Source organism: Bacillus sp. RZ2MS9, from assembly GCF_001816185.2.
GTDB lineage: Bacteria > Bacillota > Bacilli > Bacillales > Bacillaceae_G > Bacillus_A > Bacillus_A cereus.
Map to the genome: position 1 here is coordinate 983,187 of NZ_CP049978.1, position 115,343 is coordinate 1,098,529.

The following is a 115,343-nucleotide window of genomic DNA, read 5'->3' on the forward strand; positions in this document are numbered from 1 at the left end:
TTTGATCCCGCTTTAACGGGCAGTAAGACCCCCACCTCAAAATTCAGTGGAAGCAAAGAAGTTAGGTGGGGGTCGGGCTGTCCGTAAAAGTCCGATTGGTGAGGGCTGATAATCAGTGGGGGATGAACAAAACCCCCCACTGATTAAAGTTTCACTTTATTGCATGATTGAAAAGGTGTAGTCTTATTCCTCTTCAAACTGAAAAATATCCCTGTTAATAAGTTGGTGGAGATACTTATCCATTTCAGCCGCAGAAACGCTTCTTTCATTTTTAAACCACCATGCGCTTAATGAGGTGATTGCCCCTGAATAAAATTCAATGATTAGATCATTTGGCATCGTATGATTTTTGCGCAGTTGATGTAACGCTTCTATTTCTTGTTTTCTCGTTTCGTGACTTAAATACTGTGTCCGGTTAATAAATTGTTCATCAGACATTTGTGTCTCTAATATTTTACCGATTTCTTCATGGTGTAGAAATTGTTCCATTACTTGAAATGGTTTACTTAATCGATCTGAAACCGGTATTCCCGCAATCATCTTGCTGTATCGTTTAAATCCAAATGCTAATAAAGCATCTTTATCTTCGAAGTGTTTATAAAAGGTTGTTCGGTGTACCATCGCACGGTCACATATTTGGTTAATCGTGATCGTACTATATTTCTGTTTTGATTGCGTCATTAATTCAAATAAGGAATCCCACAGTAATTTATGTGTACGTCTAATGCGTAAATCAAGTTGTTTTTCATTATCGTTCATCTACAATTCTCCTTTTTTGTAGATTAAATATACAGTGGCTGAAAATTGATTCTCCCTTTTTAATCTACATATGTATATTATATTACATGTGTTCTGGTGTATTTAAAGTTTTTTAGTAAGAAACAGGAGGAGAATTTGCAAATGAATATGACAACTAAGAGCCCAGCAAGTGGCAAAGTTGATACTTCTAATATGAAACATACCCCTATTTTAATTGCATTACTTTTAGGGGCAATGGTTGCATTATTAAATGAAACATTACTTGGTAATGCGTTAACAGTATTAATGAAAGAATTTGGCGTAACAGCTTCAACGATTCAATGGCTTTCTACAGCGTACATGTTAGTAGTTGGGGTTTTAGTTCCAATTACAGCGTTACTTCAGCAATGGCTCACAACGAGACAAATGTTTTTGATCGCTATGGTAACGTTTTTAGCTGGTACATTAATTGCGGGATCCGCACCGACATTTTCTGTTTTATTAGTCGGCCGTATCGTCCAAGCTGTAGCGACGGGATTAATTACACCGTTATTAATGAATACGATTTTAATCATTTGTCCACCTGAAAAACGTGGTGCCACAATGGGATTAATCGCACTTGTGATGATGGCAGCTCCGGCAATTGGTCCTACATTATCTGGAGTAATCGTAGACTCACTAAATTGGCGCTGGTTATTCTATATTGTTATTCCTGTCGTGATCATTTCCATTATGATTGGAATGAAGTACATTCAAAATGTTTCAGAGTTAACAAGGCCAAAAGTAGATTATCCATCTATCCTTTTATCGACACTCGGATTTGGCGGACTTGTGTATAGCTTTAGTGCATCGGGTGATTTAGGATGGTCCGATGCGAAAGTGTATGGCACTTTACTTGTTGGGCTTATCTCATTATGTATTTTTGTCGTCCGACAATTAAAAATTGAGAATCCAATTTTAGAATTACGCGCATTTAAAGTCCCGATGTTTACATTATCAATTGGATTAATCGTCATTGTGATGATGTCGTTATTTTCAACGATGACTTTATTACCGATGTTCCTGCAAACAGTTTTACTCGTTACAGCTTTTAAATCAGGAATCATCATGCTTCCGGGAAGTGTTATTAGCGCCATAATGGGACCAATCGCAGGTAAACTATTTGATAAATTTAGTCCGAAAGTTATTATCGTTCCCGGTATTGTGTTAGTGGGGATAGCAATGTTCTTATTTAAAGGCATTACTCCTGATACATCAATGGTACAAATTATTGTTATGCATAGCGTATTAATGGTTGGACTCATGTTTGTTATGACAGCACAAACATACGGTTTAAATCAATTAACACCAGATTTATATCCGCACGGAACAGCACTGTTTAGTACACTGCAACAAGTAGCTGGCGCAATTGGTACAGCTATATTCATATCGAAAATGTCTTCAGGAACAACTAGCTATATGGAAAGCTCTGCAAATCCACTGAATCCAGTAGAGAAGTTAAACGGTTTAACATCCGGATTCCAAGGTGCATTTACACTTGGGCTAGTCTTTATAATTGTTGCGTTTATCATATCGTTATTTTTAAAAGAAGAGAAAAAGGGAGTAAAGGCAGCGAGGGTTTTACAGAACGAACATTAAGGTTTATATAAAAAAGACATCTTTCCCTAAAAAAGATGTCTTTTTTATATTTTTTTCGTAACACTTGTTTTTGATGTCTTAATACATAAGAATTGGTATGTAAAATATTTGTATTTTTTGAACATGAATAATTATTGAGAATAACGATGCAAAGCTGTGCTAATAACTAAAAGTCCAATAATGAGAGAAAGTGTTCTTATAATAAGTTCTGCCACTAATAGTTCACCAAATGATTTAGTGACATCGTATATAGATCCTGTTATGAGAATAGGTGCAATCATAATTATAATTCCAATTATTATTTGAAGAAGTAGATTGATGTTTTTATTCAAGACAATCACCTCCAAAAAAATAGGGAATGAGAATATGGGTTTTTTTGTATTATAAAATGATTATATCGTATTACATTAGACGATATAATCATTTTTAAATAGTAGAAATTAGAGACTCTTCAATAAAAAGGAATTAAATATGGTATTCTTTAGTTAAGATATGTAAACGAAGACGGGGGAAATGAAGATGGATAAGAAGCTAAAGTATTGGCTAGCATCTATTATAGGGGGAGTAGTACTTGCAACTGGTATGACTTATGGAATATTACAGTTTGCTGAAGTCCCGCTTAAGGGTGAGGACCATGTTTTTGCAGAGGTTAATAAAGAAGACATACTATCGAATGAAGCAGAAGTGAAAGGTTCAAATGCACAACTTCACATTACAGTAACTTCTACTGAAGAAGAAGTTATTTCAGCTATGCATAGCATGACTCATCAAAAAGTAAAAGCGTGTGAAGGAAAGGGAGCAACCCCTATGTCCAAAAAGAATGCAGAGAAAGTAAGAAATATTCTAAACGGAAACAATTTCAAGAACAAAGAAGAGCTATTAGCAATTACTGAAAGATGGGCAAGTAGAGATTTTAGTAAAATTGTAGAAGAACATAACTATTTTATTAAACTTCAAGGTGGCAAGATAGGTGAAGCTACAGTGATGGATAAGGTAGACGAGCAAGTATTCTGTCTCAATACTTTCGGTGATGATGTAACGGCCGCATTAATTAAATCAGGAGATCTTCAAGCGCTGTAAGGTGTTTTTTCTCTGATATAAAGAAAGCCTCAAGTATTCATATACTTGAGGCTTTTCCAATGGAAAGATAGGAATGGTCCGAATTCTTTACATTAAGAACAAAGTGGAATTACTCCTAAACCAATTAATAAAGCTGCAGCAACTGCTGGAATTGGTACAGGAATTTGAATACCTTCTACAAATAAGAAATATTGACCACTTACTATTTTAAAACAAACTAATTGCATGGCTATTCCTCCCTTCTTTTAGGATTAATACATTATATTAATTCATCTATCTATTGATATAGTTAAATTATTTATTTTTTAAAATATAGTTAATATGTGAATAGTTTTCGAAAGGACCTGCTCAATCAGTGCGGAAAAACATAAGATGAAACGAATCCATTAAAATACATGAGTGAACCTTAGTTTTCCCCTCTTATCTAAAGGAGGAACTATTATGGGTTATGGTGGTAGTTGTGGCGGTTGTGGCTTTTCTGGAGGCTTTGCTTTATTAGTTGTGTTATTCATTTTATTAATCATCGTTGGAGCTTCTTGCTTCTGCTAAAAACTATTGGAAAAGACACTCATATAGAGTGTCTTTTCTTTCGTGCAAAATGATTCCTGACAATAGCCAACTGTATAAAGTATACGGTATACTTTTGCCTCATTAGACATATAAAAATGTTGGAGGGATGTTATGAAACTAGTAGGGAAGCACATTTATATTCGGCTTTATAAAACTGCTGATGCTAACGAGTTAGCTAACTTACATATTAGAAATCGCGAATTTTTTCAACGAGTTTGCCCGTTGCTCCCAGAAGTTTTTTATACAGAAGAACATCAAAAAATACGTCTTGAACAAGCTCTAAAAAAGACAGCTGAAGGGCAAGTATACCCTTTTGGAATCTTTTTAAGAGAAAATGATAAGCTTATCGGAGACATTTCATTAACTCAAATTGTTAGGGGGGACCTCCAAAGCTGTTATACGGGATTTACTTTAGATAAGGAGCATAATGCAAAGGGCTATACAACAGAGGCTCTTCAACTTGTTGTAGATTTTGCTTTTAGGGAATTAAAGCTACATAGAATTGAAGCAGGAGCGATGCTTGATAGTATAGCATCTATTCGTGTATTAGAAAAAGTGGGGTTTAAAAAAGAAGGTATAGCGAAAGAAAATATAAGGATTAATGGCAAATGGACAGATCATCAAATATTAGCTATTATCAATAGTTTGGATGTGTAAGCTTATTTTGATTCCAATAAAGATAATCATGTAACTCTTCAAACTCTACCAACAGTTTTATAGAGACCTTTACAATTTTCGGATCAGAAACTAACCTTACAAGTCTTGAAATTCCACCTAACTCTACAATTACTCTATTTGAAAATTTTACAACTAACCACACTAAGACTCTTATTCGTTTTAGTTTTAGCTTTGTATTTGCTGCGTTCGTCACATTGACTAGTAGACCATTTAAATCCACAACTCCACAAACAATTAGATTAACACCAGGGAGATACAAGGACTTTCTTATTTGAGGATGTTAAATGCCACTTCAGTTAACGCCTCATCAAGGCCATTATTTATCCAACAAACAACATATATTTGTTGTGATAAATCAAATTCATATTACTGTGAGAATAGTGACTATGGTTAGTATTAGTTATTAAAGAGAGCTTTGGCTCTTTTTTTATTTTCTTTCGACATAATATGACAATATATGGATTAACAGTTTGGTATTATTATCTAGAAATCTTACATTTATCTACAAATTATTATTGTATTTTTAGATTTTTAAATGTAAAATATTTCAATGTAAATACATACCATTTAGGGGGATAAAGAAATTTATGAAAAAATTATTAGCTTCAGCAACAGCGGTAACACTATTAACAGTGGGGTACAGTTCTTCTGCATTTGCAGCTAAGAGTCCTAATGATACAAAAAACTGTGGCCATTTTAAAAGTCAACAAGATGCTCAAGCATTCTGGGATCAAAATGGATATGGTGTTGGAAATGATCCACACCGTTTAGATAATGATAAAGACGGCATTCCATGTGAAGATTATAAATATCCAAAGAGCACAAATACTACAACAGAAAATAAAGAAACTACTAAACCTCAAGAACAACCTAAACAAGAAAATACTAAACAAGAAAACACTAAACAAGAACCTGTTAAACAAGAAAACACTAAGCAAGAGAATTCAAAACAAAATAACCAAACAACAAATACTACACAAGAACAAACTAAGCCTCAAACAACTGCAAAAGAAACAAAGAAAAATACTAATACAGTTGTGAAAAAAGAAACGAAAAAACAAGGTGAAAAATTACCTAATACAGCATCAAACGGTGTTACAATGATGTTAGCAAGCTTAGGATTAGCATTAGCTGGTTCTGTATTAATGTTCCGTCGTAAAAAGACAAACGCATAAAATAGTTCCTTAAAACGGCAGGAGAAATCCTGTCGTTTTCAAATGGAGTGATAAAAGTGAATAAAAAACAATGGATAGGCTTATGTTTAACTGTTATTGGACTTACTATCTTTTCCTATTATTTTCTAGAATGGTATAGTGCTAGACAATCAGCAGAGTCGTTAACAACTAACGAGGCTAAACAATATGAGACCTCCACACCTTCTAAAGAAAATGAAACGCAAAACATCAATCAAACAGAGACAGAGACAAAGATTGACACTTCATTACAACCTGAAGAACCTGTGCAAATTCCCGCTTCAAAGGTAAACCATCAGTTAGGAGATAAAGTAGCATATTTAATTATCCCTAAAATACAAAAGAAATACTCTATATATTGGGGAGCTGATGATAAAGTACTAAAAAAGGGTGTAGGTATGTTTGTTAGTGACTTAACTACTACACCATCTGGAAATGGTCATACAGTTTTAAGTGGACATAGAGATACTGTTTTTACCGAGCTTGGTCAATTAAAGGAAAATGACCAACTTATCGTGGAATATGAAAATAAAACATATACATATGAAATTAACAAGCATTGGATAACAGATTCAGAAGATCGAACAGTTATTGTAGAAAAAAGTGAGCCAACATTAACATTAACAACTTGTTATCCTTTTGACTATATAGGAGACGCTCCAGATCGGTACATAATTGAAGCATCTCTATTTTCCATTCATTGAGGATGGAAAGTCCAATACACATTAATTTTAATAATATGTATTGGACTCCCATTCAAGTATCATTTTTCTTAATGAATATTTGGTATATTTTAGGGTGTTTTTTACTATTTTTATGTTAAGATATTTTGGTTGATATTCATCTTATTTTAGGAGGTTGGAAGATCTGTTACATGCTTTTTATATGGATTTTAGTTTCTATACCGAAAGTATAAAAGTTTTGGGGTTATTAGGGAATTCTACTCGCTTATCAATTGTTTGTAAATTGATTACATATGGATCGTTGTCAGTTTCTGATTTAAGTAAGCAAACAAGAATTACAGAGGATTTGATTGTACAACATTTGCGTAAATTAGCCTTTGGAAATATTGTAATTAGTGAACGTATAGGGAAAAGGCTTTATTTCAAAATAAAAGATAATAAAATAATTGAGATTATTAAGGTATTAGGATTACTAAGTTAATTTTCATTACTTTCAATATAAATGATTTTGCTATAACTCAATTGTGCAAAATCACATTTAGCCCGCCTACGGAAATAGGGAGGTTTTTAATATACAAAAAGGCGCCCATATAAGGGTGCCTTTTCCAATAGTTTTTTAGCAGAAGCAACTGCATCCGATAATGATTAATAAAATAAACAATACAACTAATAAAGCGAATCCTCCAGCGAAACCGCAGCCTTCGCCGCAACTACCACCATATCCCATAACAATAGTGCCTCCTTTAGATTAGAGGGTAAAACTAGGGTTCATTCCATGGATTTTAATGGGTTCACTTTACCTTATGTTTTTAAGAATTAATTGAGCAGGTCCTTTTGAAAATAGAAAAAAGACGCCATAAGGCGCCTTCCTTTTAGGTAGATAAGACTTTAGTTTTCCAATCTAAAGAAATTTTGTATCAGCTCTTTGAGAGTATATCATGATATTTGCTTGATTTATTATGCATTATTACATATCATTGTAAATCCCTCTATTTTCCATTTGATAAAATGTAATCCCAATATTGTTAATAATTAAATAAATATTTCTACAAATTGAAAATATTTACAAAAGATACAAAAGTGATACATTTAAGGTGCAAGTTATAAAAAATATTTAAGGGGGATTTATTATGTTTAAGAAATTAGTAGTAGGAACATTAACAACTGGTATCGTATTAACTGGAGGGATTGGAGCAACATCAGCAAGTACAGAAGGTGTAGATAATACTAAAAATTCAGCACCAATTATCCAACGTACCCAAATACTTAAAGATGATTTCAGTCTGATAAATGGTGAAAGAGAAGTATCGTTCGAGCATGTAAAAAAAGCAGATATGAGAGTTCATATGACAAACAATACTAAAGGTACACTTGATTGGTCTTTAAAAGACTCAAAAGGTAATGTTATTGGTTCTGGATCGTTAGCAGCAGGAAAGGGTTTTACAAATACGTACAATACTCTTCCAAAAGGTAAATATAAGCTTAAAGTTACTCACAGAAATGGTGGTTCTGGATCATTCTATGCAGCTGCTCGTACTTTAGACTAGTATATATAGAATCATCTTAAGTATATTAAAGAAGAACAATCAGGGAGTTTGAGGATTAAGGAGTTTTGTTATAATATCATCGTGCTAATGCAAAATCAAAAAAGGCCTACCTAGGAAAATAGGTGGGCTTTTTAATGCAGAAAAAAAGACACCCAAAGGTGTCTTCTGACTTGAATTAATATTTCAGACCGGACGGTTCGGTCTGAAATAGAGTTAAGATATTAACAAATTAATTTTCTTAATATTCACCTGTAGCATATTCTCTCTTATTCTTTTAGTTAAAAATAATAAATAGCAATCACTGCTAGCGAATTATTAATCATGTGCATTATAATTCCCACATATAAACGCCCGGTTAACTTATAAGTACAACCTAAACCAATTCCCAAAAGGAAATATGGAATTGTTTCTAAAGAAAGAAGACTAACATGCATACCTGCAAAAATAGCTGAAGAAACAAGTACACCTAACCAGGAATTTTTAAAAATTCCATGCTGTATAACACCACGATAGACAATTTCTTCACCAATGGGTGCTACTAGAGCAATAGAAAATGCGAAGACTAAAATGGGTAACGTTACTTGGCTTTCTAATTCAACTTGATTAGATGACTGAAAACTTATAAAGTCTGCTAGTAACAGCGGTAGGGATTTACATACTACAGTTAGTACTAGACCTAAAAGTAAGCTTTTTGGCAAACTCATCGTAAAATTATTTTGATTTGTAAAAGGCTCTTTAGATCTACGATAATAAAAATAAATTATTAGAACAACTAACAAATCAATTGCGTCAAACGAAATGCTCATCCCGCCAAACTGTTCATCACTAATGAAATAAACTAGTGCGATAAGTTGCTTTAAAATCATATAAAACACAAAAATCCCTAACGATATTGCCGACATTTTATTGAATCGACATTGTTTTTTTAATATACCAAACACAAAAAATCCTCCTTGAAATAATTTTAATTCGTAGAACATGATAACAAAGTCTAACTTCTTTTGCACTACTTATATAATAAAAATACAATTTAAATATATCTAAATTATATAATATCAACTTAGAAATATTTAAATAAATGGTAATAGGGGTTATCATTTACTACCCCTACGGAAATAGGCGTGCTTTCTATTCATAAAGAAAAGACACCCAAATAAGAGTGTCTTTTCCCATAGTTTTTAGCAGAAGCAAGAAGCTCCAACAATAATCAATAAAATAAACAATACAACTAATAAAGCAAATCCTCCTGCAAAGCCACAACCGCCACCGCAGCTACCACCAAAGCCCATAATAATTCCTCCTTTAAAGAGTAGGAGAAAAATAAGGAGTCACTCATGTATTTTAATGGATTCAAATTACTTTATGTTTTTAAGGATTAAATGAGCAGGTCCTTTTGAAAATAAAGAAAAGATGATTTAAGGCGCTTCACCTGAAGAGAGGTACGGCCAGCATTTTTGAAAAAAACACGCTAAGAGCATGCAGGATTTTATACAGTTTTTCGGCTAATTCAGTAAAAAACGGAAACTCTGCAACCCACCCAGGATAGGAATGTATAAAAAAATGAATAGCATTATAGGGGTACGGAAACGATTATGGGTTTCAAGGGCCACTCTGAAATTAAATACCACGCTTCGATTTTGATAAGTGTATTTGAGAAACTCTAAATCCTTTAAAATCAATAACTTGTAACCTTCTCAATAGAGTACACTCTATTGAGAAGGTGAATATGCAATTATGCATATTTATATTTTTTTATTTTAATATTAATTAAACCTAATATATAATTAAAAAGTTTTTTACGAATTGATAAGGAGATGCGAGTATGAAGAAAACCATAGGACTTATATTATCATTATTTTAATTACTTTCTACCTATGCACCAATGTTTACAAAGGAAGTCGAAGTTTTAAATCAAATAGGCCGCGTCAAAGAGAAAGGAGATTAGTATTATTATGGATCTCGTCAACATAATGCGAATTTTAGACTAAGGGATTTTCAAATTAAAAAACTTGGTTTTACTGTTTATTAAGAAGGTTCCATAAACGGGCTACTACATTTAAAACATGAAACATCTTATGAACTAATTATTGTTTAGACAGAATGACTTAGGTTGTCCTTATGCGAAATATTAGTATGAATAGAAATTTGATAATTATATAAGACGCCGTAAATGAAGGATAAAATAAGTGCTAATTTTGCAATTATATTTTTAAAAATTGAATAGGAGATCTATTATGAATACAATTAAGAAATTATTTTTAAGTTCTGTGATATGTATTTTATTATTCAGTACAGTAGGAACAGCGTATGCAGAACAAAATGGTCAAGTGAATTCATCATCTTTTATTGACGTTCCTAAAACCCACTGGGCATATAAAGAAATGATGTATATGGCTGAAAATAAGATTATAACAGGATACGGAAATGGATATTTCGGTGCTACGGATCCTATTATTCGCGAACATCTTGCTGCTTTCTTGTATCGATATTTAAAACCGCAAGATAGTACAAATAATCCATTTGTTGATATTGGTGACAGCAATTTTAAAAAGGAAATTTTGGCACTTACTGCACGGGGCATATTTAGCGTAAATGTAGAGAAACAATTCAATCCGAAAAATAATATGACGCGTGCTGAAATGGCTGCAGTGCTTGTCAGAACATTCGATTTAAAACCGCAAGGTAATTTTGACTTTACGGATATGAAAGGTCATTGGGCTAACGAATATGTCAAAATATTAGCTGGAAATAAAATCACAAATGGTACTGGTGGTGGTAATTTCAATCCAAATGGACTTGTCACAAGAGAGCAATTTTCTGTGTTCTTATATAGAACAATCATGGCAACATCAGGTATAAAAAACAATGAATCGGTTGGATGGGTTGTAGATGGAGAAAAGAAATACTATTATGACAAAGCAGGCGTGAAACATACTGGATTATTACGTTCAGGGGATGATACCTATCTCTTCGATAAAAATGGTAATCTATCTGTGGGATGGAATACCGTTGACGGGAAGGACTATTATTTTAATAGAACAACTGGTGCAGCCCAAAAAGGCTGGTTCCCGCAGGCTACACATTGGTACTTCGCAAACGATGAAGGGGCAATTCAAAAAGGTGATGTAACTTATAAAGGTAAACAGTTTCAATTCGACAGAACAGGAAAGATGGTCAAAGGCTGGGTAAAAATTAATTCATTTGATCATAATATATACGGTTCAAGAACAGTTTTAAAAGGATATAATCCTATTCAAGTTGGAGACGATGAAGTTCTTGAAGTAGTGGGAGAAGATGATCCGTTATGGTTTAGAGTAAATTATAACGGGAAGACATACGTTGTAAAAAAACTATTTGTAGTTGTGTTTGATCAATCTTTATCCAATAAAATGGATGCGATTCGTCAAGATGTAAACGATTTGAAATTCGGACTAGAATTAATACAAAAACACTCAAAACGCTTAGCTGATGCTAATCAAGCGAAGAATATCGATACGGCTATACTAGAATCTAGCGAATTGACACAAAGTTTGAATCAGTTCCTAACGACTTTAAAAGGATCTCATATACAAAGCTTAGTTGATAACATAAACGCAAAAGAAGCTGACCCAAATGTACAAGTAAAATATCAATCTATCCTCACGAACTTGCAAATGATGGAGGATGATTTTAGTAAAATCCATAAGTTTATGTTATTAAAAGATAGTATTATGGTTTTAGATAAAGCAACAAAAGACTCTGGTACAATGATTAACAATGTACAAGCTGCTAAAGATTTGATACCAGAAACGAAAAAACAAGTAGTAGAACTCGTGGCAGAATTCATGGACCAATATGCACAGATTTTTGCCGCACAACTAGACGCGGCTTATGGTTTTCCTGTAGAAATAGATGAAGCATATGTTCAACCGATAAAAGGATTCATAGATTCCTTACCGAAAGATGAATTAAAAAAACAAGCAAACGGATTAAAGGATACTGCAACAGAAATAAAAGATTGGCATGAAGATTTCAAGGGTAGGATACCCGCATATAAATCCATGGCTAAAGATTTACACACCTTTAATAAAAGTGTAGATAAATTTGCTAAATCAGTAGATACAGCAGCTAAATCTTTACATAAGCAAGCTTTGATGGTCGAAGACTTAACAAGAAGTGTTTCTACACACATTAAAGAAGCGCAACAAGCCTTCCCAACTCTTCACACAGATATCATGTCAGGTATCGACGCTACGAACCACCTTTTAGATTCCGCTAATAAGATTGCGGGATATAAAATTGATACATCTAACGTAGCTAAAAATGTCGGAAACATGGACGGTTTAACAAATCGTCTTAAGGATTTTGGTGTACCACCTGAAAAAATGAAAGAATATCTGGAAGAACAAAAGCGAACGAATGAATTAGGATCTATGGCGCTTGATTTTATTCCAGTTGTTGGACAAATTAAACAAGGTTTACAAATTTATAATGGAAGAGAATTTTTCACAGACAGAAAATATGAGCCGAATGATTATGTATGGGGAACTGTTTCTACAGTTGTAGGTGGCACTCCTAAAGTTATTGGTCGAGTATTTGGTAAATATGGAGAGTTAGAGCAAAAAGCGAAGGATTTAGGGAAAGTATCAAAGGTAACTGAAGAGATTGGATGGAGTATGCCAAGAGGTGGCGGCGTCATTGATGGGCGTAAGTATACTGAACATGCGCTTGAAAGAATGGCACCTGATACAATTCAGGTTCGAGCAGAACTTACAAAGCGTGCACGCGAAAGAGCTGAAAGGAATGGTTACACATTCGGATCAAAAGAATACATGGAGGAATTAAAAAAAGTTGATCCACGTGGTGTAACACCAAGTGTAGTAGAAGAAACAATTAAGCATGCTACTAAAAAACCTGGAAATAAACCTGGTCTATGGCAATACGATGGGAAAGATGTTAGAGTCGTATTGAATGATAATGGTGATGTTGTTTCCGTTGTACCTAATAAATCGTGAATATTATAAATAAAGTGGATTGAGCCCATTCACGTAAGGAGTTGTTAAATTGAATATACAATATGATGAATATGAATTATTAGAAATATTCGAGAGTGAACCAGAAGATTATTTTATTCCAGGTGCAGGTGCATATAGATATAATAAAATAGATAAATTAGGTTTTGAATTAGTAATGATTATGTGTTATTACGAGGAAACTGTTGAATTAAATTTGTATTATAAAAATAAATGCATCTTTGAAACCAAGATGCATTCGGCGAAACGAATCTATACCCGTAATGACTCATTATATGTCCAAGGTGGCGTAGAAAACAAAACAATCGAAGTAAAATTCAAGCCACATTTTACAGTTACAATAAATGAGTTTTAAAAACTTGAAATCAATGCTCGTAAATATTCTGAACATTCTTTAGAAAAATGAATCCGGATACAATACAAGTTCGAGCTGAATTAGAGGCACATGCCAAAAGTAGAGGGCTTGTACGTAGTACACAGAAATTTAAAGAATTTGTTAATCCTAGAGGCATCACAACTTCTGTAGTAGATTTTCTGTGCCTTTCCATTGGAAAATCAAGACTGATATAAAAAATGAGTAGAAAAAACAAGGCTCTTACTTCGTGGATACCGCTACAAAGTAAGAGCCTTGTTTCATTATATTTGTTCATACAGTTTTCCTTGTAGTCTTCTGTTTTCATCCTTCAATCGCTTATTCTTTATCAATTTTTCGAACAGGTTGCTCCCAAAAGTTTTTTATACAAAATAACATCAAAAAATACGTCTTGAACAAGTATGAAAAAAGAAAGCTGAAGGGCAAGTAATCCTTTTGGAATCTTTTTAAGAGAAAATGATAAACTGATCGGAGACATTTCATTAACTCAAATTGTTAGGGGAGACCTCCAAAGCTGTTATACGGGATTTACTTTAGATAAGGAGCATAATGCTAAGGGCTATACAATAGAGGCTCTTCAACTTGTTGTAGATTTCGCTTTTAGGAAATTAAAGCTACATAGAATGGAATCAGGAGCAATGCTTGATAATATAGCATCTATTCGTGTATTAGAAAAAGTCCTACATAAGGGGACTTTTTCTAATACATATAGATTAAAATAATAATAGAAATTTTTTATTTTTTTCCACAACTATTAATTAAATCATATTGTTTAGAAATCATTTCATTTCGAATTTGATTGAGATGTTTATTTAATGTTTCTTTTATTGCACTACCTGTTTTGCTTTCAAAACTTTTGTTTAATTCAATTCCTTGTTCAGATAAACTTTTGCATACATCATGAAATGCTTCTTTGTTTTTTTGAATGGCATGTTTTTGGCTTGCTACTATGCTATTTGTTTTGAATGCTACATCAGTTTTTAAAAGTGATTGTTGCATTTCTTTTTCTAATTGCTTTTTAACAGCTTGCAACTCATCTATAATAGTTCCAACTGCACCAACTGTAGCTTTTTCTATTTCTTTCTCTATTTTTTGAATTTCCCCTATAAAATCCATCATATTATCTCGCCGCCAGTCCTTCAAAATTTGTTCCTAATTGATTATCTTTATCTCGTAATGAATTAGCTGCATAAGCAATATCATCTCCAAAATGAATCAATTCTTTTTGTTTTTTCCGTAAAAGATGAATTAGTTCTTCTGCTAGTTGTATATCATGAAAATAGTCTTTTCCGTTTTGGGATATTTTTGCAACCTCTCTAATTGCTTCATCTACTTCATGTTCTTCTAACAGATGATATTTTCCTCCAGGTCCTGTCTCATGCTTCAATTGACTCTTTAATTTCGCAACTTCCTCTTCTTCTTGTTGTTGAAATCTTTCTATATTTCTAATAATATCAGATAATATATCGCTTATTTTTTGTATCTCTTTTGCATGACGAATGATATCATCTGGTTCTAATTCTAGTCGAACACTACCATTATTGTGGAACATTTCTAGAAATGTTGACATTGGATGTTGTCCCATAAATACAGCCGCGAGAATACTATCTGTTCCATTACTTTTTGTTGTAAATTGTTTACCAATCATAGGTGCTCCAAATTGATTGAAATTTCCTACAGCATCTTCTTTATGAGTATAATCTACTACTTTATTTTCCATTACGCCTTCATCTACTCGTTTTTTTGCTTTATCACTTAGTAATCTATAAATATTTGGTGCAGCATATGTTGTTGCATAACAATTCATTTCTGCTGCTACATACTGGGCTTCAGCAGCACCTTTACTATGTCCGGTAGTGTGAATAGAAGTAGGATTATATTTTTTCTTAATTTTTTCTGTAAATTCTAATGCACTATCAAATGATGTCGGAGCTTTTCCGCCTGCTACACCAAGGTTCTTTTTCTGTCCAAGTGTAATTTGAACTATATCTGTGGTTTTATCTCCATCGAATCTATCAAATTCAGTACCACGGAATGCAATGATTACATCGTCATACTGTTTTTTACCAGGCTTATACTTATTTGCAGGTACTACAGCGATTGCTTGTAATCCATTTTTCACTTTTGTGTCATCTGCATCAAATGTTTCTATAACTTTCCATTCTTGACCATTAGATCCTTTGATTTTTGCCTCTTCGTGCAAAAAATCTTTATTATAAACGTTATCTGATAGTTTGAAATAATCTTCATCTGTCGCAATTGGATTCTTTTTAAATTCACTCATATGTCTCAACTCATTTCATGGTATATTTTAACTATATTCAAATACAAGGGGATTTTAAATGAAAAAGAAATTGGTAATTGTTTTATCCATTATTTGTATTATAGCAGGAGGATATTTTACTATGGAATATTTAAAACAAAAAGAAATTGAAGAAAAGTTTTGGAACGAGCAAAAAGAACGAGTAGAAAAGTATATTCACTATAATATTAAAGATGTAAAATCGATTACATTTAGAGAACATAAGGTAAGTCCAATGGGCGTTCCTCATATAAGAGGTTATATAAATGGTGATAAGGGATTATGGTTTGATGCTGGTATAGGTACTACGGAAAATTTTGAAGATGATTTTGGATGTTCTGGGGAATTAGATAAACTTATAAAAAAACCTGATAAGTCGGTATCTGAAATTGAAAAAGAAGAGAAGGAAAAGAAACAAGAGTAGTCTTTGTACTATTCTTGTCTTCTCTATCCCATTTTAAGAAGAATACATTGGTAGGCTTTTTATAAGGAGATTTCTAATGAAGAAAGCAATGATTTTGGTTATATCTGCTGTGATACTCATAGCAGGAGGATATTTTACTATGGAATACTTAAAACAAAAAGAAAAAGAAGAAGAGTTTTGGAAAGTACAAGAGGCACGAGTAGAAAAGTATATTCACTATAATATTAAAGATGTAAAATCGATTACATTTACAGAAAATAAGATAAGTCCAATGGGGGTTCCTCATATAAAAGGTTATATAAATAATAATAAAGAATTAGATTTTACAGCTAGTATAAGTACAACTGAAAACTTTGAAGACAAATTTACGCGTTCTGGGAAATTAGGAAAACTTATAAAAAATCCTGAAAAATCAGTATCTGAAATTGAAAAAGAAGAGAAAGAAAAAAACCAAGAGTAGTTCTTGCGACTACTCTTGGTTTCTGTACCCTACTTTAGAAAGAGCATATGTTAACTAGCTTGGAATATAAGGGGATTTCCAATGAAGAAAGTAATGATTTTGATTGTATCTGCTGTGATAATCATAGCAGGAGGATATTTTACTATGGAATATTTAAAACAAAAAGAAATTGAAGAAAAGTTTTGGAACGAGCAAAAAGAACGAGTAGAAAAATATATTCACTATAATATTAAAGATGTAAAATCGATTACATTTACAAAAAATGATGTAAGTCCAATGGGAGTTCCTTCTGTAGAAGGATATATAAATAATGATAAGGAATTATGGTTTGATGCAAGTATAAGTACTACAGATAAATTTGAGGATAAGTTTGGTTGTTCTGGGGAATTAGATAAAATGATTAAAAAACCAGCAAAATCTGTATCTGAAATTGAAAAAGAAGAGAAGGAAAAGAAACAAGAGTAGTCTCTTTAACTACTCTTGTTTCTTTATTCTAGGGGTACCGCCCATCACCGTTAAGCTCACAGAACAGGTTGCTCTTAAAATGAACTTCATTGCTATAAAAGACTCTAATTTTTCGTTTTGGGGCAAATATTATATAAAATAATAGCTATCTCTGAATCACTAGTTTCAAAAAGCCTTCACGCAATAATGATTGCATGAAGGCTTTTGATGTTTGCTTATTTTTTTGTCTCGTTAACCCATGTAATAATGTCCTGGATGACGTATTCGGGAACGTTAGCAGGGATTTCATATTCACTAGGGAGGCTTAATTCCCCGTCACCCTCCGTGAAGAAATGATTCAATTTCGGATATTTTTTGAACTGAACATTCCCGCGGTTTGAAAGTCCTTTCTGCCATTTTGTATATTCATCTTTTACTGTTACTTGATAATCACGTGCTCCTTGCAGAATGAGTAAAGGCTCTTTTCGTGATTTTGCCTCTTCAACTGGACGCCACCTAGAAACATCATACATAAAATGAGGTGACCCAAAATTGTAGCCAGCTGGAGGATGATTGGGATTGAAAGTAGGATCCTGAATAAAAGCGACCTGTCTTTTTAGTTCATCGATTTCTTCCTTTGACGCCCCAAGGTATTGAGAATGATCAATAGCAATGTCAGTCAAAGGGCGTGCAGGTGGTGCGAGTAAGATGCTTCCTCGGACAAGTGAGGAAGGTGCTTTGCTTAGTATACGTGGCATTGTGCCAGCTCCTAGGCTATGTCCAAGAATGAAAATATTATTTGGATCAATGCCTTCCTGCTGCACTGCTGATTTTGCTGCAAATATAGCATCATCTGTAGTATCACGGTCTAACGTAACAGGTTCTGTACTCATCTTTAATGCATGTTCTAAGGTGCGTTTTTCATAGCGCAACACTGCAATTCCGTTGGATGAAAGGCCCACTGCAATGTCTCGTAAGATTTTTGTTCCCATATATGTGCTATCGCGATCATGGATGCCAGCACCATGAACAAGAACAACTACGGGCAGCTTTTCACCACGCTTATGTTTCGGAACTGTTAATGTCGCTGGTAACGGATAGGTAGAATTTCCAATGACGATTTCACGTTCTTGATAGGAGTCAGGTTGATCATAGCTAGGATGCGGGATGGTATAAGATTCCTCGGGTGGCCTTTCTCCAATTTCATCTACTTTCCCGCCAGGTGTGAATTTAAGGAGTAGCGGTATGGTAGTTCCTTCGGTATCTGCTGGAATTTCCACCGTCTGATGGACCAAGTTTCGTTCTTTTATCACGGGGGTTCCCATACTTTTTATCCCGCTCCAGCCACTTTGTGTCCACCAGTTTTGTAATGTGGTTGCTGTAAACTTGGATTGAAAAGCAGCAGACGTCAACTGTAGTGCCTCTGCATACTTACCTTTCTGGAGATATTCAAAAAATAATGATGTACGCTCCGTTAAAGAGACTAGTTTCTTTTCAGCAGATTGTTCCTCATGTGTATCTGCGTGAATAGTTGTTGTAAGCGGGAAAGATGAAACGCCTAAAGAAAAGAGTAGGGTAAAGGTAAGGACTGATTTTTGTATTTTCTTTTTTTTATTCATGTTTTAACCTCCAATATGTGATGGTACAAAACAGGTATGGTAATTAGAATTCTGGTACGAAAACTTCAAAATATTTGCAAGCAATCTCCAAAACTTGGACATACTAATATTATTATTCTAAAAAAATGTAGATTTCTTCTCTTGTTACATGCATATTAATCCCAGAAATAATCTTTTTTCCTTCACTTTATATTTTGATTATACGAAGCAAAGCTCTCGTTTTTCTTACTTGATACTTACAAATTCCTTAAGTAGAGGATATTTTAAAATTTTGGCTGTATGAATATGTAGCGGTACTCCTATGTTAAGAGATAGCTTAAGGACCGAGGATTATATTGTTTTTATAAAGAGTTGATGTTATGTTTGTTTTGTAACATATGGTGTTTTATGCATGTAGGAGGATTTATTGAAGAAATTATTAATATTGTTTTTATTAGCTACATTTTGTCTACAGATTACAGGATGTTCTAATAATATGGGTACACTAAGGGAGAAGTCTAAAACTTTAACAACTGTGAAGTCTAAACGCATCAATAAAGGGTGGTACAAACATATGTAATAGTTTGTATCACCCTTTGTTGATGTTAGAAGTCATAAGGAAAAGGTTGATAGTTAGATATTTTTCATAAAGAAAAGACACCCATATAAGGGTGTCCTTTCTAATAGTTTTTTAGCAGAAGCAACTGCATCCGATAATGATTAATAGTATAAAGAGTACAACAAGCAAAGCAAATCCTCCAGCAAAACCACAGCCTTCTCCGCAACTACCACCATAGCCCATAATAGTTCCTCCTTTAGGTAAGAGGATTAAAACTAAGGTTCATTCATGTATTTTAACGGGTTCACTTTAATTTATGTTTTTAAGAATGAATGGAGCAGGTCCTTTTAAAAATAACGAAAAGACCCCCTAAAGTGCCTTCCTTCAACTTGAACCATCTTAATTTTAATAATATATTGGACTCCTATCCGACGAATACTATTTTACTATGCTAATTTTTTTTGTTCATTGAGGGGTAGCACCACATCGCTATCAAGCTAACAAAATACACCTACCCCCAGAACGAAACTTTGTGCTAATTTGTAATAAAAAGCTCATTTTCTCGTTATGGGGTGAATTTGTTTTCTTAAGTTGGTGGGCATACGGCAGAACCCCAAATAAATTTAATAGCGTATAATTTTCATGTTTTTTCGGCGAAACATATAATGTATTATTCGGTTCGTTGTAATATATTCTTTACTTTTTGTAAAAAAGATATTACTATTACGTTAATATAACTGTATAATAGAAGAGAGGAATGACATGCTTGAAAATAATATAGTAGTAGGAAGAGCTGAAAAAAGATGGACTCAACAACAATTAGCAGATGCAGTTGGTGTCAGTCGACAAACTATAGTAGCTTTAGAAAAAAATAAATATAACCCTTCTTTGATTTTAGCTTTCAAAATTTCTAATTCACTTGAGAAAGAGATAACCGATGTATTTAAATATAAGGAGGATGAATAATGGTTAATATTGCTACGATTGTAATTTGTGTGTTAGTAGTATTGGTGTTTATTGCAGAAATTTACAAAATTACATTTGAACGTCGGATGGAGTCACAAGATGAGAGAGGGCAAATGTTCATCTTTAAAATTAAGTCATTATCTTATACTGTTCTAACCGTTGGTATATTAATTGGAGTAGCATTAGTAGCAATATTTAAGTTAATAGATAAGGAATATTTTATTTATTATGTAATGCTTGTGTTTTTTATTCAAAGTATAGTATCATCCATTTATTTGGCTATTGTTCGGAAAGTATAAAACGGTTCACTAGATAGCGATGTGGTGCTACCTCTCATATATCATTACCCAATATTTTTCTTCTAGCTCACCTTCTTCAATAACTTTTTTCCAGCCCATATTCTCATAAAACTTTAATGCTTTTTGATTTTTAGAAACACACTTTAATCTTAATGGTGTATTCATCTTTTCTATGGAAGCATGAAGTAACTGTCTTCCAGCCCCCTTACCAAAGAACTCAGGATGTACAAATAAATTGTGTATAAAGTTTTCAGGTAAATATAAAGAAGCAAATCCGAGGATATGATTATCTTCCTCTGCTAGTAGTATATGTTCTCCTTCAGTATGTTTCTCAAAATCTTCTATAGTCATTTCATTTCTATCTAGCCAATGAAAACTTTCACGCCGTGATTCTAAATATATCCTTCTTAAATTAGGGTAGTCTAATGCAGTTGCTACTCTAATATTCATTTTCTCACTCTCTCTTCCTTTTTTTAATTGAATAAATCTAACCGTTTCTAGAGTAAACGGTTAAATTTACGAGAGAAATTTATTCACTCGTATCTCTTTAAAACAATGGCTGCATTATGCCCTCCGAAACCAAATGAGTTAGATAGACCTATATTTATTTTCACTTGGCGAGCAACAGATGGTACATAATCCAGATCACATAATGGATCAAGATTTTCTAAGTTAATTGTTGGAGGAACTGTCCCTTCCTTTAAGCTCATTGCTAGAGCAATTGCTTCAACTCCACCAGCTGCCCCTAACATATGACCAAGCATAGATTTATTAGCTGTTACCGGAATCTGATAAGCTTGTTTTCCAAACAGTTGCTTAATAGCCATCGTTTCAGAGATGTCCCCCACTTTTGTACTTGTTGCATGGGCACTAATAACATCAACTTCTTCAGGCGATATATTGGCATTTTTTAAAGCTGATCTCATTGCAAGATAAGCACCTTTACCTTCCGGATGTGTAGCTACGATATGGTATGCGTCTGAACTTGCACCATATCCAATGACTTCTGCATAAATCTTTGCCTCTCTATGTAAAGCATGAGATAAAGATTCTAAGATTAGAATTCCAGCTCCTTCTGACATGACAAATCCATCTCGATTTTCATCAAATGGACGACTAGCTTTAGTGGGATTATCGTTTCTTGTTGATAATGCTGTAGCGTTACCAAAACTGGCTATTGATAAGTCTGTTATAGCTGACTCTGTTCCACCCGCAAATATAACGTCAGCTTCCCCAGAACGAATTAGTCTAAAGGCTTCCCCGATAGATGTATTTCCAATTGCACAGGCAGAAACAGGTGACATAGAAGGTCCCATCGCATTCCACTTGATACTAATTTGTGCTGCAGCAGCATTAGACATTATGGCAGGTACTAGAGTTGGGCTGACTCTTCTTGGTCCCTTCTGCCTAAGTGCATCAACATTTTCAATCAAGGTTTCAATCCCTCCAATACCTGAACCCACGTATACGCCTAACCTTTCTACATCTATACGATCGAGGTCTAACTTAGAATCTGACCAAGCTTGTTCAGCTGCAGCCAAAGCAAATTGAGAAAAACGATCTAAACGTCTTGCCTCTTTCTTTCCTAAAACTTCATCTGCATCAAAATCTTGGACGATACCCGCAATTTTTGTTTTATGATTGGTAACATCGAAAGTATCGATATTGACTATACCAGATTCCCCTTTAATTAGATTGTTCCAAAATGTTTTGATGTCGTTTCCTATAGGAGAAACTACGCCCATACCAGTAATCACAACTCTTTCCACTTTGCATTCCCTCCAATCAATAATATACTTGTATTTTACAGTCAATTTATCCTATTACAAGGGGGGGATTTATCCTAGTATAACTACTACTAGGATAAATTGATAAGATAAGGAGTTTTAAAAATGAATAATAAAACAAGGCTTAAAGCTCTGTCGGCATTCTTAAAAGCTAAGCGTGCCCAAATTAGTCCAGAGTCTATTGGTTTGTCTGCCGGAAACCGGAGAAGAACACCTGGGTTACGAAGAGAAGAGGTTGCGCAGTTAGCAGGTGTAAGCACCACTTGGTATACATGGCTAGAGCAAGGAAGAGATATAAAGGTTTCTACAATCGTACTTGATTGTATTTCTAAAGCTTTGCAATTAAATAATGATGAAACAGACTACTTATATGACCTGGCATTCGAAACAAATTCAGAAAGTACAAGTCCAAAAAAGGATCAATCAAAGCTTAGCCCTTCTTTAATACGAATACTAGATGAATTAACATATTGTCCAACTATCATTACGGATCGACATTGCCATATTATGGGCTGGAATCCTGCAGCTGCTCATGTTTTTTTAGATTTTGAACAAATACCAAATGATCAAAGAAATTTGATTCGTTTAGTATTCACTAGAAAAGAGTTAAAAGCATTGGCCGTCAATTGGGAACATTTCGTGAAAGGTTTTCTTGCTATTTTCCGTACCTATTATGGACGCTATTTAGACGATGAATGGTACAGCCAGTTTATTGAAGAAATGAGTCGTTCCCATCCAGAATTCCAGAATTTATGGCAAGAAAGTCAAGTGAGTAAGGCTCCAGACATGATAATTGAATTCAGACATGCTAAAGCAGGCAAAATGCTGTTTAATTTAACTTCTTTTCAAGTTCAAGGTGATATGGATTTACGGTGTAGTATCTATACGCCAGTAGGGGAAACGGATACAGAAAATAAATTAAAGCGATTAATGAAGAGGGTATCCGTTGAAAATTAATAAAGTAAGTTCATTACATTAGCAAAATGATAATGATTACTGAACAAAGTCATTATTCCTTATGGGAAAAAGAGTTAACTTTACTTTTTCCTTTTTGTTCAATGGGTGGATGGCGTTAGTTGAAGGATCATAGAAATGAACAGACTTTTTTATAAAAGAATGAATCAATTAAATAAAGTAAGAGCGTGTTTCGAACAATTTCAGAACACATAGGTCATTTATCTCTTTGTTCTGTACCCATTAAAGATTTCCACAGTACTAGGTCAATCTATCTTGTTTCTCGTACAGAAAAGATAGGACGAGCTCTTTTTTAAACATTTATGACTTAGCCCCCATATCTATCACCCTAACAAAAAAGGTTACCCAAAAACTATAAAAATGAACTTCGGTGCTGTAAAAAACACAAAATTATCGTTTAGGGGCTTCTTTAAAGTCTTAGCTTGATAGCGATGGGGTACCGCCACATTGCTATCAAGCTAAGGCTAAGAAAGGTCAGTTTCAGAAGGGATTTTTTCTTATTCTAAAAACCAGTGCAAATCATTGGGGATTCTGCATATCAAATAAATCCTAACGGGTTTCATTTTTAAAATTAAGCGGCTTAATTATCAGACATGGTCCAATTGTAAACGACACCTAATATATTAAAGACTGTTTTCTCCCTGTATCGATGGGGATTTTCGTCCGTTTCGCTGTAAGAGTTTCAGCAGGCGAAGAAGAATATTTGAAAATCTAATATTTTTTAGAATCGTAACCTTTATAGGTGGAGTTGTATTAGTAAATTCATGATAGCTATAATAAAAATTTTTAAACAATACCAATTAATTTTGTATTTTAAAATTAATACTTGCAAATCCAATACACCTCGTATACAATCTGTATACACATTGTATACAGATTGTATACAAAATGTAACGAGAGGTGAAAATGATGGCAGAAACATATCGTAAAGCTAAGGTATTAAAATTTCTAGACAAATTACGTGAAATGAAAGAGATGAATATAAAATATTCACAAATGTATTTGATAAACTTAAAAGAATTAATTCCTCATATGGAGAATGATATATTTTTTCTGGAAAATGTAGAAGAAATAGAAGATATTTTAGAAAATCTACAGTTTAAGAAAGAGGAAGAAAATATTGTTTTATCAAGAGAGCAACTCATGTTTTTTAAGGAAGCAACTAATGCTATAACAACAATCAAAGATATCAATATTATTTTAGAAGAAGCTGGAGAGTTTTTTGACTTAGATATTCCTGAAAGAAAAGTGAAATCTGGAATGGTAAATTACAAAATTCAATCCATTGATCCAATGGATATGACTGGTATTAAAAAGCAATATTATATTATGTTAGGGGAAATTGGTGTATCATACCCTGATGGAACAGGCGATGAAGAATTTGTAGCGGCTGCAAATAAAGTATTTCTGGAGTATGTTACACATAATGATATTACAAAAGTAGATGATGGTTTTATTGTTTCGCTACCGGTATTTGCTTCTCATCAAGTGATAAAAGATTTAACGAATGCAGATTTAACAGTTCTTGCAATGATTCCTATAAAAGAAAAAGAATAAGAAGTCATAGAAAATAAGTAAATGGCTGAATTGAAAAAGCAAGTATTAGAGATTTTAGAGGAAATATGTGAAACCGATATAATAAAAGAAAGTCCATAAAAAGCTTTGAATTTCTTGAGCAAATAGTTATAATTCATCAAATACAGAAATAGACATACAAAAATACCATCCTTTCCTATGATTCTACAGAAAGAATAGCGTATTTTTTATTTTAGGGGGATTTTTGAAGAAGGAATTAATACAATATGTAAAAATACTCTGCTATCTAGTGAACCGTTTTATACTTTCCGAATAATAGTCAAATAAATGGATGATACTATACTTATATAATCATTATCAGGAGAATCTGCAGATTTGCAGATTCTTTTTTATTTTATCGAAAGTAAACTTTTAGCCAGCAGTTTATTTTCCTACTATTGATTTTTATACGTATTTGGTGAAAAATCAAGGAGCTGCAAAAAAATACTATACCGAAAGTTCGGTATAGTAATGTGCATATCAAAGATCCCACTTTGGTATATCTCCGAAAGAGTCATAAAAATCTATGTTTTTTAATTCAGTTGCAAACTACAAAACTTTTTTTGAAAGAAATGTACATACAAATTATATTTTATTCCATAACTCTCTAACTTTTGTTCATGGTAGTCTGATATTGAAAAAATATAATATTTGGTACGACATCACTTTGTTTTTTTATAAAGTTTTGTAATTAAACTATAATATTGTATTTTTTTTGTATTATTGAAATTAGTAATAATAAAATGTATTATTGAAAAGCACAATTTATAATTCAAGTAATCAGGACTATGCGCCCATTATAATTTGAACATTCAGAAATTATAATATTGTCTAAAAATGAGGTGAGATTCATAGAAACAGTACATATTAAATGGTATGGAATGTATAGTATAAATGATTTTTATAATAGGGAAGAAGCTTCTAAGAAGGGGATATTTGCAATCTCTAGAGTATGTGCTAAGAGTGTAACATTGCTATATATAGGACAAACCAAAAGAAGCTTTATACAAAAGATAAGGGAATTTAATAAGGAGTGGCCTTTCGATGAGAGCGAATTAAAGATTACATTAGGAATAATAGAATTCCCTAGTGGTGAAATTTACTCTGAAAAGAAGGTAAAAGAGATAAAATCCCTTTTGATTTTACGACATACCCCATTAGAAAACGAAACATCTTTATTATACTATAGAGGGAAATTTAATTTAAAAATTATAAATAAGGGAAGAAGAGGTTTAATTGTTAAAAAGCTTTCTACAGGAGATCTAATATGGACATAATTGGAATCACCTTTGAATAAAATTGAAGGTTTCTTAAGTGCAGAAGCTTATCAATTTTTAATGTATTAAACTATTTTGAATAACATATGTCAGATACTTGAAAAAACACAAATTTTATTATGATATGAAATCCTGTATGGAAAGTGTAGTTTATTTCTATTGTTTAATAAAAATATTAAGAATTTTAGGGATAATACATAAAGAGTAGAGGAGAAAGTAAACACGGAGGTTTGAAGAATGGGACAAGTAAGCAGATTTCAAGAAAAACAACAGAATCGTCGTCAAAAGGCAATTTTTAATATTGCATTTACTTTGGTATTAGTGACAGTTGGTATAGTGACATACCAATTGTTTACCCCTTCTAATACATCAACGAAAGCAATTGCTCAAGAAAAGAAAGTAACAAAGATAGAAGAGAAGAAAACTGAAGATAAAGAAACAGCAAAGATAGAAGAAAAGAAAACTGAAGATAAAGAAACAGCAAAGATAGAAGAGAAGAAAACTGAAGATAAAGAAACAGCAAAGATAGAAGAGAAGAAAAATGAAGATAAAGAGGCAGCAAAGATAGAAGAAAAGAAAAATGAAGATAAAGAGGCAGCACAGCTAGAAGAGAAATCAAAAACAGAAAAATCGGTAAAAACGAACGGAACTGAAAATAATGAGGAAGAAAAAACGGCATCTCAAGAAAAGGGTTCTCAAACTAATCCTTCTTGGAAGCCAATTGGTACCGAGCAAGGAGCAAAACCTGAAATGAAATTTAAAGAAGGAACAGTAGATTGGAGTGAGATGAAAAAAGCAATTTCTTATGCTGTTGATGTTCCAGAGAGCCAATTGATTTTCGATTTTATTGGGAATAATGGTAATAATAAAGCCTACGGTAATGTACGAGATAAGCAAAATAATAAAAAATATAAGGTTAATATTGATTGGGTAGAAAATCAGGGGTGGAAACCAGTATCTGTACAAGTGGTAAGATAAATAATAGAAATGTAATGATGTAAATCAGCTGTCCATATGGACAGCTGATTATTTTTTTTGCTTAGCGTATTTTTTTGAAAATGCTGGTGGTACCTCGTTGAGAAACATGAATTAAATCTATATTTTGTTTTATTTACCTCACTACTTTATCCATAACTTCTTTATATTTATAATAGTAATTAGTTTCAAATAAATAGTTGTACGGAAGAAAATGTTCCTTGTAAGTAGTAAGCATCCTTTGCAATTTTAATTTATAATTATTTATAAAAAAGAAAAGACACCCTAAGGTGCCTTCCTTCGACTTGAACCATCTTAATTTTAATAATATATTGGACTCCCATCCAAATATTATTTTACCATGTTAAATTGTTTTATTCATTGAGAAATATAGTTTCATTTTATATTTAAAAGAATTCTATAGGCTAGAACTACCTATTAATTAGGGGGAACTGACATGTTAAGCTAATATTATAATACTTCTAGAACGGAAATTTTGAGCAATATGTATACGAGCCACATATTAAAAAAAAGACACTCTCAAGAGTGCCTCTCCTTAGCAGCCGAATCCGCCGCCCCAACAGCTAGCGCCAACGATGATTAATAAGATGAAGAGCACAACAAGTAAGGCAAATCCGCCGCCGAAACCACAGCCTCCACCACAACTACCGCCATAGCCCATATTAACTCCTCCTTCCATAAAGACCATTTATTAATGGATTTAATTTAATTTATGTTTTTAAGGATGAATGGAGCAGGTCCTTAAAAAAATAAAAGGATTTTAGAAGTTAAAAAGAGTTGACGACCTTATTTTTGTCACCGGTATCCCGCCTTCTACATATTGTATTTTATTCTGTGTATTGGGGGAAGGAGGATCTTATGGCTAATTCTGAGATGATTTTACGTTTACTTACGGATTTAAAGATTGAACAACAATTGCTGAAAGAACAGTTAGAGAAAATGCAAACAGCTGTGACTATTCTTGAAGAAAAATCAGTGACGCTTAAAGAAAAACCAGCGACGCTTAAAGAAAAAACAATGACTCCTGAAGAAAAACCATCTGTTACAAAGCAAAGAGCTTTTTCTGGACGCCCAACATCTTTTCGTGATTGGAGAGCATCTAGTCAAAAAAATTAGGGAATGTTATGTGAAATAAAAAATAAAAAAGTACAGTCTGCTGTAGAAAAGACTGTACTTTTTTATGTTAGTAGAGAATGTTAAGGAAGACGTATTTATTTTGCCTATTCCAATTCCACTTTTAATTGGAGCTCTTTATCTAACTTATCATTATTAAATTTTAAAGTTAATCCTCGCGTGTTTTTCGGTACATCGAATACAATGTTTCCGTCCGAATGTTCATCAGGGCTAACAATACCAAATTTAAATGTAGAGGTATTTGCAGCTTTAAGTACGGATTGATATTCATTGGAAATGTGATATTCTCTTCCAAATCCATCAATTAATTTAAAGTTGTTAATATCTAGTGTAATGGGTTCTTCTTTACGATTATAAACTGCGATGTCTAATACTTTAAAGACACCTTGTGCTTTAACTTCTCCAGTCCCTATAACATCTAATGACTCGGCAGATCCCATTGACATGTATACATCAGAGGAATCTACATTGGTAGGAAGTTCTTTTTGCGAATCCTTGCTGCTAAGTTTGTCATTCTCTGTTTTTTTAGAAGTCGCCTGCTCATTTTTCGCAGGCGCATCATGTGAACCGCAAGCTGATACTCCAAACAAGAATGTGCTACATAATAATGGGGCTAATAACTTTTTGTTCATCGTTTCTTCCTTCCAAAATAGAAGCACTTTAATGAGTGCTATATATTTGTCTTTATATGTATTACATTTTATATCTTATTATATTAATTTTGGAAGGAAAAGGGAAAATATTGTGCATTTCTCTGATTCGAGTTATTTATCCGTCTAAAAGTTGAAATTAAAATGAGCCCCATAAATGATAAACCATTCCACTAACAAAAAACACTAATCCTAAAAATAAAACAATTAAAGCAAGTATTCCATTTTTATTATGTTCCATAAAATTAGCTCCTTTTTCATTTACTTACATACAAAAAGCCTTTAGTCGTAATTATGGCTAAAGGCTTGGATCTTCATACTTTGTAGTTTATAAAAAAGTTGCACTGCTGTATTAATTTGGAATATGATTATTTAAAGAGAAGGTGATGAGTACATGCAGGACAAAAAACAATTCCCGCTTATATCTGGAAATCTCTCATTAGATTTAGTAAATACAGAGCTAGTTAGGCGTGGACAACGTTATGATTTATTAATAACAAATGAAGATGTATTAGAATGGCTACATGTAATAAAGGTTAATCTTCCTTTTTGGAATGAAAAAACATTTATAAGGATTCAAGAGCGCACGAATCAAGTTACATCTAGCATATTAGAGGTAAGAGAAGTACTGAGAAAACAGTTTGAGGCAATTGCTGATCAACAAGAGATTTCTAATGATTTTATTACGTATTTAGAAAAACAAATTGAGAAGGCACCATTTACATATAAAATCATTGAACAACAGCTAGTATCTATCCCGGTTGGAGAAATCGAGGATATACTCGCATCGTTAATTGCATTTGATGCTTTAACGTTAATAGCAGAAAATAAGCTTATTTTCCTTAAAAGGTGTTCAAATCCTGACTGTGTTTTATTATTTATAGATAAGAGTGGGAAACGAAAATGGTGTTCTATGAAAATATGTGGGAACCGGAAAAAGGTAGCAAAATTTCAGGATCGAAAATTTGAAGAAGTCTAGAGAATCAACTTATAACAGTTGATTCTTTTTTTATTCTTTAACTAACCTCTAAAATTGATATTTACAGGTTAGTTATGTCGAGTTATAATTGTTGGTAAATAAAGGAGGAGAACGATGGATAATATAACAGCAACTAAGCAGAAAGATCCTCAACCAATAAGTGTACGATATTTTACAAAAATGAAAGGGAAAGGAAGAAGTCCATTACAAGTAAATATAAAGGACTCTTTAACAGGACTACTAGGGGGATTTTTAACGATTATTACTTTAACATATTTAACGAGCATAACCTCTACAGAATTATTAATGGCTCCATTTGGGGCGAGTTGTGTATTAGCATTTGGAGTTTGGAATGCGCCATTATCTCAGCCGCGTAATATTATTGGAGGACATTTGATTTCAACTTTCATCGGTCTATCAATATATCATTTGTTTGGGAATGAATATTGGACAATTGCTTTAGCAGTGGGGATGGCAATAGCCGTTATGATGTTAACGAGAACGACGCACCCTCCGGCAGGCGCCGATCCGATTATCGTAATTTTAGGGGCAAATAGTTGGAGTTATTTAGTAACACCAGTTTTAATTGGCTCCGTTGTTATTGTAGTTATTGCTTTATTCATTAATAATATGAGTAGTAAAAGAAGTTATCCAACTTTTTGGATGTAGTTTGTGAAGTGAAAAATAATTTAAGTGAGTATTCTATTCTTACTATGTTTTATTTTTTATATAGTAAAAGCCTTAGTCGTAATTGCAGCTAATGACTTGGGGCCTCATACTTTGTAGTTCATAAAGAAAAGACACTTTAAAGTGTCTTCTACAGATTTGAATTATTTAATTCATGTAATTAATATTCGTTAGCATAAAACTCTTTTATTAATTTTATTTCATTTGTATCTGGATTAAACTTAAATATTTTAATTTGATTCGATTCGTCTTTGTATGCAAATGTATTCTCACCAACTTGGGTCATATTGCTGGTGTTTAAGATAGGATCGCTACCGTGATCAGTAATTTCCACAGTTTTCTCACGATCCCAGAATGCAATGACAATAATCAAAATGATAAGACATACCCGTATAAAACGTAATTCTCTTGCAACAGGATGTTCCATCTGTTAGTCCCCTTTACTGTTTGATAGAGTCTGTTTATAAAAGAGATAATTCCTAGGAATATAAATAAAAAAGACACCGTAAAGTGTCTTTTTTATTTTAGTTATGCGCATTACTTAATAAGACGCTAGTTCCTCAGTCTGGCTATGAGTAACTATGTAGGGTAATTCCATTATAACATTTTAACCAGTAATGGGTCTATATGGAATTTTGTTGATTTTCTTTTTGATTATTCAGAATGACTTGCCAAGTATTTGGATGAGGAAAGCAGTGAGACAGAAGCGACTAAACATGTTTTAGAAGAGTGTCTTCTTTTTTGTATCATTGTGAGTAAAGTGTAGAGTTATATTTCCCTTTACACAAACATAACGGTATAATATAGTTAAGTTAAGTAAACTTAACTATTAAGCAAAACGAAATAAAAGCATGGAGGATGCTATGACTAGAACGTATAAAGAAGTAATTAATGAAATGAATCGAGCCTATACGGAACTCTATATTTTACTATTTCAAGATTTAAAGGATGAGTTTGGTCTTACTGGGCAGCAAGAGAGCATGTTATTTCATATTCATTTAAATGAAAACACGACAGCAAATAACATTGCGAGTACGTTTAATATAACGAAAAGTGCTGTGAGCCAAGTTTTATCGAAATTGGAAAAGCAACAGATGATTTCGAAACAAGTGAATCCTAACAATAAAAGGGAGTATTTCCTTACGATCGGTCCAAACGGTAGTAAATATATCGAAAGATTGTCTGAGTTAGATGATGTATTGATCGAGAAATATTTCTCGAAAATTGATATTGGAGCGTTGCAGCAAATGACTGATACGTTAACGAAAATAAATAAAGTGATATTGGAAGAAAAGCAGAAGGATCTTGAGTCTAATGAGTAAGAATGAAGATGAAGCAATTAGTAGAAAGGAGGAGAAGCGTGTGATGAGTTACATACCAAATATGATTACGATAGCAAATTTTGTGTGTGGGCTTTTGGCTATTCACGCTGTTTTCGTTCACGATATGCATGGTGCAGTTATGTTCATTATTACAGGTATGGTATTTGATCTGTTTGATGGTATGGTCGCTCGGAAACTAGATGCTGCTTCGGAAATAGGCGGAGAGTTAGACTCATTTGCGGATTTAGTGACCTTCGGTGTGGCACCATCTATTCTTGCCTATAGTGTCGCTTTAAAAGATTTGCAGTTTATCGGGATGATATGTGCGCTCGCTTATAGTATTTGCGGAATGCTGCGGCTTGCTAGATTTAACACGCAACAAAGCAAACTCCCAACATTCATCGGAATGCCCATTCCATTTGCGGCAATGTGTCTCCTCATTTTATGCCTCCTAAATAACCCAGTTTCCGTGGCATTTGGCACATGCGTACTCGCTTATTTAATGGTGAGCAAAATCAAATTCCCTCATTTAAAAAAAGATATATCGGAAAGCTTGAAGTCCGAAAGATGGGATTAATAGGAAAGATAAGGAGCATAATATGATTCGTATGGCATTAAGATCATTCAACATACAAATATATTGTTTATTAGGCGTGATGTTATTGGGATGGTTGCTGACACCTTTTCCAGCCCAGTTTGTAGGGATAAGCATCGGCCTTTTAGTGAGTATGTACTGCGCCTGGATTTTAGGAAGGCGTATCGAAAAGTTCGGAAATAGCATCGTAAAAAAAGAAAAAGCACCAATGCTCGGCATGATGAATCGGTTTGCAGCCGCCATACTCGGTGCGATTATTATGTATGAAATTGAACACAGTGAGTACATGTGGACATTTGCAGCTGGAATTATGGGTGGGTATTTCCTGATTATTATTAATTTGGGCTATTACAGTATGAGGGATGAGAAGAAATAAAGTGCTGTGTAAATAACTAATTTGGATGATTTGAATGTAAAAGCCTCAAAACTTTCTTTTCTAGAGAGCTTTTTATTACAAAGAAAAGACACCCATATAAGAGTGTCTTTTCCAATAGTTTTTTAGCAGAAGCAAGAAGCTCCAACAATGATTAATAAAATAAACAATACAACTAGTAAAGCAAAGCCGCCGCCACAACCACTACTACAACTACCACCAAATCCCATAATAGTTCCTCCTTTAATAAGAGGGGAAAACAAGGGGTCACTCATGTATTTTAATGGATTCAACTTACTTTATGTTTTTTACACAATAATTGAGCAGGTCCATTTGCAAATAAAGAAAAGACACCCTAAGGTGCCTTCCTCCGACTTGAACCATCTTAATTTTAATAATATTGGACTCCTGTCCGAATATTATTTTACCATGTTAAGTTGTTTTGTAAAATGTTCCATATCGATAATTGCAATAAACGTTTTAGTTTTGGAGTTATGTATCTGTCTAAACGTTGAAATTAATAAAAGTCCGATTGGTGAGGGCTGATTAAAGTTTCACTTTATCGAATTTGGAACTGAAAATGTACTAGCTTGATAATGAAGCCTGGCTATTAGAATTGAAAAATTGTAGTTTTATTATAATTAATAGAAATGAGAGTAGTGTGAATATAAAGCCGCTCCAAATAAGCTGGTGAATACCTAAGTTTGAAATGAACCAGCCTCCAATAGTGGTTCCTAAAGTAATTCCGAGATTTGAGAACGAAACGAATAGACTGTTACCAAATTCAGGTGCTTCTTTAGCTTCACTTATTAACCATGTTTGACCAACAATTAATCCACCAGCATGTACGATTCCCCAAATGAATACTATAAAAATCATTGGAACAAGGTAGGAACCTAAATAATAAACCAATATGTAAACAATAGAATATAGAATAGGGAATGATATTACAGTGTTTATTATGCTTTTTTGCAGGAGACCACCAAATAAATGATTACCTAAAATCATAACTATACCAAATATGAATAGCATGATACTGATGAGAGATCCATTCATGGAAGTTACTTTTGCAAGGTACTCGGCGAAGTAGCTGTATACGGAAAACATGGCTGCAAAAAGGAATGTGACGGTTAAAATATTTAACCATAATCCTGGTTTGCCGAGTATACGAATTTGTTTGCCGAAAGACATTTTTTCTTTAACAGGCATAGAAGGAAGTAGGAGTAGTATTCCAATGAATGCAAGAGTGTTAACGAATGCTCCGAATAAGAAAGCCATTTCGAGTGAAAATTGGTCTGCAAGGTAAGAGGTTAGTGGTATACCTAAAGCGAAACCAACAGTAATTCCCATGAAAACTTTTGTAACTGCTTGACCGCTCTTTTCTGGAGGGACAAGTTTAGCAGCTGTTACAAGAGCGATTGAAAAGAAGAGTGGATGAAGCGCTGCCGGTAAAATACGAAAAACAAGCATGACTTCAAATTGTGTTGTATAAGCGTAGATTAAATTTGAAATAACAAATGTGAAAATTGCTGTTAATAAAATTATTTTGCGATTAATACTAGAGACGAGCAGAATTAAAAACGGACCAGAAATAGCAACAACTAGTGCAAATATACTTACTAAAAATCCAGCTTGTGTAGTTGAAATTCCGAACTTTTCAGTGATTTGTGGTAATACGCCGACAATACACATCTCGGTAGTAATAATTCCGAACACACCTATTGCGAGTGTCAGAATAAGTAAAGGATTTACTTTTTTCATTTATAAAACTCTCCATTCGTATCAGTATTTTGAAAGTAAATTCATTAACAAAGAAGCATTATTATAAGCATGATTGGATGCCAATATTATCAGGAGTATGTAATCTGAAATACAATAACAGATATCTAAATAACTAGATATGATATATTAAAAAAAATTCTCCTTTCGATGTTTCTTGCTTTTACAGGCAGTGCAATTTATAAGAAGTCATTGGATACCTGTAAAAAAGCAGAATGTGTGAAAGCTAATAATCAATTAGTATGCTGATTGATTATTAGCTTTCATTTTATAATTCGTTTTGGACGTATTCAGAAAACTCTCGTATTGTTTTTTCATTTCGACGATAGTAGGTCCATTTTCCAATTCGGTCAGACTCTAGTAAGCCTGCTTTTTTCATAGTTAATAAATAACTAGAAATAACCGATTGAGCTAAGCCAGTTTTAAGCTGGATATCTCCTACACATACTCCAACTTGAAAGTTAAGGTCTTGTTCTAGGTAAGGTTTTTCGTCGAAATGGTTTTCTGGATTTTTTAACCATGATAAAATTTGACATCTTGTTTCATTTGACAATGCTTTATAAATTAATAAAGGTTCCATAAGGATATTATATCTACTTTTATAGATTTGTAAATGGGTTTTAGTGATTTTAAGGGAGGAAGGTATAGTTGATCCCCTTGAATAGGAATAAGATGCTCTTGATTTGTACCCTTTGTAAAGGACATTATAAAAAAAATCGGTAACCTAAAAAAGATGATTTCTGTATGCAAACAGGAGTCATCTTCTGTACATTCTATTGATAGCAAGAGTGATTATAGTACGTCATATATTTCTTAATTTCATGTTTTAACTGAACAAACGATTCACATGATTTTATATATGCTTCATCGGTTAAAGTATTACGAGGATTACGTGCAAAAATGATAATATTGTTAAGTGTAAGCATACTGTTGCCTAGCTATCAATGGTGGATTCCTAAGAAGAGTAATAATAAAACCCAACTGAAGATTTAAGAAAAATTTTATGTTTACCCCACTTTTTATTTTAAAAGTTTCTCCTATCCTATAAACAACAAAGTCATAGATGAAATTGTAAAGTTAGGGGATTCTACATGGATACAGGAGTTTTGATGAGTTATTTGTATACTTATTTTTTTACTATTATGTTTTGTATTGTGTTTCAAATTGGATTTTATTTTAAAGCGAAAAGAACTATATCTATTCTGCATTTTTTGTGGGTATATGTTTTTCTATTCTACCTTTCGCTAGTGTATAGGGTGACGCAGATCGCGACTGTATGGGATATAAGTAGATATGAAACGTGGATTCGTGTAAGTCAAATCAACTTGACTCTATTTGATACGGCAGGTAGTACGACGTATCTTTTGAACATTGTACTGTTTATGCCATTAGGTTTTTTATTACCGACTATTTGGTCGCAGTTTAGAAAAATGAAAAACACCGTATGTGCGGGATTCTTTTTTTCATTGGCAATTGAGTTAAACCAATTATTAAATAATAGAATTACAGATATTGATGATGTATTTACGAATACCCTTGGGGCAATTGTGGGGTATGTAATATATAGAGTTTTATTTAAAATGTTTAAAATGATATGTAAAAGAGAGGAAAAAAGGCTTGATACGAACTCTTCTTTAGTTATAAAATACGAGGCTGTTTTTTGTTTAGTTTTTTCATTTGTAGGTGCGATGTTCATTTATTATCCTGGAGACATGTAAGCCGGCGATCTATTCTAGTTCTTCTCGCTTATACACGGTAAAATATGAATTGTTCATCCTTTTTTCTAACTTAATAGATACAGTTTATGTATGACATGATAGGCAGGTGTAAATGTGTTAAATGTTCAATTATCTCAATACTTACTAAAAGAGTCTAAACCAGCTCTTCATACAGATGAAAAACGAGTGTATATGTTAAAAGATGAAGGGCAATCACCGTATCCTATTTATTTAAATCACCCTATTATGATAGGAGTGGGAACGAATTTGAATCAGCATACAGGATTTGAAGAAATCATTAAAGGATTTATAGGCGCACATAACAAATTTCCTATGTATATGTTATTTGAAACTTATTTATGTAGAGACTTTATTGAAGGGTTTTTAGAAGAGAATAAACTTCATTTTGAGCTAGTTTTTACTAATAAGAAAAAGGATACGAACTTTTTTAAAGTGTGCATTACCAATAGTGATGATATAACCACACTTATGAAGTATTTCTTCCAATCAGCACAAGATTCTCTCTATACGCTATTAAGCTATTCAGCAGACTGTAAGATTATCAGTAATCGTACTGGTGGGATTGAAATAAAAGCGGACAGTTTCTATCCAAGCTTTTCATTTATGTATGATGCGCAAGAATTATTTATTATTGGTGGAGAAGAAAAATGGTCTGATATCCATTATATAAAAAGGTTTTTCCATCTTGAGCAGATTACAGATGAGCTAATTATTGATTTAAGAAAATGAGAGACGAGAGAGAATAAATGAAAAACCCCTCAAGTATAGAACGACATACTTGAGGGTTTTTATGTATGAAGAAGGGCCTTGTATCATATATTTTATTCGTCGTTGCATGTAAGTCATTCGGTTTATAAAAACAATGTGCTAAAGAGAGTAAAGAAGGCTTTTCTATTTTTCCCGAGAATGAAAAGAAATATATAATCTAATTTTCGTGAATGTAATAAGGAGGCAGTAAAATTTGAACAGGAAAATTTGGTTTGTAGTTACTTGTTTTGCATTTTTAGTAGCTAGTTATATTGTTGTCCAATATTTTATTATGGATGGATTTCAAACAGGGCTTGTAAAAGTGAAGCTTATGTTTGGATCTAAATTAAGTGCGTTCTGGTATATGATGCTATTTATACATATTACAACTAGTATAGTAGCATTAGTAATTGGTCCTTTTACATTATCCACTAGATTTAGAGAAAGGAATATCAACCGTCATCGAATAATTGGGAGAATCTATATGGTTGGTATATTATTAGGAGGCGTTTCTGGACTATACCTATCTTTTTATGCTACGGGAGGATTGGTAGCGAAGCTAGGTTTCGGTTTGTTATCTGTATTTTGGCTAACATCAGCATATCAAGCATTAAATAGAGTTAAGAATAAAAAAATTAAAGACCATCGGAATTGGATGATTAGAAATTATTCTTTAACCTTTGGAGCAGTTACATTAAGAATTTGGCTACCGTTGTTTATCGTTCTATTTGGAATAGAGCGCTTTGAACTTAGTTACGCTATTATTGCTTGGTTAGCGTGGGTACCTAATTTAATTGTTGCAGAATTATTCATAAGAAAAAGACTTAATAGGGGAAAATACAAAGGAAATGAGGATTTACATTTTTGATGTGAATTTGCTGTAATATTGAGGGCAGAATTCTTCAGTAATTGAATTTTTAAATAGCTGGATTTCGTTTGTAGATTCAAAAATCCGCTAATTTTATTGAATAAATAGAAAATACTTTCTTTTTTCGTTTATTTAATTTAATATCAATAAGGGCACCAAAAAAATAGATAGAGGTGCTAAAATGTACGGTATTATTAATTATGAAGTGTTTTTACTAACAGGAATTTTATTGAATTTAATTCCTGGTGCAGACACCATGTACATTGTGGGGAGAAGTATTTCACAAGGTAGAAAAGCAGGTGTGTATTCTGTGTTTGGTATTATTACTGGTTCTTTAGTTCATACGTTGTTGGTTGCTTTTGGTTTATCTATTATACTTACAAAATCCATTGTGCTATTTAACACTATTAAGGTTATAGGTGTTATCTATCTTGTATATTTAGGGATTAAAATGATACTTGATAAGACGAATGTAGCTTTCCAGGCCTCGTCCAATAAATTGAACATTAGAAAAATATATATACAAGGGCTTTTAACAAGTCTTACGAATCCAAAAGTCTCTTTATTCTTTATTGCGTTTCTTCCGCAATTTATAGATACAAAGGCTTCAGGTCCTATGCCTTTTATCATTTTAGGACTTACTTTTACAGTAACTGGACTATTATGGTGTTTATTTGTTGCTTATTTCTCTTCATATGTTACAAAAAAATTAAGAGGAAACCAAAAGGTAGGAATGATTCTAAATAAGATAACAGGACTGATTTTTATTGGTATGGGGTTAAAGTTGCTTCAAACAAAAGCTCCTCAATAAACCTGAATAACATAAAAATGCCCCCTTTCAAGAGATGTAATCTTAGGTTTAGGCTAATTTCTACATACTAAAAAGTCCCTTTAACTTTGAAGGGACTTTTTGCTTGTTATTTTGAGTTATTTAAAAATTTATTGCAAGAAACAACCTATACTTTAATTGACGTTGTGCGAGTTTAGCTTGATAGCAATGGGGTAAGCACAGCGGATATTTCAAGGTGAGGAATGATGCAGAGTTTTAAATATTTAAACGTGATGGCATATGGAAAGTAGGAGAAGTTGCCTTTCAATAAATATACGTACAAAAATAGGATGGCCAATTGAAGCCATCCTATTTGTATTACCAACTAGCAGTTTCCGTACTTTCCTTCAACCACTTCACCCAATCCAAATCTTCTACCTTAAGCAAACTGAGCGAAACACCTTTCATATCTAAAGAAGTTAGCAATGTACCAACTTTTACGAATGTAATCTGTAATCCTTCCAGCTCACATAAACGGCGAATGTCATTTGCGAAAATGTATTGCTCCATTAATGGCGTTGCGCCGAGTCCGTTAATAAGGATGGCAAAGTTGTCTCCTTTTCTCCAGCGATAAATGCTTTTAAGTTTGTTCATTAGTTCGATTGCTAATATTTCAGAAGAGGATAGTGCTTCTTTACGATATCCTTTTTCTCCGTGAATGCCGACGCCGTAAAACACTTCATCGTCATTTAATGTGAATGAAGCTTTTCCTTTCACTGGATCGTTTGCAGGTGAAAGAGCAACTCCTAATGTGTGTAAGTTTTCTGTAACAGAACGGCCAATTGTTGTTAGTTCTTCTAAAGAATGACCTTCAAGAGCAGCCGCACCAAGTATTTTTTGAATGAAAACAGTACCAGCGACGCCGCGTCTTCTTTTATTAAAAGAAGCATCATCTTCAATTGAAACGTCGTCATTTACGATGATATGGTCAATTTTTCTTCCTTCTTCTTTAGCGATCTGCTCAGCCGCTAGAAAGTTCTCAACGTCATCTTTAAAGTTTTTAATGATGAATAAAATACTTTTATCTTTTGGCATGAGGCGAGTAGCCGCTACAATTTGTTCCACTGTAGGCGGAGTGAAAATGCTGCCGTTTACTGCCGCTGTAAGCATACCTTTTCCTACATAGCCAATATCAGCGGGTTCATGTCCGCTACCACCGCCGCTTATAATCGCGACGTTTTGCTTTAGTTTTTCGATATCCTTTACATAAATGATGTTATTTGTTTCGTCGTAATTTACTTTGTCGTTATGTTCAAAATAAAAGCCATGCAGCATATCTTGAACGATATGTTGTACATCATTCATAATCTTTTTCATTGCTTTTGCCTCCCTTTAATTACTTTGCTGATTGCTCAAGTAATAGTAGTAATTGATTGTTTATCATATTTTTCATAAGAGAAGACATAATGGAAGGATCTACTTCGCATTTACTTTCAATCCAATCTTTTATTGTTCCAACGAAGCCGTGACTATAAAAGGAGGCAATCGTATTTTTTGTCTCATCAGAAAGGCTGAATCCACAGCTTACAGATAGTTCATCAATAATCTTCATATATAAGTTTTTCGTATGCTCAAATAAATAGTGATTAAACGAGTTTTGCTCAATAACTTTAAAAGCATTTCGGTAAAATTTTTGATTTTCATAAAAGTAATCAAATAATAAATCAAAAATGTTTTCCCATTTTTCATAATCGAGAAAGTCTATAATATTTTCTTTCGTTTCTTCTCTATAAATCCAGCTTAATAGTTCAAATTTATCTTTAAAATGATAATAAAAAGTTTGCCTACGCATTTGACAGTGTAACATAATATCGCTCACTGATATTTTATGAAACGACTCTGTTTCCATTAAATATTTCAATGAGTTCGCGATTATCTTTTTAGAAATTATAGAAGAGGTCATCTGAATCATCCCTAGAATGTTAGTAATATAAAAATCCTATCTATAAATGAGAGCGGTGTCTTTAGACAGATTGTCCATTTTGTCCGTTTACTATAAAACGCTTTCATTTTAACATGAGTAGTAAGAAGAAGATTTCAAATATATCACAATATATTAAAGGAATTGAGGGATAATCACAATGAAAAAGATTATAAACAAACCAGAAACATTAGTAATGGAAATGTGTAACGGAATGGTTATGGCTCACCCAGAGCTTGAACTTTTGAAAAAATATAAAGTGATTAAGAAGAAAGAAATGAACGAAAACAAAGTAACGTTAATTAGTGGCGGCGGTAGTGGCCATGAGCCGGCACATGCAGGATTAGTCGGAAAAGGAATGTTAGATGCGGCGGTGTGCGGAGATGTTTTTGCTTCTCCTTCACAAATTCAGGTATATCAAGCAATTAAAGAAACAGCTAGTAAAAAAGGTACGTTATTAATTATTAAAAATTATAGCGGCGATATTATGAATTTCAAAAACGGTGCGCATTTAGCGACGGAAGATGGAATTGAAGTCGACTACGTAAAAGTGGACGATGATATTGCGGTAGAAGATAGTCTGTATACAGTAGGACGCCGCGGCGTTGCGGGTGTTATTCTCGTTCATAAAATTGCCGGCGCAGCAGCGGAAGCAGGTATGGATTTAGGAGCGGTGAAAGCTGTCGCAGAAAAAGCAGCGGCTAACGTGCGCACAATTGGTTTAGCGTTAACGTCTTGTACAGTTCCAGCGAGCGGATCACCTACTTTCACACTTGCGGAAGATGAAATGGAATACGGCGTAGGTATTCACGGCGAGCCAGGAATTAAGCGTGAAAAAATGTTGTCAGCAGATGAACTAGCGAACCGTATGACAAATGACCTTTTAAAAGATTTAGGAGTAAAAGATGGCGAGGAAATCGCAATTCTAGTTAACGGTTTTGGCGGAACACCACTGCAGGAACTTTACTTATTTAACAATGCAGTGACGCGAGAATTAGCTGCTAGAAACATTAAAATTAATAGAGTATTCGTCGGCAACTATATGACGAGTATCGATATGGCTGGTATGTCTTTAACTGTAATGAAGTTAGATGATGAGTTAAAAACATTACTATCGAAAGAATGTAACACACCAGCGTTTAAAGTAGATGGACCAGTTGAAAGTGTAGAGTATGTAAATGTACTTGAAGAAACAGAAGAGAAGGAAGTTTCATTTGAACTAGAAACAGCAGAAGAACACGCTGTTATTAAAGATAATGTCATTACATTAAACAACATGATTTATCTCGTTGATAAAATGAGCGATATTATCATTAAAAATGAAGTACCATTCTGTGAGTTAGACACGCACGCTGGTGACGGCGATTTCGGAATGAGTGTAGCAAAAGGATTTAAGCAATTAAAACGTGAGTGGCATTCTATTGTAGATCAAGAGAACGTAACAATCGGATCATTCCTTGATGGTTGCTCCATGATTATTATGGAACATTGCGGCGGCGCTTCTGGTCCAATTTGGGGCGGTGCATTCCGCGCAGCTAGTAAAGCAGCAGGCGAGAAGCGTGAGTTAACAGTGAAAGAATTCGCTGAAATACTGCAAGCAGCACTGCAAGGCATCCAATCGATCGGTGAAAGATCATTCGGCAGAGGAGCAGTAGTTGGTGACAAAACGCTTGTTGACGCACTTGCTCCATGTGTAGACTCTTGGTTAGATAGCGCCTCAAACGAAGTAGACGTAAAAACTGCCTTTGAAAAAGGTGCAGAAGCAGCGGTTAAAGGAGCAGAGTACACGAAAGAAATCGTAGCTCGCATGGGCCGCGCTGGTACAGTTGGCGAAAGAAGTTTAGGATACCCTGATGCAGGTGCACATGCGCTTGGAGTTATCTTTACGGAGATTGCGGGTAGTTTGAAATAGGAATTGGAAAGTCCCTCTGCCTTAAGGTGGAGGGATTTTTCTGTAGTTTTCGAGAATAATAGTATGTGTCTTTTTGTATCACCAAAAACGACCGATTTTGGTGATACAGAAGGACATAAATCTTGTTTTTTGTTATGTCTTCATTTACAACGGTTTTCAAAGGAGATATTCTTAGTAAGAAATTATATTGAAAAGAGGTTTTGATTGTATATGATGAAGCTTATTAATCGCTAATTAAAATTCAAACGGATTTTATACTGTAAAAGGTCAAATTAAGGATAATTCCTTGATTTTATTTGTTATACCCTTTTACTAGTAGCGGTTAGAAGACATTATATCTTATCAAAAAATTTCACGATATCTATTCTTTCGGGATAGGTGTATTTATAATAGACAGAAATTTGACCATGAGAAGATGTTTCTTCTTGTGGTCTTTTTTTGTCGTTTTTTGATTCCGGAAGCATGTTTCTATGCCGTTACACCTATTATAAGGCGGTGATTAACGAAAACTTAGTAGTAGATTGTTGTAAGAAATATACACTCTTTTTAGGAAAATATAATAAAAAATGGAGGATTTATCATGAATGAATATCAATTAATTAGTGACTACAAGCAAAATGAAAAATATAAGGAAAGCTTTAATGACCTTGCAAAACATGTATTTGAATTGGATTTTAAAGGATGGTATGACAGGGGCTGTTGGAATGATAACTATATTTGTTATTCTTATGTGGATGGAGATAAAGTCATCGCAAATACATCTATTAATAAAATGAATGTAATCTCTAACGGTAAGGAATATAAAGCAATTCAATTGGGTACAGTGATGACACATCCGGATTATAGACATCAAGGTTTAGCGACTAAATTAATGAATCATATCATTAAAAAATACGAGAAGAATTATGATTTTATATACTTATTCGCGAATGATACGGTGTTAGAATTTTATCCTAAATTTGGTTTTGAAAAGGTGCAAGAAAGTAGCTTCAGCTTGAAGGTTTCAAATATGATACGTCAAATAGATAAAAAGTAAGATTTACGAAAGTTAGATGTTAATAATCAGGCTGATTTTGAGCTGATGAAGGAATATGAAGCCGAAAGAATTCCGGTGTCTTCTAGATTAGGTTTGAAAAATAGTAACATTATTCACTTTAATATATTAATTATTTTTTGTTGTCTTGTTAGTTAAAGGGGTACTTAGTACAAAAAATAACCGTAGATAGTAGCACGAACACTGTTCTTGTTATAATTAATTTTTTTCAGAACGTCTATAATCCTCTTTTAAAAAATATATGTAAATATAATAAAAAACGAATGATTAATAGAAATATTCTACACCACTCGTTTTTTATCGGACTTCTTTTTATTGTACTTTTATTTTCTTTATGAGTTATTAGAAAAATAATTGTCTATATAAGTCTTTATTTTTTCAAAATTCTTTTCCATAAATAAGATTGCTGGTACTTCAATTATTGGAAGATTATTTTCATTATCAAAAGCTGGACACGGTTTGGGAACTACCAAATAGTCAACTGAGTTTTTATCCCTAATATAATTAATTGAAACATCATAATACTTAGAGAAATATTCCTTCAAATCATCCTGATTCCTTAAAAATGGTAGAGAAAATATTGAACCATAATTTATACCAGCGTCGACAATTAATACAAAGCATATTTTTTTCATAATACACCCTCCTCATATAATAAGTTTTAAGTTAATAACTGTTCCTTGAAAATTAAATAGTTTTTATCTTCAAGAGCTACATCAAAAAATGATGTATGGGTAAAATTTAGTCTTGGATACTGGGGGATTTCCCTAGATAATAGAGGTATAGAAATGGATCCATCGGGAATATGCTTACTCCCCCTGTAGTTCGACCACGTTAAAAGACTGTGACCCAGACCAAAATGCACTGCATACGCACAAGCTGTATCGGTTTCCTTCATTTACCTCTCATAGTGGTGGGAGGGCAGCTAAAAAGAAGTCCTGGTGGAAGTTTTGGAAATTAGTACCATTTTTTAATTAATACAAGTAAAAGAGACCTTATAGGGTGTTTTACTGTTTTCGCTCACATGGATTGTCTTATACATCTAAGTTGTTTCTACATAAATATCTGTAATCTCACCTATTACTATATCTTTAAAAATTTCCAACAGAACCAATAAACCGTTATAAAAAGTATTTAAAATAATAACAAATAGGTATAATAATTCCCACTATAGAAAATACAATACTTCCTAAATTAAATGCAGAAAGTTTCGCACGATGAACTTGAATTTCACCTAAATCTACCCCTCCACTAAAATGCTTATCCATAACTTTAGCGACGTTTTGTTGTTGATTAACAAAATAAGGTATTAGCCATATACAGCAGAATAAAATAATACTACCAAAAAAGAGTGTGTCAATAATTGAAGCTCTCCAATTTAATGAAGTAATGACTATGAGAACAAATTCTCCTACCATAACAATTACCATAGTTACTACATATCTGGATTTTTCAGAAACGTTTTTAAATACAGTCTCGTCCAGAATTTTTTCTATTTTAGTCCATATTAAACTGATTAACACGATTAGGCTAATTAAGAAAATAGTAAATAAAGCTTTAACTAAAAGATACTCAAATACCACCGACACCACCTAATAATTTCTAAATTAGAATGTAAAGTTGATTTTTTTTACTCTATTAAAAGATTAAATTCAATAATCTATTAACTAGCTTATCGAAAAATTTATTGATTTAAAGATACAACGCTATATGTATTAGTTATATAGGATAAGATCTCCCAAAATTCCTTTTCTAATATATATATCTTCTAATCGTTGTTGGACTTCAATTGTCTAAATATTTTATTTAGCACTTTATATTACCTAAGGGTTCGAATTTTCTGAATTAAAATTCCGTGATATTGTTAAGAAAATAATTATTATTATGATATCTCGATGTAATTGCTGCTAATGCTTTATCTTCAAGGGGAAATATAAGGTTTTCGTTACCGTAATACTAATAATAACCTAACAAACTGAATATTTACCAGAAAATACTAAAATGTATCCCTTAGCAATTTACAGTATAATACACTTTTAGAAAAAAATCGAATATTTAAGTATTTCCTTATTAATAATATGAATTAATAGAATGTTTATATTATTATACGGATTAAAGATAGCTCAGCTGTGGTGATCTTTATTCATTTTTTCTAGAGTTTATATTAACTTAGCAAACTTTGTAACAGAACCATATATAAGAGCAAATATGATAAAAGCAATATCACAAGTTTTTTATTTTTATACAGTAACCATTTGTTAGCCAATCCCTTCTCTTGATTCGGAATATTCTGTTGTTTTTTATCGATTTACAATTAGAGGTTGAACTATTATGTAATTTGCATAATTATGGTAATTTTTAGATAAATAGAAGTAGTTGAGGAGGACGTAGTGATATGAGCACAAATATTTTAATGCATGAAGCAGTTATGCAACAACTTAATGATTTTTATCAAATGATGTTGTCGCAGCAAATTGAATAAGCATGAAAAAGTTAGTGATTATTTCGATGTATGTTACGAAGCGAAACAAAAACTACTAAGCAAAGGGGCGTTAAAATAATGAAGAAGCTTATATTAGCGACGTTAGGATTAGTGATAGTATTATCATTTAGTAACAATACAGGTGATACACAACATGCTCTAAAAAAGGAAGAAATTATACAATATTCACATGCTGATCATTTTTAATATCTCATTAACAAAGGGACTCCAATTATGGAGTCCCTTTGTTAATGAGATATTGCTTTAGTTTATCTAATTGTAATAATGTTTGTAAAAAGTGTAGATATTTTCTAAATTTGCAGAGGTAATTATTTGTTAATCTTTTAAAACATTGGCTTAGTAATACCGAGGGTTATTATAGATATATTAATCATATAATTTGTCCATATCAAAATGAACGTTTTTTGCATCTAATATATTGTAAATATATTTTATTTTGGAAGGATCTGATTATATGGCTCATAAATCTACTGGAGTGTTTCGAGTTCCAGTTTCTGAAAATGGGATTATTCCAACTGCTCTCAACATTATGTTAAACAATGATTCACGCTGCCATACTAGTAATGTAACGGTAACTGTTAAGAGAAGTCAAAACACCTTTTTCCCAACTCAAAATGAATTAGTTGAAATCTCTCGTACTTTTGTTTCTTTAGAACCAAACAGAACAACTAAGATTGTGTTGTTTACTCCAGAATTTCAAGTAGAAGATTTCCTTGATGTCATCATTAGTGGAAATAAAGAGGATGTTAAGGATGTTCTTGTATATTCTTTCTTAGCAGATTCAGTAGGTCACAATCTGCCATCTACTGTTTTCAGAAATGCAGAATACACTTTTGCTTGCTGACACTGTGATGATGTATTTTTTACTGTCGTATATCTGAATTGAAATGTTACAAGTAGCAATTCACGGCATACAATCTATCGGTGAAAGATCGTTCGGCAGAGGAGTGGTAGTTGGTGAAAGAAGTTTAGGATATCCAGATGCAGGGGGTTTTCTTAATATTGTTTTTTGATATATATTGCTAAATATGTTCCCATAATTCATTCTATTGTATTGAGAATAATGTCATCTACATCAAAAAAACAGCTTATAAAAGGAACTAGTATTTGAGGTGGGTTTATTAACGAATTTTACATATAGCATGAATGAAAATGAGATAAATAAAACAATATCCCCTATTATGTTTTTTAAAATTAATTGAACAGGTCCTTGTAAAAATAAAGAAAAGACACCAAAAGGTGCCTTCCGCCGGCTTAAATTAATTTTAATATTATCGATCTAAGTTTAAAAGCTGTAGGGATTTTTACTGTGGGTTTTGTAAGTAGTTTTTACGAAATTATGAGTGTTTTTTATTTTGTAATTCAATAAGTTCATTTGGTATCACGTTTGTATAATATTCTTTTTCTGTTAGTTCAAATATAAATAATGCTTTTTTCCAGTTATAAATAACATCTTCTACATTATGTTGTTTCATTTTTAATAAACACTGACCTTTTAAATAGAATAGTTCACCTAATAGGTATAAAGTATTTAGATTAATTGCTAATTTGATACCCTTATCAATGTACTTTATTGCCTCTTCATGTTGATATGTGAAGTCGAAACATTTTGCTAAATTTAACATGAGTTTTAATTTAATTTCTTTATCTCTAGGAAAATCTAATTTATTAAAATTAGTTAAACATCTTTTGAATATATTAATACTTTTTTCATATTCTTTATTTTCTGCATAAAATATAGCCATTGTTTGCATAATATCTATTTCTCTTTCTGATAAAAAATCAGAATTAGTTAAAGTCAGTTTTAATGCATTATTTAAAAAATCTAAAGCAGTTTTTATTGATTTATCCACCATAAATATAGCAATTGCTTCATGCCACATTAGAAATTGTTTCTCATCTTTTGTTTGAAAATTATTTAAGTTTTTCTCTTTTTTTACTATTTCATAAAGTTCTTTATATTGTTTTTGCTTTAAGCAATCTTTTATTACATATTTTACATTTTCTACATATTTTAATCTTTTGTTTTGAGTTAGTGCAAATATGTTATTCGGATCAATACCAAGTCTTTCTGATAATTGATATAACAGTATACTAGATGGATAAATCATACCTTTTTCAATCTTGCTAATTTGACTTTGTGAACATATTCCATGACATAATTCGGATTGTGATATATTTTTTTTGATTCTAAGTTCTTTAATGGTAATACCCAAATCGTTAAATTCCATTTTTCCACCTACTATTTAACACTTTATTAAAATAAGAACATTCTCTAACCTTAATGTAATGTAAAATTAATATAGTTGCAATTATTGTTTTAAAGGGCTTATCGTTTCTATAAGATGGGAAGATTTTTTTATGTACAAAAAAGACACCCTAAGGTGCCTTCTTGCGATTTGCTCCATTGTAATATGGTATTGGATGCCAGTCCAATTATTATTTTACCACGTTAAATAGCTTCGGTTATTGAGAAAAAAGACAACTCATTATTTGAATGCAAAAAATCCTAGGGGGACTAGGACTTTTTGCTAGAATGAATATGATTTAAAAAAGGACTTATATAACGTAACATATGAATGTTTCGTAAATGTATCAAAAAAGTGAACAAAAGCGTTAATTTAAATAAAAAAAGCTCCGCGATAAAAGCTGCGGAGCTTCATAAGGTCGAGTTATGTCGTACTCACAAGGGATTTTAACATGAATGTTGTGGTAAAAATACTGGTAAATTTATCCCGTAAAATCCCGATTGGTTTAACTAATAATCAGTGGGGGATGAATAAAACTCCCACTGATTAAAGTTTCACTTCATTCGAAGGAATTCATGTTTTATAAATTAGATTATGAGAGTTGATATTCTCCATATTGACCAGAAAAGAACTAAAAATTCTAGTGAAATTCCAAGTGTTCGTTTCCTAGTTTTTTGAAATTCTTTTATTAAATAGCCAACAGCACTAATTGCTATAAGAATGAAAAGAATAAGTTCGAGTGTAACTGGCATTTTATCTACTCCTAATACTGTAATTTATTATATAAAGATTATAAGATATTTTTGTGGCTAGTAGTGAAAAATTTAATAAAACTATCTTTAATGGAGGTTTGTTTGAACTTCTAAAAGAATTTGTGAAAACCATTGTATGTAAAGTTTTTGCGTATGTTTTTAGGAAACAAATTTTAGAAAAAGATAACAAAAAAACCACTCCTTGTCGCCTTCGGAAGCAAAAGGGTGGGTTTTGTAAAAAAAAATGAGCTCTAATGGATATAATGTACAAAAGAAAAGACACCCAATGGTGCTTTACTCCGGCTTGATAACATAAAGGTCATCAAAAAATGTTGTATTTGAAACACGTGACGTTCCATTAATATACTATAAACTGAATGTTATTATATATTGAATATAAAATTTAGGAAGTTGGTGGGAATAATAAAATGCATAAAATCCTTATTAAAAAAGAAGCCCTAGGATTAGGGGGCTAGGGCTTCCTGTGTTGGTATATCTCGCACGACATTATAAAAAGAAAAGAACTTAATGAAGATAACAGAGAAATGTTTCGTAAATGTATCAAAAAAGTGAATAAAATAGTTATTTTAAAAAGAAGAGTAACTAGCAAAAATTAGATACTGATTTATAAAAAAATAATAGATTAATAATTAAATATAAAAAATACAAGATATGCAATATTGCATATCTTGTATTTCATATTACATTGAACCCAATCATGCCTTGAATGGAGAAGGTTTAAAAGAAATATAATAATCTAAATTGTTTACTGATCAATATGGTAAATTATAGATAAATAAAGAAATTTATGTTAATGTACTTATGGTAATATACTGTTAAAAAAAGGAAGAGGTGAAAAGTTTATATGTTTAAAAAAGGCGTATCATTGCTATTAATTCTCATTTTATCTATTTCTACATTTAGTATAGTAACTCACGCTGCTAATAGTTCAGAATCCGTGAATCAATCATTCTATGGGTATAAGGAGCCATCTTTTAATTCAGCTAAAACAAATGGCGGATCAGAGTATGGTGCTCAAAATGTAGGAGTCGTGGAAAAAAGAGATAATGGCTGGTGGAAGATTGAAACATGGGAAGGTCCAGTTTGGATTAACTTAAATGGGGAAGAACGTGTCATGGGAGATTTCTATGGATATGATGAACCTTCTCTCTCATCAAAGGTTGCGAATGCTGGAGCGAAGTACGGGCGACAAACATTTAGAATAGTAGATGGAACAACAGATGGTTGGCTTAAATTTAAGACGTGGGAAGGCGAAAAATGGATGAATCCTGCGGCTGAACAAATTACCGTCAACAAAACGATTTATGCATATAATGAGCCTTCATTTAATGCAAAGAAAGCAAATTATGGAGCACCATTTAACCCACAAAATTGGGGAGTAGTAGAAAGAAAAGAAAATGGCTGGATGAAAGTAAGTACTTATGAAGGTTATAAGTGGATCAATCCAGATGGAGAAGAAAGATTCATAAACAAATCATTCTATGCGTATAACGAAGCTACATTTAATGCAGCAAAAGCAAACGCTGGAGCATTATATAGTCCACAGAATTTTAGAGTTGTGGATGGGACAACTAGTGGATGGTTAAAGGTTAAAACATGGGAAGGCGAGAAATGGATGAATCTAGATGGAGAAGAAAGATTTATAAATAAATCTTTCTATGCGTATAATGAACCTTCATTTAGTTCAGGTAAAGCAAACGCTGGAGCATTATATAGTCCACAGAATTTTAGAATAATAGATGGGACAACTAGTGGATGGTTAAAGATTAAAACATGGGAAGGCGACAAGTGGATTAATTTAAATGCGGAAGATACAGGCGTAGAATTCTACGTGGAAGCTACTGCATACAGCGTAGAAGGTAGTCCACCACATGAAAGAATTACGGCAACTGGAATAGACATAGGGAAAAATCCTAACATCAAGTTAATTGCAGTTGATCCTAAAGTTATTAAACTAGGAACGAAAGTTTGGGTTGAAGGATACGGTGAAGCAATTGCTGGAGATACAGGTGGAGCTATTAAAGGGAATAGAATTGATGTTCTGTTTCCTACAGAAAAGCAAGCACGTGAATGGGGACGTAAAAAAGTGAAAATTAAAATAATGAAATAGGGTATATCTATTCTTAGCTTTGAAAATTATATATTAGAGAAAATAAAAGGGAGGATATTTTTATGTTTAAGAAAAGTATAGGAATTTTATTGTTTTTAATTCTATCTATCTCGACATTTAGTATAGTAACTCACGCTGCTAATAGTTCAGAATCCGTGAATCAATCATTCTATGGGTATAAGGAGCCATCTTTTAATTCAGCTAAAACAAATGGCGGATCAGAATATGGTGCTCAAAATGTAGGAGTCGTGGAAAAAAGAGATAATGGCTGGTGGAAGATTGAAACATGGGAAGGTCCAGTTTGGATTAACTTAAATGGGGAAGAACGTGTCATGGGAGATTTCTATGGATATGATGAACCTTCTCTCTCATCAAAGGTTGCGAATGCTGGAGCGAAGTACGGGCAACAAACATTTAGAATAGTAGATGGAACAACAGATGGTTGGCTTAAATTTAAGACGTGGGAAGGCGAAAAATGGATGAATCCTGCGGCTGAACAAATTACCGTCAACAAAACGATTTATGCATATAATGAGCCTTCATTTAATGCAAAGAAAGCAAATTATGGAGCATCATTTAACCCACAAAATTGGGGAGTAGTAGAAAGAAAAGAAAATGGCTGGATGAAAGTAAGTACTTATGAAGGTTATAAGTGGATCAATCCAGATGGAGAAGAAAGATTCATAAACAAATCATTCTATGCGTATAACGAAGCTACATTTAATGCAGCAAAAGCAAACGCTGGAGCATTATATAGTCCACAGAATTTTAGAGTTGTGGATGGGACAACTAGTGGATGGTTAAAGGTTAAAACATGGGAAGGCGAGAAATGGATGAATCTAGATGGAGAAGAAAGATTTATAAATAAATCTTTCTATGCGTATAATGAACCTTCATTTAGTTCAGGTAAAGCAAACGCTGGAGCATTATATAGTCCACAGAATTTTAGAATAATAGATGGGACAACTAGTGGATGGTTGAAGATTAAAACATGGGAAGGCGACAAGTGGATTAATCTTAACCAAACAGATTCTGGTAATTCTGGGGTGGTTGACCTTGCTTTAAAACAATTAGGAAAACCATATGTATTTGGAAATAGTGGACCTAATTCATTTGATTGTAGCGGTTTTATTTATTATGTATTTAAAAATAATGGATACAATATTGGAAGAACAAGCGTAGCTGGATATTGGGGAATGGTTACAAAAATAAGTGATCCTCAACCAGGAGATTTAGTATTCTTACAGAATACATATAAAGCGGGTCCTTCTCATTTAGGAATATATTTAGGGAATGGTGAATATATTCATGCTGCTGACGAAACAACAGGTGTAATTAAAAGTAAGATAAATAGTTCATACACTCAAAAGCACTTCTTGGGGTATGCTAGATTTTCAAAATAATTAAATTAAATTCAATAAAAAGACAGTTATCTATGGATAGCTGTCTTTTTATTATTTGTGTTGACTACTTATATATATTCACAAGCGAAACAACATAATATTAATACGGAAAAATATATTAATATGAATTTTTGCATATTTTAAAATTTAATATATCCCTTAAAAAGTTTTAATTGTATAATATATTTTGTCATATTTTTAGATTTTTCGACATAAACCAACAAAAATAGAGAGCGTATTGGGAGAAGACATTATGTATACAAAACTATTAAAATCAATTACATCATTATCACTTATTGGTGGTGCGTTGTTATATACAAATGGCAGCGATGTAAAAGCTGCTGAAGTGGGTGTTTTTTCTGATGTGCCGACATCACATTGGTCATATCCTGCGATTAAAGATTTAGCGAGTAAAAATATTATTTCCGGTTATGGAAATGGGATATTTGGTTTTGGAGATGTTGCGACAAGGGAGCAAGTTGCGGCTTTAATTTATCGAGTGTTAGTACCAAATAAACAAGGCGGCTCGTTTAGTAATGATGGAACTCGTTACGTATTAAAGGATGGGTCTACGTTTAAAAATCCTTACGGTGATATTAATCAAAGTTCTACAATGTTCCCAGAAGAGGTATTAACTTTAACAAATTTAGGAGTTTTTAAAGGTGATGAAAATGGCCAATTTAGACCGAAAGCTTCTGTGAATCGTGCAGAAATGGCACAAATTCTTACGAATGCTTTCCATCTTGCGGCAAAACAAAAACATACCTTTAAGGATGTTCCAAATCCATTTTGGGCAGAAAATGCAATTAGTGCGGTGCAGTCAAATGGAATCGCAGATGGCACAGGGAACGGGAATTTTGAACCGTATGGCACAGTAACACGTGAACAGTATGCGCAGTTTTTATATAAAACTTTGAAGTATAAAAATGCTGATGTGAAAGATACAGGAGATGCGGCATTATTAACAGCGTTTAAAGAGGAAGTACAAAAGCGTATTAATACATACGAGACAAATATTACACTGCCATATAAAACGAAAAATAATAATACAGACGAAGTGATGAATACACTTTTTAACGCATATAAAGAAGTGGCAAGTAAAAATGAGTATACAAATAATAATAGATCGAATGTTTCATATGGACTTTCTGGATCACCTGGAAATTATACGTTTACGCTTAAGATTACATATCGTGAAACGAAAGAACAGACGGAATATGTCATGAAACAAGTGAAAGCAATCGTTTCTTCTATCACTCAAGTTGGAATGGATGATCACGAAAAAGTGAAGGCGATTCATGATTACGTAGTAAAGCATGTTTCTTATGATACGTCTTATAAAGCTTACACAGCATATGAAGCACTTGTAAATCGTTCTGCGGTTTGCCAAGGTTACGCACTATTAACTTATCAATTATTAAAAGAAGCAGGAATTGAAAATCATTTCGTGACAGGAACTGGGGACGGACAACCTCATGCTTGGAATTTAGTGAAAATCGAAAACAAATGGTATCACCTTGATACAACATTCGATGATCCGGTTCCAGATGAGCAGGGCCGCGTAACGTATTCGTATTTCAATTTATCAGATGAACAAATCGCAAGAAATCATGAGTGGAACCGTGGAGACTATCCGCAAGCTACAACAAATTATTATAGTACACTGACAAATAAAATTGCGGCAGGTAGTACGAAAACGTCTGCATATCAGCAAATATTAAAAGATACAAAGTTAAACTATTTAGGAAATGAATATATTGCAAATAACTATACTGAATTAAAAAATAAAATGCAGCAGCGTTATAGTGCAAAGCCAGAAAAGATAGAAGTACTTTATAAGCAATCAATGAACGGTGCGCTGCAAGATGTGAAAAATGCAATTGGGGAAATCGGTTATCCGCAAGGGTCCAACCGTGTTTCTTATAAAGCGGAGTCGTATAATGCGAAAGAAGGGTATTCTTTAGTGACGATTACGTTTACGTATTAAGAATGAGAAAAAGCATCTGTTTCAGATGCTTTTTTTTATTATATTGATTCGACAAAATATGACAGGTGAAAGCGAATTGGTCTGTTATGATAATTTTTGGAATTTTACATTTTAGAGGATTAATCATGAATAAAAAGAAGATTTTCGCTGTGTTAATAGGAATTGTAGCCTTATTTGTAATTATTAATGTAGTTGTTACGAAAGAGAAAACGACATCAACCAGTGAAAAAATGTACTCTGAGAAAGAATATAATAAATTAGTAGATGAACATTTTGAAGAAACGCAAAAGTTGAAAAGTGATATGAGTGTGTTAGAAACTGAAAAAAAATCTCTTGATGAGCAAATGAAGGCGAAGAATAAGCAAGGGTAAAACAAAAACGCTATCTTTTAAAAAGGTAGCGTTTTTGTTTTGGGTTATAAAGTTATTCCTACATTTGACATATACAGTCAGACTGTATAAAATTAAACTATACAGTTTAACTATATAGTTTGGCTATATAGTTATCGTTACATTGGAGGTCTTTATGAATAGAGATAAAAATTTACCATTAACGGAAACAACGTATTACGTTCTTTTAGCTTTATTAGAGCCAGCTCATGGATATTTAATTATGCAAAAGGTGGAGGAACTGAGTAATCATCAAGTGAAAATCGCAGCGGGTACATTGTATGGTGCGGTGGAAAATTTATTAAAACAAGGGTTAATAGAATCGGTAAAAAGTGAAGATAAACGAAGAAAAGTGTATGTCATTACGGAACGCGGGAAAGAAGTATTGCATTTAGATTTTATGAGAATGCAGCACATTATTGCGGTTACAAAAAGTTTATTACACGTATAGTTAGGAGGAAACGATGATGTGGAGATTAAAATTCTTTTTAGACTTTGAGAAAGAGGAAAAATGGTTAGAAGAGATGGCTTGGAAAGGCTATCAACTAGAAAGCAATACATTTGGTTATACATTTAGATATACAGAACCGGAAGATGCGACGATTAAAATAGACCATAGAGTATTTAGTAGAAAAAGTGATTTTATTAATTACTGCACATTATTTGAAGATAGTGGTTGGGAGCATATAGCTGGTAATCGGTGGTCAGGTACGCAATATTTTAAAAAGGTAGATGAAGAAAGTGAAGATGACATTTTTTCAGATCCAATGTCACGAGCAGGGAAGTATAAGCGTCTATCTAAAACATTTTTAGAATTAGCGATCTGTTATTTGCCGATATTATTTTTATTTATGTATAGTAATACAATGAATTTAGGAGCCTTTGTAAATCCGAAAGAACTATACTTGACGCCAGGATTATGGGATAAGCAAGGTGCATCATTTCTATGGTCATTCTTATTTGAAACGCCATTTGCATTAATGAGAGGACTTTTTTTGATATTTATCCCCGTTGCGACATGTATGTTTTTCGTTTGCTCGTATAAAGCAAATCGATTGTATGAAGAGAGAAGATGATAGGAGAAATCCCCTTAAAGTAGCTGCTTTGAGGGTTTTTTTGAATTTGTAAATGACTCTTCTTAAAATAGATATGAGATTAGAGAAGGACAATGATGTATTGGAGGTCACTATATCAAAAAAGAAAATTGTACGTTTAGACGCATTTTAAATACAAAATAACCGATTCCTTATACGTTAAGAAACCGGTTATTTATTCCCCCACTTTTTTAGAGATCTTTTTCTTGTAATGGTTTTAAATGATTGATTTAAGGTTATAAACTTAAATCATAAATAAAAGATAAAATAAAAACTATATAAGAAATAAATGTAACGAAAACAAGGAAACATATAAACTGAGAATTAGATACATATTGTTCTATTCTTTTTTTCATGTTAATTCGTATTATTTTTCAAATGTGAAGTATCAATTGGAATTTGAGCTTTCCAAGAACCAATTACTTTTCCAATTCTAGTTATATTTACGTCTAAAGTAAGAGGCTGTTTAAAAACGTCTTTTTCTTCAGTAGTTATAACAAATGTAGCAACACCTTCAGGTCTATCATTATCACGAATGCCTATTTTATCTAACTTTTTACCTGCTGCCATAAGTTCAAAAGGAAGATAATCATCTGAATCATGGATAAATGATAGTCTCCCGTCATTTTTAATCTCAGGGTTTTCCTCTTGTTGCCCATCAATTTTACCATCACTCTCAAGATTTAATCCTGATGTATCAAATTCAAATGGTACTAAACTTCCGTCCGCTTTTTCCATTCTATAATGAACTGATATACGTGAATCTGCGATAAATACTTCTTTGAGATGTACAGTAATACCTTGATCTGTAATTTTTTCATCAATAGGAATATATTTACCATTCTTCATCATATCTTGTGTGATACCATTTTCATCTTTTATTCCTTCATTTACAACTTTATCATTTGTAATTGCATTAGAAAAATAGGAAGCAACATTTGTAGCCGCCACTTGTACTTGTGGAATCATTGCTGCTGTAAAAAGTGCTGCTGCAGCTACTGCTGTATAAATGAAACGTTTTGATTTTTTACTCATGTTTGTAAAGATTCCCTTCTTTTGTTGTTTTTTGTGATTTATATTAGAAACATTGTCTAACTTGGAACGACTTTCAAATGTTTTCCATGCTTGTTCTATATCAATTTTGATTTCTTGTGGTGAATTTGCAGACTCTTCATCTAGCATTACGTTTTCCCATTGATTTAATTTACTAATTTCTATTAATAAATCTTGGCATGCTTCACATGTATCTAGGTGTTTTGTGAATTCCTTTCTTATATCATGAGAAAGTTCTCCATCAATATATGTTTGAATAAACCCGATATCATAACATTTCATTTGTTATGCCTCCTCCATTTGTTTATAAATCTTGCGAAATTTCATTTTGGCTCGGACCAATAATGTTCCAATAGAAGATATTTCAATTTGAAGTACTTCTGCAATTTCTTTATATTGAAAACCAGAGAATTTCATTAGTAAAAGGGTTCGTTCTCGATCATTCATTTTATTTAGTATCGTTTGGACCTTTGTAATTTCTTCTTTTCTTATCCAATCATCGTCTAATGATGAAACATTTTGTACTTCATGGTATTGTATTTCTTTATCAATCTTCGCTTGCTGCCTTTTTTCAGATCGAAAATGGTTATAGGCTACATAAGTAGAAGATTTAATCAACCATCCAGGTATGTTTTCAATCCCTTTCCAATCACTACGATATAATTGTAAAAATACTTCTTGTGCTAACTCTTCAGCGATAGATTGATCTTTAACGATCCAGATGATTTGTTTCACAGCGTAAGCATAGTACTGCTTAAATAAATCTTCAAAGGTCATATCAGAAGCCTGACTTTCTTCATTTTCTATGGTTAACATGTTCGTTTAAACCTCACTTTCAATTTGATACCTGTATTATAGAGAAACCAGAAAAACGGATTTTGTGACAGTTTTTCTGGATATTTTTTATTATGTACTAAAAAAAGCATTCGTCTAATTAAAAGAGAAATGCAAAAAGGAAATGAAAACATAAAAACTATAACTCTTGCAGTAGTTGTCTATTAATGCACAAGAAAACAGTTAGTTTGTTGCCAAACTGTATCTAAACGTACAATTTCACTTCTTCTATTTTCATGAATATGTATAATTACATAAAATTTCAAAGAAAAAGAGAGTATACTTTCATATTGTGTAATAAAGATAAAGCCCGCCTACGGAAATAGGCGGGCTTTTTTTACTTATAAAGAAAAGACAACCTTTAAGGTGTCTTCCTTTTGAAATCTAGGTTGTCCAGTTTGTTTTACTTTGGTGCAATAGCAATATTGTTTGGAATAAAGTTTCACCATATTGCTATTAAACTAAAATATTAAGATTGCACTTAAACGAAATTTATAGCATCGAAGTTCATTTTGGAGGGGGGAATGTAATACTACATTTTTAAAGTATTCGTTACACTTGAACCTCCGCACATTGCGTAGGGCTTTTTTCATGAAGAAAGGACACTCACGTGAGTGTCCTTTCGATAGTTTTTAGCAGAAGCAAGCAGCTCCAACGATGATTAATAAAATAAACAATACAACTAATAAAGCAAATCCTCCAGCGAAGCCACAGCCGCCACAACTACCACCAAAGCCCATAAAAGTTCCTCCTTTAAATAGGAGGAGAAAAACAAAGGTTCACTCATGTGTTTTAACGGATTCCATTTACTTTATGCTTTTTACGAATAAATGGAGCAGGTCCTTTTCAAAATAGATTTATTCTTAGCAGGAGTTCAAAGGAAAAACAGGAGAATCCATATTATTCTTTAAGAGCGAATAGATAGAAATCCGCTTTTATACCTTTCATTAAAATAATACTAGCATTATATATTATAAGGAATACTTGTCCTTAATTGTAAATGAAAGGGGGGAATTGATATGAGCTATGGCTATGGTCATCCTCCTGGAAGATGTCATAAACATCACAATGAAACTTTGTCAACGGGTGTATTACGTAGACATTCCGCTACGTTATTTCTTACTGTTGAAGCTATGAATGTTGATCCAGATGATACTCGTAGAGTAACAGTTGAAATGTTTGATTGGTCATCTGGTTCTCCGGTATTGTTACCATTAATAGACCCTTCAACACAAACATTGCCACCTAATCGATATGTTACTTTTCGTTCAGCAGCTCTTCCTCCAGCACTTTTTGCTTATGAAGTAAGAATCATTCGTCCGAAAGATAGAGATGTTGTTACGAATGTTTTTGGTCTTAGTGCAATCGTATTTAACCCACAAGAAGGAAACAATGTTTTACAACATGATTTAGCAAAATTAGACCTTAAATAGATTTTATAAAGGTCTATTTATTGAGCATGATTAAAAAAAGAGTAGGATGTAATCCTACTTTTTTTTAACGTTAATTAGAATTTTAAAAGAAATCCTTCATTATTTTAGCATCTTTAATATTCACTATCACACCTTCTACCTTATCTTTCTTCTCATCTTTAGCAATCGAAATTTGCTCCTTATTATCAGCCCACACAAGAAATTCTTCTTTTGAGTCATCTTTATATGTAACAGTAATAGTAGAATGTGCAGATTCTCTCTTTTTTTGATCTAGTGTGATTTGTTTAGGAGTGCCTTTTTGGACTGCTGAAACGATAGATTGTATCATTTTTTCGTTGTCTGTTTGAGATTTGGAAGTAGTATGATTTGTTGTTTTCAGTATTTCAATGTCTGTAATATTAGCGGAATTTAATTGAAAGGTATTTTGTGTATGTTCTTGCTTAGCCTGCGAAGCTTTATCTGTAGCCGAGGTGCTTGTACAACCTATTAAAGTGAAAGATAGAGCGGTTAGTGCGCATATAGATATGATTTTTTTCATAGTATCCCTCCTTAAGTTTAATTATATAAATTTTCTGTTAATTTAGGTAGTTATTGTAAGGAGAAGGTGTTTTAAAGTGGTAAATGATGATGTTCATTCTCTATTAAAATCAAAATTCACATAACTTTTTTCATATTTTATGTTTAACATTTCGAAAATGGGTGTACTACATATAATATAACAAATAATTCATTTTAAAGGAGGAAGTTAAAGATGGAAACGAAGTATAGTAAACCTTTTGTATATGAATTTATTACGGAGAAAGAGGTCATGAATGCGGCGAATGATCTCGTGAAAAAAGGAATAGACCAAAAAGATATTTACGTATTAACGCATGAGAAAGATAGGACAGATAGAATTGCGGACAATGCAGACGTGAATACAATTGGGATAAAAGAGGAGGGACTTGGGACAAGCATTATTAACGTCTTTCAAAAAACAGGAGATCAGTTAAGAAATAAAATGCAAGAGTTAGGGCTTAATGAGGAAGAAGCGAACTTTTATGAAGAAAAACTGGATGAAGGGAAAATCTTGTTATTCGTTAAGGATTTAGAAAGAGTCGGTGAATGGTTACAAGAAAGAAGATGCATGTATTCTATTTAAATTTGTATCCTTTAAATCTATAAATCTATTACGAAAAGGAGATTGTAAATATGAGTGAGAACGGACTAAAAGAACAAGTTAAAGGTAAAGTTGAAAAGAAAAAAGGACAAGTAAAAGAAGGAATTGGTGAAGTTACAGAAGATAGAGAGTTGAAAAATGAAGGTAAGTGGGAAAAAACGAAGGGAACGATAAAAGAAAAAGTCGGAAAAGTGAAACAAAAGATAAGTGATGAATTAGATAATAAAGAATAATATATGTTCATCAAGCTTTGGTTACATACTAAAGCTTGATGAATCCAATATAAAACGAATATAGGAGGTTTAATTGTGGGACTTATTATTACGTGTATTGTAGGTGGACTTATTGGTGCGTTAGCTGGAATGATTACAGGAAAAGACTTTCCGTTAGGTATAGTTGGTAACGTGATTGCCGGATTAATCGGATCTTGGGTAGGTAGTGCGTTATTTGGTCATTGGGGTCCTGAATGGGGAGGCATCTTTATTCTTCCAGCGTTATTAGGTGCAATCGTCTTTATTTTAATCGTTACATTCTTCTCTAGAATGCTGCGGAAGGCGTAAGTATGATAATAAATAGTAATCTTAAGTTTATTATATATAGTTATAAAGTTAATGAACTGATAAAAATACATAAAAAAGCATCCAATTAAACTAATTTGGATGCTTTTTTATGTAATCTACATAGAAATGAGCGGGGGATGAAGGCCCCCGCTTATTAAAATTACACTTTCTATCATATGCCTTTCGAGAGGACTCCCACTTCTAAACGTAAGTGAAGGTGGTGAAAAGAAATAACCAATCGTTTTGTCATATCCCACATAGTTTACTGATTCAAATGATTACATACAAAGCAAATGCTGTAGGCATTCAAGTTGTTGTAACTGAAGAATCATATACATCGAAAGCAAGTTTTCTGGATAACGACTTCATTCCAACGTATGGAGAAAATGACCAAAATACAACTTTTTCAGGAAAACGAATAAAGCGCGGTATATATCGTTCAGCAAATAAAACTTTAATTAATGCAGATGTAAATGCTGCGGCTAACATTTTACGAAAAGTAATCCCAAATGCATGGACAAATGGGATAGAGGGGTTAAGCGTGAAACAGCTCGCTAATGTGTTAACTCCCCTGACGTTAATCGTCCGTTAGGTCGAAACGTTAGAAACCCCCACTTCAAGCTTTGCTAAGTGGGGGAGTGTTCATTATGTATTAAACCATCGTTACCTTTTTACAATTATTTATTCTTACGACTTGCCTTGGTTCTATATGAGATAAGTCCTCGCTATTACCTATATCAACTACAATTGTATTCGTTAGTATGTTAATAATGGAACCAACTAATTTTGTAGCATGATCGTGTCGATAAGAAAATTGAACGAAATCTCCCTTTTTAAAGTTGTGCTCTTCCATAGATAGATCCCCCTAAAAATAATGTTTATACATTATACATACACAAATTTATAAGTTTTAAACATTTGATAGTATTTTTTAAGTGTTAAGCCGAGAAAGGTGTAGAAAATTTATTTATAATGAAAATAAAAAAATATGTTTAAAATTAATTTTTATGGGTAATTAAATAATAAGAGTTTGAGATAAGGGGGCGGAAATGATGAATTTGGCAATAAATATTTTGCAAAATGATGTAGGTTATACGGTACAACTTAATGGTGAGATTGATGCGTATACGGCATCAGATTTAAAAAATAAGGTAATGCCTATTACAAGCGAAAAAGAGGTTCATATTGTAGTAGATTTTCATAACGTAGATTATATGGATAGTACAGGCTTAGGAGTTTTTATAGCTTTATTAAAAGCAGTTAAGAAAAATGATGGGAAGCTAGAGTTTACTGGTGTGTCTAAAAGGCTAAAAAGATTATTTGATATTACAGGGCTAACAGAAATATTAAATTTGAATTCCGATTTTGAAAAAGTAGAAAGAAGGTGACTAGGGATGATGGAGAGATTTGAAAAGATAGAAATGAAAATTCCTGCAAAAGCAGAATATGTGGCTATTATTCGTTTAACAATGGCTGGTGTTGCGAATCGAATGGGCTTTGCTTATGACGATATAGAAGATATGAAAATTGCTATTAGTGAAGCTTGTACAAACATTGTACAACATGCATATAAAGAAGACGTTGGAGAAATTACAATTGTCTTTGGGCTATATGAAGATCGATTAGAAATTATGGCTGCGGATAATGGAGTTAGCTTTGATTTTAATAGCTTAAAAAGTAAAGTTGGTCCGTATGATATTAATAAACCAGTAGAACATTTGCCAGAAAATGGTTTAGGTTTATATTTAATCAATACGTTAATGGATGATATACAAATTATGCATGATGAGGGCATGACAGTTTTAATGACAAAATATATACAAAGAGAGCAGGTGGAGAATGATGGAAATCCAATCTCAACCTACAAATCTTACTAAAGAAGACGTTATTAAACTAATTGCAGACTTCCAACAAAACCAATGTGATGAAGCACAGGAAAGATTGGTTAATCACTATAAAAATCTTGTATACTCCATTGCATATCGCTATTCAAAAGGTGGGCCGATGCATGAGGATATTATACAAGTAGGAATGTTAGGGCTCTTAGGTGCAATAAGAAGGTATGATTATTCGATAGGGAATGCTTTTGAGCCGTTTGCAATACCTACAATAGTAGGCGAAATAAAGAAATATTTACGTGATAAAACTTGGGGTATTCACGTTCCAAGGCGAATTAAAGATTTAGGCGGGAAGATTAAACTTGCGATAGAGGAGCTAACAGATCGTTTCCAGCGTTCACCGAAGATTATAGAGATTGCAGATCATTTAGGACTATCCGAAGAGGAAGTGCTAGAAATTATGGATGCGAAAAATAATTATCGCGTATCTTCCTTAGATGATGTAGTTGAAAATTCATCTGATGGCAGTTCGGTAGCGAGGATTGAATCTGTAGGTGAAGTAGAGCAAGGATATGAAGAGACAGAAAGGCGTCTCGTTTTAAAGGATATTTTCAACGTATTAAATGACACAGAAAAGAGTGTTATTCATTATATATTTGGAGAAAATTTAAATCAAAAAGATACAGGGGAACGGTTAGGTATTTCACAAATGCACGTTTCTCGTATTAAAAGACAAGCGATAAGTAAATTGAAGCAAGCAGCATTTTTAGATACATAAAAATTTAAAATCATTATGTTTAAAACATGAGAAAAGGGGTAGTTATTAAATATAGGAGGAGATATAAAAATGTCACACGATGTGAAAGAACTAATCGAAGGATTGAATGAAGATTTAGCAGGAGAATACTCAGCAATTATTATGTATAACCATAATGCAGCTACAGTTTCTGGTATATATAGACAAGTGTTAAAACCTTTCTTTGAATCTGAAATTAGTGATGAACAAGGACATGCCCTATATTTAGCGGAGAAAATTAAGACGTTAGGTGGTACACCTACTACAATCCCTTTACCAGTGAAACAAGTAGAAGATGTTAGAGAAATGTTAGAGTCGGCTAGACAATCAGAATATGAGACAATTAAGCGTTATGAAACGAGAAAAGAACAGGCAGCGAAATTAAATATGACAGAGTTAGTTGTAAAGTTAGAAGATATGATTGCAGATGAAACAAATCATATGGAAGAATTAGATCGTCTTTTAAATGACAAAGCAATGGTGTTAAATTAATAGTGGAAATTTATAGAATGAAAGAACAAACTCTCATTTCTGGGGGTTTGTTCTTTTGCTGTATAAAAATTATGTTAGAGTAGGAAATTTTCATTTTGTAACTGAGTATGCAATACTAGAAAAATAGAAAATGATAATAGATTTACATTTTAAATAAGAAAAGGGGAAATAACTTGTGTCCATTTTAATTGTCGATGATAATCCGGTTAACATCTTTGTAATTGAAAAAATTTTAAAACAAGCCGGATATCAGGATCTTGTATCGCTGAATTCTGCACAAGAGCTTTTCGAATACATTCAATTTGGAGAAGATTCTTCCAGGTATAATGAAATTGATTTAATACTGTTAGATATTATGATGCCTGAAATTGATGGACTTGAAGTTTGTAGGCGATTACAAAAAGAGGAGAAGTTTAAAGATATTCCTATTATTTTTGTTACAGCTTTAGAGGATGCCAATAAATTGGCCGAAGCTCTTGATATGGGGGCAATGGATTATATTACGAAACCTATAAATAAAGTTGAACTATTAGCACGTATGCGTGTAGCGTTACGCTTGAAATCGGAATTAAATTGGCATAAAGAACAAGAAGAAAATCTTCGGAATGAATTAGATTTAGCTACGCAAGTACAAAGAAACTTATTAAGTAGCCCATTAAGAGAAGATTATATAAAAATTGAAGCAAGTTACTTACCTTCATTTAAATTAGCTGGAGATATGTATTATTGGTATAAAATCGATGAAAACCGCTACGGTATTATATTATTAGACGTGATGGGACATGGTATATCTGCTTCATTAGTTTGTATGTTTATTTCGTCTGTATTACGTGAAACGATTAAATCTTTAATCGATCCAGAACTTGTCATTAAAGACTTAAATAAATATATGACTCTTTTACATAATGAGAATGACGATATTCCATATTATTTTACAGCGATATATTTAGTAGTAGATACAGAAAAGAGAACGATTGAATATGTAAATGCAGGGCATCCTTCTGGATACGTTTTAGTTGATGAAACAAATATGGTTGAACTAAATCGCGGGAGTTGTGCGGTAGGATTTTTTGATGAAATAAAAGTTAAAAAGACAGTTATACCTTTTGAGAAGAACGCTCAAATCGTATTGTTTACAGATGGTGTTCTTGAAGCAATTGCAAATGATGAATTTGAGGCTGAAGAGAAATTACGTACTTTTACAGAAAGAAAATGGGGAGATTTAGAAGGCGAGATAGAAGGGTTTTACAAGGAAGAACAAAAGAAAGCGCAATCAGATGATATGTGTCTAATTATGATACAAACGAATGCGAAATAAAAAGCGTATGAAATCCAAACAGAGGATTTCATACGCTTTTTATTGTATTTTTTGATAAATTTGTTCGCTAGGATTAAATTGGGTATAATGCGGCATTATATTTGAAAAACGAAGAGTTTCTTTATTTCCTAAACATAGAAAACCATTGTGACCTAGGCTTTCATAAAATAGTTGCTGCACTTGATTTTGAAGTTTACTTGTAAAGTAAATTAAAACGTTACGACAAAGTATAATATGAAACTCGTTAAAAGATTGATCGGTTACTAAATTATGCTGTGCAAAAATAATGTTTTGTAAAAGTGATGGATTAAAATAAGCAAAACGATTATCTGTTGAATAATAGTTAGAAAATGCTTGTGTACCGCCAGCTTGTAAATAATTTTTCGTATAAGTTTGCATTTTATTTAACGGGAGGATAGCTTGTTTTGCTTTTTCTAACACATTTGTATTCATATCTGTTGCGTAAATAACCGACTTTTCACTTAATCCTTCTTCGTGAAGTAAGATGGACATTGATAATACTTCTTCACCAGTTGCGCATCCAGCATGCCAAATTCTAATTTCAGGTTGCTTTTTTAATTCAGGAATAACATGCTCTCTAAGCGCTTTAAAAAAGGCAGGGTTACGGAACATCTCAGTTACATTAATCGAGAAATCATTTAATAACTGTTCTAAAACCCCTTCCTCGTGAATTACTTTTTCAATTAATTTTGAAATGGTAGGGATATTAGAGAGCTGCATTCTATTACAAATTCTTCTATAAATAGATGTGCGAGCATATTGGCGAAAATCAAATCCTGATAGTTTAAATACCGCTTCCAATAGTAATTCAATTTCTAAGTTCGTGCGCTCATCCGTATCTACTGATGGATCAAAATTATAATACTTATTTTCCACTCCAACTAAACCTCACTTATTTTATTAACCATACACTCATTACCGAATAGAGTTGATGTAGATTTAATGGTTTACTTATATAATCTGAAGCGCCAGCAGATAAACATTTTTCCTTATCATTTGGCATTGCTTTAGCAGTTAATGCGATAATAGGTATTTCATTTAACCCTAAGTTCATTCGGATATTTTCCATCGTTTCATAACCGTCCATATTAGGCATCATAATATCCATTAAAATAAGGTCAATATTTGTATTACTTTTTAGTATTTCTAAACACTCTAAGCCGTTTTGGGCAGTAATAATGTTGGCATTTTGTTTTTTTAATGCGTTTTGTAACGCAAATATATTTCGATGATCATCATCGACAATTAAAATGGTTTTCTCTTGGAAGACGTTATTTGTTTCGGGAGTAACGATAGTTTCTTCAACAACTTCAGCAGGAATAACATCTTCTATCGTTGCTGCGACTTCTAAATTGGATAACTGTATATCTGGTAATCCATTTGGAAGGTTAGGAATATATACCGTGAAAGTACTACCTTCTCCTACATTACTCTCTAACGTAATCCAACCACCTAACAATCTAGCAAACTCTTTACAAATAGATAAACCTAATCCTGTACCACCATACTTTCGAATCGTTGCGCCATCTGCCTGTTGAAAGGCTTCGAAAATAAGTTGATGCTGTTCTTTAGCGATACCAATACCAGTATCTTTTACTGAAATTGTAATCCAATCTTTACTTATAGACTGCATATCATGACTTAAATTACTTGTTTCTATCGAATCGAAATGTAAAGAAACGGATCCTTTTTCTGTAAATTTAAATGCATTGGATAATAAGTTTTTAATAATTTGCTCAATCCGTTTTGCATCTGTATAAAACAGATCAGGAATCGTATCACTGTCTTCAATAGTAAATTCGACATTTTTTTGTGCAGCTATATGTAAAAAGTTTTGATGCATATTGGCTGCCATGTCACTTATGTTCGTTGCTTCAAAAATGATGTCTAGTTTGCCTGCTTCTACTTTAGATAAATCGAGTATGTCATTAATTAAAGTAAGTAAGTCTTTCCCTGATGAATGAATGACAGTTGCTAATTCAATCTCATCGTCGGATAAATTGTTATCATGATTTTCTCTTAACATTTCAGATAATAGTAAAATACTATTTAACGGTGTGCGTAATTCATGTGACATATTTGCTAGGAACTCAGATTTGTATTTTGAGCTGCGTAACAACTCGCTTGCTTTTTCTTCTAATTCTGATTTAGTAATTTGTAAGTCAGCTGTCTTCTGCTCAGCCTCTTCAGTTCTAGACTCTAATTGTTCATTCGTTGTTCGTAATTCTTCTGCTTGCATTTGTAGTTCTTCCGCTTGCGTTTGCAATTCTTCTGATTGAACTTGTAACTCTTCTGTCATTGCTTGTGATTCATGTAAAAGAGTTTGAATTCGCATACGTCCCATAATGCTATGGATTGTTAAACCTAGATTATCAACGGTTTGTTGAATTAAATCTTGATGTAAATCTGAAATCTCAGTTACACTTACTAACTCCATTACTGCGATTACTTCATCCTCAAATAAGATAGGGATGATTAATAGATTTTTGGGACGTATTTCTAATACTCCGCTAGTGACATAACGAAACTCTTCGGGTATATCCCTGAGAATAAAACTTTTCTTTTCTAAGGCAGACTGTCCAATGAAACCTTCACCCATTTGAATGGATTGTTTCCCAATATCAGCACCTTGATCGGCGAAAGAAGCTTTCTTCACATAATAGACAGTGTCTTCAATTTCTTCACGTACATAAAATGCACCGCAAGAAGTTTGCGTTTTTTGTATAATTCCACTAAGAATTTTTTTACCTAACATCTCAATAGAAGATACACCTTGATACATTAAAATTAATTCTGCAAGCTCCGTTTGTAACCACTCTCTTTTCGATATTTCGTCTAGTAGGTGATTCGTTGTATGAGCAAGATCTTTTATTTCATCACGTGTGTTTACATGAATTCTTTCCGTGATTTTTTCTTTAGAAGAAATGGATTTAATAGCTTGAATTACATTTTTAATCGTTTTTGTAATGGAATTCGAAATATAGAGTGAAATGATAATAGAAATACAAGAAAGTAAGAACAATAAACTGTATAACCAAATCTCTAATTTATTATTTTCAGTATCTAATTGTGCTGCTCTTTTTTTTGTTAATTGCTCCTCAGTGCTACGGAAGTTAGTTACCTGTGACTGTAATGACTGAATTTGAGTCGTGTCGATTGTTTGTACATTATTACTATTATGATTTGCAATTAACGGGTGAATCTCTTTATTTATCCAACTAATAATATTTTCGTTAATCTGTTTTAATTTTTCTTGCTGAGATGGGTTATCCTCTAATAATGAGAAAAGATCTTGATAATGCTTTTCGTAATCCTTTTCCGCAGAATTAAGAGATTGTACGTAATTTGGATTATTAGAAATGATAAACCCTTTCGCTTTATTTTCAATTGTTAGTAAATCTTTCTCCACTTGATTTGTTAAATTGAGAACTTTAAAATCGTGATCAATAATAAAATTACGAGATTTTTGTAAATTAGAAATCTCATTGTTCAACATAATGAAAGAAACAAGTAAGAACAAAATGATAACTAAATAACCAGCCATAATTTTGTAGCGAATACTAAATTTTGCTTTCGAGTTCATTAAAAATTCCTACCTTCAAGGTTATTAAAACTTTTCTATTTTAAAGAATGAAAAACGTAATATATATTATATCAGTTTTCATAAGGCTAAACTAGAAATCCCCCTATTGTATTAGGGGGTTCTTTTTTTATAGAGGAAATCATTTTGAAATATAAAAACATATATGAAAGGTAGTAAACGAGGGAATAGAGGATAACAAATATTCTAAGAAGGGAAGAGTGTTCTTAAAGCTCTTTTTGCATCTATTCCTTCAAAAATAAATAATACAAGATCTCTCTTTTTTACAGTAAGGAAAAAGGATACTAGAGTGCTTAAGTTTTTAATAGAAGTAAGTGTTCCGTGTTTACTTATAAATACATTCGTTTGAAATGTTGTCATTAAAGCATAAAAATGATGAATCTGCGTTATTGTAGGTGTTTCATTATAAGAAATAGTAGTAGAGTGAATGGCGTTCATCGTAATATTCCTTTCCATATAGTAAGCATAACAATATAAACATACCCGTTTAAAAAAATGTTAAACATATAAATAAGAAAAAATATAATTATAGTTTTTTACGTTTAGAAAAGGTTAGGAAGGGTATACATATACTACAAAGAGATTAACTGAAGATGAATTGTAAGATGTCTATGTTTAGTAGATTAGTCTATCAAAATATACTTTTACTTTAAATAAAAAGGAGCCTGGTATACATGAATGAAATGATGATTAATATTACATTTGATTTAATTTACTTGTTAAGTAGTTCACTTGTAGTGCTTTTACTATTCGCTTTTTTCGTAAATGGTTATGTTAATAAAAAGATTAGTGTATACAGAAATGAAGAAAAATAAAGATACATTATATAAAACTTTAGGAGGTTAATAGTTATGAATGTAGATAGAAAAATAGTAGGTGTTTTTAGAACAATTGATGATGCGGCACTCGTTATTAATGAATTAAATGAAAAAGGATACTCAGCAGATAACATTTCAGCTATTGCGAAAGATCAAAAGGAAATTGAACATCTGGAAGAAAAATCGGGTGAAAAAGTGAATAGCGAAACTGCACATAAAGCAGATATCTTTTCAGCGACAGGGCTTGTAGCTGGAGGAGTAGCAGGCGGACTCGGTGGTTTATTAACAGGTCTTGGTATACTTGCCGTTTCTGGAATGGGTCCAATTGTAGCAGCAGGACCAATCGCAGCAGCTATTGGAGGAGCTGGTATTGGCGGAGGAGCTGGAAGTTTAATAGGAGCATTTATCGGCTTAGGAATCCCTGAAGACCATGCTAAAAAGTATGAAGAATATATTTACGATGGAAATATATTAATTTTAGTAGATGCAAAATTAGATGATAAGTTAGAAATCTATAAAATATTTGATAAGCATAATGCCTATAACTCTGATTTCTTTAAATAAAATGTAAACAAAGTGAATATCGTTTTTGATCTTACAACTTTGGCGCGGCCGAGGAGTCGTATGACTATAAGAGAGGAAGGGCTTATAGTAAAAGATCAAGTCCTATTATGATATTGAGAAGGGAAGAGGTGTCTATTCGTGATTGTAAAAATATTAAAGGATAGTAGCAATAGTTTCCTTTGCACAGTTCAAAGTAAAAATGGAGATCAGTATGTGAAAAAATGGTTTAGTAAACATGAAAATAATAAAGAATTAGGGCGACCAACTTTTAAAGAAGTAGAAAAGGATTGGAAAGAAAATAGAGACTCGTTTATGTATCCTAATGTTAAAGCGCTTTATTGAACATAATGGGGGTTTTATTCTTACAAAATTGTCACACTCCTGTAAGGTAATTCAATAGATTAGATATTTTTTCTGTGTCATAATAAAGACATAAGAAAGCGCATTAAAAAACTACAACTTATTAGGAGAGTGTCAGTCATGATTGTAACAACAACGTCTGGAATTCAAGGTAAAGAAATTATTGAGTATATCGATATTGTAAATGGTGAAGCTATTATGGGTGCAAATATTGTCCGCGATTTATTCGCTTCCGTTCGTGATGTTGTCGGTGGTCGTGCTGGTTCTTACGAAAGCAAGCTAAAAGAAGCTCGTGATATCGCAATGGATGAAATGAAAGAACTTGCAAAACAAAAAGGTGCGAACGCTATCGTTGGTATTGACGTAGATTACGAAGTTGTTCGTGATGGAATGTTAATGGTTGCTGTAAGTGGTACAGCTGTACGTATATAAGTAAATAAAAAACAGGCTCCCCCTTGAAGTTTATGCTTTGAGGGGGTTTTTTATTTTTCTTTTGTTCATGACTAAAGTTAAAATAGAGAAGAGCCGACGTACTCGCTCGCTTATTTCAAATGTAGTATATTATTTCTTGAGAAAAAGCAAGTAAATGGAATTTTTTGTATTTTAAGAAGGTGTTAACTTTATGACAAATAATAAAATTGCTATTTGAGGTACGAAGAGAATTAGTGGTATGAATAATTTTAGAAAGTGTATAGTTAATAGAAATAAACGATGGAGTATGTAAAGAGTTATATTACATAAAATTTATTATGAATGGAGGCGGTTACACTATGTTTTGGTTAGGATGTTTTTTAGGATACATTGTAGGTTCTATTATTACATGTGCGCTACTTTACTTTGGATATAGATCCAATGAAAATAAAAAAGCGGATATGCAAAAAGGGGAGGAGAGAAAAATCAATAAAAAAGGTGTATAGTAGGCGAAAGGTAAGGTGATAGTGTTGATACAAAAATAAAGGACAGTACATATTGTATATGACTACTATGTACTGTTCCGCTTATTCTTTTTGGATTATGAGAGGTTGTTTCCTGTCTTGCTATAAATTTCATAGGCGAAAAACCCCAATAAATAGCCGATTCCAGATCCTAAACTCACTGCAAGAAGTGAATAATCTGGGAAAAACATGCCGAAAATTAAACCGATTATACAGCCAACAAGCATTCCCATAGGTATTAAACTGTCTAATAAAATTTGAGCCTCTTTTGATTTTTTCTTACCTAATGTGCCGTTGTCATATTTATGTTTAAGCCTTCCGATTACATAGACTACAATTCCCCCGACTATTAAAACAGGCGCAATTGCCGTGAGTAACCACATGTTAGAGTCTCCTTTCACCTTTTAACATGATTATACCAGATACTTACAATTAGGTATTCCTGAACGTACTATCTAGTCTATTTAAAAGACCAATCAAAAAGGCTTCTTCAATTGTAGTTAATAACTTGTCAAAAACACTTTCCCTTTCGTTTTATCAGCAGACTGCACAACATCAACTGCCGCTTTCACATCCGCTAAGTCATATGTAGAATGTACCGTCATAAAACGTAATTGCTCATTTTCTACTAAGCGAATTAAGTGACGAAACGTTTCTTGCCATTTATATGGTGATACCTCTTTATTCCAATGTCGTAAATGAAATATGTTTGCGTGCACTTTTGCTTTTGTGACAATCTCGGCCCAGTTCACTTGTATTCCTGATAGAAGACCGATCGTTAAAAAATGCCCGTTTGGACGTAAGGAAAAAGCTAATTCATTTCCATCCGGTCCTCCGATAGAATCAATCGCAGCATCCGCACCGAGCCCGTTTGTTAATTCCATAACAGTTTCATAAAGCGGGGCAGTGGAAGTATCAATTACATATGCAGCACCAAGGCGCAGTAATTCTTCTGTATGCTTATTATTTCTTGTAACGGCAATTAATCGGAAATTTAAAATTTGGGATAACTGCGCAAATAGATGTCCAATAGCGGACCCACAAGCATTCACTAATAAAACGTCATTACGCTGTAAGTTTAACGTTTCTGTACAAGTAACCCACGCCGTAAGGGGATTAATATACATTTGTGCCGCTGTGAAATCATCAATGGAATCAGGAATAGGGACTACAAAATCAGCTGATGTCTTCACATATTCTTGCCAAGTACCTTCCCCGCGTAAAGGTAACACTCGTTTACCGATAAGCTCTCGAGAAACAAAAGCGCCAACATTTTCTACAATACCAACACCTTCATAGCCAGGTATGTTAGGTAAAGGAATTCTATGAGCGTACGCTCCTGTGATGGGAATTAAGTCAGATGGATTAATCGGTCTAACTAGCATACGGACGAAAACTTCATTATCTTTCAGTGGTTCTATATTTTTATATTCAACTTGTAATACGTCTTTTGGATTGCCAAACTTATGAAATTGAATGCATGTTCCAAGCAAAGTAATTTGCCCCCTTAGTTTGATTGGGTTTATTATAGCATTTTTAGTTTGGGTGGTTACTTTGTTAGTGATAAATAGGGTTTTTAATTTACGTATTTATCAGAATTTTATAAAATGTGTATATAACTATAAAATGGGGGGATTTCTTCATGTGTACTAGTTTGACGTTACAAACTAAAAATTTCCAACATCTTTTTGCGAGAACAATGGATTTCACATTAGATATGAATCAGGAAGTAATAATCATTCCTCGGCGTTATCAGTGGAACAATATAACTGGTGAAACTATCCGAGCGAAAAAGGCTGTTGTCGGAATGGGAATTAATCATGAAGGAAGGGTCATTATGGCGGACGGAGTAAATGAAGCTGGTATGACGTGTGCCACTCTCTATTTCCCGGGATTCGCTACTTATAGTAACAGTATAGATAACCATAAAACGAATTTAGCGCCATTTGATTTTGTGGCTTGGAGCCTCACGCAATTTAATTCTGTTGAAGAGTTAAAAAAATCTGTTGATAACATTTCCCTTATAGATATACCATTACCAGTTTTAGGAATTACCCCGCCGCTACATTGGATTTTAGCAGATAAATGGGGAGAGTGTATTGTACTTGAGCCGACAACTGATGGACTAAAAATGTATGACAATCCATTAGGAGTGATGACTAATAGTCCGGAGTTTAATTGGCATTTACAAAATTTAAGACAATATATTGGACTTAAATCGCAGCCATTTGCGCCAACGGAGTGGGGAGATATACCATTAAGTGCTTTTGGCCAAGGTTCAGGAACGATGGGACTTCCTGGAGATTTTACCCCGCCATCAAGATTTGTGCGGGCAGCATATGGAAAACAAAACATTCAAGGTATAGAGAACGAAGAAGAGGGGATATCTGCTATTTTTCATATCTTATCAAATTGTGAGGTTCCTAAAGGGTCAGTAATAACAGAAGACGAAACATTAGATAATACCATCTATACGAGTGCAATGTGTATGGAATCTGGAACATATTATTACCATACTTACGATTGTAGACAAATTATAGCTATTCATTTATTCAATGAAAATTTAGATACAGCTGAGATTAAAACTTATCCGTTTCAGCGGAAACAAAAAATATTTTATGAAAACTGAAGCGCCCCTGAAAAAGTGAAACTAATAAAAACACCTCCATTTAATTTGCATACTTAGTATGCGAATTTAGGAGGTGTTTTTTATTATATGCCACTATTCGGATTCGTTTTATTTTTTACTTTTCTATTAAGCCGAAGCTCTCTTCATTCTCTCCAGTAAACTAGACAACACATGCGTACGATACGATTCTAGTTTTTTACCTTCATAAGTACGGATACCTAATTTTTTAAGTTCTTTTACATACCAACCTTTGCTTCCGAAATACATGTGATCGCTCCCCTTCAACTTTGTTTTATTTATTCTGATTGCATATGGAGGTACAGGTAATATAATGAAGGAAATGAATTTCGCGCGAAAATGGTTAACTTTGTTGCAAAAGACATATATACTAAAGATAGTATACAACGAGGTGGACAAGACGTGATTATAGAGAAGCACGAAATTCAAATTGACCAAATTACTAGCGGTAAAGTGAATATCTTTACTTTCTATCGAAATAGAAAGCAAATTGATGATCATTTTTTACGATTGCAAGAACCATCGCTTACAGCAAACTACTTCTTCCATTTTCATTTTGATGCAGAGAGCTTGCATCTACTGCAGAAAGAGTTTCCGAGCGTATATCCGTACGACGGTAGTGAAACGATTCACGACTGGACGGAAAAGATGAAAGCAGAATTGCAACATCAGATCCAAACAGGTAAATGGAATAAACGCGTACGTATCGGTAATCGTATTCTAGATGTGGTGTTTACGTGGTGTGACGAAGATATAGTAGAGTGAAAAAGAAGCGGATGACGCTTCTTTTTTTAGCGCTGGAATAAAACGAGCTTACCTGCAGTAGATGTACAGCGATGTGTTTTTTCATACAATCCTTTTTCTTGTAAGATAGATTCACCTTTTGCTTTCGCTTCTTTTTCAGTTGCCGCCTCGAATGATTCGTCTAATGCTTTTGAACCATCTTTTTCAAAGACTGTTAGAACGTATACTCCCATGAAAATTCCCTCCAATATTTAAAATCAGAATCTTATAATTATTTTGACATAAAATGCTACAATATGCAAAGAAATATATGACATTGCGTGGTAAAATAGAATGAAACTTTAATCATCGAGAATATTTTTATTCTCGATGATTATTAGTTTTCAGCGATTTAAATTTTGATAAAATGAAACTTTTGAAAGATAGAAAGGATCGTTATTTGTGAAACAAGTAAAGTTTATACATGCGGCTGATTTGCATTTGGATAGTCCGTTTAAAGGGATGGAGATGAATGTTACGCAGTCTGTGTGGGAGAGAATGAAGCAAAGTACGTTTGAATCATTTGAGCGTATTGTTGATAAAGCGATTCAAGAGCGCGTTGATTTCGTATTACTAGCTGGGGATTTGTATGATGCGGAGACGAGAAGTTTGAGGGCGCAAGTGTTTGTGCGTGAGCAAATGAAGAGACTTTCGCAATACGATATCCCTGTTTTTATTATTCACGGTAACCATGATTATTTAGGGGGAAGCTGGGCAGCAATTGAGTTTCCGGAAAATGTTCATGTATTTACTGAGCCTTATGTAGAAGAGAAATCATTTTATAAAAATGGTGAGCTATTAGCTTCTATTTATGGTTTTAGTTATTTGCAGCAAGCGGTAACGGATAATATGACAGCGCAGTATACGAAAATGAGTGATGCGCCTTTTCATATTGGTATGCTTCACGGAAGTGTGGAAGGAGATGCAGAGCATAATCGCTATGCACCGTTTCAAATTCGTGAGTTGAAAGAAAAACAGTTTGATTATTGGGCTCTTGGCCATATACATAAACGTGAAATTTTATCAGAAGAACCATACATTATTTATCCAGGGAACATACAAGGTCGTCATCGTAAGGAAACAGGCGAGAAGGGTGCATACCTTATTGAACTTACGAAAAAAGGATCGCAGTGTTCATTTTTCCATACGGCAGATGTTGTATGGGACGAAATCGAGGTTGGTATTGATGGACTTGACACTGTTGATGAACTTATGACAAGCATATCTACTGCGATGAATGAATGCCGAAGAGAAGAGGAAGGTACGCTATTAACTGTCGTATTTACAGGACAAGGCCCACTTTCACCTTATTTGCGCGACGAAAAGCGTGTGGAAGAGATTTTTCACATTTTAGCATCTGGAGAAGAGCGAAAAGATTTCGTATATGCAATGAAGTGGAAAAATGAGACGGTTTCTTTTGCGGAAATCGAACGTTTGAAAGCGGAAAATCATTTCGTCGGTAGTGTGCTAAAGGAGTTAGAAGCTTTCACTAATATGGACGGAGTATTGCGCACTATTTGGACATCTCCTGTAGCGCGTAATAGTATTGAATCTTTTACAGAAGAAGAGAAGAAAGAGATTCAAAAGGAAGCAGAAAATATTATTTTAGAACAATTATTCCAGCAAGAGAGGGATAAAAAATGAGAATTGAAAAACTCCATATTTATGGGTACGGAAAATTAGAAAATGTGGAAATGGATCTTTCTTTGCTGACAGTGTTATACGGTGAAAATGAAGCTGGGAAATCGACAATTCGCTCATTTATGAAAAGTATTTTATTCGGTTTTCCGACGAGAGGACAGCGCCGTTATGAGCCGAAAGAAGGCGGGAAGTATGGCGGTGCGATCACTGTGCAAACAGAGCAGTACGGTCGTTTGAAAATTGAGCGATTGCCAAAGACGGCAGCTGGCGAGGTGACCGTTTATTTTGAAGACGGGAAAACGGGCGGAGAAGAAATTTTAAACGATATATTAAGCGGGATGAATGAAAGTTTATTTGAATCTGTCTTTTCATTTGATATGCATGGCCTTCAAAACATTCATCAGCTCGGCGAAGCGGATATTGGCAATTATTTATTTTCGGCAAGTGCAGTCGGAAGTGATGCGCTATTGCAGTTAGATAAAAAGCTAGAAAAAGAAATGGACCAGCGCTTCAAGCCAAGCGGGCGTAAACCTGAAATTAACGTGTCACTGCAAGAGATGAAGAAACTTGAAGAGAAGATGAAAGAGTGGCAAGGGAAAATTGGCACGTATGAAAAACAGGTCGAGCAGTTAAAAGAAAGCGAAGAGAATCTTGCTTCTGTTCGCGGGGAAAAAGAGAGTGCAGAAAAACGAAAGCAAGATTATGAAATATTAGCAGCGCTTGAGCCTCTCGTTATTGAAAAGCGTGCGCACGAGAAAGTGTTAGAGAACGAGAGCGGGCAGTTTCCTGTAAACGGAATGGCGCGTTATGAAGCAATTAAGGCGAAGATGGAGCCGCTTCAATTACAAGTTGATTCGCTCCACAAGAAAATTGAGACAGTGCAATCGGAAATTGCCTCGATTCAAATAGATGAAGAGTTTTTACAAAAAGAAAGTTATGTAGAAGAACTTCGTATGCAGCATATGTCTTACGAAAATGCACGCCAAGAAATGCGTGATTTGACAGGAAGTATTACGAATATAAAAGAAGAACTGGCAGAACTAGAGCAACAAATTGGTGCTACTTTTGAAAAGGAAACAGTTCTTTCATTTGATATGAGTTTGGCAACGAAAGAGTTAATTACGCAAACAGTGCAAAAGGCGCGTGAATTAGAAACGCAAAAAGCACAGCTTGATGATCGTTTTAAAGTAGCGCAGGAGCAATTAGAAGAACAAGAAGAGAATATAAGACAGATTAAGCAACAAATGTTAGCGGATGAAGAGCGAAATGCGTTAGCTGAGAAAGAGAAGTCGTTCCAAGATGCGGCGTTTATCGGTATGGGCGCAGAGAGAATGAAGCGCAAGTACGAGGAAAAAGCAGGAGCGGCTATGCAAAAGAAAAAGCAGTGGCAAAGAGTTTGTCTTCTGTTACTCCTTATTAATACAGGCATTTTATTCACGAGCTTATTTATAGACAATCGCCCGCTTTTATTTATTAGTGTCATCGTATTTGTAGGGATTGTTCTCGCTCTTGTTTTATATAAAGATCCATCAAGCGGATTACAAGAAGAGCTTCTTACTCTTCAGCAAAGTGCCGGCGGGAGACAAAGTGAAGAAGCGATGTCTGTACGCTATGAGTTAGAAAAAGATGAAGAGATTCGGAAGTTATTTGAGCGCGAGTCTTATAAGTTACAGCAGTTGGAACGAGCGTATGATAAAGTCGTTTCATCGTATGAGGAATGGGAGAGAGAAACGTTCCAGGCGGGAGAACAAGTCCATGCATATAAAACGCGCTATATGTTTCCTGAATTTTATACGTATGCACACATATTGCCGGCGTTTGAGCGTATTGAAAAAATGCAGCAATTATATCGGGAGTTAGAGAAGCAAGGTACGCGAAAATCTTCATTATATGAAATGATTTCGCAATTTGAACATAAACTAGAAACTGTTATCGGTAGTGCGGAGTATAGTAAGCTACACGAGGCACAAAGCCGTATGCAAAATGAGAAAGAGAAGCGCCAAACTTGTAAGCAGTTAAAAGAAAAACTGGCGGAATGGCAAGAAGAATATGAGTTTATGCAAGAACAATTAAAGCAATTACTAATAGAACGAGATGGTTTATGGCATATTGCAGAGTCTACAGATGAAGAGATGTTTTTAGAAGCAGGTAAACTGGCGGAAAAACGTGAGGATGCAGAGAAACAAGTGGGGCGTTTATTACCGCAAATTGATCTGTTGGAACAGCGTTTAACGAGTTTATCATTAGCTGAACATTATGAAGCTGACGGGTATGAAGGAAAATTAAAGCAAGAAATTACAACTGTCCAAAACTGTCTTACGAAAGAGAAAGAACTGACAGAGCGTATTGCGAAACATCGTATGGAAATTGCGAATTTAGAAGAAGGTAGTACGTACGGCGATTTAATGCATGAATGGGAAATAAAAAAAGCGCAAGTGCGTGAACAAGTGAAGAAGTGGGCTGCTTATGCGGCCGCAAAGACAGTGTTAACGAAAACGAAGCACTATTATCATGAAGTTCATCTTCCTCGTATTTTACAAAAATCAGAAGAGTATTTCGTCTATTTAACAGGCGGACGCTATAGTAAAATCTTTTCACCGTCAGAGGCAGAACCGTTTATCGTTGAACGTAACGATGGTATGCGTTTTTACAGTCATGAACTAAGCCAAGCGACAGCGGAGCAGTTATATTTATCGCTGAGATTTGCACTCGCGAAAACATTCGAACATGATTATCCATTTATTATTGATGATAGTTTCGTGCATTTTGATGCGGTAAGGACGAATCGTACGATTGAACTTATAAAGGAAATTGCAAAGGATAGACAAGTCATATTCTTTACATGTCATGCGCATTTACTTGCGTATTTTCCAGAAAAACAGATTATAAAATTAACACATATGCGTAAAGAAAATGAGTTGTAGTGTGCTATACTAAAAGTAACTGATTTGGTGGAGGAATTCGAATGAAAAAGAAAATTGCAGAGTATGAAGTTGGTGAACAAGTCGATATTTTCTTGTTAATTAAAACAGCGACAAAAGGTATCGCAAGCAATGGAAAGCCATTTTTAACAGTAATCTTACAAGATCCAAGTGGAGATATTGAAGCGAAATTGTGGGACGTATCACCAGAAGTTGAGAAACAATATGTAGCGGAAACAATCGTGAAAGTAGCTGGTGATATTTTAAACTACAAAGGACGTATTCAATTACGTGTGAAACAAATTCGTGTTGCGAATGAAAATGAAGTAACAGACATCTCAGACTTCGTAGAAAAAGCACCAGTGAAAAAAGAAGATATGGTTGAGAAAATTACGCAATACATATTTGAAATGAGAAACCCGAACATTCAGCGTCTAACAAGACATTTATTAAATAAGCATCAAAACGAATTTTTAGACTATCCAGCAGCGACAAAGAACCATCACGAGTTCGTATCTGGACTAGCTTATCACGTCGTATCAATGCTTGATTTAGCGAAAGCTATTTCAAATCTATACCCATCTTTAGATAAAGACTTACTATATGCAGGCGTTATTTTACATGACCTTGGTAAAGTAATCGAACTATCTGGCCCAATTTCTACAACGTATACGTTAGAAGGAAATTTACTAGGCCACATTTCTATTATGGTGAACGAAATTGGTAAAGCAGCAGACGAATTGCAAATCGATGCAGAAGAAGTATTAATTCTTCAACACATCGTCCTTTCGCACCACGGAAAAGCGGAATGGGGTAGCCCAAAACCACCATTAGTAAAAGAAGCAGAAATTCTGCACTACATCGATAACTTAGATGCAAAAATGAACATGATGGACCGCGCATTAGGACGCACAAAACCAGGCGAATACACAGAGCGTGTCTTCGCACTTGATAATCGTTCGTTCTATAAGCCGACGTTCCATAATTAATAATGTGAATCAAATGGCCTCATTAAGTGGTAATAAGCTTAGTGGGGCTGTTGTATAATGATAATAAAGTTATTGAATTTTGATTATTAAAAAGCTAAGAGCCTTACTACATTCTACGTAGCAAGGCTCTTTAAAGTTGTTTCAAATTACATCCATCTGTTCGTTCAAGTGTAACTATTCGCAATTATTTGATATTATATAGGTGAATAGAAAGATACATTAAAAATTAGTTTCGTAGTTGTAAAAGGAGGTTATTTATATTATTTATATTATTCTTTTATAATTTTCCAAAAGGGAGAGTTTATGAAAAAGATTATTGTTTTTGTATTAACGATATTTATATTATTCTCAGGATTCGCAACACAAAGTTATGCGTTGTCAGATTCGCAATCTGCGGCAATACAAGCGTTGCTAGATGATGCCTGTCGTATATCAGGTGTGCCGGGAATGTCAATCTCAATACTTGCTGATGATGAAGTGTTCTACTTTTCTTCAGGGTATGCAGACCGTGAAAAGGGGTTGTCTGCAAGTGAAAATACACTCTATGAGTTAGCCTCGGTCAGTAAAGCTTTTACCGGTATGGGTATTATGCTATTGGAAGAGCAAGGGCTGCTCTCAATGACTGACCCTGTCCAAAAATATTTACCTTGGTTTACATTAAAGTATCAAGGGAAACCTGTTGATATGCAAAGTCTTACACTAAATAACTTTCTTCACCATACCAGTGGTCTAACAAATATTAGGCATCTTCAAAATATTCCACAAGGCAATACACCGGATATGTTGCAAAAGACTGTGGAAATGCTCGTTGATGCTGAATTGGCGTTCCCTCCCGGTGAACAGTATAACTATGGAACCGCTAATTATGACGTATTGGGTTTGGTTATTGAGATTGTGTCGCGACAAAGCTATGAAGACTTTATGAAGGAACAGGTATTTCAACCGTTAGGTCTTCACCAGACGTATGTTTATAAAGAAGCTGCTCAAGCTACTGGACAGTTGGCACAGGGCTACCGTTCTTCCTTTTTTATGACAACTCCATTTAAAGCTCCGGATTATGCTGGGAATAAACCCGCAGGCTACATCATTTCTAATACAAAAGATATGGCTCGTTGGATGGGCATACAGATGGGTATCGTGCAGGACATACCCGAAATATTTCACACGGTTATCGAAAAATCACATAGGGGTGATATGTCTGTTTCGGCTGTCAACGGTATGTATTATGCGGCAGGTTGGTCCGTAAATGCCGATCAAACGATTATAGAACACACTGGGGGCAATCCAAATTTCAGAACCGAAGTAGTCATACTGCCAAATGAACGAACAGCCGTCTCCTTGCTGAGCAACGGCACAAATACCAATACAAACATGGTACTAAAAGTTAAAGATATATTAGAAGGCAATCTAACTCAGTCATATGAAATAAGCGGCACACAGCTTTTGGATATCATTTTGTCGTCTATCACAATTATTTTTTGCCTATTGTCCGTTTTGCTATTTCTCTTAGGATTACGCAGAAGGAGAACGAATGAGCGACAGCCAATGACAAAAAAGAGAATAACCGTAACAGTTATTTTCCTGATCGCTACGATTGCTCTGGGTATACTGTGCTGTGCTTTCGATTGGTCAACAATACTTATGTGGCAAACATATAGTGTTCTTACAGCTTTGATTTCATCAGCATTATTAACAGCAAGCATTACATGGTTTGTATACACTCACCGATAAAATACCTCGCTCCCAAGATAAGCATAATGTTAAGTCATTAAATTTCAATTTATCCCGCTTTAATGGGCAGTAAGACCCCTAACTCAAAATTCAGCGGAAGCAAAGAATTTAGGTGGGGGTCGGGCTGCCCATAAAAGTCCGATTGGTGAGGGCTGATTAAAGTTTCACTTTATGAAGAAAAGGAAATGGACTTAGCGTTGTAAATCTACATTTTTATGACGCTATTCCATATAGAAATTCATCATTCTCCAGTTCAAAATGTTATGCAATAAAAAAATCTCGAATTTGAGATAAATTACTTGCTTTTTAATCACTTGAGTTGTAAAGTGATAGTAACGAAAGTGATTGAGTCATATGAAAAACATACACTCACTTGCTTTCGACTTACAAAACAAAGTAACTTATGCAGTAAAAACTAAGATGAATTTACAAAAACATAATGAGAATAAATTGAAAAGCTAAGAAGCATATTATTTTTTAGGTATCACTTGACTAGTAAAATGAAACGGAGGAATTATCAATGTATGAAATTAAAGGGCATCATCACATTTCAATGGTTACAAAAAACGCGAGTGAGAATAATCATTTTTATAAAAAAGTACTTGGTTTACGCCGTGTGAAAATGACGGTAAATCAAGATGATCCGTCAATGTATCACTTATTTTATGGAGATAAAACAGGAAGTCCAGGTACGGAATTATCGTTTTTTGAAATTCCTTTAGTAGGAAAAACGTACCGCGGTACGAATGCCATTACTCGAATTGGATTACTTGTTCCTTCAGAGGAAAGCTTACATTACTGGAAAGAACGATTTGAGACATTTAATGTGAAACATAGTGAAATAACAACATATGCAAATCGTCCTGCTTTGCAATTTGAGGATGCTGAAGGTCTTCGCTTAGTACTACTCGTTTCAAACGGAGAAAAAGTGGAGCACTGGGAAACTTGGGAGAAATCAGAAGTTCCTGCAGAGCATCAAATTCAAGGAATGGGTTCTGTGGAAATGACAGTTCGTAGACTTGATAAAATGGCGAGTACACTTACAGAGATGTTTGGTTATACAGAGGTTAGCCGCAGCGAAGAGGAAGCAATTTTTCAATCTATTAAAGGAGAGGCTTTTGGAGAAATCGTTGTGAAATATTTAGATGGTCCTACTGAAAAGCCAGGCCGCGGTAGCATTCACCATTTAGCAATTCGTGTGAAAAATGATGCAGAGCTTGCTTATTGGGAAGAACAAGTGAAACAAAGAGGCTTCCATTCTTCAGGAATCATTGACCGTTTCTACTTTAAAAGCTTATATTTCCGTGAATCAAACGGAATCCTATTTGAAATTGCGACAGATGGACCAGGGTTTACAGTTGATGGAGATGTAGAACATTTAGGAGAAAAACTTGATTTACCACCGTTCTTAGAAAATCAGCGTGCAGAGATTGAAGCGAATTTAGCACCTATTGAAGGGAAGTAATAGAAGAAAATATACAACTTTAACATATAAATGAAACCCATTGGAGGAATATAAAATGAACCAATTAAAAGGAATTCACCACGTTACAGCGATTACAAGTAGTGCAGAAAAAAACTATGAGTTTTTCACTCACGTTTTAGGAATGCGTTTAGTTAAGAAAACAGTAAACCAAGATGACATTCAAACGTATCATTTATTCTTTGCAGATGATAAAGGTAGTGCAGGAACAGATATGACATTCTTTGACTTCCCAGGTATTCCAAAAGGAGTACACGGTACGAATGAAATTTCAAAAACTTCATTCCGTGTTCCAACTGATGCAGCATTAGAGTATTGGGTGAAACGCTTTGACCGTCTTGAAGTAGAACATACAGGAATTAAAGAGCAATTTGGTAAGAAAACTCTTTCTTTCGTTGACTTTGATGACCAACACTATCAATTAATCTCAGATGAACTTGATAACGGTATCGAATCAGGTACACCATGGCAAAACGGACCAGTTCCGTTAGAATATGCAATTACTGGTTTAGGCCCTGTATTCATTCGTATCGCGAACTTTAGTTTCTTCAAAGAAGTGTTAGAAAAAGTTTTATTATTTAAAGAGGTTGCGCAAGAAGGAGAATTCTATTTATTTGAAGTGAACGAAGGTGGAAACGGTGCTTCTGTCATTGTAGAACATAATACGGTTCTTCCAGAAGCACGACAAGGTTTTGGTACGGTTCACCATGCTGCATTCCGCGTAGAAGATCGCGCTGTATTAGAAGAATGGATTGAGAGAATCAGTAGCGTTGGACTTCCTTCATCTGGCTATGTAGACCGTCACTTCTTCGAATCATTATACGCAAGAGTTGCACCACAAATCTTATTTGAATTTGCAACAGACGGCCCAGGATTTATGGGAGATGAGCCATACGAAACACTTGGCGAAAAATTATCTTTACCTCCATTCCTAGAGCCAAAACGTGAAGAAATTGAAAAATTAGTTCGTCCAATTGATACAGTGAGAAGTACGAAGGAATTTATTAAAGAGTAAAAATAGAGATAGTAAGTAGGAGAGCAAGTAGTTTTAGCGGAGTGCTGGAACTACTTGCTTTTTTATTTATCCTAGTGAGTTTTCTGACAATTATTTCTCAAGTTATTAAAAAGGAAAACTTTGGTATAATTAATTAAAATATTGAATTTTCTAATAATTATTTTTCAATACATAGAAAAGGAGTGGTAATATACGATTTTAATAATTGTATAAAAATCCTAATTTTGTAATTTTGGAGAAAAGGAGATGCGAGTGTATGGGAGCAGATGTAGTAACGCGGGAGCAAATGAAACATTCTTTAGATGATTGGTATCGTGTAATGTTGCAGCAAAATATAGAGAAAGCTACGGAAATGAAAGAGGAGATTGAAAGTAAGATTAGTGGGTTGGATGTGGATCAGGAGTTATCTTTGTATTTTACCTTATTAGATTTTAGATATAAAATGCTGACGGATTGGTTGAATATAAAAGAAAATAGTTTTGAGAGAATAGAATCTTTTGAAATTCCAACTGAAGGGTTTTTAGCATATTATTATCATTTCTTTAAAGGGATATATTGCACTTCAATGTCTAGATATGGCGATGCAAAGGAAAGTTATGAAAAAGCAAATGAACTAATGAAATATGTTTCGCACTCTTTAGAAAATGCAGAATTTGATTATCGTATAGGTAATTTTTACTATCAGACATATCAACAAGTTAATGCAATTGATTATTTGAGAAAAGCGAAAGAAGAGTTTAAAAAACATATAGGTTGCGAAATAAATATAGCGCTATGTGAAAATGCTTTTGGTCTGTGTTGTGTAGATTTGAAAAATTACGAACTCGCGGAAGAAAGCTTTAATGCTGCTATGGATATTTTCCAAAAGGTAAATTATGAAAAATATATTTTAATGGTGCGTCATAATTTAGCCTTTTTGTATGCTAGTCAAGATTTATCGGAACTTGCAGTTCGCCATGCATCCGAAGTTACAAAAAAACAGCCGAAATTTTTTAAAGCGCTATTTGTTGAAGCGCGTGAATGTTATAAATTAGGGCAATATCAATTGGCAGCAGATCTGGTTGAAAAAGGTTTGGATATTTGTAAAGAATTAAATAAGGAAGAGTTTCAATATCGTTTTATGATTTTGAAAAGCGTAAATGAAAAATCACCTACATTAAGTTTAGAGCAAGTAGTTTTAGAAGGTATTACTTATTTTGAAAAAGAAGAGCTATGGGAGTGTATACAGGAATACGCTGAAATGTTGGCCTTAAGGTTTTATAAGGAAGAGAATCACGATAAAGCTAGTCATTATTTTTACATGAGTCATAAAGCTCAAAAAAAATTGTTAAAAAAAGGAGCGCTAAAATAATGAAAAAGATTCACTTTGGAATGTTAGGGATTGCGTTAGTAGGTGTGTTATCAATTGGAGCTAATAGTTCATTTACAAATCAAGCCTTAAATATAGGAGAGACAGGAGGAGCACCAGCAAGACCAGACTATGTTAGCTTCAATAAAGGAGATACTGGTGGAGTACCAGTAAAACCAGACTATGCTAGTTTCAATAGAGGAGACACGGGTGGAGCACCAGCAAAACCAGACTATACTAGAGGCGACACAGGAGGAGCACCAGCAGATAATAAAGGTGACGGTGGCGGTATTAGCAAGCAAGACTCACACGCTGATCATTTTTAAATTAAATAATAACAAAGAAAGGGATCTCACAACGAGGTCCTTTTCTTTGTTATTAGGCCATGTAGAGAAAAGAATTGACTTACTTTAATTCTGTAACTATAATAGTTACAGAATAACCATTAGTAATAGAAATGAGTTATATTTTTCTTTTTAATTGTAACTGTTTTAGTTACAATTAAAAAGAAAACATAAAATAGCCAAAAAATGTAAAAACTTTAAATAGCAAATTGAGAAAGGAGACGGGAACTTTGAAACGGTTTAAGTTTTATTTGATTAGCGGTATTGTGCTTGTTTTGCTTATCGTATGTAACTTCGTTGATAAGCCGATTGCGAAGGTTGAAGAAGTGAAAGATACTGTTATGATGAAGCTGAATACGAAAGAGAGTATGGCGCAAATTGATGGGCAGACGATTTATTTTAAGCAAATTGGTGAGGGGAAACCTCCGTTACTCATGTTGCATGGGTTTGGTGGTTCTTCTGATGGGTTTAGTGATATTTATCCGGAACTAGTGCGAGATCATACGATTATTGCGGTTGATATTTTAGGGTTTGGGCGTTCTTCTAAGCCGGTTGATTTTCAGTATTCGTTTCCTGCGCAAGTGAATTTATATTATAAGTTAATGAAGAAGCTTGGATACGATCAGTTTGCGGTGCTCGGCCATTCAATGGGCGGAGAGATGTCCCTTAATTTAGCGTATTTATATCCGGATGCAGTGACGCATCTCATCTTGGCGGATGCTACAGGGATAGAGTCTTTCCAGCAAAAAGAAAGTTATGAAGTACCACCGCTATCGACGGACTTACAAACTGTAACTGAGATTACGAAGTATAATAAAAATGAAGTAAAAAATAGTCGTGATGATAAAGAGCATTATGATCAGCTTACGAAAATGCGAGAGCGCCGCATTGCGATGGAAGCTGATAAAATTAAGGTACCGACTTTAATTATATGGGGACGACATGATAAGAGTGTTTCGTGGAAAAATGGTGAACTGTATCATGGGCTATTTGCAAATAGTACGTTTCATATTATTGAAAAAGGATACCACGCACCGTTTCGTCAAGAACCAATTGAGTTTATGGAATATGTACAAGCATTTTTCGCGAAGCATCCACAATAAAAATTTTAAGCATAAATCCAATTCTTTCCTCATAAAGTGAAACTAATAAGGCTTGTCTAAGGAAAGGAATGAAGTGATTTGGAAACTTTACCATGGTGGGTGTATCTTGTAATTGTTGGGATTGTACTAAGTGGCTACATGGTTTTATATACTTCGAAAAAAGAGCAAGATATGGATAATGAGTTTATCGAAAAAGAAGGCGAAGTATATATGAAGCGCTTAGAAGAAGAGCGTGAGAAACGTAATCAGGATAGTGATAAGGATTCTGTATTGCTTTAATAGAAATTTTGAAAGGTTACCACTTAGTAGAAATTATTGCCGAGGTGGTAGCTTTTTTCTTTTGAGGGAGCGGTATATGGTTCATCCACAATCTAGATAGTAGAAGATAAGGAAAGATACTATTTTTTCCTTAAGCTGAGAAGTTAACAATTTATTGTTAGCTTCTTTTCTTTTTGATTAAAATTTTCTTTTAAGGACTACATAAATCCCTTTGACCAAATATGTAATTCTTTGTAAAATCTTATATATGGAAAGATTATGAATATACAGGAAATATATAGGTAGTAGATTTTAATAAATTATTCGGGGGAAATTTATTAGTTAAGTATATTAACTTGTTTGCACTACATTTTACAAATAAAGGGGTATTAGTAATCATGAAAGCAAAGAAATTAGTAAGTTTAGCGTTACCAGTTATGTTATTGAGTGGTTGTATTACAATTGAAACTGATGGTAAGAAAGCTGAACCAAAGAAAGAAGAAACGCAAAAGGTAGAGAAAGAGAATAAGACTTCTGAAAAAGAGAGTAAGTCAACTGATGGCAAGAAAGAGGATAGCTTATCTGTAGCGAAAGGTGAAGGTACAAACAGTAGTTCATCAAGTAGTCAACCAAGTTCTTCTTCAAATAATTCAACTTCTTCTAGTTCTTCAACTGGTAAGGTAACTGGTTCAGATGTTGAAAGGTACAAGGCAGATATCATAAATAGTGCTACTCAAATTGAAAATACAATGAAATTAATTGAAGGAATAGCAGATTCAGACGTAAAATCATACAAACAAAAGAAAAGTGAAGTACAACTGAGTTTAGGTGGAGCAAAGGCAACTGCAACGAAACTGAAGAATCTACAAGCGCCTCCTGAGTTACAGGGAGAACAGGCGAAGATAAAGCAGTCGATGGAACTGTATGCGGATTGTTTTCAACTTCTCTTTGATGCATTAGATCAAGAAGACGAAAGTAAAATGCATCAATCAGTAAGTAAAGCACAAGAAGGTTCGAAACTGTTTGAAGAGGTAGCGAAGAGTATCGGTAGTAAAACCAACTAAAAATAAAGTATTTAAAGGGGTATTTGTAAGTGCAGTTGGTGTAAGTGAAGAGTTAGGAATTAGTTATGGAAACACATTACAAATTTATCAAATGGACGATAATGTTCGTATTCGATATGTAAAACAATAAATAATTGGTGAAAAACTCTGTAATAAATTTTACAGGGTTTTTTGTTAGTTCTAGTTTATTTTTTTGTCTTCCTAAGCGCTAAGCATACTAGTATAAGTTGAGAAATGAACAAAACGATAATGATAGGCAGATGATGTAACTGTAACCATCTAAAGCCCAATTCATACACTATGATGGAGGCTTTTTACTTACTAATCGGATGAAAAAGGAGTGTAATCATGAAGAAACGTACTGTTAATGAAGCGGGAGGGAATGTGCCACAACCAATCCGCAGCGACGGAGCAGGTGCGATTGATTCTGGACCTCGTAATGTTATGCGGGATATTCAAAATCCGAATATGCTTGTTCCGCCTATAACCGATGCAGGGTTAGTTCCTAACTTGAAGTTTTCATTTTCGGACACTTCTATGATTTTGAAACAAGGCGGGTGGTCTCGGGAGATTACTGCTCGGGAACTACCGGTTTCGACGACGATTGCGGGAGTAAATATGAGTTTAACGGCCGGTGGAGTACGAGAACTACATTGGCATAAAGAAGCGGAATGGGCGTATATGCTTTTAGGACGGGCGCGCATAACGGCTGTTGATCAAAATGGACGTAATTTTATTGCTGATGTTGGACCAGGTGATCTTTGGTATTTTCCGCCTGGTATTCCGCATTCCATTCAAGGATTGGAACATTGTGAATTTCTACTCGTTTTCGATGATGGGCATTTTTCTGATTTATCTACTTTAGCTATTTCTGATTGGTTTGCGCATACGCCAAAAGAAGTGTTGTCGGCTAATTTCGGAGTACCTGAGAGTGCTTTTCGTTCTATCCTTTCAGATCAAGTTTATATTTATCAAGGAGAGGTGCCAGGTTCGCTTGAAAGTCAGGAAATTCAATCACCGAAAGGAGAAGTTCCTTTAACATTTAAACATGAAATGTTAAAACAAAAGCCGATTAAGACGCCTGGTGGTAGCGTTCGAATTGTAGATTCTACAAATTTCCCTATTTCCAAAACAATCGCAGCAGCGCTCGTTGAGGTTGAGCCTGGTGGAATGAGAGAACTTCATTGGCACCCGAATAATGATGAATGGCAATATTATTTGACAGGGGAAGCGAGAATGACTGTGTTTCTTGGAAATGGTACCGCTCGTACATTTGATTATAGAGCTGGCGATGTCGGATATGTACCGTTTGCGACGGGGCATTATATTCAAAATACAGGTACCGAAACATTATGGTTTTTAGAGATGTTCAGAAGTAATCGTTTTGAAGATGTATCGTTAAATCAATGGATGGCACTGACTCCTAAAGAAATAGTGGAGAGTAATATACATGTTGGCCCGCAAGTAATGGATTCCCTGCGTAAGGAGAAGAGGCCTGTTGTGAAATATCCGGGGTTTTCATATAGTCCGAAAAATGATGAGTAAAAATGAAAATTTGCGTTATTCTTTCTGGAGACTGATAAGAAGGGATGGCGTATTTTTTATGCCTAATCTAGTCTTAACTAGTATCTGTTCGTTGTATTATTGTTCGGGAAATTATTATAGAAGAAAAATATATGAAATCGACATACTACATAGCTTTATTTTCAGGTGTAACGCACAAGTTGCACAGCTAACGCAACGACAACTCGCTTTACTCTTCATTATGTATTTGTCCATACTAGACGTAGAGAGGTGATAAACACAGTATGATTTTTAGCGAACGTTTAAAAGAAGAACGAGAAAAACGAAATTGGTCACAAAATGATTTGGCTGAAAAACTTCATGTGAGTAGGTAATCTGTTTCGAAATGGGAGACGGGAAAGAACTATCCGAGCATTGAAATTATTATTCATTTAAGTGATCTGTTCGGTATTACAATTGATGAATTGCTAAGGGGTGATGAAGAATTGACGCAGAAAGTAATTGAAGATAGTAAGCAATTGGCGTATCCAAAATGGAAGGTGTTTTTTGATAGTCTATTTATGATAGGAGTATTTTTGTTTATTGCAAAAATCGTTGTATGGATGCTAAATAAGTTTGCTGGAGCAAGTATTACAATTGTAGCAGATGCGCAATATGTAATGAATCTTTTGCCCCTTGCATTCATGATTATAGGTGGTATGGGATCGGATAAGTTGAAGAAAATATATAGATAGAGGAAAGATTTGAAAGAAATCCCCTACACTAGCTGTTCTTTTCACTTAAATTGTGTACTATAAAGGATAGGATGACATAAAGAAGGGGATATAGAGAATGGAATTTCATGAACAGAAGATTTTGCCGGCAGTGAGGCAAATTAAAGATTTGGAAAAGCTATTACATAGTTCGTATGAATATATTGTTATTTTAGATATTCATGTCGGTCAATTGAAGAGTGTTATATCGCTTGCGAAGCAATATTGTAAAAAGGTGTTTTTACATGTGGATTTAATTCATGGTTTGCAGAGTGATGGGCATGCGACGGAATATTTATGTCAGGAGTTTAGACCGTACGGGTTACTTTCAACAAAGGCGAGCGTTATTATGAAGGCGAAGCAAAAAGGTGTTGTGGCAATACAACGCATCTTTTTAATCGATTCGAGTGCGATGGAGAAGAGCTGCAATCTTTTAGATAAGACGAAACCGGATTATATTGAGGTACTTCCTGGGGCATTAACGGATGTTATTGCTGAAGTGAAAGAGCGTACTGGTGTACCGATTTTAGCGGGTGGTTTTATTCGTACTGTAGAAGATGTGGAAAGAGCTTTAAACGCTGGTGCGACAGCAATTACGACATCAAAACGCGAACTATGGAAACATTACCAAAAAAAGTGACGAAAATGTGAATTTTTTCGTTGACACCGCTTTCATTTACAGTTAACATTATAGACAAGTTAATAAACGTGACGGAGAAAAGTAGAGATCCACATTTCATTGTTTCTATATAAATTTATATAGAAGCGTGCAAGCTGTGGGTCTTTTTCTTTTGACAAAAACGAATGGCCATTCATTTTACCTCTATCACATTTGGAAGCGTTTAAATTGATTGTGGAGGGATACTATGTCAGCATTTTTAGGAGAGTTAATAGGGACTGCGTTGTTAATCGTACTTGGTGGCGGCGTTTGTGCTGGTGTAAGTTTAAAGAAGTCGTTTGCGAAAGATTCTGGTTGGATTGTAATTACAATGGGCTGGGGCTTAGCGGTAGCGGTTGCAGCATATGCGGTTGGATCAATTAGTGGGGCACATTTGAATCCAGCTTTAACAATAGGATTAGCATTTAAGGGAGCGTTCCCATGGAGTGATGTACCAGGTTATATCGCAGCACAAATGATTGGGGCAATTATCGGGGCAGTTATCGTATATTTACATTACTTACCACACTGGAAAGAAACAGAAGATCCAGGAACAAAGTTAGGTGTATTTGCAACAGGTCCAGCAATTCCGAACACATTTGCAAACCTTTTAAGTGAAATGATTGGAACATTCGTTTTAGTATTTGGTATATTAGCAATTGGTGCAAATAAGTTTGCAGATGGATTAAATCCATTTATCGTAGGTTTCTTAATTGTAAGTATTGGTTTATCATTAGGTGGGACAACAGGATACGCAATTAACCCAGCACGTGATTTAGGTCCGCGTATCGCACACTTCTTCCTTCCGATTGCAGGAAAAGGCGGTTCAAACTGGAAGTATGCATGGATTCCAGTAGTTGGTCCAATTTTAGGTGGATCACTTGCAGGTTTATTCCATCAAGTTGTATTTGAAGGAAAACAAAATTCAGCACTTATTTATGTGATTATCGCAACTGTGATTGTACTAGCAATCTCTTATATGACAAGTAAAAAAAGTGGAAGCAATACAAATAGTAGAAAAGTAGCATAAGGGGGAAACCGATATGAAAAAATATATTCTTTCATTAGACCAAGGAACAACAAGCTCACGCGCAATTCTTTTCAATAAAAAAGGTGAAATTGTTCATTCAGCTCAAAAAGAGTTTACACAACATTTTCCAAAGCCGGGCTGGGTAGAGCATAATGCACAAGAAATTTGGGGATCTATTTTAGCAGTTATCGCAACTTGCTTAAGCGAAGCAGATGTAAAACCAGAACAAATCGCTGGTATCGGTATTACGAACCAACGTGAAACAACGGTTGTCTGGGATAAAACAACTAGTAAACCAATTTACAACGCAATCGTATGGCAATCTCGCCAAACAGCTGAAATTTGTGATGAGTTAAAAGAAAAAGGTTATAGCGAAATGGTTCGCGAAAAAACAGGTCTTTTAATTGATGCATACTTCTCTGGTACGAAAGTAAAATGGATTTTAGATAATGTTGAAGGTGCAAGAGAAAAAGCAGAAAACGGTGATCTATTATTCGGAACAATTGATTCGTGGCTTGTATGGAAACTATCTGGTGGTAAATCACACGTAACAGATTACTCAAACGCATCACGTACGTTAATGTTTAACATTCACGACTTACAGTGGGATGATGAGCTTCTAGAAATGTTAACAGTACCAAAGAGCATGCTTCCAGAAGTACGTCCATCATCTGAAATTTACGGAGAAACAATTGATTACCACTTCTTCGGTCAAAATGTACCGATTGCAGGTGTAGCTGGTGACCAACAAGCAGCATTATTTGGACAAGCTTGTTTCGGTGAAGGTATGGCGAAAAATACTTACGGAACTGGTTGCTTCATGTTAATGAACACAGGTGAAAAAGCAGTAGCTTCTGAGCATGGTCTATTAACAACAATTGCATGGGGAATAGATGGTAAAGTAAACTACGCATTAGAAGGAAGTATTTTCGTAGCAGGTTCTGCAATTCAGTGGTTACGTGACGGAATGCGTATGTTTAAAGATGCAAGTGAGAGTGAAGTGTATGCGAGTCGCGTTGAATCAACTGATGGTGTATACGTTGTACCAGCATTCGTTGGACTAGGAACACCTTATTGGGATAGTGAAGTACGCGGCGCTATGTTTGGTGTAACACGCGGTACGACGAAAGAGCACTTCATTCGTGCAACGCTAGAATCTTTAGCTTACCAAACGAAAGATGTATTATGCGCAATGGAAGCAGATTCAGGTATTGAACTGAAAACATTACGCGTTGATGGCGGAGCAGTTAAAAATAACTTCTTAATGAAGTTCCAAAGTGATATTTTAGATGTTCCTGTAGAGCGTCCAGTGATCAACGAAACAACGGCTCTAGGTGCAGCATACTTAGCTGGTCTTGCGGTTGGATATTGGAAAAACCAAGATGAAATTAAAGAACAGTGGCATATGGACAAACGCTTTGAACCAACGATGGAAGCGAAAACAAGCGAAGAGCTATATGCTGGATGGAAAAAAGCAATTGAAGCAACAAAAGCTTTCAAATAATCATAAACAGTGTTATAATGGTGACAAGTTAATAATTCGGTAGGAGATTTGGAGAGACCACAACGCGCTATAGAGGCGAAATCTATAGCGGAGTTTGTGGTCTCTTTTTTCGTTATCAAAGGGAGGAATTACCATGAAATTTTCAAGTAAACAACGTAAAGACGTATTAAACGGAGTAAATAAACAAGAGTTAGATGTGATCGTAATTGGTGGAGGTATTACTGGTTCTGGTATTGCATTAGATGGAGCAACACGCGGGTTATCAACAATTGTGTTTGAAATGCAGGACTTTGCAGCAGGTACATCAAGTCGTTCAACGAAACTTGTACACGGTGGTCTACGTTATTTAAAACAACTTGAAGTGAAAATGGTAGCAGAGGTGGGTAAAGAGCGTGCGATTGTATATGAGAACGGTCCCCATGTAACAACACCAGAGTGGATGTTACTTCCGTTCCATACAGGCGGTACGTTCGGATCATTTAGTACATCAATTGGTCTTCGTGTATACGACTTCTTAGCAGGTGTAAAACGAAGCGAGCGCAGAAAGATGTTTAACCGTGAAGAAACATTAAACAAAGAGCCTCTTGTAAAAAAAGAAGGATTAAAAGGCGGCGGTTACTACGTAGAATATCGTACAGATGATGCGCGTCTTACAATTGAAGTAATGAAAGAAGCAATTGAGCACGGCGCAAAAGCTGTTAACTATGCAAAAGTAGACAGTTTCTTATATAAAGATGGAAAAGTATGCGGTGTACGTGTAATCGATTTACTAGACGGAGAAGTATACGAAGTTTACGGTAAGAAAATTGTAAACGCAGCTGGCCCTTGGGTAGATACACTTCGTGAAAAAGATAACTCGAAAAAAGGAAAAGTACTTCAGTTATCAAAAGGTGTTCACTTAGTAATTGACCAAAAACGTTTCCCATTAGGTCAAGCGATTTACTTCGATACACCAGATAAACGTATGGTGTTCGCGATTCCTCGCGGCGGAAAAACTTATGTAGGTACAACAGATACGTTCTACGATAAAGACGCAGCTGTACCACAAATGACAACAGAAGATCGCACCTACATCATTAATGCGATTAACTACATGTTCCCAAGCGTGAAAATTACAGAGAAAGACATTGAATCAAGCTGGGCTGGTGTACGTCCGTTAATTTATGAAGAAGGTAAGAGTGCATCTGAAATTTCTCGTAAAGATGAAATTTGGACTTCTGAATCTGGTTTAATTACAATCGCAGGTGGTAAATTAACAGGATACCGCAAAATGGCTGAAATGGTAGTAGACTACGTAACGAACTTACTACAAAAAGAAGGTCATAGCGCATATCCGAAGAGCGACACGAAACATATGCCAATCTCTGGTGGACATGTAGATGGTTCACACGGATTCCCAGCATTCGTTGCGAAAAAAGCTGGCGAAGGTACGAAATATGGTTTAACAACAGCACAAGCAGAAGAATTCGCGAAATTCTACGGTTCTAACGTTGACGTACTATTTGACTTAGCGAAAAAACATAAAGACGAAGCGAAAGAATACAACATGCCGCTTGACGTTCTAATCCCACTTGTATACGCAATGGATTATGAAATGACAGCAAAACCAGTTGACTTCTTCGTACGCCGCAGAGGCGCTGTATTCTTCAACATCCACTGGGTATACGAGTGGAAAGAAGCAGTAATCAACTACATGGCTGCGAAACTAGGCTGGAGCAAAGAAGAACAAATGAAATATACAGCAGAACTAGAAAAAGCATTAACAGACGCTGTAATTCCTGTAGATCAACAAGAACAGGCAGCTGCGTTAGCATAAAATAGAGAACCACCTGAAGGGGAGCCTTTAGGTGGTTTTTTTATGGAATATTATTCTAACTATATTGCATAACGACATATGTTGTTATACGATGTATATAAGGTGGTGGTATTGTTGGACAAAGAAATCTTGAAGGGAAGTATAGATATTTTATTACTTTCTATCATTGCAAAACGTGATACATATGGATATGAAATAGCTCAAAGTTTAAAGGATGCAAGTGAAGATTTGTATAGTATGGGGCAGGGAACGTTGTATCCTGCTTTAAAGAGATTAGAGAAAAAGGACTTTCTTGAATCTTATTGGAATGAATCTGAGAATGGGATGAAAAGGAAATTCTATACTATTACAGATAAAGGGAAAAAAGAATTGCAGAAGAAAGTTAATTCTTGGGAGAGTGTAACAGCATTAATTCAAGCTTGTCAGAAAGGAGTTATTTATGAGTGAATTTGATGAGTATATTAAGTCTATTTTAGCCTATTCAGAACTTAGTGATATTGAACAGGATGAGTTATTTCTAGAAATGTATGATCACTTGAACAGCTTGAAAGAAGAATATATGGAACAAGGTATGAATGAAAAAGAAGCGATTTATAAAGCAATTCAAAGTTTTGGAGAATCAAAAGTTATTGGCGTAGAGATTAATAAATCGGTATACGAAGTTCCTAGACCGTTAAAGGTATTATCAAAAATTTTATGTATTCCTTATATAATCATTTGTTTTATTGTCTTTTTAGGAACGTTTATTTCAACTTCTACATTTGACTCTGTTCGCAGTTTGACAGGTGGGACTGTCTATCATCCCATTGAATTTTGGCAGCAATTTTTACATATATCTGATTTAGAAACGTTATTACAACTTTTTGGAATAACACTTTGGCAAGTTAAAGATTTTATTGCACATCCAGGTCCTTGGGGAAACTCAACTTATTGGTTAAGTGTTTTACAACATATAATATTAGTAGTTCCATTCGGATTTTTCGTTCCAGTGCTGATTAATAAAGTGACTAACTATAAGAAAGCTCGTAAGTGGTATGTTATGACCTTTCTTGTTTGGGAGATATTACATTTACTAACTTTGTCTGATGTTTTTGATGTGTGGCGGATTGCTATAAATATGCTCGGTGCGTCGGTAGGATATCTTTTATTTATAAGCATGATACAAATAGATAATAAATTTAGGATAATGCGCAAGAAGATATTTGAAAATTAGCTTGCTATTCTGTAGTTTAAATTATACAAATTTAGTTTGATGGTAATAGAGTATTGCTGAAAACATAGGTGCTATATAGTGAGAGGATTTTTTATATTCGTAATAGGTGTTGTTCCTTGTTTACTCATACTGTTATGAAGCGGGTACATAATCCGTCTTTATTGGTGCTATAAATGATGAGAGCGGCACAGCTGAACTTGAAAAAGTCTAGCTGCGTTAGCGTAAAATAGAGAACTACCTGAAGGGGAGCCCTTTAGGTAGTTTTTCTCTTGACTAAAAATAAATAAAATGTGTTACAATGATGATAGAGTATGTAGTGTGAATTTTGCATAAAATAAAAAAGACAGAAGCCTGAGAAACTTCTGCCTTGTGTAACCTAACTTGCTATTGTGGTGGTAGTAGGTGCGGTTATAAGACAATTACATTAACGTTTTAGCCGAGAACCGCCCTTACCTTTTCCACGAAGCAGGGTGGTTCTCGCTTTTTTGTATACAGAAATTAGCCACGGACCGACGTATCTTCTACCGATGACAACGCCAGCTCCGGTTAGGATACCATACACTAATTTAATTATAAACATCGCGATTATATTATCACCTCCCCCCTTTTTTCAAAATGGAAGAGATGATTGCCACACCTACTAGTTATAGCTTATTAAGTTACATTTTAATTGTATTATGTTTTAAAATAGGGAACAAGATATATGGATGAAAATTCCTAGTTTTAAATGGTGGTTGTGTAAATTGTAGTTTATCATGTATAACCTGTTTATGAGTTTCCTACAAGTTAAGGTTTTCATGCAATTGCGTTATGTATAGAAGTTTAAATACTACACTTGTATGAAGAATGTATTAGTTTTGATATTATCGATTCATCTTTGTATGGCCATGATATATTAGCTTCTTTAAGTGAGTGTTAGAAAGAAGGGGGACTCGATTAAATCGGTTCTCTTTTTAATTTAGCGATGAGGGGAATCTTGATGATATAAAACTAAGACAAAATTCTTATTGTAAACTTAAAGAGCGCCTTGGGAGAAAGACGCTCTTTAGGTGAATGCATTGTAACGACTATTCGGCTTATTATATGTAATTTACTGAGGAAGTGCTTTATAAATAATGTGATTGCCGATCGTATTTTTTTATACATTTATAAAACTTTTCCATACAGTGAGTCGTCTAATATATGGGAAGGAGGAAATGATGTGGATGAATTAACGATAGAAGCGTTTGAAATAGAAGATAAGGAGGACCTTATCGACGAAATAATGAACAAGTATGGACAAGAAGTCCTGCAGCTTGTGTATTCGTATGTGAATAATAAAGAGGTTGCGGAGGATTTAACGCAAGATATATTCGTGAAATGCTATAAATCTCTTCATACATATAAAGGGAATTCGAATTTGAAAACATGGTTATGGAGAATTGCAATCAATCAATGTAAGGACTATTTAAAAAGTTGGTATAACAAAAAAGTTATCGTGACAGAGGATGACTTTACGTATATGGAGAGTCAAAAAGAAAGTGTCGAACAAACAGTTATTCAAAATGCTGAGGATAGTAGGTTGGCTTCTGCGGTAATGAATTTACCGATAAAATATCGAGAAGTCATTTATCTATTTTATTATGAGGAATTATCAATTAAAGAGATTGCTATGGTAATAGACGTAAAGGAAAATACGATAAAAACGAGACTGAAAAAAGCGAAGGAACTTTTGAAGAAAGGATTGGAGGGATAATCAAATGGAAGATCGATTAAAAGGCTTGCGAAAATCAATGGAGAACACAACGTTTAAACATTTGAGTTTTTCTGATCAGCACCAGAAGCAGGTGCGCGAAAAAATTAAGCAATCGTCCGAAAAGGAAGAAGATATCCTTTTAGCAGTGTTACAACTTCTTATGAATGAAAAAACGGGTTATGAATTGATGCAGTTGCTAAGAGGGAGAGGGATTCAAAAATTCGAAGGTGGTGAAGGGTCTCTATACACTTTATTACATCGTCTAGAACAAAATCGCTTTATCCAATCTAGCTGGGATCACGCGGGAGCTAAATATTATCAATTAAATGATAAAGGAAATAAAATGCTGCGAAAGGCAGAGAAGAATGCTACGAAGGCACGATTTATATTAAAAGGATTAGTACAGGAGTGAGAAAAAATTGAGCAAAAAAGGGGAGCGTTTTTTAAAAGAAGTTACGAACCATATTAAATCAAAAGAAGCAAAGGACTTGGTGGCAACAGAACTAGACTTTCACTTGAAACAGACGAAGAATATGTGGATAGAGAAAGGCTTAAGTGAGGAAGTTGCTGAAGATAAGGCTGTTGAACAAATGGGAAGTCCAATTAAGCTTGGCCAGGAACTTAATAAACTACATAAGCCAAAGGTTGATTGGTTCTTAATTGGTTTATTAGTGGCTGCGATGGGGCTAGGATTTTTGCCAGTTATAGCGCTTGGACATGCTGACTTATTAATGAATAAGGTGATATTTGTAATTCTCGGTGTTACAACAGCGATTGGGATGATGCTATTTGATTATCGGAAGTTAGAGAGACTCGGGTGGCTGTTTTATACAATTGGTGTACTTATCTTGTTAATGATAAAGTGTTTTCCGACTGCTTTTTTGAATGGTGAGCCATTAATGAAAATTGGTTCCATCATAATTGACTGTCTAATGACAATACCATTCTTCCTTCTAGCCTGGGCTTCTTTTTTCAATAACAGTAGATTAAAGTTTATACATCTTCTCATGTTGTATTTATTTTCTTTATATTTATTTCTAACTACATCAACTCTTTTACCACTGTTCATCTATATCACGATGGTATTTGTTATGCTTTGGTGGAGTAAGCTAGGAAAGAAAACGGCCTGGCTCATTACAATGTTACCGATTTGTTTCTTTATTATTAGGGATTTATTTTCCTGGTCTGCCGTAAAAGAATACCGGATAGCTAGAATTTTAGGGTTTTTAAACCCAGAGCATGATCAATGGTATTTACGTTTAAAAGAGGCAATGGCATCGGCAGGTTGGTTTGGTACATATGGAAATATAAAGTCTATCCCTGCTACTCATACTGATTTTGTATTTGCAAGTTTGACTTACTATTATGGATATGTGCTTGCGCTAGTTCTTGTCTTGATTTTGTCTCTTTTTGCAGTAAGAATAATGAATATAGCTTATAAAATAAATGATGGTTATGGTAAATTACTCCTCGTTGGTGGAGTAACTCTTTTTGTATTCCATTTCGTTTATAACGTTGGCATGATTCTTGGGATATTACCACGTGTCTCTATATCATTACCCTTTATTAGTTACGGCTTGATACCAACTCTATTTCACGCATTTATAATGGGAATCGTGCTAAGTGTATATCGACGTAAAGATATTCCTTTTAGAATGAGAAAAACACCTTGATGATTATCAAGGTGTTTTCATTATAAGCTCAAAACTCTCCGAATCAGCTCCAAGTATAAAAGGACTAACCTCGCCAACGCTATAAAGTTGCAATTCATGCATTGCGCGTGTGCAAGCAGTGTAGAACAATCTACGAACGCTCTCATCGCTGTACACATCTTTAGAAGCATTGTAAATAATAACAGCATCAAATTCAATACCTTTCGCTAAGTAAGCAGGGATTACGACAATGCCTTGCTCATACTCGGCTGAGTTACTCTTCACGAGTTTAATATTATCGATATGATTAAGTGCTTCGTATGCAGCTGCGCTTTCAGCTGCAGATTTACATATAATTGCGATCGTATTGTGCTGCTCTTTTTGTAGTTCAGCAACTTTGGCAGTAATACGTTCGTGCAGTTCGTTGACATTCGATACTTTCGTCACTGTAGGTTTCTCGCCGTCACGTTCAAAGGCGTGAATGTTCTTGCCTTCCGGTACGAGAGCACGTGTAAATTCAATAATCGGTTTTGTTGAGCGGTAGCTACGAGTTAAGTTAATGCCGTTTGTTTCGTCTGGACCGTATAAATTTGTAAGTGTATCGAAATTAACCGTTTCACTCGCATGAGCAAATATCGCTTGGTTAAAGTCTCCGAGTACAGTCATTCTTGCAGCAGGGAAGAGACGTTTTAAAAACTCGAACTGAAACGGCGAATAATCTTGCGCTTCGTCTACGAGTACGTGTTTAATCGATCTGTTCGTTTGGAAGCCTTCAATTAATTCTTTTAAAAGTAAGAATGGAGTCGCATCCTCGTAATATAGTTTTCCTTCATCAAGCATGTTTACTGTTAAGGAGCAAATGTCATCCCACTCTTTCGGTTTTTTCTCAGTAACCCATGATGCATCTGTGAAAAGTTGTTTATATATGCCTGTGAAATTGATAAAGCGTAATGTTTGAACGCCTTTACGCAGTGGCTTCAATTTTTTACGGACAATCATACGTCCAAGTACTCTCGTTTCTTTTTCAAAATCATTAAAGGAGTTGTCGTCAAACTCGCCTTTTTTCTGTAAATATTTATAAGCTTTTTGGTATTCATCTTTACTAAGTAATTCAATTTCTTCTTCTACCCAAGGCTTTTTCAGTTCTGCTTTTTCAAGTACATCTATTTGCTTATTTAGCCAATCCGTTAACTTCTCAATTCGACTATGGAAGCGGAGGGAGGAGTCGGTATTGTAAAATTGTTCTGTAATTTCTTTCGCAGAAACAATCAGTTTTCCTCTAAATTTCATTCCTCTAAATAGCATGCCTGAAGATTCAAGAGATTGTCTGTACGCTCTAATCATCTCGAAAAATTGAGTGGATGCTTTAAATCGGATGCTCGCATTTCTCGTTTTATAGGTAGGATTATTCGTTTCAGTTAACATATATTCTAATTGTTCATAAGGATCTTCAACTTCAAATGACTTACTTAGTCTATGATTTAAATATTCTTGGAATGTAACTTGCTGCATATTTTCTTCGCCGAGTTCAGGTAGTACGTTAGAAACGTAGCTATTGAACATAGAGTTAGGAGAGAAGAGAATAATTTGATCTGCTTTTAGCCATTCGCGATATTTATATAGTAAGTAGGCGATTCGTTGCAATGCAGCTGATGTTTTACCACTACCAGCGGCTCCTTGCACGATAAGGAGTCGGCCTTCATCGTGACGGATAATTTCATTTTGCTCGCGCTGAATCGTAGCAACGATGCTTTGCATATGTTTGTTCGTGCCTTTTCCAAGCGCTTGTTGCAAGATTTCATCACCAATTGTAAGGCTCGTATCGAACATAGAATCAATCTCGCCATTTTGAATAATGTATTGTAATTTTTTCTCCACATTACCGTGGATTACGCCGCCTGGTGTACTGTATTCAGCAGGTCCTGGTGGATAATCATAGTACACACTCGAAATAGGTGCGCGCCAGTCATATATAAGGAAGTTTTCTCCGCTTGCATCAGTAAGTGTAGCGACGCCGATATAAATTTGATCCGCGGCAGATTCTCCTTCTTCTTTGAAATCAATTCGTCCGAAATAAGGTGCTTTATGCATGCGTCTTAATGCGGCAAGTCGATTAAAGGTGTGCTTATGGGTAATTTGTGTGACAGCTAGTGACTGAGCTTGTTGTCTTAAGTTGATAACTGTTTCAAGATAATCATCGAAAGTATCAGTATTCACTTTCACGTCATCCCAAAAGTGTTTACGAATATTGATTACTTCTGCTCGGCGTCTGCCAGTTTCGTTTTCCAGTTTATCAATTTGCTCCGTAATTGTTTCAATTACGGTATCCAATCTTTTTTGCTCTAGATCAAGTTTTTTGTTCATACGGTAAGCACTCCTTTAAAAGTGAAAAATAGAGGTTGACTGAAGATGTGTTTTGGTGTAAAATTAAGATACGGATAAATACGTTCCTTTTGTTTTATAAAACGTGTTTCTGTTCTAATTTAACATAGTTTTTTCATTTAATCAATGATAATAAGATAAACCTTGGTTCTACGTGGCGTGGATCAAGGTTTTTTTGTGTTTGAAGAGGAGTCACGCTTGTTGTCGTTTTTTGTCGGTAAGTCGATATATTTCGAAAATCGCTGATATAATTGGAGTTGCGCTGATATATTTTGAAAATCGCCGATATAATTGGAGTTGCGGTCGATATATTTGAAAAATCGCCGATATAATTTCATTTACCGAATCTAGATATAACTACTGAGAGAAGAGGAGATAAAAAAAGCTCGGGCCGAAGCCCAAGCTTTTTTTACTTCATTATTTCTTTTCGTCTTTCTTAGCGTCAGTTTTCTTCTCTTCGAAAAGATCTTTTAAATCTTTATCGTCAACTTTTACGTCAGCTTTTTTGATTTCTTTCATCATAAGATCGTTCATAAATTGAGCATCTTGTGTTTTTTCTTGAACTAGTGATTTTTTAATATCAGCTTTTGCTTTATCGAAAGTTGCATCTGCGTGATTATCAGTTACTTTAATAATATGGTAACCAAATTGTGTTTTTACAGGTTCGCTTACTTCACCTTTTTTCAACTTTTGAGCTGCTTCTTCAAATTCTTTTACCATTTTCCCTGGTCCGAAGAATCCTAAGTCGCCACCTTTTTCTTTTGAGCCTGTATCTTCAGAGTATTGTTTTGCTAATTCTTCGAAAGATTTACCTTGAGCAAGTTCATCTTTCACCTTTTTAGCAGTTTCTTCATCTTTTACAAGGATATGACTTGCTTTAATTTCTTTTTTATAATCCTCGAATTTTGCTTTTACATCTTTATCAGTAATCGATTGTTCAACCGCTTTTTCTTGAGCTAATTGAGCACGCACACTATTTTTAATAGTTTCTTCTTTAATACCTTGTTGTTTCATTAGTGTATCGAATTGATCACCGTATTGTTTTTTCATTTCATCGAACTTTTTGTCTACATCTTTGTCTTCAACTTTGTAGTTTTTAATAAGTACTTTTTCCATAACCATGTTGTTTAGTACTTGTTTACCAGCTTGTGTCTTCATTTGATCGTAGAATTCTTCTTTTGTAATGTCACCAGCTTTAGATGTAACAATTTTGTCTGATGATGATGTTCCACATGCTGATAATGCGATTACACTTGTTGCGGCTAAGGCAAGCATAGCTTTCTTCATTCGATAAACACTCCTACTATTATGTATTTTTAATTTATCCTACACCAATGAATTTTGATTCATAAGAGCCCGATTAAGTCTCACTGATACTTTTGCTTTTTTATATTGGTAAAGCGCGCTTAACAGGGCTTACCGTGGCTGAGGATAAAGTTTTGATGAATGTTTTGTTCTATAGTATAAGCAATATGTACAAAATTTAATATATCATATTTCGACGCGTTTTCATATTGATAAAGAAAAATTAACCAGCACGTGTCAGATTTTGAAAGTGTGCCATATTGGGCGTATGCCGCATATACAGAATAGAGGAGGGGATGGGGATGAATTCTCAACTTATTTTATTACTTGTACTGTTTATTTTATTGGTTATTGTAGGTATAATTTGCTTATAGAGGAAAAAAGTGAGGAAGGGGCTTTCCTTCCTCACTTTCCATGAAATATAATTTCTATATAACTAGAAATTAATAAAATTGTTATACATACATTAATAACCCGAAAGACACCGGGCTGGCGGCTCGCAGCTATTTGTTTTCGTTCACACAGTGTATGTGTCATGAAATTCGTGTAAAATATAACAAGAAGTGCGAATGCGACAAAAACAACTGTTATAAGTGTCATGAGGCGAGACCTCCTTTTGGCTAAAATACATATACATATATTGTATCACACGATATTTTGTTCGTGTTACAAAATTCAGAAATAGAAGACTTTGTGTTAGAAAGTGAGGGAGAAAATGGACGTTGTTAGAAGATTAGAACAAGCTGAATACTATGTAGACCTACTATTTAAAATGATTGATGAAGAGAAGTGTCCATTTTATTCTTTGATCATAAAGAAAAAAGCTCGTAAAAAAGATATTGAACGTATACTAAATCTTTGTGAAAAACTGAACGAGCAATATGTAGTGGAGAAAGCAGAAGGGCTTCTTTTGTTCGATGCGCTGTTAGATCAATTTGAAAAAGCGCTTCCACATCAGCTCGAAGTACACGAAACTGCGGAAGCGCTAGCAAAACAAGGTTTATTTAAGCCGCTTATGAATGAATTCTTAAGCATGATTGCGAAAAAATAAATAGATTATTTCTTAACTAACTTTTGATCGGATTCTGTAAAGTTCTCTTCAATATCTTCTAATGATTTCTCAAAAATATCGATAAAGTCTTGTCCGTAAATGTTACGCAGGATTGCAATCAGTTCGATATTTTCTGGGAACTTCCCATAAAAATTACGAAGTGCAAGAGCCCCATTAAACACTGAATTATTTTCAGGATCATACTCTTCCATTAAGCGAAGTAGTAATTCTTCCCCTTTGTCTGTAATTTCAATGTACGTATTTCGTTTATCATCTTCCTTTTTTGAGAATACAAGATAGCCGCGTTCTTCCAGCTTTTTCGAGAAGTTAAACGCTGTTGATACGTGCATAACTCCAAACTTAGCAATCTCAGAAATAGAAGCCCCTTTTAAATGATAAGCGATTGTTAAAATATGATGTTCATTAATATTTAAATCGTAAGGTTTAATCCACTGCTGCCAATCTTTCTCTACACATTTCCATAACGCTTTCGATAATTGAGCAATGCGTTGGCTGAAAATCATCGCTTCTTTTACCGAGTAATCTTTTTCTCCACTTTTCATTTACTCACCCACTTTAACATTCTTTTTTCATTACTATCTATTATGCCAGTAAAATAAAAATTAATAAAGTCTTTTTGTGAGAATTGTGAAAATTTTTCGGAAAAATGACATTCTATACAAATCATGCATAACTATGGAAGCGTTTTATGAGTCGTGAATACATACGTTGTCCTTACATGTTAAGTGATAACATATATTGTAAATGCATAAAAACACGGCATATCTATACGATATGCCGTGTCAAGGTCAATTTATATAAAAAATATTTGTTATATGCAAAAAACTAAGCAGGAATTTGTTTACGCTTTTTCTGGAACAGCTTCTTGTAGTTTCTCAATTGACTTTTGGATGTCCAAAATTTCTTTCTCAATATGGCGCTTGTTTTGAGAAATATCTTGCTTCCAGTTAGAAAGCGTGTCTTGCATGTCATCTTTTAATTCTTGAAACACTTCTTTACCTTCTGAAGCAGTTTCAACAATTTGACGCTTTAATAATTTCGTATCGGCTGTAATATCAGCTAAAGTCTTTTTAATATCATTTCCTTTTTCTTTTAACTTGCCGCGCATGTCTTTACCAGAAGAAGGAGTTGAGAAAAGAACAGCTAGTCCAGCAACTGCTCCGCCGCAAATAACACCTGTAATAAAGGATTTAGCTTTTGACATAAAAGGAGACCTCCTTATTTTTTGTTCGTATTCATGATGGGAAAAATATGCATATCTTTCTTATATGTGCTATGCACAAACAATCATCCCTGAGCATTTTAAGTAAAGAAACAAGCCATGCGGAATTTGATGACTTCAGGGAACTGGCTTGTTATGTATTACGCCTTCTTATAGTGTCATTATTTCACACTATTTGCAATTGTACTTGCGATGTTTTGTAAATTTTCCATAGTGTATTCATTTTGGTGTGATTTCCAAACAGCACCGAAACCATCTTTTTCACCGTAGCGTGGAATTAAATGAAGGTGGAAGTGGAACACAGTTTGTCCAGCTTTTTCACCGTTATTGTTAAGTAGGTTAAAGCCAACTGGATTAAACTCTGCTTTAATCGCATTTGCGATTTTTGGAACGACAGAAAAAATGTGTGATGCGATTTCTGGCGTTAACGCAAAAATGTCTTGTTTGTGAACTTTTGGAATAACAAGAGTATGTCCTTTTGTTACTTGACTAATATCTAAAAATGCAAGCACATGTTCATCTTCGTATACTTTTGAGCAAGGGATTTGCCCGTCAATGATTTTACAAAAAATACAATTGTCTGCTGTATGATTCATTGATCTCATCCTTTCAAATATCCTTAGCCGTATTTTACCATAATTACATAAGAGAACAAACACGAAAAACAGGAAGCTGACTCAGCTTCCTGTTTTCTGAAGAGGGATTGAAAAAGCATTATCGTAATTTACGTTTCGCAGACACCTCATTTATTTAAGAAATGCACGGTAAATCGGCTAAAGTTTCTGCCGTAGACACCCCATTTTCAAGTGAAATGAATTGCAATCTTTTTTAAAATGAAATTGTTTATTTTTTAAAACAGTATATGCTCTTTCAGAGACACCCCGTTTCGAAAATGAAACAAATGATCTGGTTATGTGTAAATTTCATTGTCCAACTTGGACACCCCATTTCATGATGACTTCACTATGTTGTTGTACTCATCAATTGGTGGTTGCTTTTTCAATGTGTTCCTTCTTCAATAATTATGATGTCCGCTTTCGGAAAAATATATGCTAATAAATTTAAAAATTTTTTTTGAGTACATGGATACTATGTAGTACAGCATAATTTTTGGTAAGATGAATATAGAATGAATACTAATGAAGAAAGTGGTGTCGTATGAGCGAGTTATTGCGTGTAGAAAATGTTACAGGAGGATATACGAAACGACCTGTATTAAAAGACGTTTCGTTCTCTGTTAATAAAGGCGAACTTGTCGGCTTAATCGGTTTAAATGGAGCTGGTAAAAGTACGACGATTAAACATATTATCGGTTTAATGGAACCGAAAAAAGGAACTGTCACAATTAATGGGAAAACAATTCGTGATGATATGACAGCGTACCGTTCTAGCTTTTCATTCATTCCGGAAACGCCGGTATTATATGATGAATTAACGTTAGAAGAGCATTTGAAATTAACAGCTATGGCGTATGGGGTTGATGAAAAACAATATGAAGAACGTGTAGGACAACTACTACAAGAGTTTCGTATGAAAAATCGTTTAAAATGGTTTCCATCTCATTTCTCAAAAGGAATGAAACAAAAAGTAATGATTATGAGCGCATTTTTAGTGGAGCCATCTCTTTACATAGTAGATGAACCTTTCGTTGGATTAGATCCGTTAGCGATTCAATCCCTTCTTCAAATGATGGACCAAATGAAAAAGAGTGGTGCCGGTATTTTAATGAGCACACATATTTTAGCGACGGCAGAGCGTTATTGTGATTCGTTCATTATTTTGCATCAAGGTGAAGTAAGAGCGAAGGGAACGCTATCTGAACTGCAATCACAGTTTAATATGCCAGGTGCAACGTTAGATGATATTTACATCGCGCTAACAAAGGAAGAAGATTATGAATAGCACAGCGTTATGGAAAGAACGATTTCGTCACTTTCTAAAAGAAGTTCGTACATATAGTAAATACGTATTTAATGATCATTTGAAATTTATTTTCGTGTTCATCATTGGTGCGGGAGCGTATTATTACCAGCAATGGTTACAAACGTTAACACCTTCGTTTCCGGCGGCGCTCGTAATGGCAGTATTAATTGGACTCGTGTTAACGGCTGGATCCATTCAAACGTTATTAAAAGAAGCGGATCTCGTTTACTTACTGCCAGTTGAAGAAAAATTAAAACCTTACTTCACAAAGGCATTTCTTTTTACATTTATGATCCAGTTATACATAATCGCAATTGTAGCAGCTGCGCTTGCTCCGTTATACTTCCAGCAAATGAAGCAAACAGGAGCTGGCTACATATGGATCGTACTTGCATTTGTCATCGTAAAAGCGTGGAACTTATTTGTAGCGTGGGAAAAGTCATTTTTAACAGATCAAAATATACAAAGAGCGGATTGGTTCATTCGTTTTATCCTAAACGGTTTATTTGTATATTTCCTTGTAGAACGTACTTCAGTTCTTTTCATTGGTGGAATCGTCCTTCTCATGGTGTTATACCTTGCTATCATGCATCAAATGGTAAAGGGAAAGCCACTAAACTGGGAGTATTTAATTTCTGAAGAAGGTAAGAAGATGATGCTGCTGTACCGCATCGCGAACATGTTCGTTGATGTACCAGCATTAAAAGAAAGAGTAGCACGCAGAAAATGGCTCGATTTCATTCTTTCGATAATCGGTGAAAAGCGTACATATTTATACTTATATACGAGAACGTTTTTAAGATCAGGTAACTATTTTGGATTATATGTGCGTTTGCTCGCTCTTGGAGGAGTTATTCTTTACTTCATTCCATTTTTATACGGGCGATTTATCGTAAGTTTTATCTTCCTATATTTAATCGGCTATCAGCTCTTAACTTTATGGAAACATCACCGCATGAAAATTTGGCTTGATTTGTATCCAGTACGGGGAGAAGAGAAGAAGAAAGATTTTCTTACTTTATTAAACGCGGTTCTAATCATCGGGAGCGTAATCTTTACAGTTATATTTGCACTAGCAACGAAAGATTTCATGATGACAGGAATTTTACTTATCGTAAGCATATTATTTAGTATCGGTTTTGTTTACCAATACGGGGCGAAGCGCATTGAGCGTTTAAATTGAAAGGAATGAACCTATGATTACATACGAAGAGAAGGTTATAAAAGAATTGGAGCAGTGGAAAGCTACATTCATGAAAGATTCTTCTATGATGACACGGTTCTCCAAAAAAGTGCAGACGAAAGTGCAACAGCTCATTCCGGCGAAAGTACAAAAAGTGCTAACAGAGACGATCCGGATGATGGTGCAAACGATCAGCGCCGGGTCAAACTTTATAAAGCCGAAGCTAAAAGAGACGACATGGTCACTGCAAAGACGTGACGATGAAGTACGTAAAAAAATGGATGAGTACAAAAAAATAGCAGCGGCAGAAGGGGCTGGGACGGGGGCTGGCGGTATTCTCCTCGGTCTTGCTGACTTTCCGCTTTTACTCGGCATTAAAATTAAATTTTTATTCGATGCAGCGACATTGTACGGATTTGATACGAGCAACAAAGAAGAGCGCCTTTTTATCCTTCATGTTTTTCAGCTTGCCTTTTCAAGTGATGATCACCGAAAAGAAATATGGAAAGCAATCGAAACGTGGGATACAGAAGAAGAAAATCATATGGACTGGGAAAAGTTCCAAACAGAGTACCGAGACTATATCGATTTAGCCAAAATGCTGCAGCTCGTACCAATAATCGGTGCCCCGGTAGGCGCATATGCGAACTATCAACTACTGCAAAGACTCGGAGAAGTGACGATGAATTGTTATCGTATGCGATTGCTGAATAGAGATTAAAAACAAGGCGTCCTACATGTGTAACGTAGGACGCCTTTTCTTAGAAGCTAAGTCCGATATAGCTAATTCCAGCTATAATCAATACGATAAAAAGTACAATGATTAATGAAAATCCGCTCTTACCAGCTTGTCCCGCTTCACCGCCGCCATTACCACCACTACCGCCATTACCACCAAGTCCCATATGATATCCTCCTTATTCTTATATGTTGCTTTTACTTTATAACTTTCTATATTTTCCAATAAATACCTTCTGTAGTGCTAACCAAATTGAAAATCATTTCGTTTTGTTTTATAATTTACTTACCGAACGGTAAGTAAAAATAAGTGAGGTACAGTATGACGAAGAATTTACAAACATCGCAAAACATTGTAGAGGCTTCATTTAAACTTATGGCAGAACACGGCATTGAGAAGATGAGTCTTTCCATGATTGCGAAAGAGGTAGGTATTTCAAAACCGGCTATTTATTATCATTTTTCTTCTAAAGAAGCGTTAATCGATTTTTTATTTGAAGAAATTTTCTCTGGATATCATTTCGTGAGTTATTTCGATAAAGAGCAATATACGAAAGAAAACTTTGCAGAAAAGTTAATTGCTGATGGTTTACATATGCTCTCTGAATATGAAGGGAAAGAAGAGATATTACGCGTTATCAATGAATTTATCGTAACTGCATCGCGAAATGAAAAGTATCAGAAACGCTTATTTGAAATACAAGAAGATTTCTTAAATGGTTTCCACGATTTATTGAAGAAAGGCGCAAGACTTGACGTAGTGTCACAACATGAAACGGAAGAAAATGCTCATACGCTAGCACTCGTGATTGATAATATGAGCAACTATATGCTCATGGGATTCCAGTTAAAGTATAAAGAAATTTGGATTCGAAATGTGAAAAACGTCATGAAGGAGGAGTAAAGATGAAAATGCAAAAAAACTGGTGGCTCGGTTTTCTTGGATTTATTGGGGTTTATAAAATACCAGGTATGATTGAAGCTTTTCAAGCGGATGGAAATTGGATGAAGTTAATCGGTTTCATTTGGCTACTTTGGTTCGGATATTTTATTCCTGAGAAGAAAGAAGATTGAATTTCAATTTTCTGTAAAGTTACGTAAAATATAGATTGAGAGTATTCATATATTAGATTACTAGATTTGGAGTGGTTACATGGATCCATTGAAAAATGAAATTCACCCTGACATGGTCAAGGTGTGGAAAGCACGTTCTTTAATTGAGCTAGGAATCAGTATTATAGTCATTTTGGCATATCTTTTCTTTATGATTAAGTTTAATTGGTGGGCTTGGATTTTCTATGTGCTCATCGGATTAACAATTGTATATACACCGTTTGATTACTTTACGTTTCCGAAACTACGTCAACGTTATTACAGCTACCAACTAAATGAAGAAGAACTTGAAATTCAGCATGGTCTTTTCGTCGTAAAGCGCGTATTAGTACCGATGATTCGTGTGCAGCACGTTACGATTGAACAAGGGCCAATTATGAGAAAATACGGATTAGCAGAATTACACATTTCAACAGCGGCAACTTCTCATAGCATCCCAGGTTTAACGATGTATGAAGCTGAAATGTTGAAAACGAAAATCGCAGAATTAGCGAAAGTGAGTGATGAGGATGTATAAGAGGCAGCATCCAATCACGATGTTATTAGAATTAAAAATAACAGATTTTATACCACTCATTATTTTTCTTTTTAGCTTAAGGGGAAAGTTTCCATTTTGGTATTTAGTTCCTATTGGTTTTGCGTTGATCACAATTATTTCAGCTATCGTAGGCTGGTATTACAAAGTATACTGGGTCGAAAATAACGTATTACATGTGAAACAAGGTCTCTTTGTGAAAAAGGAGAGCTACTTAAATAAAGAACGTGTTCAAACAATTAATACAAGTTCTAACGTACTATACCAAATGCTCGGTTTGAAAAAAATTCAGATTGAAACAGCTGGCGGGGGCGATGAAGCAGAAGTTAGCTTAGCTGGAATTACGGTAGAAGAGGCGACGGAGCTTATTACTTTGCTAAATGAGCCAACTCCAGAAGTGAAAGCAGAAAAAACGTTAGACGAAGCAGCAGAAAATACAGTAGAAAAAGCAATTGTTACAGAGGAAAAACAAACGACAGAGTACAAGTTAACGTGGAAAGAGATTTTAATAGCGTCTGTTACATCTGGTCAATTTGGAGTATTGTTCTCTTTAATCTTTTTCGTTTATCACCAAGTAGATGAGTATATTCCGAAATGGATAAAAAATAGTGTGACGTCATATGTAATGGACCACGATATATATGGCTGGATTTACATGGTAGCTATTTTACTTGTCGTTTCTTGGATGATATCTACAATTGGCTACGCGTTAAAACACGGTAACTTCACAGTGAATCGAAAAAATGATGAAGTCCGTATTTCGCAAGGGTTACTGGAGAGAAAAGAACTCGTACTAAAATTGCACCGCATTCAAGGGATTACGATAAAAGAAGGCATTTTACGCCAACCGTTCGGTTATTGTGCTGTGCAAGTAGAAGTCATTCAAAGTGAAGGGAAAGAAGAAAAAGTTACACTGCATCCTATCATTCGAAAAGATCGAGTGCAACAATTACTCGCGCATTTACAATTACCATACGAACTGAATGCAAGTATTACTTCGTTACCAAAAGCAGCATTGCGCCGCTATCTCATTGATAGTTTTATCTTTTTCGCTATGCTCGCAATCCCGCTTACTGGAATAAGCATATACTTTGAAAAGTATTACATCATGTGGGCATTACTACCGCTCGCAATCCTTATCTTTACACTTGGATACGCAACATTTAAAACAAATGGCTACAGTGTTAACGGAGAACAAATTACACTTGTCTATCGTAGCGTCGGAAAATATACAGGACTTATTAGAAGAAGACACGTCCAATCAATGGAGAAGACACAATCATATTTCCAGCGCCGTGCGGATTTATGTACGTATAAGTTTTCGAGTGCATCATCTAGTTACAAAATAGAGCATACGAGAGTAGAAGATGCGGAGAGAATGCAGGATTGGTATAAGAAGAAAATAAATGAGATGTAACTTGAGAAAGCTTGCCTATTATGAAAGGCAGGCTTTTTTGTTATAGGGAAAAGATTGGTTTAATCCATATATTAGTACAACTACAGTATATGAAAAAAGGTAATTAGCTTCTATTTAAGGGAAATCTATGGGGTTTTTGATATAAATGGTATACTAAAATATAAATAGTATTAGGAGGTTATATATGATAAGTCAGTTGAAAAGAGAAGCACTTGATGCATTAAAAGGAAGATGGGGATTAGCGGTAGGGGCAACCTTATTAATTGGAATCCTTATTGGAGCTGTTGAAATGCTAACAACAGGTATTTTCTCGATATTTTGGGGTTGGGAAGAAGCAAGTGATTCACTTACAGTAAGTATTATAGTAATGCTTGTTATTGGTCCATTAACAATAGGTGCCTATTATCTTGTTTTAAATGCAATTCGTGGGACTGATGCTCGCATTGGTCATATATTTAGATGGTTTAGCGATGGAAGTAAGTTGATGAAGTCGTTTTTAACATATTTACTAATGTATGTATACTTGACTCTATGGACATTACTTCTTATTATTCCAGGTATTATTAAATCATTTTCTTATTCTATGACATATTTTATTTTGAATGATCATCCAGAATATACAGCGAATCAAGCGATTACTGAGAGTCGTCATATGATGAATGGACATAAAATGGATTACTTTTTACTATGCTTAAGTTTCTTAGGTTGGTTCATTTTAAGTATTCTTACTGTAGGAATCGGTTTCTTATGGTTAGCACCTTATTTCTACGCGACATCAGCCGCATTTTATGAAGAGATTTCAAAAGAATATTATAAAAAAGAAGGCACTACTTTCTAATAAAACATATAAACTATCTACCCTAAAGAATGTAGGGAGCAGATAGCAGATGGTTTAGGTGTTTTGATATTTGTCCTATTTTCGGGATTCACTTCAGGATAAGGTATAGATTTTTATATAGAAATGCTTCCCTCTATGTTTTATCATAGAGGGTTATTTTTTTATGTAAAAATGATAGGAAATAATGAATAATATATGTAAAGAAAAAAGCGAGGTGAATGAGAGTGAGCAAATTTTTAATACCGTATTCATTTTCTATATTAAGTTTCTTTATTTCAGCAACAGCACTTGATTTATATGATAGGATGGGAAACGATAGTGAGCTGGTTTCGCCGAACATAATTGGAAAGA

At 34.1% G+C, this 115,343-nt stretch carries 127 protein-coding genes and 6 pseudogenes (1 of these 133 only partly in view); 90 read left to right on the forward strand and 43 right to left on the reverse strand.

Translation table 11 applies throughout. The features are described 5' to 3' along the window. Positions 1–183: 183 nt before the first annotated feature. Positions 184–759 carry a TetR/AcrR family transcriptional regulator gene (locus BHV55_RS05060; protein WP_000999310.1) on the reverse strand — a complete coding sequence of 192 codons (576 nt, stop codon included), beginning with the start codon at positions 757–759 and terminating at the stop codon, positions 184–186. A 141-nt stretch (positions 760–900) separates the two neighbouring features. On the opposite strand from BHV55_RS05060, the gene BHV55_RS05065 reads away from it, so the two are divergent. Continuing rightward, positions 901–2,376: an MDR family MFS transporter gene (locus BHV55_RS05065; protein WP_070757268.1), complete on the forward strand. Its 1,476-nt coding sequence runs from the start codon at positions 901–903 to the stop codon at positions 2,374–2,376. 131 nt (positions 2,377–2,507) lie between these two features. On the opposite strand, the gene BHV55_RS05070 is transcribed toward BHV55_RS05065, so the two are convergent. Then, on the reverse strand, positions 2,508–2,708 hold the full coding sequence (locus BHV55_RS05070; protein ID WP_001038824.1) for a hypothetical protein: 201 nt from the start codon (positions 2,706–2,708) through the stop codon (positions 2,508–2,510). A 187-nt stretch (positions 2,709–2,895) separates the two neighbouring features. Here BHV55_RS05070 and BHV55_RS05075 point away from each other — a divergent pair, with 187 nt between their 5' ends. Further along, positions 2,896–3,456, forward strand: a complete 561-nt coding sequence (locus BHV55_RS05075) for a PRK06770 family protein (RefSeq protein WP_070757267.1) — start codon at positions 2,896–2,898, stop codon at positions 3,454–3,456. 92 nt (positions 3,457–3,548) lie between these two features. Here BHV55_RS05075 and BHV55_RS27645 read toward each other — a convergent pair whose 3' ends face one another. Then, positions 3,549–3,683: a hypothetical protein gene (locus BHV55_RS27645; protein WP_001177693.1), complete on the reverse strand. Its 135-nt coding sequence runs from the start codon at positions 3,681–3,683 to the stop codon at positions 3,549–3,551. A 214-nt stretch (positions 3,684–3,897) separates the two neighbouring features. On the opposite strand from BHV55_RS27645, the gene BHV55_RS05080 reads away from it, so the two are divergent. The 5 genes from BHV55_RS05080 (at position 3,898) to BHV55_RS05100 (ending at position 7,061) form a co-directional block, all read left to right on the forward strand. Beyond that, on the forward strand, positions 3,898–4,005 hold the full coding sequence (locus BHV55_RS05080; RefSeq protein ID WP_000540375.1) for a YjcZ family sporulation protein: 108 nt from the start codon (positions 3,898–3,900) through the stop codon (positions 4,003–4,005). A 132-nt stretch (positions 4,006–4,137) separates the two neighbouring features. Continuing rightward, positions 4,138–4,683, forward strand: coding sequence for a GNAT family N-acetyltransferase (locus tag BHV55_RS05085; RefSeq protein ID WP_000779765.1), 546 nt, complete (start codon positions 4,138–4,140; stop codon positions 4,681–4,683). A 608-nt stretch (positions 4,684–5,291) separates the two neighbouring features. Further along, positions 5,292–5,879: an excalibur calcium-binding domain-containing protein gene (locus BHV55_RS05090; protein WP_000734537.1), complete on the forward strand. Its 588-nt coding sequence runs from the start codon at positions 5,292–5,294 to the stop codon at positions 5,877–5,879. 56 nt (positions 5,880–5,935) lie between these two features. Beyond that, positions 5,936–6,601 carry a class D sortase gene (locus BHV55_RS05095; protein ID WP_070757266.1) on the forward strand — a complete coding sequence of 222 codons (666 nt, stop codon included), beginning with the start codon at positions 5,936–5,938 and terminating at the stop codon, positions 6,599–6,601. 181 nt (positions 6,602–6,782) lie between these two features. After that, positions 6,783–7,061, forward strand: coding sequence for an ArsR/SmtB family transcription factor (locus BHV55_RS05100; RefSeq protein WP_070757265.1), 279 nt, complete (start codon positions 6,783–6,785; stop codon positions 7,059–7,061). A gap of 135 nt (positions 7,062–7,196) precedes the next feature. Here BHV55_RS05100 and BHV55_RS05105 read toward each other — a convergent pair whose 3' ends face one another. Then, a complete protein-coding gene (locus BHV55_RS05105; protein WP_000540371.1) occupies positions 7,197–7,307 on the reverse strand; it encodes a YjcZ family sporulation protein in 111 nt (36 codons plus the stop codon). Positions 7,308–7,710: 403 nt separating this feature from the next. Between BHV55_RS05105 and BHV55_RS05110 the strand changes: the two genes are divergently transcribed. Then, entirely contained in the window at positions 7,711–8,127 is a 417-nt protein-coding gene (locus BHV55_RS05110) for a hypothetical protein (RefSeq protein ID WP_000473854.1), read from the forward strand. Between the two features lie 278 nt (positions 8,128–8,405). Here BHV55_RS05110 and BHV55_RS05115 read toward each other — a convergent pair whose 3' ends face one another. Together BHV55_RS05115 and BHV55_RS05120 are read right to left on the reverse strand one after the other, a co-directional pair. Then, the gene (locus BHV55_RS05115) at positions 8,406–9,068 is read right to left on the reverse strand and encodes a CPBP family intramembrane glutamic endopeptidase (RefSeq protein WP_000467045.1); all 663 of its coding nucleotides are present in this window, start codon (positions 9,066–9,068) and stop codon (positions 8,406–8,408) included. 237 nt (positions 9,069–9,305) lie between these two features. Further along, the gene (locus BHV55_RS05120; protein ID WP_000505681.1) at positions 9,306–9,416 is read right to left on the reverse strand and encodes a YjcZ family sporulation protein; all 111 of its coding nucleotides are present in this window, start codon (positions 9,414–9,416) and stop codon (positions 9,306–9,308) included. Between the two features lie 945 nt (positions 9,417–10,361). Between BHV55_RS05120 and BHV55_RS05125 the strand changes: the two genes are divergently transcribed. From BHV55_RS05125 to BHV55_RS05135, 3 genes and pseudogenes are all read left to right on the forward strand, one after another. Next, positions 10,362–13,121 carry an S-layer homology domain-containing protein gene (locus tag BHV55_RS05125; RefSeq protein ID WP_083320165.1) on the forward strand — a complete coding sequence of 920 codons (2,760 nt, stop codon included), beginning with the start codon at positions 10,362–10,364 and terminating at the stop codon, positions 13,119–13,121. 49 nt (positions 13,122–13,170) lie between these two features. Then, complete coding sequence (locus BHV55_RS05130; RefSeq protein ID WP_001025896.1) at positions 13,171–13,494, forward strand: hypothetical protein; 324 nt, start codon at positions 13,171–13,173, stop codon at positions 13,492–13,494. Positions 13,495–13,854: 360 nt separating this feature from the next. Next, positions 13,855–14,234 (forward strand): annotated as a pseudogene (locus BHV55_RS05135) (GNAT family N-acetyltransferase); the annotation flags it as partial. A 13-nt stretch (positions 14,235–14,247) separates the two neighbouring features. Here the strand turns inward: BHV55_RS05135 and BHV55_RS05140 are convergent. Together BHV55_RS05140 and BHV55_RS05145 are read right to left on the reverse strand one after the other, a co-directional pair. Continuing rightward, on the reverse strand, positions 14,248–14,631 hold the full coding sequence (locus BHV55_RS05140; RefSeq protein WP_000968629.1) for a hypothetical protein: 384 nt from the start codon (positions 14,629–14,631) through the stop codon (positions 14,248–14,250). Position 14,632: 1 nt separating this feature from the next. Next, positions 14,633–15,796 (reverse strand): alpha/beta hydrolase family protein, encoded by a 1,164-nt coding sequence (locus tag BHV55_RS05145; protein ID WP_001288649.1) that lies wholly within the window; start codon positions 15,794–15,796, stop codon positions 14,633–14,635. A 58-nt stretch (positions 15,797–15,854) separates the two neighbouring features. Between BHV55_RS05145 and BHV55_RS05150 the strand changes: the two genes are divergently transcribed. The 3 genes from BHV55_RS05150 (at position 15,855) to BHV55_RS05160 (ending at position 17,163) form a co-directional block, all read left to right on the forward strand. Then, the gene (locus tag BHV55_RS05150) at positions 15,855–16,238 is read left to right on the forward strand and encodes a DUF1433 domain-containing protein (protein WP_000728343.1); all 384 of its coding nucleotides are present in this window, start codon (positions 15,855–15,857) and stop codon (positions 16,236–16,238) included. Between the two features lie 76 nt (positions 16,239–16,314). Next, positions 16,315–16,698: a DUF1433 domain-containing protein gene (locus BHV55_RS05155; protein WP_000710032.1), complete on the forward strand. Its 384-nt coding sequence runs from the start codon at positions 16,315–16,317 to the stop codon at positions 16,696–16,698. An 81-nt stretch (positions 16,699–16,779) separates the two neighbouring features. After that, positions 16,780–17,163, forward strand: a complete 384-nt coding sequence (locus BHV55_RS05160) for a DUF1433 domain-containing protein (RefSeq protein WP_070757264.1) — start codon at positions 16,780–16,782, stop codon at positions 17,161–17,163. Between the two features lie 215 nt (positions 17,164–17,378). On the opposite strand, the gene BHV55_RS05165 is transcribed toward BHV55_RS05160, so the two are convergent. Both BHV55_RS05165 and BHV55_RS05170 read right to left on the reverse strand, forming a co-directional pair. Beyond that, complete coding sequence (locus BHV55_RS05165; protein ID WP_070757263.1) at positions 17,379–18,761, reverse strand: alpha/beta hydrolase; 1,383 nt, start codon at positions 18,759–18,761, stop codon at positions 17,379–17,381. 670 nt (positions 18,762–19,431) lie between these two features. Then, positions 19,432–19,542 (reverse strand): YjcZ family sporulation protein, encoded by a 111-nt coding sequence (locus BHV55_RS05170; RefSeq protein WP_000540371.1) that lies wholly within the window; start codon positions 19,540–19,542, stop codon positions 19,432–19,434. 519 nt (positions 19,543–20,061) lie between these two features. On the opposite strand from BHV55_RS05170, the gene BHV55_RS05175 reads away from it, so the two are divergent. Together BHV55_RS05175 and BHV55_RS05180 are read left to right on the forward strand one after the other, a co-directional pair. Further along, entirely contained in the window at positions 20,062–20,265 is a 204-nt protein-coding gene (locus tag BHV55_RS05175) for a helix-turn-helix transcriptional regulator (RefSeq protein ID WP_000892395.1), read from the forward strand. Then, on the forward strand, positions 20,265–20,564 hold the full coding sequence (locus tag BHV55_RS05180; protein WP_000247165.1) for a hypothetical protein: 300 nt from the start codon (positions 20,265–20,267) through the stop codon (positions 20,562–20,564). Before BHV55_RS05175 ends, BHV55_RS05180 begins: the two co-directional genes overlap by 1 nt. Before the next feature lie 27 nt (positions 20,565–20,591). Here BHV55_RS05180 and BHV55_RS05185 read toward each other — a convergent pair whose 3' ends face one another. Further along, the gene (locus BHV55_RS05185; RefSeq protein ID WP_070757262.1) at positions 20,592–21,014 is read right to left on the reverse strand and encodes a GNAT family N-acetyltransferase; all 423 of its coding nucleotides are present in this window, start codon (positions 21,012–21,014) and stop codon (positions 20,592–20,594) included. An 83-nt stretch (positions 21,015–21,097) separates the two neighbouring features. Then, positions 21,098–22,333: a beta-ketoacyl-ACP synthase II gene (fabF, locus tag BHV55_RS05190; protein ID WP_000442906.1), complete on the reverse strand. Its 1,236-nt coding sequence runs from the start codon at positions 22,331–22,333 to the stop codon at positions 21,098–21,100. Positions 22,334–22,456: 123 nt separating this feature from the next. Here fabF and BHV55_RS05195 point away from each other — a divergent pair, with 123 nt between their 5' ends. The 4 genes from BHV55_RS05195 (at position 22,457) to BHV55_RS05215 (ending at position 27,156) form a co-directional block, all read left to right on the forward strand. Beyond that, positions 22,457–23,308 carry a helix-turn-helix transcriptional regulator gene (locus BHV55_RS05195; protein WP_001060883.1) on the forward strand — a complete coding sequence of 284 codons (852 nt, stop codon included), beginning with the start codon at positions 22,457–22,459 and terminating at the stop codon, positions 23,306–23,308. Positions 23,309–24,232: 924 nt separating this feature from the next. Then, entirely contained in the window at positions 24,233–24,883 is a 651-nt protein-coding gene (locus tag BHV55_RS05205) for a glycoside hydrolase family 18 protein (RefSeq protein WP_002100801.1), read from the forward strand. 860 nt (positions 24,884–25,743) lie between these two features. Then, positions 25,744–26,178 (forward strand): hypothetical protein, encoded by a 435-nt coding sequence (locus tag BHV55_RS05210; RefSeq protein WP_002098761.1) that lies wholly within the window; start codon positions 25,744–25,746, stop codon positions 26,176–26,178. Positions 26,179–26,415: 237 nt separating this feature from the next. Then, complete coding sequence (locus BHV55_RS05215) at positions 26,416–27,156, forward strand: YrrS family protein (protein WP_000532034.1); 741 nt, start codon at positions 26,416–26,418, stop codon at positions 27,154–27,156. Between the two features lie 553 nt (positions 27,157–27,709). Here BHV55_RS05215 and BHV55_RS05220 read toward each other — a convergent pair. After that, the gene (locus tag BHV55_RS05220) at positions 27,710–27,835 is read right to left on the reverse strand and encodes a YjcZ family sporulation protein (RefSeq protein ID WP_000540377.1); all 126 of its coding nucleotides are present in this window, start codon (positions 27,833–27,835) and stop codon (positions 27,710–27,712) included. 197 nt (positions 27,836–28,032) lie between these two features. On the opposite strand from BHV55_RS05220, the gene BHV55_RS05225 reads away from it, so the two are divergent. Continuing rightward, the gene (locus BHV55_RS05225; protein ID WP_000013694.1) at positions 28,033–28,290 is read left to right on the forward strand and encodes a hypothetical protein; all 258 of its coding nucleotides are present in this window, start codon (positions 28,033–28,035) and stop codon (positions 28,288–28,290) included. Positions 28,291–28,394: 104 nt separating this feature from the next. On the opposite strand, the gene BHV55_RS05230 is transcribed toward BHV55_RS05225, so the two are convergent. Further along, positions 28,395–28,940 (reverse strand): DUF4352 domain-containing protein, encoded by a 546-nt coding sequence (locus BHV55_RS05230; protein WP_003312697.1) that lies wholly within the window; start codon positions 28,938–28,940, stop codon positions 28,395–28,397. A 412-nt stretch (positions 28,941–29,352) separates the two neighbouring features. Here BHV55_RS05230 and BHV55_RS05235 point away from each other — a divergent pair, with 412 nt between their 5' ends. Beyond that, positions 29,353–29,937 (forward strand): CGNR zinc finger domain-containing protein, encoded by a 585-nt coding sequence (locus BHV55_RS05235; protein WP_003312696.1) that lies wholly within the window; start codon positions 29,353–29,355, stop codon positions 29,935–29,937. A gap of 114 nt (positions 29,938–30,051) precedes the next feature. Then, positions 30,052–30,606 carry an HPP family protein gene (locus BHV55_RS05240; RefSeq protein ID WP_048567718.1) on the forward strand — a complete coding sequence of 185 codons (555 nt, stop codon included), beginning with the start codon at positions 30,052–30,054 and terminating at the stop codon, positions 30,604–30,606. Positions 30,607–30,784: 178 nt separating this feature from the next. Here the strand turns inward: BHV55_RS05240 and BHV55_RS05245 are convergent, their stop codons facing one another. Further along, complete coding sequence (locus BHV55_RS05245) at positions 30,785–31,051, reverse strand: YmzC family protein (protein WP_000400965.1); 267 nt, start codon at positions 31,049–31,051, stop codon at positions 30,785–30,787. 436 nt (positions 31,052–31,487) lie between these two features. Between BHV55_RS05245 and BHV55_RS05250 the strand changes: the two genes are divergently transcribed. Genes BHV55_RS05250 through BHV55_RS05260 form a run of 3 tightly spaced genes read left to right on the forward strand, consistent with a single transcriptional unit; the run spans position 31,488 to position 32,917 of the window. Next, positions 31,488–31,946, forward strand: a complete 459-nt coding sequence (locus BHV55_RS05250; protein WP_000198950.1) for a MarR family winged helix-turn-helix transcriptional regulator — start codon at positions 31,488–31,490, stop codon at positions 31,944–31,946. Then, a complete protein-coding gene (gene pssA, locus BHV55_RS05255) occupies positions 31,939–32,523 on the forward strand; it encodes a CDP-diacylglycerol--serine O-phosphatidyltransferase (RefSeq protein WP_134995094.1) in 585 nt (194 codons plus the stop codon). Before BHV55_RS05250 ends, pssA begins: the two co-directional genes overlap by 8 nt. Before the next feature lie 22 nt (positions 32,524–32,545). Then, positions 32,546–32,917 (forward strand): ATP synthase subunit I, encoded by a 372-nt coding sequence (locus BHV55_RS05260; protein ID WP_000620583.1) that lies wholly within the window; start codon positions 32,546–32,548, stop codon positions 32,915–32,917. A 122-nt stretch (positions 32,918–33,039) separates the two neighbouring features. Here the strand turns inward: BHV55_RS05260 and BHV55_RS05265 are convergent, their stop codons facing one another. The 4 genes and pseudogenes from BHV55_RS05265 to BHV55_RS05280 all read right to left on the reverse strand — a co-directional run. Continuing rightward, positions 33,040–33,144, reverse strand: coding sequence for a YjcZ family sporulation protein (locus tag BHV55_RS05265; RefSeq protein ID WP_000505689.1), 105 nt, complete (start codon positions 33,142–33,144; stop codon positions 33,040–33,042). Positions 33,145–33,499: 355 nt separating this feature from the next. Continuing rightward, complete coding sequence (locus BHV55_RS05270; protein ID WP_070757261.1) at positions 33,500–34,675, reverse strand: MFS transporter; 1,176 nt, start codon at positions 34,673–34,675, stop codon at positions 33,500–33,502. A gap of 286 nt (positions 34,676–34,961) precedes the next feature. Then, on the reverse strand, positions 34,962–35,273 hold the full coding sequence (locus BHV55_RS05275) for an ArsR/SmtB family transcription factor (protein WP_000433539.1): 312 nt from the start codon (positions 35,271–35,273) through the stop codon (positions 34,962–34,964). 193 nt (positions 35,274–35,466) lie between these two features. After that, positions 35,467–35,568: pseudogene (locus tag BHV55_RS05280) on the reverse strand (TetR family transcriptional regulator); the annotation flags it as partial. 216 nt (positions 35,569–35,784) lie between these two features. Here BHV55_RS05280 and BHV55_RS05285 point away from each other — a divergent pair. The 4 genes from BHV55_RS05285 to BHV55_RS05300 all read left to right on the forward strand — a co-directional run bounded on the left by BHV55_RS05285 (position 35,785) and on the right by BHV55_RS05300 (position 38,858). Beyond that, positions 35,785–36,411 carry a VanZ family protein gene (locus tag BHV55_RS05285; RefSeq protein ID WP_000379423.1) on the forward strand — a complete coding sequence of 209 codons (627 nt, stop codon included), beginning with the start codon at positions 35,785–35,787 and terminating at the stop codon, positions 36,409–36,411. Between the two features lie 114 nt (positions 36,412–36,525). Then, positions 36,526–37,161 (forward strand): hypothetical protein, encoded by a 636-nt coding sequence (locus tag BHV55_RS05290; protein ID WP_000935784.1) that lies wholly within the window; start codon positions 36,526–36,528, stop codon positions 37,159–37,161. Positions 37,162–37,393: 232 nt separating this feature from the next. After that, entirely contained in the window at positions 37,394–38,047 is a 654-nt protein-coding gene (locus tag BHV55_RS05295) for a DUF2306 domain-containing protein (protein WP_070757260.1), read from the forward strand. Positions 38,048–38,228: 181 nt separating this feature from the next. Further along, positions 38,229–38,858 (forward strand): LysE family translocator, encoded by a 630-nt coding sequence (locus BHV55_RS05300; protein WP_000274247.1) that lies wholly within the window; start codon positions 38,229–38,231, stop codon positions 38,856–38,858. Positions 38,859–39,194: 336 nt separating this feature from the next. Here BHV55_RS05300 and dhaQ read toward each other — a convergent pair whose 3' ends face one another. Together dhaQ and dhaS are read right to left on the reverse strand one after the other, a co-directional pair. Next, the gene (dhaQ, locus tag BHV55_RS05305; protein ID WP_000723342.1) at positions 39,195–40,193 is read right to left on the reverse strand and encodes a DhaKLM operon coactivator DhaQ; all 999 of its coding nucleotides are present in this window, start codon (positions 40,191–40,193) and stop codon (positions 39,195–39,197) included. Positions 40,194–40,212: 19 nt separating this feature from the next. Continuing rightward, on the reverse strand, positions 40,213–40,779 hold the full coding sequence (dhaS, locus tag BHV55_RS05310; protein ID WP_000204212.1) for a dihydroxyacetone kinase transcriptional activator DhaS: 567 nt from the start codon (positions 40,777–40,779) through the stop codon (positions 40,213–40,215). A gap of 178 nt (positions 40,780–40,957) precedes the next feature. Here dhaS and dhaK point away from each other — a divergent pair, with 178 nt between their 5' ends. Together dhaK and BHV55_RS05320 are read left to right on the forward strand one after the other, a co-directional pair. Then, positions 40,958–42,709: a dihydroxyacetone kinase subunit DhaK gene (gene dhaK / locus BHV55_RS05315; RefSeq protein ID WP_070757259.1), complete on the forward strand. Its 1,752-nt coding sequence runs from the start codon at positions 40,958–40,960 to the stop codon at positions 42,707–42,709. 580 nt (positions 42,710–43,289) lie between these two features. After that, a complete protein-coding gene (locus BHV55_RS05320) occupies positions 43,290–43,745 on the forward strand; it encodes a GNAT family N-acetyltransferase (protein WP_076775411.1) in 456 nt (151 codons plus the stop codon). Between the two features lie 350 nt (positions 43,746–44,095). Here BHV55_RS05320 and BHV55_RS05325 read toward each other — a convergent pair whose 3' ends face one another. Both BHV55_RS05325 and BHV55_RS05330 read right to left on the reverse strand, forming a co-directional pair. Further along, positions 44,096–44,398, reverse strand: a complete 303-nt coding sequence (locus tag BHV55_RS05325) for a hypothetical protein (RefSeq protein WP_000717611.1) — start codon at positions 44,396–44,398, stop codon at positions 44,096–44,098. Between the two features lie 486 nt (positions 44,399–44,884). Further along, entirely contained in the window at positions 44,885–45,355 is a 471-nt protein-coding gene (locus tag BHV55_RS05330) for a hypothetical protein (protein WP_016109377.1), read from the reverse strand. A gap of 968 nt (positions 45,356–46,323) precedes the next feature. Between BHV55_RS05330 and BHV55_RS27650 the strand changes: the two genes are divergently transcribed. From BHV55_RS27650 to BHV55_RS27840, 3 genes and pseudogenes are all read left to right on the forward strand, one after another. After that, entirely contained in the window at positions 46,324–46,452 is a 129-nt protein-coding gene (locus BHV55_RS27650) for a hypothetical protein (RefSeq protein WP_000733538.1), read from the forward strand. Positions 46,453–46,720: 268 nt separating this feature from the next. Next, positions 46,721–47,110, forward strand: a complete 390-nt coding sequence (locus tag BHV55_RS05335) for a hypothetical protein (protein ID WP_048567818.1) — start codon at positions 46,721–46,723, stop codon at positions 47,108–47,110. A 40-nt stretch (positions 47,111–47,150) separates the two neighbouring features. Continuing rightward, positions 47,151–47,237: pseudogene (locus tag BHV55_RS27840) on the forward strand (dihydroxyacetone kinase, ATP-dependent); the annotation flags it as partial. 366 nt (positions 47,238–47,603) lie between these two features. On the opposite strand, the gene BHV55_RS05340 reads toward BHV55_RS27840, so the two are convergent. After that, a complete protein-coding gene (locus BHV55_RS05340) occupies positions 47,604–48,497 on the reverse strand; it encodes a helix-turn-helix domain-containing protein (protein ID WP_048567819.1) in 894 nt (297 codons plus the stop codon). A 1,635-nt stretch (positions 48,498–50,132) separates the two neighbouring features. Here BHV55_RS05340 and BHV55_RS05345 point away from each other — a divergent pair. The 6 genes and pseudogenes from BHV55_RS05345 (at position 50,133) to BHV55_RS05370 (ending at position 56,253) form a co-directional block, all read left to right on the forward strand. Beyond that, the gene (locus tag BHV55_RS05345; protein WP_070757256.1) at positions 50,133–51,398 is read left to right on the forward strand and encodes a 3D domain-containing protein; all 1,266 of its coding nucleotides are present in this window, start codon (positions 50,133–50,135) and stop codon (positions 51,396–51,398) included. 62 nt (positions 51,399–51,460) lie between these two features. Further along, positions 51,461–52,801, forward strand: a complete 1,341-nt coding sequence (locus BHV55_RS05350) for a C40 family peptidase (protein WP_070757255.1) — start codon at positions 51,461–51,463, stop codon at positions 52,799–52,801. 253 nt (positions 52,802–53,054) lie between these two features. Beyond that, positions 53,055–54,788 carry an S-layer homology domain-containing protein gene (locus BHV55_RS05355; protein WP_070757254.1) on the forward strand — a complete coding sequence of 578 codons (1,734 nt, stop codon included), beginning with the start codon at positions 53,055–53,057 and terminating at the stop codon, positions 54,786–54,788. Positions 54,789–54,913: 125 nt separating this feature from the next. Continuing rightward, positions 54,914–55,138: pseudogene (locus BHV55_RS05360) on the forward strand (hypothetical protein); the annotation flags it as partial. Between the two features lie 175 nt (positions 55,139–55,313). Next, positions 55,314–55,628, forward strand: a complete 315-nt coding sequence (locus BHV55_RS05365; protein WP_001078063.1) for a PadR family transcriptional regulator — start codon at positions 55,314–55,316, stop codon at positions 55,626–55,628. 13 nt (positions 55,629–55,641) lie between these two features. Continuing rightward, positions 55,642–56,253 (forward strand): DUF2812 domain-containing protein, encoded by a 612-nt coding sequence (locus BHV55_RS05370; protein WP_002060866.1) that lies wholly within the window; start codon positions 55,642–55,644, stop codon positions 56,251–56,253. Positions 56,254–56,628: 375 nt separating this feature from the next. Here the strand turns inward: BHV55_RS05370 and BHV55_RS05375 are convergent, their stop codons facing one another. The 3 genes from BHV55_RS05375 to BHV55_RS05385 all read right to left on the reverse strand — a co-directional run bounded on the left by BHV55_RS05375 (position 56,629) and on the right by BHV55_RS05385 (position 58,898). Next, positions 56,629–57,606, reverse strand: coding sequence for a DUF4179 domain-containing protein (locus BHV55_RS05375; protein WP_070757252.1), 978 nt, complete (start codon positions 57,604–57,606; stop codon positions 56,629–56,631). Positions 57,607–57,609: 3 nt separating this feature from the next. Then, positions 57,610–58,140, reverse strand: a complete 531-nt coding sequence (locus BHV55_RS05380; RefSeq protein ID WP_070757251.1) for an RNA polymerase sigma factor SigX — start codon at positions 58,138–58,140, stop codon at positions 57,610–57,612. A gap of 650 nt (positions 58,141–58,790) precedes the next feature. Further along, a complete protein-coding gene (locus BHV55_RS05385) occupies positions 58,791–58,898 on the reverse strand; it encodes a YjcZ family sporulation protein (protein WP_000505670.1) in 108 nt (35 codons plus the stop codon). Between the two features lie 279 nt (positions 58,899–59,177). Here BHV55_RS05385 and BHV55_RS05390 point away from each other — a divergent pair, with 279 nt between their 5' ends. Continuing rightward, a complete protein-coding gene (locus BHV55_RS05390) occupies positions 59,178–59,591 on the forward strand; it encodes a hypothetical protein (RefSeq protein ID WP_000120204.1) in 414 nt (137 codons plus the stop codon). 82 nt (positions 59,592–59,673) lie between these two features. Here the strand turns inward: BHV55_RS05390 and BHV55_RS05395 are convergent, their stop codons facing one another. After that, on the reverse strand, positions 59,674–60,129 hold the full coding sequence (locus tag BHV55_RS05395) for a hypothetical protein (protein ID WP_000720849.1): 456 nt from the start codon (positions 60,127–60,129) through the stop codon (positions 59,674–59,676). A 213-nt stretch (positions 60,130–60,342) separates the two neighbouring features. Between BHV55_RS05395 and BHV55_RS05400 the strand changes: the two genes are divergently transcribed. The 4 genes and pseudogenes from BHV55_RS05400 to BHV55_RS05415 all read left to right on the forward strand — a co-directional run. Continuing rightward, positions 60,343–60,732, forward strand: a complete 390-nt coding sequence (locus tag BHV55_RS05400) for a YflT domain-containing protein (protein ID WP_000448802.1) — start codon at positions 60,343–60,345, stop codon at positions 60,730–60,732. 50 nt (positions 60,733–60,782) lie between these two features. Beyond that, positions 60,783–60,983, forward strand: a complete 201-nt coding sequence (locus tag BHV55_RS05405) for a CsbD family protein (protein WP_001293468.1) — start codon at positions 60,783–60,785, stop codon at positions 60,981–60,983. 75 nt (positions 60,984–61,058) lie between these two features. Next, on the forward strand, positions 61,059–61,310 hold the full coding sequence (locus BHV55_RS05410; protein ID WP_000522902.1) for a GlsB/YeaQ/YmgE family stress response membrane protein: 252 nt from the start codon (positions 61,059–61,061) through the stop codon (positions 61,308–61,310). Between the two features lie 223 nt (positions 61,311–61,533). Further along, positions 61,534–61,902, forward strand: a pseudogene (locus BHV55_RS05415) (zinc ribbon domain-containing protein); the annotation flags it as partial. Between the two features lie 60 nt (positions 61,903–61,962). Here BHV55_RS05415 and BHV55_RS05420 read toward each other — a convergent pair. Beyond that, positions 61,963–62,163 (reverse strand): methyltransferase, encoded by a 201-nt coding sequence (locus tag BHV55_RS05420; protein ID WP_070757249.1) that lies wholly within the window; start codon positions 62,161–62,163, stop codon positions 61,963–61,965. A 196-nt stretch (positions 62,164–62,359) separates the two neighbouring features. On the opposite strand from BHV55_RS05420, the gene BHV55_RS05425 reads away from it, so the two are divergent. The 5 genes from BHV55_RS05425 to BHV55_RS05445 all read left to right on the forward strand — a co-directional run bounded on the left by BHV55_RS05425 (position 62,360) and on the right by BHV55_RS05445 (position 65,754). Beyond that, complete coding sequence (locus BHV55_RS05425; protein WP_002060869.1) at positions 62,360–62,698, forward strand: STAS domain-containing protein; 339 nt, start codon at positions 62,360–62,362, stop codon at positions 62,696–62,698. 6 nt (positions 62,699–62,704) lie between these two features. After that, complete coding sequence (gene rsbW / locus BHV55_RS05430; protein ID WP_000970580.1) at positions 62,705–63,187, forward strand: anti-sigma B factor RsbW; 483 nt, start codon at positions 62,705–62,707, stop codon at positions 63,185–63,187. Further along, positions 63,150–63,926 (forward strand): RNA polymerase sigma factor SigB, encoded by a 777-nt coding sequence (sigB, locus tag BHV55_RS05435; protein ID WP_002093898.1) that lies wholly within the window; start codon positions 63,150–63,152, stop codon positions 63,924–63,926. The genes rsbW and sigB overlap by 38 nt, the downstream gene beginning before the upstream one ends. A 69-nt stretch (positions 63,927–63,995) precedes the next feature. Next, positions 63,996–64,436: a ferritin-like domain-containing protein gene (locus tag BHV55_RS05440; RefSeq protein WP_000017755.1), complete on the forward strand. Its 441-nt coding sequence runs from the start codon at positions 63,996–63,998 to the stop codon at positions 64,434–64,436. 175 nt (positions 64,437–64,611) lie between these two features. Further along, positions 64,612–65,754, forward strand: coding sequence for a fused response regulator/phosphatase (locus BHV55_RS05445; RefSeq protein WP_000025538.1), 1,143 nt, complete (start codon positions 64,612–64,614; stop codon positions 65,752–65,754). A 39-nt stretch (positions 65,755–65,793) separates the two neighbouring features. Here the strand turns inward: BHV55_RS05445 and BHV55_RS05450 are convergent, their stop codons facing one another. The 3 genes from BHV55_RS05450 to BHV55_RS05460 all read right to left on the reverse strand — a co-directional run bounded on the left by BHV55_RS05450 (position 65,794) and on the right by BHV55_RS05460 (position 69,814). After that, on the reverse strand, positions 65,794–66,651 hold the full coding sequence (locus BHV55_RS05450; RefSeq protein WP_000429042.1) for a CheR family methyltransferase: 858 nt from the start codon (positions 66,649–66,651) through the stop codon (positions 65,794–65,796). Positions 66,652–66,667: 16 nt separating this feature from the next. Beyond that, entirely contained in the window at positions 66,668–69,358 is a 2,691-nt protein-coding gene (locus BHV55_RS05455) for an ATP-binding protein (protein WP_048568220.1), read from the reverse strand. Positions 69,359–69,562: 204 nt separating this feature from the next. Next, positions 69,563–69,814 (reverse strand): hypothetical protein, encoded by a 252-nt coding sequence (locus BHV55_RS05460; RefSeq protein ID WP_000991357.1) that lies wholly within the window; start codon positions 69,812–69,814, stop codon positions 69,563–69,565. A gap of 236 nt (positions 69,815–70,050) precedes the next feature. Between BHV55_RS05460 and BHV55_RS05465 the strand changes: the two genes are divergently transcribed. From BHV55_RS05465 to BHV55_RS05485, 5 genes are all read left to right on the forward strand, one after another. Next, on the forward strand, positions 70,051–70,191 hold the full coding sequence (locus BHV55_RS05465; protein ID WP_001004571.1) for a hypothetical protein: 141 nt from the start codon (positions 70,051–70,053) through the stop codon (positions 70,189–70,191). A gap of 36 nt (positions 70,192–70,227) precedes the next feature. Then, positions 70,228–70,758: a general stress protein gene (locus BHV55_RS05470; protein ID WP_001100100.1), complete on the forward strand. Its 531-nt coding sequence runs from the start codon at positions 70,228–70,230 to the stop codon at positions 70,756–70,758. A gap of 138 nt (positions 70,759–70,896) precedes the next feature. Then, positions 70,897–71,100, forward strand: a complete 204-nt coding sequence (locus BHV55_RS05475) for a DUF4028 family protein (protein ID WP_000635861.1) — start codon at positions 70,897–70,899, stop codon at positions 71,098–71,100. A 138-nt stretch (positions 71,101–71,238) separates the two neighbouring features. Then, entirely contained in the window at positions 71,239–71,550 is a 312-nt protein-coding gene (locus BHV55_RS05480; RefSeq protein WP_000637510.1) for a YbjQ family protein, read from the forward strand. 338 nt (positions 71,551–71,888) lie between these two features. Further along, positions 71,889–72,035, forward strand: coding sequence for a hypothetical protein (locus tag BHV55_RS05485; RefSeq protein WP_168369333.1), 147 nt, complete (start codon positions 71,889–71,891; stop codon positions 72,033–72,035). 95 nt (positions 72,036–72,130) lie between these two features. Here BHV55_RS05485 and BHV55_RS05490 read toward each other — a convergent pair whose 3' ends face one another. Both BHV55_RS05490 and BHV55_RS05495 read right to left on the reverse strand, forming a co-directional pair. After that, a complete protein-coding gene (locus BHV55_RS05490; protein ID WP_048568219.1) occupies positions 72,131–72,436 on the reverse strand; it encodes a hypothetical protein in 306 nt (101 codons plus the stop codon). A gap of 117 nt (positions 72,437–72,553) precedes the next feature. Next, complete coding sequence (locus BHV55_RS05495) at positions 72,554–73,546, reverse strand: zinc-dependent alcohol dehydrogenase family protein (RefSeq protein WP_070757248.1); 993 nt, start codon at positions 73,544–73,546, stop codon at positions 72,554–72,556. Between the two features lie 149 nt (positions 73,547–73,695). Here BHV55_RS05495 and BHV55_RS05500 point away from each other — a divergent pair, with 149 nt between their 5' ends. Beyond that, positions 73,696–74,682, forward strand: a complete 987-nt coding sequence (locus BHV55_RS05500) for a choloylglycine hydrolase family protein (RefSeq protein ID WP_070757247.1) — start codon at positions 73,696–73,698, stop codon at positions 74,680–74,682. Between the two features lie 126 nt (positions 74,683–74,808). On the opposite strand, the gene BHV55_RS05505 is transcribed toward BHV55_RS05500, so the two are convergent. Next, positions 74,809–74,949, reverse strand: coding sequence for a YflJ family protein (locus tag BHV55_RS05505; RefSeq protein WP_000273537.1), 141 nt, complete (start codon positions 74,947–74,949; stop codon positions 74,809–74,811). A gap of 153 nt (positions 74,950–75,102) precedes the next feature. Between BHV55_RS05505 and BHV55_RS05510 the strand changes: the two genes are divergently transcribed. Beyond that, on the forward strand, positions 75,103–75,465 hold the full coding sequence (locus BHV55_RS05510; protein ID WP_000582785.1) for a hypothetical protein: 363 nt from the start codon (positions 75,103–75,105) through the stop codon (positions 75,463–75,465). A 26-nt stretch (positions 75,466–75,491) separates the two neighbouring features. Here BHV55_RS05510 and BHV55_RS05515 read toward each other — a convergent pair whose 3' ends face one another. Then, positions 75,492–75,677 (reverse strand): YhzD family protein, encoded by a 186-nt coding sequence (locus tag BHV55_RS05515; protein ID WP_000539552.1) that lies wholly within the window; start codon positions 75,675–75,677, stop codon positions 75,492–75,494. A gap of 208 nt (positions 75,678–75,885) precedes the next feature. Here BHV55_RS05515 and BHV55_RS05520 point away from each other — a divergent pair, with 208 nt between their 5' ends. From BHV55_RS05520 to BHV55_RS05625, 22 genes and pseudogenes are all read left to right on the forward strand, one after another. Further along, positions 75,886–77,127 (forward strand): metallophosphoesterase family protein, encoded by a 1,242-nt coding sequence (locus BHV55_RS05520; RefSeq protein WP_000815729.1) that lies wholly within the window; start codon positions 75,886–75,888, stop codon positions 77,125–77,127. Next, positions 77,124–80,048, forward strand: coding sequence for an ATP-binding protein (locus BHV55_RS05525; protein ID WP_070757246.1), 2,925 nt, complete (start codon positions 77,124–77,126; stop codon positions 80,046–80,048). Before BHV55_RS05520 ends, BHV55_RS05525 begins: the two co-directional genes overlap by 4 nt. A 41-nt stretch (positions 80,049–80,089) precedes the next feature. Beyond that, positions 80,090–81,034, forward strand: a complete 945-nt coding sequence (yhaM, locus tag BHV55_RS05530; RefSeq protein WP_000726639.1) for a 3'-5' exoribonuclease YhaM — start codon at positions 80,090–80,092, stop codon at positions 81,032–81,034. 303 nt (positions 81,035–81,337) lie between these two features. Then, the gene (locus BHV55_RS05535; protein WP_070757245.1) at positions 81,338–82,765 is read left to right on the forward strand and encodes a serine hydrolase domain-containing protein; all 1,428 of its coding nucleotides are present in this window, start codon (positions 81,338–81,340) and stop codon (positions 82,763–82,765) included. Positions 82,766–83,285: 520 nt separating this feature from the next. Beyond that, a complete protein-coding gene (locus BHV55_RS05540) occupies positions 83,286–84,230 on the forward strand; it encodes a ring-cleaving dioxygenase (RefSeq protein ID WP_070757244.1) in 945 nt (314 codons plus the stop codon). Between the two features lie 55 nt (positions 84,231–84,285). Next, positions 84,286–85,263 (forward strand): ring-cleaving dioxygenase, encoded by a 978-nt coding sequence (locus tag BHV55_RS05545; protein ID WP_070757243.1) that lies wholly within the window; start codon positions 84,286–84,288, stop codon positions 85,261–85,263. Positions 85,264–85,519: 256 nt separating this feature from the next. Further along, positions 85,520–86,614: a response regulator aspartate phosphatase gene (locus tag BHV55_RS05550; protein ID WP_048568212.1), complete on the forward strand. Its 1,095-nt coding sequence runs from the start codon at positions 85,520–85,522 to the stop codon at positions 86,612–86,614. Then, on the forward strand, positions 86,614–86,937 hold the full coding sequence (locus BHV55_RS05555; protein WP_070757242.1) for a Phr family secreted Rap phosphatase inhibitor: 324 nt from the start codon (positions 86,614–86,616) through the stop codon (positions 86,935–86,937). The genes BHV55_RS05550 and BHV55_RS05555 overlap by 1 nt, the downstream gene beginning before the upstream one ends. 248 nt (positions 86,938–87,185) lie before the next feature. Beyond that, positions 87,186–88,058 (forward strand): alpha/beta fold hydrolase, encoded by an 873-nt coding sequence (locus tag BHV55_RS05560; protein ID WP_000819468.1) that lies wholly within the window; start codon positions 87,186–87,188, stop codon positions 88,056–88,058. 78 nt (positions 88,059–88,136) lie between these two features. Continuing rightward, positions 88,137–88,337, forward strand: a complete 201-nt coding sequence (locus BHV55_RS05565; protein WP_000449223.1) for a sporulation YhaL family protein — start codon at positions 88,137–88,139, stop codon at positions 88,335–88,337. Between the two features lie 377 nt (positions 88,338–88,714). Continuing rightward, complete coding sequence (locus BHV55_RS05570) at positions 88,715–89,380, forward strand: DUF7018 domain-containing (lipo)protein (RefSeq protein WP_070757241.1); 666 nt, start codon at positions 88,715–88,717, stop codon at positions 89,378–89,380. A gap of 348 nt (positions 89,381–89,728) precedes the next feature. Then, on the forward strand, positions 89,729–90,925 hold the full coding sequence (locus BHV55_RS05575) for an oxalate decarboxylase family bicupin (protein WP_070757240.1): 1,197 nt from the start codon (positions 89,729–89,731) through the stop codon (positions 90,923–90,925). Between the two features lie 263 nt (positions 90,926–91,188). Continuing rightward, a pseudogene (locus BHV55_RS05580) lies at positions 91,189–91,638 on the forward strand (helix-turn-helix domain-containing protein). A 97-nt stretch (positions 91,639–91,735) separates the two neighbouring features. After that, positions 91,736–92,296 (forward strand): glycerol uptake operon antiterminator GlpP, encoded by a 561-nt coding sequence (gene glpP / locus BHV55_RS05585; RefSeq protein WP_000394285.1) that lies wholly within the window; start codon positions 91,736–91,738, stop codon positions 92,294–92,296. 226 nt (positions 92,297–92,522) lie between these two features. Then, on the forward strand, positions 92,523–93,344 hold the full coding sequence (gene glpF / locus BHV55_RS05590; RefSeq protein WP_001272195.1) for a glycerol uptake facilitator protein GlpF: 822 nt from the start codon (positions 92,523–92,525) through the stop codon (positions 93,342–93,344). Between the two features lie 13 nt (positions 93,345–93,357). After that, a complete protein-coding gene (gene glpK, locus BHV55_RS05595; protein WP_000760015.1) occupies positions 93,358–94,848 on the forward strand; it encodes a glycerol kinase GlpK in 1,491 nt (496 codons plus the stop codon). 133 nt (positions 94,849–94,981) lie between these two features. Further along, positions 94,982–96,664 (forward strand): aerobic glycerol-3-phosphate dehydrogenase, encoded by a 1,683-nt coding sequence (glpD, locus tag BHV55_RS05600; protein WP_000672831.1) that lies wholly within the window; start codon positions 94,982–94,984, stop codon positions 96,662–96,664. Between the two features lie 114 nt (positions 96,665–96,778). Continuing rightward, a complete protein-coding gene (locus BHV55_RS05605) occupies positions 96,779–97,111 on the forward strand; it encodes a PadR family transcriptional regulator (protein WP_030023716.1) in 333 nt (110 codons plus the stop codon). Further along, positions 97,104–97,877 (forward strand): VanZ family protein, encoded by a 774-nt coding sequence (locus BHV55_RS05610; RefSeq protein ID WP_001288383.1) that lies wholly within the window; start codon positions 97,104–97,106, stop codon positions 97,875–97,877. The genes BHV55_RS05605 and BHV55_RS05610 overlap by 8 nt, the downstream gene beginning before the upstream one ends. A 1,201-nt stretch (positions 97,878–99,078) precedes the next feature. Beyond that, positions 99,079–99,612 carry a sigma-70 family RNA polymerase sigma factor gene (locus tag BHV55_RS05615; RefSeq protein ID WP_048568207.1) on the forward strand — a complete coding sequence of 178 codons (534 nt, stop codon included), beginning with the start codon at positions 99,079–99,081 and terminating at the stop codon, positions 99,610–99,612. A gap of 4 nt (positions 99,613–99,616) precedes the next feature. After that, positions 99,617–100,024 (forward strand): PadR family transcriptional regulator, encoded by a 408-nt coding sequence (locus tag BHV55_RS05620; RefSeq protein WP_000390151.1) that lies wholly within the window; start codon positions 99,617–99,619, stop codon positions 100,022–100,024. Positions 100,025–100,031: 7 nt separating this feature from the next. Then, the gene (locus tag BHV55_RS05625) at positions 100,032–101,285 is read left to right on the forward strand and encodes an FtsW/RodA/SpoVE family cell cycle protein (protein ID WP_070757239.1); all 1,254 of its coding nucleotides are present in this window, start codon (positions 100,032–100,034) and stop codon (positions 101,283–101,285) included. 6 nt (positions 101,286–101,291) lie between these two features. On the opposite strand, the gene helD is transcribed toward BHV55_RS05625, so the two are convergent. The 3 genes from helD to BHV55_RS05640 all read right to left on the reverse strand — a co-directional run bounded on the left by helD (position 101,292) and on the right by BHV55_RS05640 (position 105,551). Continuing rightward, positions 101,292–103,628, reverse strand: coding sequence for an RNA polymerase recycling motor HelD (helD, locus tag BHV55_RS05630; protein ID WP_069605163.1), 2,337 nt, complete (start codon positions 103,626–103,628; stop codon positions 101,292–101,294). 435 nt (positions 103,629–104,063) lie between these two features. Continuing rightward, positions 104,064–104,933 (reverse strand): peptidylprolyl isomerase PrsA, encoded by an 870-nt coding sequence (gene prsA, locus BHV55_RS05635; RefSeq protein ID WP_069605164.1) that lies wholly within the window; start codon positions 104,931–104,933, stop codon positions 104,064–104,066. Positions 104,934–105,356: 423 nt separating this feature from the next. After that, positions 105,357–105,551 (reverse strand): hypothetical protein, encoded by a 195-nt coding sequence (locus BHV55_RS05640; RefSeq protein ID WP_000172690.1) that lies wholly within the window; start codon positions 105,549–105,551, stop codon positions 105,357–105,359. A 115-nt stretch (positions 105,552–105,666) separates the two neighbouring features. Here BHV55_RS05640 and BHV55_RS05645 point away from each other — a divergent pair, with 115 nt between their 5' ends. Beyond that, positions 105,667–106,002, forward strand: a complete 336-nt coding sequence (locus BHV55_RS05645; protein WP_000383655.1) for a DUF1878 family protein — start codon at positions 105,667–105,669, stop codon at positions 106,000–106,002. Between the two features lie 5 nt (positions 106,003–106,007). Here BHV55_RS05645 and BHV55_RS05650 read toward each other — a convergent pair whose 3' ends face one another. The 3 genes from BHV55_RS05650 to BHV55_RS05660 form a co-directional block, all read right to left on the reverse strand. Next, complete coding sequence (locus BHV55_RS05650; protein WP_000834924.1) at positions 106,008–106,565, reverse strand: HTH-type transcriptional regulator Hpr; 558 nt, start codon at positions 106,563–106,565, stop codon at positions 106,008–106,010. A 299-nt stretch (positions 106,566–106,864) separates the two neighbouring features. Next, a complete protein-coding gene (locus BHV55_RS05655; protein ID WP_000030302.1) occupies positions 106,865–107,227 on the reverse strand; it encodes a YtxH domain-containing protein in 363 nt (120 codons plus the stop codon). A 179-nt stretch (positions 107,228–107,406) separates the two neighbouring features. Continuing rightward, positions 107,407–107,841, reverse strand: coding sequence for an HIT family protein (locus tag BHV55_RS05660; protein ID WP_001016835.1), 435 nt, complete (start codon positions 107,839–107,841; stop codon positions 107,407–107,409). Positions 107,842–108,403: 562 nt separating this feature from the next. Here BHV55_RS05660 and ecsA point away from each other — a divergent pair. Genes ecsA through ecsC form a run of 3 tightly spaced genes read left to right on the forward strand, consistent with a single transcriptional unit; the run spans position 108,404 to position 111,072 of the window. Beyond that, the gene (gene ecsA, locus BHV55_RS05665) at positions 108,404–109,147 is read left to right on the forward strand and encodes an ABC transporter ATP-binding protein EcsA (protein WP_001292603.1); all 744 of its coding nucleotides are present in this window, start codon (positions 108,404–108,406) and stop codon (positions 109,145–109,147) included. Then, positions 109,140–110,351 carry an ABC transporter permease EcsB gene (gene ecsB, locus BHV55_RS05670; protein WP_048568203.1) on the forward strand — a complete coding sequence of 404 codons (1,212 nt, stop codon included), beginning with the start codon at positions 109,140–109,142 and terminating at the stop codon, positions 110,349–110,351. The genes ecsA and ecsB overlap by 8 nt, the downstream gene beginning before the upstream one ends. Positions 110,352–110,364: 13 nt before the next feature. Then, positions 110,365–111,072, forward strand: a complete 708-nt coding sequence (ecsC, locus tag BHV55_RS05675; RefSeq protein WP_000634139.1) for an ecs operon protein EcsC — start codon at positions 110,365–110,367, stop codon at positions 111,070–111,072. Positions 111,073–111,112: 40 nt separating this feature from the next. Here the strand turns inward: ecsC and BHV55_RS05680 are convergent, their stop codons facing one another. After that, the gene (locus tag BHV55_RS05680) at positions 111,113–111,256 is read right to left on the reverse strand and encodes a YjcZ family sporulation protein (protein ID WP_000522758.1); all 144 of its coding nucleotides are present in this window, start codon (positions 111,254–111,256) and stop codon (positions 111,113–111,115) included. 155 nt (positions 111,257–111,411) lie between these two features. On the opposite strand from BHV55_RS05680, the gene BHV55_RS05685 reads away from it, so the two are divergent. From BHV55_RS05685 to BHV55_RS05710, 6 genes are all read left to right on the forward strand, one after another. Beyond that, entirely contained in the window at positions 111,412–111,993 is a 582-nt protein-coding gene (locus BHV55_RS05685; RefSeq protein ID WP_070757238.1) for a TetR/AcrR family transcriptional regulator, read from the forward strand. 2 nt (positions 111,994–111,995) lie between these two features. After that, entirely contained in the window at positions 111,996–112,163 is a 168-nt protein-coding gene (locus BHV55_RS05690; protein WP_000783813.1) for a hypothetical protein, read from the forward strand. A gap of 79 nt (positions 112,164–112,242) precedes the next feature. After that, complete coding sequence (locus BHV55_RS05695) at positions 112,243–112,719, forward strand: PH domain-containing protein (RefSeq protein ID WP_000371346.1); 477 nt, start codon at positions 112,243–112,245, stop codon at positions 112,717–112,719. Further along, complete coding sequence (locus BHV55_RS05700) at positions 112,712–114,154, forward strand: PH domain-containing protein (RefSeq protein ID WP_000278202.1); 1,443 nt, start codon at positions 112,712–112,714, stop codon at positions 114,152–114,154. Before BHV55_RS05695 ends, BHV55_RS05700 begins: the two co-directional genes overlap by 8 nt. A 184-nt stretch (positions 114,155–114,338) precedes the next feature. Next, positions 114,339–114,992 carry a DUF975 family protein gene (locus BHV55_RS05705; protein WP_000625400.1) on the forward strand — a complete coding sequence of 218 codons (654 nt, stop codon included), beginning with the start codon at positions 114,339–114,341 and terminating at the stop codon, positions 114,990–114,992. 224 nt (positions 114,993–115,216) lie between these two features. Continuing rightward, positions 115,217–115,343 carry the 5' portion of a hypothetical protein gene (locus BHV55_RS05710; RefSeq protein ID WP_070757237.1) on the forward strand. It continues 299 nt past the right edge of the window, so the window shows 127 of its 426 coding nt (coding positions 1–127); its start codon is at positions 115,217–115,219; the stop codon falls past the right edge of the window.

Coding starts and splice junctions, on each gene's coding strand:
- BHV55_RS05455 (WP_048568220.1), bottom strand. CDS start 69,358: ATGAACTCGAAAGCAAAATTTAGTATTCGCTACAAAATTATGGCTGGT.
- BHV55_RS05080 (WP_000540375.1), top strand. CDS start 3,898: ATGGGTTATGGTGGTAGTTGTGGCGGTTGTGGCTTTTCTGGAGGCTTT.
- BHV55_RS05650 (WP_000834924.1), bottom strand. CDS start 106,565: ATGAAAAGTGGAGAAAAAGATTACTCGGTAAAAGAAGCGATGATTTTC.
- BHV55_RS05150 (WP_000728343.1), top strand. CDS start 15,855: ATGAAAAAGAAATTGGTAATTGTTTTATCCATTATTTGTATTATAGCA.
- BHV55_RS05425 (WP_002060869.1), top strand. CDS start 62,360: ATGATGAATTTGGCAATAAATATTTTGCAAAATGATGTAGGTTATACG.
- BHV55_RS05500 (WP_070757247.1), top strand. CDS start 73,696: ATGTGTACTAGTTTGACGTTACAAACTAAAAATTTCCAACATCTTTTT.
- BHV55_RS05420 (WP_070757249.1), bottom strand. CDS start 62,163: ATGGAAGAGCACAACTTTAAAAAGGGAGATTTCGTTCAATTTTCTTAT.
- BHV55_RS05465 (WP_001004571.1), top strand. CDS start 70,051: ATGAATGAAATGATGATTAATATTACATTTGATTTAATTTACTTGTTA.
- BHV55_RS05640 (WP_000172690.1), bottom strand. CDS start 105,551: ATGACACTTATAACAGTTGTTTTTGTCGCATTCGCACTTCTTGTTATA.
- BHV55_RS05690 (WP_000783813.1), top strand. CDS start 111,996: ATGAAAATGCAAAAAAACTGGTGGCTCGGTTTTCTTGGATTTATTGGG.
- BHV55_RS05340 (WP_048567819.1), bottom strand. CDS start 48,497: ATGGAATTTAACGATTTGGGTATTACCATTAAAGAACTTAGAATCAAA.
- BHV55_RS05545 (WP_070757243.1), top strand. CDS start 84,286: ATGAACCAATTAAAAGGAATTCACCACGTTACAGCGATTACAAGTAGT.
- BHV55_RS27645 (WP_001177693.1), bottom strand. CDS start 3,683: ATGCAATTAGTTTGTTTTAAAATAGTAAGTGGTCAATATTTCTTATTT.
- BHV55_RS05440 (WP_000017755.1), top strand. CDS start 63,996: ATGTCACACGATGTGAAAGAACTAATCGAAGGATTGAATGAAGATTTA.
- BHV55_RS05350 (WP_070757255.1), top strand. CDS start 51,461: ATGTTTAAGAAAAGTATAGGAATTTTATTGTTTTTAATTCTATCTATC.
- BHV55_RS05145 (WP_001288649.1), bottom strand. CDS start 15,796: ATGAGTGAATTTAAAAAGAATCCAATTGCGACAGATGAAGATTATTTC.
- BHV55_RS05405 (WP_001293468.1), top strand. CDS start 60,783: ATGAGTGAGAACGGACTAAAAGAACAAGTTAAAGGTAAAGTTGAAAAG.
- BHV55_RS05205 (WP_002100801.1), top strand. CDS start 24,233: ATGATGGCAGAAACATATCGTAAAGCTAAGGTATTAAAATTTCTAGAC.
- BHV55_RS05100 (WP_070757265.1), top strand. CDS start 6,783: ATGGATTTTAGTTTCTATACCGAAAGTATAAAAGTTTTGGGGTTATTA.
- BHV55_RS05345 (WP_070757256.1), top strand. CDS start 50,133: ATGTTTAAAAAAGGCGTATCATTGCTATTAATTCTCATTTTATCTATT.
- BHV55_RS05105 (WP_000540371.1), bottom strand. CDS start 7,307: ATGGGATATGGTGGTAGTTGCGGCGAAGGCTGCGGTTTCGCTGGAGGA.
- BHV55_RS05120 (WP_000505681.1), bottom strand. CDS start 9,416: ATGGGCTTTGGTGGTAGCTGCGGTGGCGGTTGTGGCTTTGCAGGAGGA.
- BHV55_RS05235 (WP_003312696.1), top strand. CDS start 29,353: ATGCAGGACAAAAAACAATTCCCGCTTATATCTGGAAATCTCTCATTA.
- BHV55_RS05155 (WP_000710032.1), top strand. CDS start 16,315: ATGAAGAAAGCAATGATTTTGGTTATATCTGCTGTGATACTCATAGCA.
- BHV55_RS05655 (WP_000030302.1), bottom strand. CDS start 107,227: ATGTCAAAAGCTAAATCCTTTATTACAGGTGTTATTTGCGGCGGAGCA.
- ecsC (WP_000634139.1), top strand. CDS start 110,365: ATGATTACATACGAAGAGAAGGTTATAAAAGAATTGGAGCAGTGGAAA.
- dhaS (WP_000204212.1), bottom strand. CDS start 40,779: ATGACCTCTTCTATAATTTCTAAAAAGATAATCGCGAACTCATTGAAA.
- BHV55_RS05060 (WP_000999310.1), bottom strand. CDS start 759: ATGAACGATAATGAAAAACAACTTGATTTACGCATTAGACGTACACAT.
- ecsB (WP_048568203.1), top strand. CDS start 109,140: ATGAATAGCACAGCGTTATGGAAAGAACGATTTCGTCACTTTCTAAAA.
- BHV55_RS05170 (WP_000540371.1), bottom strand. CDS start 19,542: ATGGGCTATGGTGGTAGTTGCGGAGAAGGCTGTGGTTTTGCTGGAGGA.
- BHV55_RS05140 (WP_000968629.1), bottom strand. CDS start 14,631: ATGATGGATTTTATAGGGGAAATTCAAAAAATAGAGAAAGAAATAGAA.
- BHV55_RS05215 (WP_000532034.1), top strand. CDS start 26,416: ATGGGACAAGTAAGCAGATTTCAAGAAAAACAACAGAATCGTCGTCAA.
- glpK (WP_000760015.1), top strand. CDS start 93,358: ATGAAAAAATATATTCTTTCATTAGACCAAGGAACAACAAGCTCACGC.
- BHV55_RS05525 (WP_070757246.1), top strand. CDS start 77,124: ATGAGAATTGAAAAACTCCATATTTATGGGTACGGAAAATTAGAAAAT.
- BHV55_RS05110 (WP_000473854.1), top strand. CDS start 7,711: ATGTTTAAGAAATTAGTAGTAGGAACATTAACAACTGGTATCGTATTA.
- BHV55_RS05335 (WP_048567818.1), top strand. CDS start 46,721: ATGGCTCATAAATCTACTGGAGTGTTTCGAGTTCCAGTTTCTGAAAAT.
- BHV55_RS05620 (WP_000390151.1), top strand. CDS start 99,617: ATGGAAGATCGATTAAAAGGCTTGCGAAAATCAATGGAGAACACAACG.
- BHV55_RS05490 (WP_048568219.1), bottom strand. CDS start 72,436: ATGTGGTTACTCACGGCAATTGCGCCTGTTTTAATAGTCGGGGGAATT.
- BHV55_RS05370 (WP_002060866.1), top strand. CDS start 55,642: ATGATGTGGAGATTAAAATTCTTTTTAGACTTTGAGAAAGAGGAAAAA.
- rsbW (WP_000970580.1), top strand. CDS start 62,705: ATGATGGAGAGATTTGAAAAGATAGAAATGAAAATTCCTGCAAAAGCA.
- helD (WP_069605163.1), bottom strand. CDS start 103,628: ATGAACAAAAAACTTGATCTAGAGCAAAAAAGATTGGATACCGTAATT.
- BHV55_RS05180 (WP_000247165.1), top strand. CDS start 20,265: ATGGTTAATATTGCTACGATTGTAATTTGTGTGTTAGTAGTATTGGTG.
- glpD (WP_000672831.1), top strand. CDS start 94,982: ATGAAATTTTCAAGTAAACAACGTAAAGACGTATTAAACGGAGTAAAT.
- BHV55_RS05090 (WP_000734537.1), top strand. CDS start 5,292: ATGAAAAAATTATTAGCTTCAGCAACAGCGGTAACACTATTAACAGTG.
- BHV55_RS05555 (WP_070757242.1), top strand. CDS start 86,614: ATGAAAAAGATTCACTTTGGAATGTTAGGGATTGCGTTAGTAGGTGTG.
- BHV55_RS05680 (WP_000522758.1), bottom strand. CDS start 111,256: ATGGGACTTGGTGGTAATGGCGGTAGTGGTGGTAATGGCGGCGGTGAA.
- BHV55_RS05610 (WP_001288383.1), top strand. CDS start 97,104: ATGAGTGAATTTGATGAGTATATTAAGTCTATTTTAGCCTATTCAGAA.
- BHV55_RS05700 (WP_000278202.1), top strand. CDS start 112,712: ATGTATAAGAGGCAGCATCCAATCACGATGTTATTAGAATTAAAAATA.
- BHV55_RS05575 (WP_070757240.1), top strand. CDS start 89,729: ATGAAGAAACGTACTGTTAATGAAGCGGGAGGGAATGTGCCACAACCA.
- sigB (WP_002093898.1), top strand. CDS start 63,150: ATGATGGAAATCCAATCTCAACCTACAAATCTTACTAAAGAAGACGTT.
- BHV55_RS27650 (WP_000733538.1), top strand. CDS start 46,324: ATGAAGAAGCTTATATTAGCGACGTTAGGATTAGTGATAGTATTATCA.
- BHV55_RS05385 (WP_000505670.1), bottom strand. CDS start 58,898: ATGGGCTTTGGTGGTAGTTGTGGCGGCTGTGGCTTCGCTGGAGGATTT.
- BHV55_RS05695 (WP_000371346.1), top strand. CDS start 112,243: ATGGATCCATTGAAAAATGAAATTCACCCTGACATGGTCAAGGTGTGG.
- BHV55_RS05375 (WP_070757252.1), bottom strand. CDS start 57,606: ATGAAATGTTATGATATCGGGTTTATTCAAACATATATTGATGGAGAA.
- BHV55_RS05245 (WP_000400965.1), bottom strand. CDS start 31,051: ATGGAACATCCTGTTGCAAGAGAATTACGTTTTATACGGGTATGTCTT.
- BHV55_RS05320 (WP_076775411.1), top strand. CDS start 43,290: ATGAATGAATATCAATTAATTAGTGACTACAAGCAAAATGAAAAATAT.
- BHV55_RS05195 (WP_001060883.1), top strand. CDS start 22,457: ATGAATAATAAAACAAGGCTTAAAGCTCTGTCGGCATTCTTAAAAGCT.
- prsA (WP_069605164.1), bottom strand. CDS start 104,933: ATGAAGAAAGCTATGCTTGCCTTAGCCGCAACAAGTGTAATCGCATTA.
- BHV55_RS05535 (WP_070757245.1), top strand. CDS start 81,338: ATGAAAAAGATTATTGTTTTTGTATTAACGATATTTATATTATTCTCA.
- BHV55_RS05165 (WP_070757263.1), bottom strand. CDS start 18,761: ATGAATAAAAAAAAGAAAATACAAAAATCAGTCCTTACCTTTACCCTA.
- BHV55_RS05355 (WP_070757254.1), top strand. CDS start 53,055: ATGTATACAAAACTATTAAAATCAATTACATCATTATCACTTATTGGT.
- BHV55_RS05550 (WP_048568212.1), top strand. CDS start 85,520: ATGGGAGCAGATGTAGTAACGCGGGAGCAAATGAAACATTCTTTAGAT.
- dhaK (WP_070757259.1), top strand. CDS start 40,958: ATGAAAAAGATTATAAACAAACCAGAAACATTAGTAATGGAAATGTGT.
- pssA (WP_134995094.1), top strand. CDS start 31,939: ATGAGTAAGAATGAAGATGAAGCAATTAGTAGAAAGGAGGAGAAGCGT.
- BHV55_RS05225 (WP_000013694.1), top strand. CDS start 28,033: ATGGCTAATTCTGAGATGATTTTACGTTTACTTACGGATTTAAAGATT.
- yhaM (WP_000726639.1), top strand. CDS start 80,090: ATGAAAAAGAAAATTGCAGAGTATGAAGTTGGTGAACAAGTCGATATT.
- BHV55_RS05125 (WP_083320165.1), top strand. CDS start 10,362: ATGAATACAATTAAGAAATTATTTTTAAGTTCTGTGATATGTATTTTA.
- glpP (WP_000394285.1), top strand. CDS start 91,736: ATGGAATTTCATGAACAGAAGATTTTGCCGGCAGTGAGGCAAATTAAA.
- BHV55_RS05365 (WP_001078063.1), top strand. CDS start 55,314: ATGAATAGAGATAAAAATTTACCATTAACGGAAACAACGTATTACGTT.
- BHV55_RS05260 (WP_000620583.1), top strand. CDS start 32,546: ATGATTCGTATGGCATTAAGATCATTCAACATACAAATATATTGTTTA.
- BHV55_RS05480 (WP_000637510.1), top strand. CDS start 71,239: ATGATTGTAACAACAACGTCTGGAATTCAAGGTAAAGAAATTATTGAG.
- BHV55_RS05275 (WP_000433539.1), bottom strand. CDS start 35,273: ATGGAACCTTTATTAATTTATAAAGCATTGTCAAATGAAACAAGATGT.
- BHV55_RS05300 (WP_000274247.1), top strand. CDS start 38,229: ATGTACGGTATTATTAATTATGAAGTGTTTTTACTAACAGGAATTTTA.
- BHV55_RS05175 (WP_000892395.1), top strand. CDS start 20,062: ATGCTTGAAAATAATATAGTAGTAGGAAGAGCTGAAAAAAGATGGACT.
- dhaQ (WP_000723342.1), bottom strand. CDS start 40,193: ATGAAAAAGATTATGAATGATGTACAACATATCGTTCAAGATATGCTG.
- BHV55_RS05460 (WP_000991357.1), bottom strand. CDS start 69,814: ATGAACGCCATTCACTCTACTACTATTTCTTATAATGAAACACCTACA.
- BHV55_RS05075 (WP_070757267.1), top strand. CDS start 2,896: ATGGATAAGAAGCTAAAGTATTGGCTAGCATCTATTATAGGGGGAGTA.
- BHV55_RS05250 (WP_000198950.1), top strand. CDS start 31,488: ATGACTAGAACGTATAAAGAAGTAATTAATGAAATGAATCGAGCCTAT.
- BHV55_RS05270 (WP_070757261.1), bottom strand. CDS start 34,675: ATGAAAAAAGTAAATCCTTTACTTATTCTGACACTCGCAATAGGTGTG.
- BHV55_RS05220 (WP_000540377.1), bottom strand. CDS start 27,835: ATGGGCTATGGCGGTAGTTGTGGTGGAGGCTGTGGTTTCGGCGGCGGA.
- BHV55_RS05395 (WP_000720849.1), bottom strand. CDS start 60,129: ATGAAAAAAATCATATCTATATGCGCACTAACCGCTCTATCTTTCACT.
- BHV55_RS05570 (WP_070757241.1), top strand. CDS start 88,715: ATGAAAGCAAAGAAATTAGTAAGTTTAGCGTTACCAGTTATGTTATTG.
- glpF (WP_001272195.1), top strand. CDS start 92,523: ATGTCAGCATTTTTAGGAGAGTTAATAGGGACTGCGTTGTTAATCGTA.
- BHV55_RS05705 (WP_000625400.1), top strand. CDS start 114,339: ATGATAAGTCAGTTGAAAAGAGAAGCACTTGATGCATTAAAAGGAAGA.
- BHV55_RS05240 (WP_048567718.1), top strand. CDS start 30,052: ATGGATAATATAACAGCAACTAAGCAGAAAGATCCTCAACCAATAAGT.
- BHV55_RS05645 (WP_000383655.1), top strand. CDS start 105,667: ATGGACGTTGTTAGAAGATTAGAACAAGCTGAATACTATGTAGACCTA.
- BHV55_RS05230 (WP_003312697.1), bottom strand. CDS start 28,940: ATGAACAAAAAGTTATTAGCCCCATTATTATGTAGCACATTCTTGTTT.
- BHV55_RS05540 (WP_070757244.1), top strand. CDS start 83,286: ATGTATGAAATTAAAGGGCATCATCACATTTCAATGGTTACAAAAAAC.
- BHV55_RS05085 (WP_000779765.1), top strand. CDS start 4,138: ATGAAACTAGTAGGGAAGCACATTTATATTCGGCTTTATAAAACTGCT.
- BHV55_RS05660 (WP_001016835.1), bottom strand. CDS start 107,841: ATGAATCATACAGCAGACAATTGTATTTTTTGTAAAATCATTGACGGG.
- BHV55_RS05160 (WP_070757264.1), top strand. CDS start 16,780: ATGAAGAAAGTAATGATTTTGATTGTATCTGCTGTGATAATCATAGCA.
- ecsA (WP_001292603.1), top strand. CDS start 108,404: ATGAGCGAGTTATTGCGTGTAGAAAATGTTACAGGAGGATATACGAAA.
- BHV55_RS05485 (WP_168369333.1), top strand. CDS start 71,889: ATGTTTTGGTTAGGATGTTTTTTAGGATACATTGTAGGTTCTATTATT.
- BHV55_RS05505 (WP_000273537.1), bottom strand. CDS start 74,949: ATGTATTTCGGAAGCAAAGGTTGGTATGTAAAAGAACTTAAAAAATTA.
- BHV55_RS05285 (WP_000379423.1), top strand. CDS start 35,785: ATGGATACAGGAGTTTTGATGAGTTATTTGTATACTTATTTTTTTACT.
- BHV55_RS05515 (WP_000539552.1), bottom strand. CDS start 75,677: ATGGGAGTATACGTTCTAACAGTCTTTGAAAAAGATGGTTCAAAAGCA.
- BHV55_RS05400 (WP_000448802.1), top strand. CDS start 60,343: ATGGAAACGAAGTATAGTAAACCTTTTGTATATGAATTTATTACGGAG.
- BHV55_RS05685 (WP_070757238.1), top strand. CDS start 111,412: ATGACGAAGAATTTACAAACATCGCAAAACATTGTAGAGGCTTCATTT.
- BHV55_RS05325 (WP_000717611.1), bottom strand. CDS start 44,398: ATGAAAAAAATATGCTTTGTATTAATTGTCGACGCTGGTATAAATTAT.
- BHV55_RS05390 (WP_000120204.1), top strand. CDS start 59,178: ATGAGCTATGGCTATGGTCATCCTCCTGGAAGATGTCATAAACATCAC.
- BHV55_RS05380 (WP_070757251.1), bottom strand. CDS start 58,140: ATGTTAACCATAGAAAATGAAGAAAGTCAGGCTTCTGATATGACCTTT.
- BHV55_RS05265 (WP_000505689.1), bottom strand. CDS start 33,144: ATGGGATTTGGTGGTAGTTGTAGTAGTGGTTGTGGCGGCGGCTTTGCT.
- BHV55_RS05470 (WP_001100100.1), top strand. CDS start 70,228: ATGAATGTAGATAGAAAAATAGTAGGTGTTTTTAGAACAATTGATGAT.
- BHV55_RS05185 (WP_070757262.1), bottom strand. CDS start 21,014: ATGAATATTAGAGTAGCAACTGCATTAGACTACCCTAATTTAAGAAGG.
- BHV55_RS05065 (WP_070757268.1), top strand. CDS start 901: ATGAATATGACAACTAAGAGCCCAGCAAGTGGCAAAGTTGATACTTCT.